At 59.9% G+C, this 94,287-nt stretch carries 72 protein-coding genes, 1 tRNA gene and 1 pseudogene; 42 read left to right on the forward strand and 32 right to left on the reverse strand.

Translation table 11 applies throughout. The features are described 5' to 3' along the window. The 3 genes from V5E99_RS23585 to V5E99_RS23595 form a co-directional block, all read right to left on the reverse strand. On the reverse strand, window positions 1-441 hold a 441-nt coding region (locus tag V5E99_RS23585; RefSeq protein ID WP_499804641.1), incomplete at its 3' end, for a DUF805 domain-containing protein. Between the two features lie 15 nt (window positions 442-456). Further along, on the reverse strand, window positions 457-807 hold the full coding sequence (locus tag V5E99_RS23590) for a DUF4190 domain-containing protein (protein ID WP_499804642.1): 351 nt from the start codon (window positions 805-807) through the stop codon (window positions 457-459). Between the two features lie 104 nt (window positions 808-911). Beyond that, window positions 912-1,829, reverse strand: a complete 918-nt coding sequence (locus V5E99_RS23595; protein WP_499804643.1) for a LysR family transcriptional regulator — start codon at window positions 1,827-1,829, stop codon at window positions 912-914. Window positions 1,830-2,099: 270 nt separating this feature from the next. Between V5E99_RS23595 and V5E99_RS23600 the strand changes: the two genes are divergently transcribed. The 4 genes from V5E99_RS23600 to pgm all read left to right on the forward strand — a co-directional run bounded on the left by V5E99_RS23600 (window position 2,100) and on the right by pgm (window position 8,420). Further along, entirely contained in the window at window positions 2,100-3,122 is a 1,023-nt protein-coding gene (locus V5E99_RS23600; RefSeq protein ID WP_499804644.1) for a zinc-dependent alcohol dehydrogenase family protein, read from the forward strand. Window positions 3,123-3,700: 578 nt separating this feature from the next. Then, entirely contained in the window at window positions 3,701-5,167 is a 1,467-nt protein-coding gene (locus V5E99_RS23605) for a hypothetical protein (RefSeq protein ID WP_499804645.1), read from the forward strand. A 94-nt stretch (window positions 5,168-5,261) separates the two neighbouring features. Then, window positions 5,262-6,662: an aminotransferase-like domain-containing protein gene (locus V5E99_RS23610; RefSeq protein WP_499804646.1), complete on the forward strand. Its 1,401-nt coding sequence runs from the start codon at window positions 5,262-5,264 to the stop codon at window positions 6,660-6,662. Window positions 6,663-6,773: 111 nt separating this feature from the next. Further along, window positions 6,774-8,420 carry a phosphoglucomutase (alpha-D-glucose-1,6-bisphosphate-dependent) gene (gene pgm / locus V5E99_RS23615; RefSeq protein WP_499804647.1) on the forward strand — a complete coding sequence of 549 codons (1,647 nt, stop codon included), beginning with the start codon at window positions 6,774-6,776 and terminating at the stop codon, window positions 8,418-8,420. 98 nt (window positions 8,421-8,518) lie between these two features. On the opposite strand, the gene V5E99_RS23620 is transcribed toward pgm, so the two are convergent. Further along, complete coding sequence (locus V5E99_RS23620) at window positions 8,519-9,214, reverse strand: pirin family protein (RefSeq protein ID WP_499804648.1); 696 nt, start codon at window positions 9,212-9,214, stop codon at window positions 8,519-8,521. Window positions 9,215-9,493: 279 nt separating this feature from the next. Here V5E99_RS23620 and V5E99_RS23625 point away from each other — a divergent pair, with 279 nt between their 5' ends. Continuing rightward, complete coding sequence (locus V5E99_RS23625; RefSeq protein WP_499804649.1) at window positions 9,494-11,968, forward strand: UvrD-helicase domain-containing protein; 2,475 nt, start codon at window positions 9,494-9,496, stop codon at window positions 11,966-11,968. A 141-nt stretch (window positions 11,969-12,109) separates the two neighbouring features. On the opposite strand, the gene V5E99_RS23630 is transcribed toward V5E99_RS23625, so the two are convergent. Then, complete coding sequence (locus V5E99_RS23630) at window positions 12,110-12,385, reverse strand: DUF1652 domain-containing protein (protein WP_201203500.1); 276 nt, start codon at window positions 12,383-12,385, stop codon at window positions 12,110-12,112. A gap of 263 nt (window positions 12,386-12,648) precedes the next feature. Here V5E99_RS23630 and V5E99_RS23635 point away from each other — a divergent pair, with 263 nt between their 5' ends. The 15 genes from V5E99_RS23635 to V5E99_RS23705 all read left to right on the forward strand — a co-directional run bounded on the left by V5E99_RS23635 (window position 12,649) and on the right by V5E99_RS23705 (window position 34,711). Further along, complete coding sequence (locus V5E99_RS23635) at window positions 12,649-13,464, forward strand: helix-turn-helix domain-containing protein (protein WP_499804650.1); 816 nt, start codon at window positions 12,649-12,651, stop codon at window positions 13,462-13,464. Window positions 13,465-13,515: 51 nt separating this feature from the next. Beyond that, window positions 13,516-14,922: an NAD(P)/FAD-dependent oxidoreductase gene (locus tag V5E99_RS23640; protein ID WP_499804651.1), complete on the forward strand. Its 1,407-nt coding sequence runs from the start codon at window positions 13,516-13,518 to the stop codon at window positions 14,920-14,922. 31 nt (window positions 14,923-14,953) lie between these two features. After that, window positions 14,954-15,295, forward strand: coding sequence for a cupin domain-containing protein (locus V5E99_RS23645; protein WP_499804652.1), 342 nt, complete (start codon window positions 14,954-14,956; stop codon window positions 15,293-15,295). A gap of 62 nt (window positions 15,296-15,357) precedes the next feature. Next, entirely contained in the window at window positions 15,358-16,443 is a 1,086-nt protein-coding gene (locus V5E99_RS23650; protein ID WP_499804653.1) for a polyamine ABC transporter substrate-binding protein, read from the forward strand. Window positions 16,444-16,653: 210 nt separating this feature from the next. After that, window positions 16,654-17,085 (forward strand): hypothetical protein, encoded by a 432-nt coding sequence (locus V5E99_RS23655; RefSeq protein WP_499804654.1) that lies wholly within the window; start codon window positions 16,654-16,656, stop codon window positions 17,083-17,085. 431 nt (window positions 17,086-17,516) lie between these two features. Beyond that, window positions 17,517-18,950 carry a serralysin family metalloprotease gene (locus V5E99_RS23660; protein ID WP_499804655.1) on the forward strand — a complete coding sequence of 478 codons (1,434 nt, stop codon included), beginning with the start codon at window positions 17,517-17,519 and terminating at the stop codon, window positions 18,948-18,950. Between the two features lie 175 nt (window positions 18,951-19,125). Next, complete coding sequence (locus V5E99_RS23665; protein ID WP_499804656.1) at window positions 19,126-19,470, forward strand: AprI/Inh family metalloprotease inhibitor; 345 nt, start codon at window positions 19,126-19,128, stop codon at window positions 19,468-19,470. A 198-nt stretch (window positions 19,471-19,668) separates the two neighbouring features. After that, window positions 19,669-21,441, forward strand: coding sequence for a type I secretion system permease/ATPase (locus tag V5E99_RS23670; protein WP_499804657.1), 1,773 nt, complete (start codon window positions 19,669-19,671; stop codon window positions 21,439-21,441). Continuing rightward, window positions 21,438-22,787 (forward strand): HlyD family type I secretion periplasmic adaptor subunit, encoded by a 1,350-nt coding sequence (locus V5E99_RS23675; RefSeq protein WP_499804658.1) that lies wholly within the window; start codon window positions 21,438-21,440, stop codon window positions 22,785-22,787. Before V5E99_RS23670 ends, V5E99_RS23675 begins: the two co-directional genes overlap by 4 nt. Window positions 22,788-22,801: 14 nt before the next feature. Beyond that, window positions 22,802-24,154 carry a TolC family outer membrane protein gene (locus V5E99_RS23680; RefSeq protein ID WP_499804659.1) on the forward strand — a complete coding sequence of 451 codons (1,353 nt, stop codon included), beginning with the start codon at window positions 22,802-22,804 and terminating at the stop codon, window positions 24,152-24,154. A 128-nt stretch (window positions 24,155-24,282) separates the two neighbouring features. After that, on the forward strand, window positions 24,283-27,243 hold the full coding sequence (gene eprS / locus V5E99_RS23685) for an autotransporter serine peptidase EprS (RefSeq protein WP_499804660.1): 2,961 nt from the start codon (window positions 24,283-24,285) through the stop codon (window positions 27,241-27,243). 207 nt (window positions 27,244-27,450) lie between these two features. Then, entirely contained in the window at window positions 27,451-30,510 is a 3,060-nt protein-coding gene (locus tag V5E99_RS23690) for an autotransporter domain-containing protein (RefSeq protein ID WP_499804661.1), read from the forward strand. Window positions 30,511-30,533: 23 nt separating this feature from the next. After that, the gene (locus tag V5E99_RS23695) at window positions 30,534-32,231 is read left to right on the forward strand and encodes a polyurethane esterase (protein WP_499804662.1); all 1,698 of its coding nucleotides are present in this window, start codon (window positions 30,534-30,536) and stop codon (window positions 32,229-32,231) included. Between the two features lie 112 nt (window positions 32,232-32,343). Continuing rightward, complete coding sequence (locus tag V5E99_RS23700; RefSeq protein WP_499804663.1) at window positions 32,344-34,197, forward strand: polyurethane esterase; 1,854 nt, start codon at window positions 32,344-32,346, stop codon at window positions 34,195-34,197. 148 nt (window positions 34,198-34,345) lie between these two features. Then, entirely contained in the window at window positions 34,346-34,711 is a 366-nt protein-coding gene (locus tag V5E99_RS23705) for a hypothetical protein (protein ID WP_499804664.1), read from the forward strand. Window positions 34,712-34,836: 125 nt separating this feature from the next. Here the strand turns inward: V5E99_RS23705 and V5E99_RS23710 are convergent, their stop codons facing one another. Further along, on the reverse strand, window positions 34,837-35,061 hold the full coding sequence (locus tag V5E99_RS23710) for a YgdI/YgdR family lipoprotein (protein WP_499804665.1): 225 nt from the start codon (window positions 35,059-35,061) through the stop codon (window positions 34,837-34,839). Window positions 35,062-35,263: 202 nt separating this feature from the next. On the opposite strand from V5E99_RS23710, the pseudogene V5E99_RS23715 reads away from it, so the two are divergent. The 3 genes and pseudogenes from V5E99_RS23715 (at window position 35,264) to V5E99_RS23725 (ending at window position 40,283) form a co-directional block, all read left to right on the forward strand. Then, window positions 35,264-36,927, forward strand: a pseudogene (locus V5E99_RS23715) (VRR-NUC domain-containing protein). After that, a complete protein-coding gene (locus tag V5E99_RS23720; protein ID WP_499804666.1) occupies window positions 36,924-39,200 on the forward strand; it encodes an ATP-dependent DNA helicase in 2,277 nt (758 codons plus the stop codon). Before V5E99_RS23715 ends, V5E99_RS23720 begins: the two are co-directional and overlap by 4 nt. A gap of 174 nt (window positions 39,201-39,374) precedes the next feature. Beyond that, window positions 39,375-40,283 (forward strand): zeta toxin family protein, encoded by a 909-nt coding sequence (locus V5E99_RS23725; RefSeq protein ID WP_499804667.1) that lies wholly within the window; start codon window positions 39,375-39,377, stop codon window positions 40,281-40,283. Here the strand turns inward: V5E99_RS23725 and V5E99_RS23730 are convergent. Continuing rightward, window positions 40,264-41,016 carry a DJ-1/PfpI family protein gene (locus V5E99_RS23730; RefSeq protein WP_499804668.1) on the reverse strand — a complete coding sequence of 251 codons (753 nt, stop codon included), beginning with the start codon at window positions 41,014-41,016 and terminating at the stop codon, window positions 40,264-40,266. The two genes, V5E99_RS23725 and V5E99_RS23730, sit on opposite strands and share 20 nt — an antisense overlap. Before the next feature lie 157 nt (window positions 41,017-41,173). Here V5E99_RS23730 and V5E99_RS23735 point away from each other — a divergent pair, with 157 nt between their 5' ends. Both V5E99_RS23735 and V5E99_RS23740 read left to right on the forward strand, forming a co-directional pair. Beyond that, on the forward strand, window positions 41,174-43,096 hold the full coding sequence (locus V5E99_RS23735; protein ID WP_499804669.1) for a hybrid sensor histidine kinase/response regulator: 1,923 nt from the start codon (window positions 41,174-41,176) through the stop codon (window positions 43,094-43,096). A gap of 85 nt (window positions 43,097-43,181) precedes the next feature. After that, window positions 43,182-43,718, forward strand: coding sequence for a hypothetical protein (locus V5E99_RS23740; protein WP_499804670.1), 537 nt, complete (start codon window positions 43,182-43,184; stop codon window positions 43,716-43,718). 102 nt (window positions 43,719-43,820) lie between these two features. On the opposite strand, the gene V5E99_RS23745 is transcribed toward V5E99_RS23740, so the two are convergent. From V5E99_RS23745 to V5E99_RS23755, 3 genes are all read right to left on the reverse strand, one after another. After that, on the reverse strand, window positions 43,821-44,111 hold the full coding sequence (locus tag V5E99_RS23745; RefSeq protein ID WP_499804671.1) for a hypothetical protein: 291 nt from the start codon (window positions 44,109-44,111) through the stop codon (window positions 43,821-43,823). 131 nt (window positions 44,112-44,242) lie between these two features. Further along, window positions 44,243-45,589 carry a cation:proton antiporter gene (locus V5E99_RS23750; RefSeq protein ID WP_499804672.1) on the reverse strand — a complete coding sequence of 449 codons (1,347 nt, stop codon included), beginning with the start codon at window positions 45,587-45,589 and terminating at the stop codon, window positions 44,243-44,245. A gap of 237 nt (window positions 45,590-45,826) precedes the next feature. After that, window positions 45,827-46,975 (reverse strand): MalY/PatB family protein, encoded by a 1,149-nt coding sequence (locus tag V5E99_RS23755; protein WP_499804673.1) that lies wholly within the window; start codon window positions 46,973-46,975, stop codon window positions 45,827-45,829. A gap of 353 nt (window positions 46,976-47,328) precedes the next feature. Here V5E99_RS23755 and fdnG point away from each other — a divergent pair, with 353 nt between their 5' ends. The 7 genes from fdnG (at window position 47,329) to V5E99_RS23790 (ending at window position 56,362) form a co-directional block, all read left to right on the forward strand. After that, window positions 47,329-50,394: a formate dehydrogenase-N subunit alpha gene (gene fdnG, locus V5E99_RS23760; RefSeq protein ID WP_499804674.1), complete on the forward strand. Its 3,066-nt coding sequence runs from the start codon at window positions 47,329-47,331 to the stop codon at window positions 50,392-50,394. After that, on the forward strand, window positions 50,395-51,330 hold the full coding sequence (gene fdxH / locus V5E99_RS23765) for a formate dehydrogenase subunit beta (protein ID WP_499804675.1): 936 nt from the start codon (window positions 50,395-50,397) through the stop codon (window positions 51,328-51,330). It abuts the gene before it with no gap. Next, complete coding sequence (locus V5E99_RS23770) at window positions 51,327-51,977, forward strand: formate dehydrogenase subunit gamma (protein ID WP_499804676.1); 651 nt, start codon at window positions 51,327-51,329, stop codon at window positions 51,975-51,977. Before fdxH ends, V5E99_RS23770 begins: the two co-directional genes overlap by 4 nt. 4 nt (window positions 51,978-51,981) lie before the next feature. Beyond that, window positions 51,982-52,908 carry a formate dehydrogenase accessory protein FdhE gene (gene fdhE, locus V5E99_RS23775; RefSeq protein WP_499804677.1) on the forward strand — a complete coding sequence of 309 codons (927 nt, stop codon included), beginning with the start codon at window positions 51,982-51,984 and terminating at the stop codon, window positions 52,906-52,908. 50 nt (window positions 52,909-52,958) lie between these two features. Beyond that, on the forward strand, window positions 52,959-54,365 hold the full coding sequence (selA, locus tag V5E99_RS23780) for an L-seryl-tRNA(Sec) selenium transferase (protein WP_499804678.1): 1,407 nt from the start codon (window positions 52,959-52,961) through the stop codon (window positions 54,363-54,365). Beyond that, a complete protein-coding gene (gene selB / locus V5E99_RS23785) occupies window positions 54,362-56,266 on the forward strand; it encodes a selenocysteine-specific translation elongation factor (protein ID WP_499804679.1) in 1,905 nt (634 codons plus the stop codon). The genes selA and selB overlap by 4 nt, the downstream gene beginning before the upstream one ends. Continuing rightward, window positions 56,267-56,362: transfer RNA gene (locus tag V5E99_RS23790), tRNA-Sec, on the forward strand. It begins immediately after the preceding gene. A 3-nt stretch (window positions 56,363-56,365) separates the two neighbouring features. Here V5E99_RS23790 and V5E99_RS23795 read toward each other — a convergent pair. Then, window positions 56,366-57,253, reverse strand: coding sequence for a LysR family transcriptional regulator (locus tag V5E99_RS23795; RefSeq protein ID WP_499804680.1), 888 nt, complete (start codon window positions 57,251-57,253; stop codon window positions 56,366-56,368). A gap of 164 nt (window positions 57,254-57,417) precedes the next feature. On the opposite strand from V5E99_RS23795, the gene V5E99_RS23800 reads away from it, so the two are divergent. Next, window positions 57,418-58,062: a hydrolase gene (locus tag V5E99_RS23800; RefSeq protein WP_499804681.1), complete on the forward strand. Its 645-nt coding sequence runs from the start codon at window positions 57,418-57,420 to the stop codon at window positions 58,060-58,062. 411 nt (window positions 58,063-58,473) lie between these two features. Beyond that, window positions 58,474-59,688: an MFS transporter gene (locus tag V5E99_RS23805; protein ID WP_499804682.1), complete on the forward strand. Its 1,215-nt coding sequence runs from the start codon at window positions 58,474-58,476 to the stop codon at window positions 59,686-59,688. On the opposite strand, the gene hutC is transcribed toward V5E99_RS23805, so the two are convergent. The 9 genes from hutC to hutH form a co-directional block, all read right to left on the reverse strand. Further along, a complete protein-coding gene (gene hutC / locus V5E99_RS23810) occupies window positions 59,673-60,410 on the reverse strand; it encodes a histidine utilization transcriptional repressor HutC (RefSeq protein ID WP_499804683.1) in 738 nt (245 codons plus the stop codon). The genes V5E99_RS23805 and hutC overlap by 16 nt on opposite strands. A gap of 3 nt (window positions 60,411-60,413) precedes the next feature. Next, entirely contained in the window at window positions 60,414-61,547 is a 1,134-nt protein-coding gene (hisC, locus tag V5E99_RS23815) for a histidinol-phosphate transaminase (protein WP_499804684.1), read from the reverse strand. Continuing rightward, on the reverse strand, window positions 61,544-62,344 hold the full coding sequence (locus V5E99_RS23820; RefSeq protein ID WP_201197712.1) for an amino acid ABC transporter ATP-binding protein: 801 nt from the start codon (window positions 62,342-62,344) through the stop codon (window positions 61,544-61,546). Before V5E99_RS23820 ends, hisC begins: the two co-directional genes overlap by 4 nt. 89 nt (window positions 62,345-62,433) lie before the next feature. Continuing rightward, window positions 62,434-63,105 carry an amino acid ABC transporter permease gene (locus V5E99_RS23825; protein WP_499804685.1) on the reverse strand — a complete coding sequence of 224 codons (672 nt, stop codon included), beginning with the start codon at window positions 63,103-63,105 and terminating at the stop codon, window positions 62,434-62,436. Beyond that, entirely contained in the window at window positions 63,102-63,761 is a 660-nt protein-coding gene (locus V5E99_RS23830; RefSeq protein ID WP_499804686.1) for an amino acid ABC transporter permease, read from the reverse strand. Before V5E99_RS23830 ends, V5E99_RS23825 begins: the two co-directional genes overlap by 4 nt. 73 nt (window positions 63,762-63,834) lie before the next feature. Next, on the reverse strand, window positions 63,835-64,671 hold the full coding sequence (locus V5E99_RS23835; protein WP_499804687.1) for a transporter substrate-binding domain-containing protein: 837 nt from the start codon (window positions 64,669-64,671) through the stop codon (window positions 63,835-63,837). Window positions 64,672-64,772: 101 nt separating this feature from the next. Further along, complete coding sequence (locus V5E99_RS23840; RefSeq protein ID WP_499804688.1) at window positions 64,773-66,149, reverse strand: FAD-binding oxidoreductase; 1,377 nt, start codon at window positions 66,147-66,149, stop codon at window positions 64,773-64,775. Further along, entirely contained in the window at window positions 66,149-67,351 is a 1,203-nt protein-coding gene (locus V5E99_RS23845; protein WP_499804689.1) for an alpha-hydroxy acid oxidase, read from the reverse strand. Before V5E99_RS23845 ends, V5E99_RS23840 begins: the two co-directional genes overlap by 1 nt. 58 nt (window positions 67,352-67,409) lie before the next feature. After that, complete coding sequence (gene hutH, locus V5E99_RS23850) at window positions 67,410-68,939, reverse strand: histidine ammonia-lyase (RefSeq protein ID WP_499804690.1); 1,530 nt, start codon at window positions 68,937-68,939, stop codon at window positions 67,410-67,412. A 413-nt stretch (window positions 68,940-69,352) separates the two neighbouring features. On the opposite strand from hutH, the gene V5E99_RS23855 reads away from it, so the two are divergent. After that, window positions 69,353-70,318 (forward strand): isopenicillin N synthase family dioxygenase, encoded by a 966-nt coding sequence (locus tag V5E99_RS23855; RefSeq protein ID WP_499804691.1) that lies wholly within the window; start codon window positions 69,353-69,355, stop codon window positions 70,316-70,318. 132 nt (window positions 70,319-70,450) lie between these two features. Here V5E99_RS23855 and V5E99_RS23860 read toward each other — a convergent pair whose 3' ends face one another. The 4 genes from V5E99_RS23860 to phbB all read right to left on the reverse strand — a co-directional run bounded on the left by V5E99_RS23860 (window position 70,451) and on the right by phbB (window position 75,157). Further along, window positions 70,451-71,770, reverse strand: coding sequence for an OprD family porin (locus V5E99_RS23860; protein WP_499804692.1), 1,320 nt, complete (start codon window positions 71,768-71,770; stop codon window positions 70,451-70,453). 54 nt (window positions 71,771-71,824) lie between these two features. After that, window positions 71,825-72,478, reverse strand: a complete 654-nt coding sequence (locus V5E99_RS23865; RefSeq protein ID WP_499804693.1) for a hydrolase — start codon at window positions 72,476-72,478, stop codon at window positions 71,825-71,827. Between the two features lie 153 nt (window positions 72,479-72,631). Then, the gene (phaC, locus tag V5E99_RS23870; protein WP_499804694.1) at window positions 72,632-74,335 is read right to left on the reverse strand and encodes a class I poly(R)-hydroxyalkanoic acid synthase; all 1,704 of its coding nucleotides are present in this window, start codon (window positions 74,333-74,335) and stop codon (window positions 72,632-72,634) included. Between the two features lie 75 nt (window positions 74,336-74,410). Next, the gene (gene phbB / locus V5E99_RS23875; protein ID WP_499804695.1) at window positions 74,411-75,157 is read right to left on the reverse strand and encodes an acetoacetyl-CoA reductase; all 747 of its coding nucleotides are present in this window, start codon (window positions 75,155-75,157) and stop codon (window positions 74,411-74,413) included. A gap of 239 nt (window positions 75,158-75,396) precedes the next feature. Here phbB and V5E99_RS23880 point away from each other — a divergent pair, with 239 nt between their 5' ends. Then, complete coding sequence (locus V5E99_RS23880) at window positions 75,397-76,434, forward strand: AraC family transcriptional regulator (protein WP_499804696.1); 1,038 nt, start codon at window positions 75,397-75,399, stop codon at window positions 76,432-76,434. Window positions 76,435-76,521: 87 nt separating this feature from the next. Here the strand turns inward: V5E99_RS23880 and V5E99_RS23885 are convergent, their stop codons facing one another. Then, window positions 76,522-78,903, reverse strand: coding sequence for a DUF3141 domain-containing protein (locus V5E99_RS23885; protein WP_499804697.1), 2,382 nt, complete (start codon window positions 78,901-78,903; stop codon window positions 76,522-76,524). A gap of 244 nt (window positions 78,904-79,147) precedes the next feature. Here V5E99_RS23885 and phaP point away from each other — a divergent pair, with 244 nt between their 5' ends. Next, on the forward strand, window positions 79,148-79,717 hold the full coding sequence (gene phaP / locus V5E99_RS23890) for a TIGR01841 family phasin (protein ID WP_499804698.1): 570 nt from the start codon (window positions 79,148-79,150) through the stop codon (window positions 79,715-79,717). Window positions 79,718-79,752: 35 nt separating this feature from the next. Here phaP and phaR read toward each other — a convergent pair whose 3' ends face one another. From phaR to V5E99_RS23920, 6 genes are all read right to left on the reverse strand, one after another. Next, window positions 79,753-80,274, reverse strand: a complete 522-nt coding sequence (gene phaR / locus V5E99_RS23895; RefSeq protein ID WP_499804699.1) for a polyhydroxyalkanoate synthesis repressor PhaR — start codon at window positions 80,272-80,274, stop codon at window positions 79,753-79,755. 247 nt (window positions 80,275-80,521) lie between these two features. Next, window positions 80,522-81,790 (reverse strand): OprD family porin, encoded by a 1,269-nt coding sequence (locus V5E99_RS23900; RefSeq protein ID WP_499804700.1) that lies wholly within the window; start codon window positions 81,788-81,790, stop codon window positions 80,522-80,524. 131 nt (window positions 81,791-81,921) lie between these two features. Next, on the reverse strand, window positions 81,922-83,694 hold the full coding sequence (locus tag V5E99_RS23905) for an acyl-CoA dehydrogenase C-terminal domain-containing protein (RefSeq protein ID WP_499804701.1): 1,773 nt from the start codon (window positions 83,692-83,694) through the stop codon (window positions 81,922-81,924). Between the two features lie 67 nt (window positions 83,695-83,761). Next, on the reverse strand, window positions 83,762-85,432 hold the full coding sequence (locus V5E99_RS23910) for a cation acetate symporter (RefSeq protein WP_499804702.1): 1,671 nt from the start codon (window positions 85,430-85,432) through the stop codon (window positions 83,762-83,764). After that, window positions 85,432-85,758 (reverse strand): DUF485 domain-containing protein, encoded by a 327-nt coding sequence (locus V5E99_RS23915; RefSeq protein WP_059407144.1) that lies wholly within the window; start codon window positions 85,756-85,758, stop codon window positions 85,432-85,434. Before V5E99_RS23915 ends, V5E99_RS23910 begins: the two co-directional genes overlap by 1 nt. Before the next feature lie 125 nt (window positions 85,759-85,883). Beyond that, window positions 85,884-87,506, reverse strand: a complete 1,623-nt coding sequence (locus V5E99_RS23920; RefSeq protein WP_499804703.1) for an acyl-CoA synthetase — start codon at window positions 87,504-87,506, stop codon at window positions 85,884-85,886. Between the two features lie 231 nt (window positions 87,507-87,737). On the opposite strand from V5E99_RS23920, the gene V5E99_RS23925 reads away from it, so the two are divergent. From V5E99_RS23925 to treS, 3 genes are all read left to right on the forward strand, one after another. After that, window positions 87,738-89,183, forward strand: coding sequence for a sensor histidine kinase (locus tag V5E99_RS23925; protein WP_499804704.1), 1,446 nt, complete (start codon window positions 87,738-87,740; stop codon window positions 89,181-89,183). Between the two features lie 10 nt (window positions 89,184-89,193). Next, window positions 89,194-89,829 carry a response regulator transcription factor gene (locus V5E99_RS23930; RefSeq protein ID WP_499804705.1) on the forward strand — a complete coding sequence of 212 codons (636 nt, stop codon included), beginning with the start codon at window positions 89,194-89,196 and terminating at the stop codon, window positions 89,827-89,829. A gap of 150 nt (window positions 89,830-89,979) precedes the next feature. Continuing rightward, window positions 89,980-92,046, forward strand: coding sequence for a maltose alpha-D-glucosyltransferase (gene treS, locus V5E99_RS23935; RefSeq protein ID WP_499804706.1), 2,067 nt, complete (start codon window positions 89,980-89,982; stop codon window positions 92,044-92,046). On the opposite strand, the gene V5E99_RS23940 is transcribed toward treS, so the two are convergent. Continuing rightward, on the reverse strand, window positions 92,043-92,714 hold the full coding sequence (locus V5E99_RS23940) for an MliC family protein (protein ID WP_499804707.1): 672 nt from the start codon (window positions 92,712-92,714) through the stop codon (window positions 92,043-92,045). The genes treS and V5E99_RS23940 overlap by 4 nt on opposite strands. A 147-nt stretch (window positions 92,715-92,861) precedes the next feature. Here V5E99_RS23940 and V5E99_RS23945 point away from each other — a divergent pair, with 147 nt between their 5' ends. Both V5E99_RS23945 and V5E99_RS23950 read left to right on the forward strand, forming a co-directional pair. After that, window positions 92,862-93,524, forward strand: a complete 663-nt coding sequence (locus V5E99_RS23945) for a dTMP kinase (RefSeq protein WP_499804708.1) — start codon at window positions 92,862-92,864, stop codon at window positions 93,522-93,524. Between the two features lie 255 nt (window positions 93,525-93,779). Then, window positions 93,780-94,287: hypothetical protein (locus V5E99_RS23950; RefSeq protein ID WP_499804709.1), on the forward strand; the 508-nt coding region annotated here is incomplete at its 3' end.

Raw genomic sequence — 94,287 nt, forward strand, 5'->3', positions numbered from 1 at the left:
AGGGTTCGGACCGAAACGGTTGTCACCCGGCTGACTGTCCTGGGCCAGGAAAACAATGTTTACGATGGGCAGCAAGATCCACCAGCCACTGCGGTTAGTGTCGTGCATCCGGCGAATGGCTGCCCCCAGGCTAGGAAGGAACACGGCAAGGCTATAAAGGTTGTACATGTACCCTTTACCACCCAACAAGGCTTCGATAACGATCAGAGCCAAAGAGATCCCAAGGTTGATCAGAGTAAACATCCAGTATTCGCGGCGGCTGGCGCGGCCGCTGAACACCGCATATTTTTTCAGCACTTCAACGTACGGATTGCCTTGCTCCGGTACGCCGGCAGACGTCACACGTGTTTGCTGCACCGCTTGAGGTGCGCCACATTGCGGGCAGGCCGTAGCAGTGCTGTGAATTTCCTTGGCACAACCACGACAGAAAACCATGCTCATATTTTTTCCCTAAAATTAGTCAAACAACAATCCAACGAAAACAAGTGTCGCAATAGCCGACAAGATAACGCCAGCGATCGCTAGATTATTTCCAGGTTTTTTCTGATTGATACTGATGATGCCGCAAATGAGGCCGGCGATTGAAAAGGTACTCAGTCCAGCGACGGTGTCTCTGTCCCATTCAGATTCATCAAACAGGCAGAGTGCGGAGATGACGCCCAATATCAACGAGAGGATGGCCAGCCACGGCGAACCGACAACATTCGTTGCAGTCACTGCAACTTGTTGAGTCGCACCACACTGGGGGCACGTCGGGGCTGTCTCATGAATTTCCTTGGCGCATGCACGACAAAAGACCATTGTCATCGTTATCCCTAACTTTTTAATACTGAATACCCGACCCATTATCGACTGGGTCTTGAATAACTGAATAGTTATTTTTAAATATTTTTAGTAGGGTTCAAGTGTTGTTACTGGAGACTGTCCGGGTCCCCAAAAAACATTTGAATACGCGATCTTAACCAGCGTTCACCCGGATCATTGTCCTGCGACCCACGCCACGCCATGTGCAATTCAAAACTGCGCACCGGCAACGGCGGATCTTCTGCCCGCACACCACCAGCAGCCGTCAATGCATCAGCCGTATAGTCCGGCACGGTGGCGACAATATCCGTGCCGCTGATGAGAGTGCTCAGGCCGTTGAACTGCGGCACCGCGAGCACCACATGACGTTTGCGCCCGAGCTTTTCGAGTTCTTCATCTATAAAACCGCTCAGGTCCCCGGCGAACGACACCAGCGCATGCGGTCGCGCGCAGAAATCATCCAGGCTCAGTGGCCCCGGCACAGTATCGGCCCGCAACAGCTTTGGCAGGCTGCGGCGCAGTACTTTGCGCTTGGCGTTGGCCGGCAGGTCGGCGGTGTAGCTGACGCCGATTGAAATTTCGCCCGAGGCCAGCAGGCTCGGCATCAGAATGTAGTTGGCCCGACGCACGACCAGTACGATCCCCGGCGATTCTGCACGCAAGCGTTTGAGCAGCATCGGCAGCAAGGCGAATTCGACATCGTCCGACAGGCCGATGCGGAATACTGCGGTACTGGTGGCCGGGTCGAACTCCGCCGCACGGCTGACCGCCGTGGAAATGGAATCCAGCGCCGGGGAGAGCAGGGCGAAGATCTCGACTGCCCGGGCAGACGGTTCCATGCTGCGACCGGTACGCACGAACAACGGATCGTCGAACAGCCCGCGCAGGCGCGAGAGCGCCGCACTGATGGCCGGCTGGCCGAGGAACAGCTTCTCCGCCGCGCGGGTCACGCTGCGTTCGTGCATCAATGTTTCGAATACGATCAACAGGTTCAGGTCGACACGACGCAGGTCATTACGATTCATCTGGAGTCCTGGCAGAGTCAGCAAACTTGACGTGGGCGGCCATATGGGAACAATGGCCGGCATGAATCTTACGGGCAAAGGCTGCTACTCTGCACCGTGTAATTCAATTTTTACTTAAATGGCTGCTTCGGTTTTTTACGGCATTTGGTGATGTCGCCGGCGCTGCGGAATCAATGACAGGCATGTCGACTATTAATAGCCACTGATGGTCTTGGGTAGAAAGCCCAGATAGAGTTCGGGGCATTAGAGGTTACTTTGACGAGGTTTGCGATGTCCCGCACGATCCGTTTTCACAAGTTTGGTCCAGCCGAGGTGCTCAAATGCGAAGAGCATGCGGCCGCGCTCCCTGCACCAGGTGAAGTGCAGGTGCGCGTCGAAGCAATCGGCATCAGTTGGTACGACATTCTCTGGCGCCAGAACCTGGCCTCATCCCACGCCCGTCTGCCTTCAGGCCTTGGCCATGAAATGGCCGGTGTCGTCACGGCGGTTGGCGATGGTGTCGATGACCTGGCAGTAGGTGACAAGGTCGCCAGCTTCCCGGCGGAAAGCCCTAACGATTATCCGGTCTACGGTGAGCAGATTGTGCTGCCGCGCTCGGCACTGACCCGTTACCCGGATGTGCTCAGCCCGATCGAAGCCAGCGTGCATTACACGCCGCTGCTGATTGCCTACTTTGCCTACGTCGATCTGGCGCGGGTCAAACCCGGGCAGTTCGCTCTGGTGACTGACGCCAGCCACTGCGCGGGACCATCCTTCGTGCAGTTGGGCAAAGCCCTCGGTATACGAGTGATCGCGGCGACCAAAAGCGCGGAAGAGCGTGAGTATCTGCTGTCCCTCGGCGCCGAGAAAGTCATCGTCACCGAAGAGCAGGATCTGCTTATGCAGATCAACAAGATCACAGACAACCGTGGCGTCGATGTAGTTTTCGATGGTCTGGGTGGTCCGCAGATGTCGATGCTCGGTGATGTGCTTGCACCGCGTGGCAGTCTGGTGCTCTACGGCTTGCAAGGTGGCAACCAGACACCATTCCCGGCGTGTGCAGCGTTCCAGAAGAACATTCAGTTCTTTGTTCACTGCATCGGTAACTTCACCGGCAAGCCAGAGTTAGGGATCATTCAGGATCAGGTGGCGCTGCAACGGGCGTTGCGCGATATCAACCAGTTGACCGCCGACCGTGTGCTGTTGCCGCTCAAGACTCGGGTCTTCCCGTTTTCCGAGTTTGTCGAAGCCCACCGCTACATGGACGAATGCCCATGCCGCGAACGGGTCGCCCTCCAGGTCGAACCCGCGTAACCCGCCTGCAAGAGCCCGCGTACCCCGCGGGTTCTTGAGCTTTTTTCGACGCCCCCAATGCCATCTACGTTTTTTTGCGTAGGTGGCATTGTCGTTTCTGACGACCCCGATTCAGCAACTGAACCGGTTTTTGCTTTTGATCTGTATCTTCTAATCATCATATAAGCCCTGATAATTGAATGATTACTTTCATCTCAAGGAATGAGTCATGAGTGGGCGTTCGACTGATATTAATCAGTGCATATTGATGGCTGGCGATGGGCAAGCCACGCATCGTCAAGTTTCAAACAGCGCATCAGTGTCTTCTTTCGCTATTTCTTGTACTCAAAGTCTGTGGGACGTTGTCGGAAGTTTCCTAGGACGTCGTGTTAAATCTCAATGCCCTTGTTCTGTAAGGCTTTGCGAGGAGGTGGCTGTCGTTCTGATATAGGCCCAGTGCAACCATTTCAAATAATGACTCAAAACTTAAGTGCTAGCATTTTGTGACAGGATCGAGCACTTCATCATCGATAATCGGTCGCGCAGTGTTTATCACCGCTCGCGTGGCATTGAACTTCCGAATACCAGGTAAAACACTGATGACCACAATCCATGATCAGGCAATGAACTATGTTTATCAGCAAGTACTGCAAAGGTTGCTGAGTTTCTTCTCGCGCGCAGAGCGCACTGCATTACAGCTGATGATTCAGCGCCTGGTGGTGGCGGCCGGCGGGATGGAGCAAATCGGCACTTTCAAGGTGATGGTTATTCAGTCCGGAACGCCGGACAACTGTTACACCCTGGCGCTGTTGCGTGCGGCTCAACTGAGTATCGCCAGCCGGGCGCCTGCGACCTTTCATCTGCGGGTGGCCACCTTACGACTCAGTTCAACCGGTTCGGCCGCGCTGGACAACATCCATCGAAGCAATAGCGCGTTGTTCCTCTATGACGATCCTCGGGTGGAACTGTTGATGGTGGATAACCGCGAAGTGCTGCCATTTGATCATCTGGCACCGATCTCCGAGGCCGGGCGCGAGTCGAACCGGCTCAACCTGTTGATGGTTGGCCATCACCGGGCCTGGAACGGCCCGCTCGATCTGTGGGATGACGGCTACCTCACAACAGGTGAGTTTTATGGGCAGATCGCCCGATGGGACAGCGGCGTCGATGCATTGATCAGCAGCGAAACGCCTCGCCAGCAGAAGCAATTTCTTGACGGGGTGAGGCGCGCCGCGCGCAAAGCCAACCTCAGCACCTTGAACTACGCCGCCAGCGGTTTCGAGATGCTGTTTGCCCTGCTCGATGACTTGGGCAGCGATTGCTATCGTGAGTTCTACGCGGGCCATGGTCAGGCATCCTGGCGCCCGGCCGATCGATTCGAGGCTTGCCGTCGCACCACCAGCATCGATATTCACGACATGATGGTTGGTCGACCGGAAGAACGCTGGCCGCTGCTGACTGAATTCCTCGGCGTTCAGTCCGATGAATTGGCGGCGCACCTGAGCGATAACGACTACGTCAGCCCTGCGATTGCAGCGCATGTGCGCGGTTTGCAGGCCTGTTTTGTCTCGGGTCAGCGCTATGAAAAAGGCGTGGCGGAGTACGTGCAGCGCGCTTTGGTGATGATGCGGCGCAAGTTAGTGCCTGAACGTATCTGCGAACAGGCACTGATGTCTTTTGGCAACCTGGCAACCCTGGCGGAGCAGCGCATGCTGGCGACAGCCGAGGTGCAGAAAACCCTCGGGCTGACTGAGGCGCAACTGATCTGCCTGCTGTTTGCACCTTTTGTCGATCGTGGCGCAGGGCTGGAGCGTTTCTTGCGCAGTTGCCACCCCGGCATGCTCGTGGCCATGCCGGATTTGCACAAGGCGATGCAGGTTCATCAGGCGCCAGAGCAAGTGCTGCAATGGATGGTCGATGTCAGCGGTTTACCGGTCAGTCTGATCGGCAAGCTTTACCGCATGGACACGGCGACGGACCTGCACGCGGATGAGAACGGCCTTGCGGTCGAAGGCCTGGAGGATGATACGGCTGCCGTGATTGGCGAAATGTCAGCGGGGCATTGACGGTGCAAGGGTTGTCGCCATTCGACTTCGAATGCTCTTGCCGATTGCTTTGCCGCGTCCAGACGCAAGCTTTTACCGTACCCGGCTTCTACCCATGAAAGGGCCTCGAGAAACCGATTTTGCTTATCAGGCGGTGTATCGCTACCTGACTCACCTCATCAATGAGCCTGGCAACGGCACGCAAGTTCGCCTGCCGTCGTTGAGGCAACTGGCATTTCGTCTCAACGTATCGATCTCGACCATCCAGTACGCTTACTCGTTGCTGGAGAAGGAAGGGCGGGTCTACTCGATTGCCAAGTCTGGTTATTACGCGTTGCCGGTGACCTCCTTCGGCCCGCTCGCCAGCGGCAATGACTTGCTTGAGACTGTCTATGTCAATGCAAGGCGCCCGGACATGCTGGTGTTGAGCGCTGACGAGCCGGCCTTGTTGCAACCGCTGGACAGTCCGCTGTTGATGCTGGAGCGGGAGTTGTTGCGCCAGTATCCGCGTCAACCGCAACCGGCGTCACAGCCTTGTGGCGAGCTGGAACTGCGCACGGCCCTGGCGGCGCGTTACACCACATCGCCCGCGCGTTGCTGGCATGCCGACGAGGTCTACATCGGTGCCGATCTGCGCGGGGTCCTGGAAATACTGATTGCCGTGCTTGACCTCAAGGACGCCACGGTCGTGGTTGAATCGCCGTGTGACTGGGCGATTCTGCGTTTGCTCAAGGCTGCGCAGGTGCGGGTTATCGAGTTGCCGGTCCAGGCCTGCGGTTCGCTGGATCTGGAGCAGATTAAAGAGCTGCTGGAGACTGAGCCAGTGCGACTGGTGATGCTGTCATCGGGGCTGAGCATGCCTCGGGGAAGCCAGGTGCCCCACGGCAATCGGCAATCAGTCGCCCAGCTATTGAGGCGACATGGCTGCTGGGTCCTGGAAAACGACTGTTACGGTGATCTGGTTTTTGAGTCCGATGGCACAAGGTTTCGGGATTTGCTGGACCCTGACCGACTGATCGTGTTTTCCACCTTCGAAAAAATCATCGGTCCGGAGGCGCCTTACGGCTATCTGCTATCACGATCACTGGCCGCTGACTTGCAGCGGCACTTTTTGTTGCGCTCGTTTCGCTTGTCGCCCATCCGTCAAAAAGCCATTGCCCGTTTGTATGGCAATGGGCGAATCGACCAGCATCTTCAAGTGTTGAGACGGTTGCTCAAGGACCGTCAGGTACAGATGATCCAGCTCTTGAACGAGCGCTTGGGGGAGGCCTTGCAACTGGTCGAGCCGCAGGGCGGGGCGACGATCTGGGCGCGCTCGTTACGCCCGGTGGATGTGCGTCGGGTGTTTCATCGCTTGCTCAAGCATCAGGTGGTGATTGCACCGGGTGAACTGTTCAGTCTGCAAGGTTTGTATGGGCAGCATTTGCGCCTCAGCCACACGTTTGGCGGTGATCATGATCTGGGGGTTGCGCTGGGTTTGCTGGGCGATGCCTTGCGTTTGGAGTCGGTCGATTGAGTGTGACGTTAAACATCGTCGTTTTCCTGGGGAGCGTTAACGTCGCGCTGCGGTCAAACTGCCAGTAAACTCCTGTCCAATTCCCGAACCACTCTATTCCAGAGGTTTTGCATGACACTCAGTCCTTTTGCGGGTAAACCGGCACCGGCAGAACTGTTGGTCGACATCCCGCGACTGGTAACAGCCTATTACACCGGCCAGCCCGACGCCGCCATCTCCACCCAGCGCGTTGCTTTCGGCACGTCCGGTCACCGAGGCAGCTCGTTCGACTTGAGTTTCAACGAATGGCACGTTCTGGCGATCAGTCAGGCCATCTGCCTGTACCGCGAGGCCCAAGGTATCGACGGTCCGCTGTTCGTCGGCATCGACACCCACGCACTGTCGACCCCGGCCGGTGCCAGCGCCCTCGAAGTGCTGGCGGCCAACGGCGTTACGGTAATGATCGCCGAAGGCGACGAGTACACGCCGACGCCGGCCATTTCCCATGCAATTCTTTGCTACAACCGTGGCCGCACGTCGGGCCTGGCGGACGGCATCGTCATTACGCCGTCCCATAACCCGCCACAAAGCGGCGGCTACAAATACAACCCTACCAACGGCGGCCCGGCCGATACCCACATCACCAAGTGGATCGAAGCCAAGGCCAACGAACTGCTCGGCAACAAGCTGGCCGGCGTCAAGCGCATCAGCTACGAGCAGGCACTGAAAGCCAGCACCACCCATCGTCATGACTACCTCAACACCTATGTCGCCGATCTGATCAACGTGATCGACTTCGACGCCATTCGTGATGCCAAGCTGCATTTGGGCGTTGATCCACTGGGCGGAGCCGGGGTGCGCTACTGGTCGGCGATTGCCGAACATTACCGCCTGGACCTGGAAGTGGTGAACACCCAAGTCGATCCGACCTTCCGCTTCATGACCGTCGACTGGGACGGGCAGATCCGCATGGACCCATCGTCCACCCATGCCATGCAAGGGTTGATCGGTCTGAAAGATCGTTTTGACGTAGCGTTTGGCTGCGACCCGGATCACGACCGTCACGGCATCGTTACCCCGTCCGGCGGCCTGCTGGCGCCGAACAACTACCTCGCCGTGTCCATCGACTACCTGTTCCAGAACCGCCCGCAATGGCGTGCCGATGCTGCCGTGGGTAAAACCGTGGTCAGCAGCGGTCTGATCGATCGCGTGGCCAAGCGCCTGGGTCGTCGCCTGTACGAAGTGCCGGTTGGCTTCAAATGGTTCGCGGAGGGCTTGTTCGACGGCTCGCTGGGTTTTGGCGGCGAAGAAAGCGCCGGTGCCTCGTTCCTGCGCAAGGACGGTGGCGTCTGGAGCACCGACAAGGACGGTCTGATCCCGGCCCTGCTGGCCGCAGAAATGACCGCCCGCACCGGTCGCGACCCAAGCCAGGCGTATCGCGCCCTGACCGATGAACTGGGTGAGCCGTTCTCGGTTCGCGTCGATGCCAAGGCCAACCCTGAGCAGAAAGCCCTGTTGAGCAAGCTGTCCCCGGATCAGGTCACCTCGACCCAACTGGCCGGCGAAGCAATCCAGAGCATCCTCAGTCACGCGCCGGGCAACGACCAGGCCATCGGCGGTCTGAAAGTCATGACCGAAAACGGCTGGTTCGCGGCGCGCCCGTCGGGCACCGAAGACATCTACAAGATCTACGCGGAAAGCTTTGTCAGCGATGAGCACCTCAAGCAGTTGGTGACTGAAGCGCAGACGTTGGTGGATGGCGCTATTTCAGCGAAGTGATTGAGGGACCTGTAGCGAGCTCCCTTACCACAATAGGCTGATACAAAAATGGGGCGGCCATCACGGTCGCCCCATTTTTTTGCCCGTCATTTAACCGATCAAGCCAGATCCACCAACACGACTTCACTGTCTTCAATCGCCGTCACCCGCAACACCTGCTCATCGACAATCGCGACACCGTCTCGAGCTTGTGCACGCAAGCCATTGACTTCAATCACACCTGTCGCTGGCACCAGGTAAGCGCGACGGCCGCCGTCCAAGTGATACTCCGCCGATTCCCCGGCCTTCAGATTCGCCGCCACCAACCGCGCATCGGCGCGAATCCGCAGGCTTTGATCGTCGCCGGCCTTGCCGCTGGCCAGGGTCACAAAACCTTCACGCTGGCCTTTCGGGAAGGGCTTGGCGCCCCACGAGGGTGCCGAGCCGGCCTCGTTGGGGATGATCCAGATCTGGAAGATCCGGGTCTCGGTAGATTCCAGGTTGTACTCACTGTGGGCGATCCCGGTGCCGGCGCTCATCACCTGAACGTCGCCTGCCTCGGTACGGCCCTTATTGCCCAGGTTGTCCTGGTGGGTGATCGCACCTTCACGGACATAAGTGATGATTTCCATGTCCCGGTGCGGGTGCTGTGGAAAGCCTGTGCCGGCGGCGATCACGTCATCGTTCCAGACCCGCAGGTTGCCCCAGTTCATGCGTTTGGGGTCGTGGTACTCGGCGAACGAAAAGTGGTGATGGGCATCCAACCAGCCATGGTGGGCGCCGCCCAAGGTGTTGAAAGGTCTGAGTTCAAGCATGATCGTCTCCTGAAAGGTTCGTCATGGGGCGGTGCGCCTGAGCCACGAAACATGAACCGGTGGTTGATGGCGGGCATCATCTATCAAGCGATAATCGATAAAAAGCGTAAAAAGTGCCTCAATCCAATCGAGTAAATAGATATTAAATAACCTCGAAATCGTCTTATCCAGCCTTCACTTCATCGTATAAGCCAATGACCTGTAAGCATTTCACTAGAACTCAATGGCAAATGCAGACACCATAGCCCTCAACAGCCTCACACCCTGGAGTCCGTCCGCGTGCCGCAACACATCCCTGATCTTCCCCCCGAACTTCGTCCCCTGGCCGAGATGCCGCTGCTCAAGCGCTTGGCGGCGCGTTTTTTCGGACATGGCCTGACCCGTCTTCGCGCACAACACAGGGCATCCTGGCTGCATGGCCAGGCGGATGGCTTTCGTAGCGGGCACAGCGCGGGGGTGGATTACGGGTTCAAGGAAGGCAAGCTTGAAGGGCTGGAGGAAGGTCGGCAGGTGTTGCTGATCCGCGATTCGCGCTCCACCGAACACCGACCGCCGAGTGTCGATGACAACTTGTTCGATGATTGGCGCCTGCCGTTGACTGCCGACATCAAGAAACGCATGAAGGCCGACGTGGCGCGACTGCTGCCCGCGCACGCTCAGCCCAGCGTTGCGCAATGGAAGATGATTTTCAGCGATACACCGTCAACCTCAGTGATTGCCGGGGCGGGCGCGGGCAAGTCGACCACGCTGGTGCTGCGCATTTTATTGCTGACGCACTACCTGGGCTTTGAACTCGGCTCAATGACGGTGGTGACTTTCACCCGGGAGTCGCGCAAGGACTTCATCAATAAGCTGATCGAACTGTTTGGTCTGTGGGGCCGTGTGCTTAGCCTTAAAGAAGCACGGGAGCTGGTGCGCACCTTCCATTCGCGAATTCTGCCGATGGTCCGCAGCTTGCCGGGTTTTGAGCGTCTTCAGGCCTTCGAAAACCTCAGCAATCGCCCGCAAAACGGCGACGAGGACGTCGACAGCAATCCGTTCGACCTGCGCATCAATGACGCCCAGCGCCAACAGTTGAATGCCTGCTACCACTCACTGTTTACCAGCGACGAACGATTCCGCGAGCTGATCCAGCCGCTGTCCCGTCACGCCTTGCAACTTAAAGAGCTGGAGCGTGATCACCCGGATGTGCAGAAGCGCATGGCCGTGACCGAATTGGCGGCCAAACGCGATGAAGAGCTCTGCGATACCGTTGAAGACCTGTGGTTTCGCGCGGGTGCATGGCCCATCAAGGGCATTGATCCGAACCGCCAGACGTTCGATATCAACGGTTCGACGTTCCATTGTCATGGCTATATTCCGACCCTGGACGCTTGGGTCGTATTGGGGTTCGATCCTCGGGAAAACCCGCAGGTCAGTCGCCCCAATGCCAAGCTGACGGTTCGGGCTGAATGGGCTGTAAAGCGCACCCTGTTTCAAGCTTTCTGTCGTAAGCCTTTGATATGGCTTGATAGTTACGAATCGTCCAAGCGTGTTTTGGCTTCGCTGGCGGGGGATGCCAGCGCCGGGCCGGGCTTCGATTACAAGGTCAAGGGTGAGCTGGCTTCGGCACCGTTACTGGACTGTTTTGTCGCCGCCGCCGGGTTTATCGAGAACCTGGGCCTGGATGTGCCAGCAGCGGTGGGTCAGATGAGCTTTGCGAAGGACGATCCGGACCGGTTTTTCTTCGAAGCCTTGAGTCGGTTCTGGCGCGCACTGGAAGATCATTTACTGGATCAAAAGCCGCCGGTCATGACTTACAACCGCATGTTTGCCCTGTTCAGTGAGCACTCACCGGAAAACCTCAAGCTGTTGAGCGATGAACTGCTCAGGCCGTTGTCGCATCTGATGATCGACGAGTTTCAGGACGTATCGCCGCAAATTGTTTCCTGGATTCGCGCCAGCCTGGCCGAAATCCGCAGTCGTGGCCCGGCCATGCATGTCGGGCGCGGCGCGCAGCGCTCGTCACTGTTGTGCGTCGGGGATGACTGGCAATCGATCTACGGCTGGCGCGGCAGTTCGCCGACGTATTTCATGGAATTCAACAAGGAATTCCCGTCGCCGAGCACGACACGGGTGATGCTCAGCGACAACTATCGCAGCCATCAGCACATCATCGATGCTGCCGAGCACATCGTACGTGCGGCGCCGGCGATTCCGGGCAAGAAGGCCAAGGCCAGCGGCGAGCCCAAACAGTTGCAACCGGTCAACGTGCTGGATCGTGACGATCAGGGCATGGCGCAACGGTTGATGGAACACTACCGACGGGGCGATTCAATTTTGATGCTCTATCGAAAAAGTAGCGATAAGTTATTGATAGAACAGCATATCCAGTCTGTAGTTAATGTTGATTCTAGCTTGCCGTACGAAGCTCGGCGTCTTAAGCAACTGACCTATCACAGTGCCAAAGGGCTTCAGGCGGATGCAGTGTTTCTGCTGGGTGATTGCCAGCACCTGACCAGTTCCCCTTACAAAAACCAGGTGTATCGCATGGCCGGGCTGGGCAAGGCTGGCGACGGTGAACCCTATGACAGTGCGCAGAAAGACGAAATCCTGCGCCTGGCCTATGTTGGTATTACCCGGGCGGTGAGTCATTGCTACTGGTATGTCGATGGCCAGGACGGTCAGGCAGTCAACATGCCCAAAGCGTCGGACAAGGTTAGCCAGGGTAAGGCGTTCTTCGCCGATCACCGCCAGGGCAAAAAATTGGCCTGACCTAAAAAGATCGCAACCTTCCGCAGCTCCTACAGGATTACGCAATTCTCTGTAGGAGCTGCCGAAGTCTGCGATCTTTTGACTTTTCATGCCCCACAAAAAAGCCCACGTCATGTGGGCTTTCTGCGGGTTGCGCAATCGTCAGGCATAACTCCTGAGCGCCATCGGCGGAATAAACGCTTCCAGTTCATCCTCCACGGCTTCGATTATTCGTTCTACATCCGCTGCATTCATCACGGTCGCACACGGAATACCGGCGATGGCGATCATGGTTTCGCCACTGGCACGGTCAAAAAGACGGGCAATCATGCTGCCCGGCGCGTCCATGCTCGCCTCGAAACCCATGGGATGAAAATGCCAGCGCATTAGCTGGCAGGCGTTTGGAAAGGTGACTTTGCTGAATGACCCTTTGTTCATGTGTTGCCCGCCTCAGTCATCGAGCGCTTCCTTTAGCTCATGTTAGGAGGGGATGAGCCTTCATTGGCTCAACCGGTGATTGCATTTAAAAGTAGCATCCAGATGTGAAAACCATGTGGATTTTTTCAGTCTGTTTGGCGATTGGTTCGATTTTTTTGATATGGGTCACGCCCCGGTCATTCATCGCCAAAAGGCCATCATTGATTGGCCATTGAAGGCAACGCCGAACTTGGGCAAGCTCGGTTTTTTTCGCCGAGCCTTTTATGCACGCCGATGATGATGGTCCGCTGCAAACCCAGGCCACGGGCGATACAGTCATGCGCTACCACTTGTGCTGGAAATACCGGGACCTGGACGGCGTCATGGCCCTCTATCACCCGGACATCCAGTACCACGACTTCTTCCAGAATCGCGTGATGGGGCTGGGAGAGCTGCGCGACTACGTGCGCGACAGCATGCCGCGTAATCCCGACGAAGCGCTGGAGCATTCGGACCGCATTCGGCTGGACGGCAATACCGCGTTCATTCAATACCAGATGACCCTGCGCGGCGGCGAAGGGCTGGTGTCGTTCCGGTCCAGCGAAGCCATCACCGTGCGCGACGGTTTGATCTGGCGCGTCAACGAATACGCCTCCCTGGTGCGCGAGCAATCCACCGGTAAAACCGCGAATAACCTGCGCCCGGCGGTCAGTCGGCTCGGGTTGTCGCCGCGTCAGCTGAGCTTTATGGCCGAAGACCTGCAGCAATATTTTGAGCGCCAGCAACCCTATCTTGATCCCGAGCTGGATTTGCAGCGGGTGGCGAAGGAGTGCGGTTACAGCCGCAACCAGATGTCCTACTTGCTGAATCAGGTGTTGGGGCAAAGCTTCTACCGCTACGTCAATCAGGCACGCTTGCAGCATTTGCTCGCCGCACTGGATAAGGCGAGTCCGCCGCTGCGGGTCGATGAACTGGCGTTTGCCGCCGGTTTCAACTCGCTGTCGGCGTTTTATAGCTGCTTCCGCCAACACACCGGCCAGTCGCCCAAGGCCTACGTCAAACAAATTTCTTTGCGTGCACGCGCGCAAGACAGCCTCTGAGGTCACGCTCTAGGATCGACCCCATCGAAGTTTGAGTGGTGGAGTCTTGTTATGCCGGCGTGGCGCACGATCAGTTTATGGATGGATCAACTCGACGAGCCGTTGCTGGCCCGTCCAGCCCTGGAACACGACCTGGAAGTCGACGTCGCCATCATCGGCGCCGGGTACACCGGGCTCTGGACTGCGTATTACCTCAAACGCCTCGCACCAGGCCTGGAAATAGCCATCGTCGAAGCACAAACCGCCGGGTTCGGCGCCTCGGGCCGCAATGGTGGCTGGCTGATGGGCAACTTGCTGGGCGAAGACCGTTTGCTCGCCGATCTGCCGGCCGAACAACGCCGCGCTTCCTTTGATCTGTTGCACGGCATTCCTGACGAGGTAGAGATCGTCCTCGAACGCGAAGGCATCGACTGTGATTACCGCAAGGGGGGCGTGTTGTATTGCGCGGCCCGTTATCCCGAGCAGGAAACCAGCCTGCGCAGTTATCTGGACAAACTCTATAGCCAGGGCCTGACCGAAAACGATTACCGCTGGCTCAGCCCCGAGCAATTGGCGCAACAGATCAGAGTGGCCAAGCCTTATGGCGGTATTTATGCACCGCACGTGGCGACTATTCACCCGGCAAAGTTGGTGCGCGGTCTGGCCAGGACGGTGGAGCGCATGGGCGTCAAGATCTATGAGAACAGCCCGGTCACTCAGTGGCAGTCCGGCAGCCTGCGCACGGCGAAAGCCGAAGTTCGCAGCCGCTGGGTCGTGCCGGCGGTAGAAGGCTATTCAGTCACGCTGCCACCTCTGGGCCGTTATCAGTTGCCGGTGCAGAGCCTGTTGGTGGCCACCGAGCCGCTGTCCGCCGCGACCTGGGACGAAATCGGCTTGAGTCAGGGCCAGGCCTTCAGCGAGAGCAGCCGCCAAGTGACTTACGGTCAACGCACCGCCGACAACCGTTTAGTGTTTGGCGCCCGGGGTGGGTATCAGTTTGCCGGCAAGTTGCGCCATGACTTCGACCTGACCAGCAGCGAAGTCGATCTGCGGCGTTACCTGTTCGGCGAACTGTTTCCGCAACTCAAAAACGTGCGCATCACCCATGCCTGGGGCGGCAACCTGGGCATGTCCCGGCGTTTCAGGCCACACATGCTCTGCGATCAGGCCAGTGGCATCGCGCTGTCCGGCGGTTATGGCGGGGAGGGTGTCGGCGCCAGCAATTTGGGCGGGCGGACCCTGGCCGATCTGATCCTGGAGCGCGATACCGATTTGGTACGCCAGCCCTGGGTCATCTCTCAAGGAGGCCTCGACGCGCTGAAAGCCTGGGAACCCGAGCCCTGCCGCTGGCTCGGCTACAACGCGATCATTCGCAGTTTCGTCCACGAAGACCAGACCCTGGCCAACCCGGCCACCGCACCCTGGCGGCGCAAACTCGCCAGCGGCGTGGCGGGGTTCATGGAAGGTTTCATGCAGTAAACGGCGTTTTCCTAAAGAGACAGGTACTCCCATGAGCATCACGCAATTCAAGAACACCGCAACCCTGAAGCTGGACGAATCCAACCCGGTTGCCGTGCCGTTGGGCACGCCCGTGGCAGTGGCCTCGACCACCAGCGTCGAGCGCGACGACGGCGTCGAAACCGGTGTCTGGGAATGTACCCCCGGCCGCTGGCGCCGGCAGATCGTTGCTCAGGAGTTCTGTCACTTCATCCAGGGCCGCTGCACCTTCACCCCCAACGGCGGTGAAACCCTGCACATAGAAGCCGGCGATGCACTGATGTTGCCGGCCAACAGTCTCGGTATCTGGGATATCCAGGAAACCGTGCGCAAGACCTACGTTTTGATTTTTTGATTTTTTGATTTTTTGATTTTGATTGCCTGCCAATAACAACAGCCACCCACAGGAATCGACTCATGATCCGAAAGACACTGACCCTGGCGCCCCTTGCACTCGTCGCGACCCTCGGCCACGCCGCCGATACCGTGAAAATCTACAACTGGTCGGACTACATCGCCCCCGACACCACCAAGAACTTCCAGAAAGAAACCGGCATCGGTTTCAGCTACGACGTCTACGACAGCAACGAAACCCTCGACGGCAAGTTGATGACCGGCAAATCCGGTTACGACGTGGTGTTTCCGTCCAACCACTTCATGGCCCGGCAGATTGAGGGCGGGGCGCTGAAGAAACTCGACAAGAGTCAGTTGCCAAACTGGAAGAACCTCAACCCGGTATTGATGAAGGCGTTGCAGAACAACGATCCGGGCAATGAGCACGGCTTTCCGTACCTGTGGGGCAGCACCGGCATTGGCTACAACATCGCCAAGGTCAAAGCGGTGTTGGGCGACAACGCGCCAGTCGACTCCTGGGACCTGATCTTCAAGCCCGAGAACATGGCCAAACTGCAAAAGTGCGGCGTGGCCATCCTCGACAACGGCCCGGAACTGCTGCCGGCAGCGCTCAACTACCTGGGCCTGCCGCACCACAGCAAAAACCCGGAAGACTATAAAAAAGCCGAAGCGCTGCTGATGAAAGTCCGGCCGTATGTCAGCTACTTCCATTCGTCCAAGTACACCAGCGACCTGGCCAACGGCGACATCTGTGTGGCCGTCGGTTTCTCCGGCGACATCCTGCAAGCGGAAAACCGTGCCAAGGAAGCCAAGAACGGCGTAGACATCGGCTACTCGATTCCCAAGGAAGGCGCCGCGATCTGGTTCGACATGGTCGCCATGCCCGCCGACGCCCCGGACGAAAAGGCCGGCTACGCCTTCATGAACTACCTGCTGCGCCCGGACGTCATGGCCAGCATCAGCAACTACGTGCACTACGCCAATGGCAATGAACAGGCTGACAGCCTGATCGACCCGGCGATCAAGAACGACACCAAGGTGTATCCGAGCCCGGAAATGATGGGCAAATTGTTCGCGCTTGAGGCGATGCCGCTGAACATTGATCGGGTTCGGACAAGGGTGTGGAACAAGATTCGGACGGGGAGTTGATCAGCTCGACGATGGCCTCTTCGAGTGCCGGCGAATGGCGTCGGCTACTTGAAATAGAGGGCACGTGAACTGAAAGGCATAACGCAAGCGCAGCGTTATGCTAATACGGTCATAAAACCTGTCAGTTATGACAGGTTTTTTTGTTCCCGTTTGTTGATTGAATCATCTGGCTGCCTGCAGGGCAGGATCAATCAATTGGGAGGTAAGGTCATGACTGACAATGTTGAGGGTACGATCAAGGGCACAATCACACACGCCACGACTGGAGCCGTGCGGGAATTCAACTCTGTAGAGGTGGGGCGGTCAGCTTTGGGTGGGGATCTTAACGCCTGGGGGTACTCGTCTACGCCTAATGAGGCCATCAGTTTCTCCCTTTTCGGCAGTGATCCGAACTCAGGCACCTACTACCTTGGCAGGTTGCCGGAGATGCGCAGCGCCACCTTTCATCCGGATTTTGCCCTGGCTCACAAGGGAATTATCGGCACGTTGTTTTTTAACAATGACAAGGACGCAACGCGTATCCACGGCAGCTTGCATTTTGAGACCCATGCAGATGAAGCCGGGAACCGCTACAAGATTGACGTCGACTTCGACATCACCGGGATTTCGACTGCTGCTGACAGTTCGCCATTGGCAAAATAAAAAACGGTCACGGCCACAATCGGTGATCCGCCCACACTTCTGGTTTGTGCGAGGGGCATGTCCCCTCGCCAACGCTAGTGGCTGCCCGGTTTTTCATTTAGTTGATGGCAATGCACTGGCACTCATATTAATAAGCCCGGAAAGTGAGACGCTATCGACAATTTCTAACTTAGCCCTATTTAATAATTAAATATTAAATTGTCAGACAATCAGTTCAAGCTCCATCACCGTAAACAATATTCCAATCCCTCATCCCTTGTTTTCGGGCACTTGCCCGAACAGCCAAGTTTTATCTCGAAAAAGTACTAGACGATTGATTTCCAATTGTGTCAGGTTTCTTACGCCTTCATTGGGCGAGTGATTGGACGATCTCGCCAGAGATTGTCCCGTCGGACAAAAACTGTTCCATTGATTAACAAGGAAGTGTGTTTATGTCGAAAGTAAAAGACACCGCTGTTGATTCACTGAACGCATTGGCGGCTACCAGCTCTGCGTGGAATCAGATCAACAGTTTCAGCCATCAGTATGACCGGGGCGGCAATCTCACGGTCAATGGCAAACCCTCCTTCTCGGTGGATCAAGCCGCGACGCAACTGCTGCGCGATGGTGCTTCCTGGCACGATCTCAACGGCAGTGGCAAGATCGAACTGACCTACACCTTTCTGACCTCCCAGACTTCGAATTTCAGCGGCCTGGGCGTCACCGGTTTCAGTCAGTTCACCGCCCTGCAAAAAGCTCAAGCCGTACTCGCCATGCAATCCTGGGCCGACGTGGCCAATGTCACGTTTGCTGAAGCGTCCAAGGGTGGCGACGGCCACATGACCTTTGGTAACTACAGCGGCGGCCAGGACGGCGCGGCGGCGTTTGCTTTCTTGCCGGGCACCGAGCCGGGTTATGACGGCCAGTCCTGGTACCTGACCGGCAGCGGTTACAACGTCAACAAGACCCCGGGCGTGAACAATTACGGGCGTCAGACGCTCACCCATGAAATCGGCCATACCCTGGGCCTGTCTCACCCTGGCGACTACAACGCCGGCGAAGGCAACCCGACTTACAACGACGCGTCCTACGGCCAGGACACCCGTGGCTACAGCCTCATGAGTTACTGGAGTGAAAGCAATACCAGCCAGAACTTCAGCAAGGGCGGGGTAGAAGCCTACTCGTCCGGACCGCTGATGGACGATATCGCGGCCATCCAGAAACTCTACGGCGCCAACCTGGAAACCCGTACCGGTGACACCACCTACGGGTTCAACTCCAACGCCGGCCGTGATTTCCTGAGCGCAAGTTCGTCGGCCGACAAACTGGTGTTCTCGGTGTGGGACGCGGGCGGCAAGGACACCCTGGATTTCTCCGGTTTTACCCAAAACCAGAAGATCAACCTCAATGACGCCTCGTTCTCCGACGTTGGCGGCCTGGTAGGTAACGTGTCCATTGCCAAGGGCGCCATCATCGAAAACGCCATTGGCGGTTCGGGCAACGACCTGCTGATCGGTAATAGCGTGGCCAACGAACTGAAGGGCGGTGCCGGCAACGACATCCTTTACGGCGCGGGCGGTGCGGACAAACTGTGGGGTGGTTCGGGTTCGGACACCTTCGTGTTTGCCGCCAGCAGCGACTCCAAGCCAGGGGCGGCCGATCAGATCCTCGATTTTGTCAGCGGCCTGGACAAGATTGACCTGACCGGCATCACCAACGGCGCTGGCCTGCACTTCGTGAACTCGTTCACCGGTGCGGCAGGCGACGCAGTGTTGACCTCTTCGGGCGGCAACAGCCTGTTGTCGGTGGACTTCTCCGGGCACGGCGTGGCTGATTTCCTCGTCAGCACCGTGGGCCAGGCAGTCACCACGGACATCGTGGCCTGATCCAAGGCAAAAAGGAGCGCGGCGCGAGGTGCACCGCGCTCTGTCCTTGCATCGATGGGCGCTGTGAGTGAGGCTACATGCCGGAGTAAAACGTCCTATGACCGATAACGCCTTTACCTACCGAACAACCGCGTGGCTTTTGGCGACGCTGATGATGTTTTTTGGAGATGTAGCCATGGCAAGCAGCCTGAAACTGGCGGACCCCTCGGAGCTGGCCGGCAAGTGGCAAGCGACCTTGAACACCGCGCAAGACACCCCGCAGTCCCAAGCGATGCAGGACAAGCCGTCGAACGTCTGCCTTATCGACCTTGAACAAAACCAGACCCTGGGCAAGGGTGCCGAGTGCCTCGGCGCGTGGCTGGACGAGCCGGCCATTGGCTGGTTCCCGGAACCCGACGGCATCGCGATTACCGGCAAGGAAGGCTCAAGAATTGTGTTTTTCAGTCGACAGCGAGAAGGCCTTTATCAAAGTACTTTGAAGTCGGGTCTGATCATTACGCTAGTGCGTGCGCCACATTAAGTAAAAGAACAAGAACAGAACTCGTCAATTGCCTTTATAAGCCGCCGATCAATAGTCATGCCTCTTGGTTAATCAAGAGAATTGTTATTCGTTTGTAAGCGCTAGTTGACGATGCATGCCTTGCCTGTGTGCGGACAGTTAATTGAACACCTCGTCAAAGAATGGCGAGGGCTATCATCTCAGGGAAAAACAATGAAGATGCCGAAGCCCCCAGGCACCGCACCATTATTCAAGGCACTGGGCGACTATAAAAGCATCCTGATCAGCGTCGGATGTTTTACCGCACTGATTAACGTGCTGATGCTGGTCCCGTCTATTTATATGCTCCAGGTCTATGACCGGGTGCTGTCTTCGCAAAACGAAACCACCCTGGCCATGTTGTCCTTGATGGTGGTGGGGTTCTTTGTCTTCATCGGGTTGCTGGAGATCGTGCGCAGTTTTATTGTCATCCGCATCGGTAGCCAATTGGAGCGCCGCTTCAACCTGCGGGTTTATCAAGCCGCGTTCGAACGCAACCTGTTCAAGGGCGAAGGCAATGCCGGGCAATCCCTGGGTGATTTGACCCATATTCGCCAGTTCGTTACGGGCCCGGCGCTGTTTGCGTTCTTCGACGCTCCGTGGTTCCCGGTGTACCTGTTCGTGATTTTCCTGTTCAACGTCTGGTTGGGCGTGTTGGCCACCGCCGGTGCGGTGCTGCTGATCGGGCTCGCGTGCCTGAACGAAGCCATGACCAAAAAGCCGTTGGGCGAGGCCGCCGGTTATTCCCAGAAGTCCAGCCAGTTGGCCACCAGCCACTTGCACAACGCCGAAACCATCCAGGCGATGGGCATGCTCGGGGCCTTGCGCAAGCGTTGGTTCCAGGCGCATTCGCGTTTTCTCGGCCTGCAAAACCAGGCCAGCGACACCGGCGCGGTGATCAGCTCCCTGAGCAAAACCCTGCGTCTGTGCCTGCAATCGCTGGTGTTGGGCTTGGGCGCACTGCTGGTGATCAAGGGTGACATGACCGCCGGGATGATGATTGCCGGTTCCATTTTGATGGGCCGGGTGCTGAGCCCCATCGATCAACTGATCGCGGTCTGGAAGCAATGGAGCGGCGCAAAACTCGCTTATCGTCGCCTCGATGCCTTGCTGCAAGCCTATCCACCGAGTGACGAAGCCATGGCGCTGCCCGCGCCCAAAGGGCAGATCAGCTTCGAGCAAGTCAGCGCCGGGCCTCCGGGCTCGCGTACCGCGACGTTGCACATGGTCAATTTCAGCCTCGGTGCCGGTGAAGTACTGGGTGTGCTGGGGGCGTCCGGTTCCGGCAAATCGACCCTGGCCCGAGTGCTGGTCGGTGTGTGGCCGACCCTCGGCGGCACGGTGCGGCTCGACGGCGCAGACATCCATCGCTGGAACCGCGACGACCTCGGCCCGTACATCGGCTATCTGCCCCAGGACATCGAATTGTTCAGCGGCAGCATCGCGGAAAACATCGCGCGTTTTCGTGAGACCGACCCGCAGCAAGTCGTGGAAGCGGCGCAACACGCCGGGGTCCACGAAATGATCCTGCGCATGCCCCAAGGCTACGACACCGTGCTCGGCGAAGACGGCAGCGGTTTGTCCGGGGGGCAGAAGCAGCGCGTGGCCCTGGCCCGCGCCCTGTACGGCAACCCGAGTCTGGTGGTGCTGGATGAACCGAATTCCAACCTCGACACCGTCGGTGAAGCGGCACTGGCCGGGGCCATCGCTCATATGAAAGCCCGGGGCACCAGTGTGATTTTGGTGACTCACCGCTCCTCGGCCCTGGCCCAGGCCGACAAATTGCTGGTGCTCAACGACGGTCGTTTGCAGGCGTTCGGTCCGAGCCAGGATGTGCTCAAGGCGCTGTCCGGCAATCAATCCGCCAACCAGGAACAAAAAACCGCGCAGACACCGGGCGGGCTCAGCATGAGCCGGCAGTATCAGCCCACGACAAGGAATTCGGGTGTATGAGCAGCGCACGCATGAACACTGAAAACGAAACGACCATGGAACACGATTACATCGCCGAGCGCCCTGAACGTGACGCCCGGTTCTTCGCCCGCATGGGCTGGATTCTGGCGATCGTCGGCGCTGGCAGTTTTTTCACCTGGGCCAGCCTTGCGCCGCTGGATCAAGGTATCCCGGTGCAAGGCACTGTCGTCGTTTCCGGCAAGCGCAAAGCCGTGCAGTCAATTGGCAACGGCGTGGTCAGCCGGATTCTGGTGCGCGAAGGCCAGGTGGTGAAGCAGGGCCAGCCGCTGTTCCAGCTCGATCAGACCCAGGCCGCCGCCGATGTCGATTCGTTGCAGGCGCAATACCGCATGGCCTGGGCCAGCGTGGCGCGTTGGGAGAGCGAACGGGACAACCTCAAGCAAGTGACGTTTCCCGAAGCGTTGAGCAAGGACGCCGATCCACGGCTGGCCCTGGTGCTTGAAGGCCAGCGGCAATTATTCAGCAGTCGCCGCGAAGCCTATGCCCGTGAACAGGGCGGGCTGCGCGCCAATATCGAAGGCGCCAGCGCGCAATTGGCCGGCATGCGCCGGGCGCGCACCGACCTGACGGCCCAAGCGAGTTCGCTGCAACAGCAATTGAGCAACCTTCAGCCCTTGGCCGACAACGGCTACATCCCGCGCAACCGGCTGATGGAATACCAGCGTCAGTTGTCGCAAGTGCAGCAACAACTGGCGGAAAACACCGGCGAAAGCGGCCGGGTAGAGCAGGGCATCCTCGAAGCGAAGCTCAAGCTGCAACAGCACATCGAGGAATACCAGAAAGAAGTCCGCACCCAACTGGCCGACGCGCAACTCAAAAGCGTGACCCTCAAGGAGCAACTGACCTCCGCCGGGTTCGATTTGCAGCACCGCGAGATCATCGCCACCGCTGACGGCATTGCGGTCAACCTTGGGGTTCACACCGAAGGCGCCGTGGTGCGTCAGGGCGAAACCCTGCTGGAAATCGTCCCCCAGGGCACCACCCTGGAAGTGGAAGGGCACTTGCCGATCAACCTGATCGACAAGGTCGGCACGCACCTGCCGGTGGACATTCTGTTTACCGCGTTCAACCAGAGCCGCACCCCGCGTGTGCCGGGCGAAGTCAGCCTGATTTCTGCCGACCAGATGATCGACGAGAAAACCGGTGCGCCGTATTACGTCTTGCGCAGTAGCGTCAGTGACCAGGCCATGGAAAAACTCCACGGTTTGGTGATCAAGCCCGGCATGCCGGCGGAAATGTTCGTGCGCACGGGTGAACGTTCACTCCTCAACTATCTGTTCAAACCGCTGCTCGACCGGGCAGGCTCCGCGTTGACCGAGGAATAAGGATGTTCGGCTGTATGAATAAGCTTTCCATGCTCGGGGCAGCCTTGGCGTTGCTGACGTGCAACAGTGCGATGGCCCTGGGGCCGTTTGAAATCTACGAACAGGCGTTGCGCAATGATCCGGTGTTCCTCGGTGCCATCAAGGAACGGGATGCCGGCCTTGAGAATCGCATCATCGGCCGTGCCGGGCTGTTGCCAAAAGTCGGTTACAACTACAACAAGGGGCGTAATACCTCCAAGGTCACCCAGATTAATGAAGGGCGGCCAGACTTCACCGAGAACCGCAACTACAGCAGCTACGGCTCGACCCTGACCCTGCAACAACCGTTGCTCGACTACGAGGCGTACGCGTCGTACCGCAAAGGCGTGGCGCAATCGCTGTTTGCCGACGAAGCCTTTCGTGGCAAGAGCCAGGAATTACTGGTGCGGGTGCTGGAGAACTACACCAAGGCGTTGTTTGCCCAGGATCAGATCGACATCGCGCAAGCGAAGAAGAAGGCTTTCGAACAACAGTTCCAGCAGAACGAACACATGTTTCGCCAGGGCGAGGGCACGCGCACCGACATTCTCGAAGCCGAGTCCCGTTATGAACTGGCCACGGCAGAGGAAATCGAAGCGCGGGATGAGCAGGACGCGTCATTGCGCGAACTGGGCGCGCTGATCGGCGTTCCGGCCGTCAACATTGGTGACCTGGCGCCGCTGGACCAGAACTTCCAGACCTTTACCTTACAACCGGCCAACTACGACACCTGGCACGAGATGGCCGTGGCCAATAACCCGAACCTGGCCTCCCAGCGCCAGGCCGTGGAAGTGGCGCGCTATGAGGTCGAACGCAACCGCGCCGGGCACCTGCCCAAAGTCAGCGCCTATGCCGCCGTGCGCCAGAACGAATCGGAAAGTGGCAACACCTACAACCAGCGCTACGACACCAACACCATTGGTATCGAAGTGAACGTGCCGTTGTATGCCGGCGGCGGGGTTTCGGCATCCACGCGTCAGGCCAGCCGCACCATGGAACAGGCCGAATACGAACTGGACGGCAAGACCCGGGAAACCCTGATCGAGCTGCGCCGCCAGTTCAGCGCCTGCCTGTCGGGGGTGAGCAAACTGCGCGCCTATCAAAAAGCCCTGATCTCCGCCGAAGCGCTGGTGGTGTCGACCAAGCAAAGCATTCTTGGCGGCGAACGGGTCAACCTCGATGCGTTGAACGCCGAACAACAGCTATTTACCACCCGCCGTGATTTGGCCCAGGCCCGCTATGACTACCTGATGGCGTGGACCAAGTTGCATTACTACGCCGGAACCTTGAACGAGCAGGATCTGGCCAAGGTGGACGAGGCCTTTGGCCTGGGCCCGAACACCCGATAACGACCTGAAGGAAAGATCGCGTAGGAGCTGCCGAAGGCTGCGATCTTTTGATGTCCCAACGATCTTGCAGACGCTAAAAGATCGCAGCCTGCGGCAGCTCCTACAAAAAACAAAAAAAGTGAGAAGACATGGACGTTCAAATCAAGCCGATTTCGGTCGGCACACTATTGCTCGCAGTTTGTGTGATGTCTGCGGCAGTCCAGGCTCAATACCTCGAAACCGGTACACCCGGCGACGCCGCCAGTTGGCGTTCGCCCGAGTTCCAGCGCGATTGGGGCCTGGCCCGGATGCAGGCTGATCAAGCCTACGCCGCCGGTATCACCGGTAAAGGCGTGAAGGTTGGTGAACTGGATTCCGGCTTCGATTCCAGCCATCCCGAGTTCGCTACTAGCCGTTATCACGCGGTGATGACCCGTGGCAGCTACGTCGATGGCGCGCCGTTCAACGTCGCCGGCACGCTCAACCCCAACAACGACTCCCATGGCACCCACGTCACCGGCACCATCGGCGCCTCCCGGGATGGCAGCGGCATGCACGGCGTGGCGTACAACGCGGAGGTCTATGTCGCCAACACCAACAAGAACGACAGCTTCCTGTTCGGCCCCAACCCCGATCCGCAATATTTCAAAGCGGCTTACAACGCTTTGGCGGATGCCGGTGTGCGGGCGATCAATAACAGTTGGGGCAGTCAGCCGCCGGACGTCAGCTACCGCACGCTGGATGATTTGCACGCGGCCTACGCCCAACACTTCAACAAAGGCACGTGGCTGGATGCCGCCGCCGATGTTTCTTCCCGTCGCGGCGTGGTTAACGTATTCAGCGCCGGCAACAGCGGTTACCCGAATGCCAGCGTGCGCTCGGCGCTGCCGTACTTCCAGCCCGACCTTGAAGGCCACTGGCTGGCCGTCTCCGGGCTGGATCAAGCCAATCAGCAGAAGTACAACCAGTGCGGCCTCGCCAAGTATTGGTGCATCACCACCCCCGGCGCGAAGATCGACAGCACCATTCTCGATGGCGGTTACGCGATCAAGTCCGGCACCTCAATGTCCGCACCCCACGCCACGGGCGCCCTGGCGCTGGTGATGGAACGCTACCCGTACATGAACAACCAGCAAGCGCTGCAAGTGCTGCTGAGCACCGCGACGCAACTCGACGGTTCGATCACCAATGCGCCGAACACCCAGGTCGGCTGGGGCGTGGCCAACCTTGATCGGGCGATGCACGGGCCGGGGCAATTGCTCGGCGGGTTCGACGCCCATCTTGGGGCAGGGCAGAGCGACGTGTGGAGCAACGGCATCAGCGACAAGGCGTTGATCCAGCGCCAGGCCGAAGACGCCGCCGAACACACGGCGTGGCAACAGACCTTGCAAGTCAAAGGCTGGCAAAACGGCCTGGCAGCGGGCGCCAGTCAACAGGATCAGACCGACTACGCCGTGGGCATGGCGCGGGATGCCGCAGCCGCCAGCCGCGTCTACGAAGGCAGCCTGATCAAGTCCGGCGCCGGGGGGCTGATGCTAACCGGCGACAGCACCTATCGCGGACCGACCACGGTCAATGGCGGCCTGCTGGCGGTCAACGGTTCCCTGGCCTCAAACGTGACCGTAAATGACAGTAGCACCCTCGGCGGCTCCGGGCGCATCGGCGGGTTGATCGCCAACTCGGGCGGCACCGTGGCGCCGGGAAATTCCATCGGCACCTTGCAAGTCAATGGTGATGTGACCTTTGCGCCTGGCTCAACCTACGCCGTGGAGCTGTCGCCGACCCGCAGCGATCGAATCGTCGCCAGCGGCACGGCCACCGTCAGCGGCGCCACCGTGAGTCTGTTCCTGGAAAACAGCCCGTCCTTGCTCAGCACCGCTCAAGTGCAAAGCCTGCTCGGTCATCAGTACGACATTCTGCAAGCGACTGGCGGCGTGCAGGGTCAATTCGGCGCGGTCCTGCCCAACTACCTGTTTATCGGCGGAACGCTCAATTACGCGGCGAACAGCATTCAACTGAACGTCGAGCGCAACACCACAAGCTTCGCCAGCGTCGGCCAAACGCCGAACCAGCGTGCCGTCGCCAGTGCCGTGGAAGGGCTGGGCACCGGCAATGCGGTCTACGAAAGCCTGCTGCTGTCACCGTCCGCGAGTTCGGCGCAACAGGCATTCCAGCAGTTGTCGGGGGAAATCTCCCCGGCCCTGAGTTCGGTGTTGATCAACGACAGTCGTTACCTGCGCGATGCGCTGGGCGAGCGCCTCAGCGACGTCAAAGGTGCGCAAAGCAATGGCTGGATCAAGGCTCTCGGCGCCTGGGGCAAAACCGATGACCGTCACGACACCGCTGGCTACACCAGCTCGATTGGCGGGTTGCTCGCGGGTGTCGATGGGGCGCTGGATGAGCAGACCCGGATCGGCCTCGTCACCGGTTACAGCGACCGTTCGGTCAACATGGGCGCGGGGACGCATTCCTCGGCCAAGGTCGACAGCTATCACTTGGGCGTTTACGCCGGCCACGAATTGGGCGCCTGGCGGCTCAGTGCGGGCGGCGCCTACAGCTGGCATCGCGCTGATGTGAAACGTGACCTGCAACACAGCGACGTCAGCGCCAAGCAGAAAGCCAAAGTCGATGCGGCGACCACCCAAGTCTTCGGCGAGGCGGCGTATCGCCTGAACCTGCAACCCGTGGCGCTGGAACCGTTCGCCAATCTGGCTTACGTGCACCTCGATACCGAAGGCTTCACAGAAAAAGGCGACGCTGCGGCGCTGAAAAGCCGTGGCGACACCCGTGATGCGGTGCTCAGCACCTTGGGCCTGCGGGCACTGAAAACCGTCAACCTGAGCAGTCAGCAGCAACTCGACTTGAGCGGCAGCCTCGGTTGGCAGCACAACCTCAGCAGCACCGACTCCGAACAACGCCTGGCGTTTGCCAGCGGCAGCACACCGTTCTCGGTGGAGAGCTCGCCGCTGGTGCGCGATGCCGCACTGCTCGGCGCCCATGCCAGCCTGGCCCTGAGCCGCGACATTCGCTTGAACCTCGATTACAACGGTCAATTGGCTAGCCGCGAGAAGAGCCATGGCGTGGGGCTTAGCCTCAATTGGCAGTTTTAAACACGTTAAGTGGTGAGCTGGTTCGCCTCCGGTTAAGCAAAACCCTGTGGGAGCGGGCTTGCTCGCGATGGCGGACTGTCAGCCAACACTTATGTTGACTGGTGCGACGCCTTCGCGAGCAAGCCCGCTCCCACGGGTTCTGCCGGGAACCAGAGCCTACGGCACTGCACACGGATATTTGGCAACACAACTAAGGATGGTCGTTGGATGAAGCTTGAAAACAACAACACATTTGCCCTGAAAACCCTCAACCTCGCCGTGCTCTGCGCACTGGCGACCCTGGGCACCGCCCATGCCGCGCCTTACGTGGAAAACGGCAAGCTCGGTGACCCGAACAGTTGGCGCAGTGCCGAGTTCAATGCCGATTGGGGCGTTGGCGCGATCAACGCCCAGGACGCCTACGCCGCCGGCTACACCGGCAAAGGCGTGAAACTGGGGATCTTCGACCAACCGGTCTATGCGGCGCACACGGAGTTTTCCGGCACCAACAAGGTGATCAACCTGGTCACCAGTGGCATTCGCGAATACACCGACCCGTACATTCCGGTCAAAGCCGGGGATGCGTTCCGCTATGACGGCGCGCCCTCGGTCGGCTCCGACGGCAAGCTCGGCGCCCACGGCACCCACGTCGGCGGGATCGCTGCCGGCAGCCGCGACGGTGGCCCGATGCACGGCGTGGCGTTTGGCGCGCAGATCCTCAGCGCCGACAACGGCGACCCGGGTCCCGAGGACGGGATCATTCGCGGCAACGACGGCGCCGTCTACAAGGCCGGTTGGGATGCCCTGATCGCCAGCGGCGCGCGGATCATCAACAACAGTTGGGGCATCGGTATCACCGATCGCTTCGACCTCGGCGGGCGCAACCCGGCGTATCCGCACTTCACCGTGCAAGACGCGCAGTTGCAGTTCAACGAAATCCAGCCTTTGCTCGGCACCAAACCGGGCGGAGCCTATGACGGCGCCATCGCGGCGGCCCGCAGCGGCATCGTGACGATCTTCGCCGCCGGTAACGACTACAACCTCAACAACCCAGACGCCATCGCAGGCCTGGCGTATTTCGTACCGGACATTGCGCCGAACTGGATCACCGTCGCCGCGCTGCAAAAGAACCCGGACCTGACCTACGGCATCAGCACCTTTTCCTCGCGCTGCGGCTATACCGCGAGTTACTGCGTGTCGGCACCGGGCAGCAAAATTTACAGCTCGATCATCAGCGGCACCGACCCCGACAATGTCGGTACCGGTTACGCCAACTACAACGGCACCTCGATGGCCGCGCCGCACGTGGCCGGTTCCATGGCGGTGTTGATGGAGCGCTTCCCGTACATGACCGGCGCCCAGGTCGCCAGCGTATTGCGCACCACCGCGACTGACCTTGGCGCGCCCGGTGTCGATGCGCTTTACGGCTGGGGCATGATCAACCTGGGCAAGGGCATCAATGGCCCGGCGATGTTCGTCACCGAGCAAGACGTCCCTGAAGAATTCCGCATTCAAGGTGCCTACGGTTCCAGCCAGTTTGTCGCGGACCTGCCCGGCATCGGCGCGATCATCGATGCCGGCAAACCCACCGAGCGCGTGTGCAACGACGTGCACTGCGGGCTCGACACCTGGCGCAACGATATTTCCGGTCACGGTGGCTTGACCAAACAAGGCATCGGCACGCTGGTGATGACCGGCGCCAACACTTACACCGGCCCGACCCTGGTCAATCAGGGGCGCCTGGCGATTAACGGTTCGCTGGCCTCCGCCGTCACCGTCAATGACAGCGGCATCCTCGGCGGTAACGGCCGTATCGGCGCATTGACCGCGAAAAGCGGCGGCACCGTGGCGCCGGGCAATTCCATCGGCACCTTGCAGGTAGCCGGCGACGTGGTCTTCGAGCGAGGTTCGACCTACGCCGTGGAACTGTCACCCACGAGTAGCGACCAGATCGTCGCGGGCGGCAAAGCCGTGATCGATGGCGCCACCGTCAGTCTGTCCCTGGAAAACAGCCCGACCTTGCTGACCACCGCCCAGACGCAAAGCTTGCTCGGCCATCAGTACAACATCCTGCAAGCGGCGGGGGGTATCCAGGGGCAGTTCGGCGCGGTATTGCCGAACTACCTGTTTATCGGCGGCGCCCTGGATTACTCGGCCACCGGGATTCAACTGGCGGTGGAGCGCAATGCGACGGCCTTCAGCGATGTCGGCCAGACCCCGAACCAGCGCGCCGTCGCCGCTGCCGCCGAGCAATTGGGCGCGGGCAATGCGTTGTACGAAACGCTGCTGCTGGCACCGAACGCGGCGGTGGCCCAGCAAGCGTTCCAGCAACTGTCCGGGGAGATTCACCCGGCCATTGGCACGATGCTGATCAACGACAGCCGTTATCTGCGTGATGCGGTCAGCGAGCGTCTGCGTGAACGTGACCTGTTCGACGCCGGCGCGCCGACCGACGACAAGAGCAACCTGTGGGTCAAGGTCCTGGGCGCTTGGGGCAAGAGCGACGGCGGTCACGACAACGCCAGTTCCAACAGTTCCATCGGCGGTTTGCTGGTGGGTGGCGATGGCTTGGTCGCTAAAGATACCCGTCTAGGTTTCGTCACCGGGTATAGCGACAGTTCGTTGAGCATGGGCGACGGCACGCATTCGTCGGCCTCGGTCGACAGCTACCACTTGGGTGCGTACCTGGGGCATGAAATCGAGGCCCTGCGCCTGAGCGTCGGTGGTGCCTATAGCTGGCATCGAATCGATGCGAAACGTGACCTGCAATTCGCCGATGTCAGCGGCAAGCAGAAGACCAAACACGACGCGAGCACCGCGCAGGTGTTCACCGAAGCGGCTTATCGTTTGGATCTGCAACCCCTGGCCCTGGAACCGTTCGCCAAACTGGCTTATGTGCACTTGAACAGCGAAAGCTTTACCGAGAAAGGGGATGCCGCCGCGCTCAAGGGCGGTGAAGACAATCGCGACGCCGTGCTGTCGACCCTCGGTCTGCGAGCGAGCAAAGCCATTGCGCTGTCCGACCGGAAAAGCCTCGAACTGTCCGGCAGCCTCGGCTGGCAGCACAACTTGAGCAGTGTCGATACCGATCAACACCTGGCGTTTGCCAACGGCAACACCGGGTTCAACGTGCAGAGCGTGTCGATGGACCGCAACGCCGCCGTCGTCGGCCTGCGCGCCGGGTTGGCCTTGAACAAAGCTACTCGCGTAAACCTGGATTACAACGCACTGCTGGGTTCCAACGAGAAGGATCACGGCGTAGGCCTGACCCTCGACTGGCAGTTCTGATTTGACGCTAAGGAAGCAAAGACATGGGACTGTTTGATTACAAAAATGCCGGCAGTGCGGCGGGCAAAGCGTTGTACAGCGACGCCATCGCACTGACGTTGTACGCCTACACACCAACCGGCCAGCCATTGCCGGCCACCGGTTGGGCGCCGATTCAGGCTTCGGCCCTGGGTTATCAGGGCAAAGTCGGCGCCCAAGGCACGTTTTATGGCGAGAAGGACGGCTTCACCAGCGCCGAAGCCGAGGTGCTCGGCAAGTACGACGCCGCCGGCAAGTTGATCGGCCTCGGCGTGGCGTTTCGCGGCACCGGTGGCCTGGGCTACAGCGACACCTTCGGCGACATGAAAAACAACCTGCTGGCCGCCGTCGGCCCAGTGGATTACGCGAAGAACTACGCCAAAAGTGCGTTCGACACCTTGCTCAAGGACGTCGCCGCGTTCGCCATCGCCCATGGCCTGAGCGCCAAGGACGTGTTGATCAGCGGCCATAGCCTCGGTGGACTCGGCGTCAACAGCGTCGCGGAACTCGCCGCCAGCAACTGGGGCGGGTTCTTCAAGGACGCCAGCTATGTGGCGTTCGCCTCGCCGACCCAGAGCGCCAGCGGCAACAACGTGCTGAATATCGGCTACGAGAACGACCCGGTGTTTCGTGTGCTCGACGGCACCACGTTCAGCAGCGGCTCCCTGGGCAAACACGATGGTCATCAGGACTCGGCGACCAACAACATCGTCAATTTCAATGACCAGTACGCCTCCACCGCGCAGAACCTGGTGCCCTTCAGCATCCTCAACCCGCTGAACTGGTCGGCCCATGGCTCGCTGGGCTACGCCGACGGCTTGAACCGGGTGATCGGTTCAAATTTCTACGACCTCACCAGCAAGGACTCGACGCTGATCGTTTCCAACCTGGCGCTCGATTCCCGGGGTAAAACCTGGGTCGAGGACCTGGGCCGCAGCGGTGAGCCGCACACCGGCAGCACCTTCATCATCGGCACCGACAGCAATGACTTGCTCAAGGGCGGCGCCGGCAATGACTTTATCGAGGGCCGCGACGGCAACGACCGGTTTCGCGATGACGGTGGCTACAACATCCTGCTGGGCGGCAAGGGCAGCAACACCTTCGAGCTGCAAAAGCCCTTGCAGAACTTCAGTTTTGCCAACGACGGCGATGGCACGCTCTATGTGCGCGACGCCTACGGCGGCATCAGCCTGACCCGCGATATCGGCGCGTTGGTGAGCAAGGAACCTGGCTCATGGTTCGGCACTAAGGACGTCACTTACAACGTCACGGCCAATGGCTTACTCAACGGCACTGAGTTGACCCACTACAACCATTCGCTTAATGGCGACGCCTACGGCAATACCCTGGCGGCCACCGTCGATGGCGACTGGCTGTTCGGCAACGCCGGCGACGACCTGCTGCGCAGCGACAAGAGCCACGTCACCTTCGTCGGTGGCGCGGGCAATGACGTGATGCATGCCAGTGGCGGCAACAACACCTTCCTGTTCAGCGGTGCCTTCGGTTTCGACGCGCTCAATGGCTACCAGGGCAGCGACAAACTGGTGTTCCTGGGCGTGCAAGGCGCGGGACAGGGCTATGACTACAAGCAACACGCGACCCAGTCCGGCCATGACACGGTGCTCAAGATTGGCGATTTTGCCGTCACCCTTGTAGGCGTTGGGCTGGATAACCTGTCGGCTTCCGGCATCACCTTCGCGTAACCCTTCGCGTAACAACAGCGGCATGCACTAAAGGCTCCGGGGCGCCTCGTCAGTGAGGCGTCCTGGTTGTGAGCTATCTCTGACAATTCCAACCACGAGAGAGGCAATATCAATGGGTGTGTACGACTACAAGAATTTCAGCTCGGCCGGGTCCAAGGCATTGTTCAGCGACGCCATGGCGATCACGCTGTACTCCTATCACAACCTCGATAACGGCTTTGCCGCCGGTTATCAGCACAACGGTTTCGGCCTCGGGCTGCCGGGGACGTTGGTCACCGCGCTGATTGGCGGCACCGATTCCCAGGGCGTCATTCCCGGCGTGCCGTGGAATCCCGATTCTGAAAAACTCGCACTGGACGCGGTGAAAAAGGCTGGTTGGACGCCGATCACCGCTTCGCAACTGGGCTATGACGGCAAGACCGACGCCCGCGGAACCTTCTACGGCGAGAAGGCCGGGTTCACCAGCGCGCAGGTCGAGATCCTCGGCAAATACGACGCCCAGGGCCATCTCACGGAAATCGGCGTGGCTTTTCGTGGCACCAGCGGTCCACGGGAAATCCTCATCGGGGACTCCATCGGCGACGCAATCAATGACCTGCTGGCAGCGCTAGGGCCCAAGGACTACGCCAAGAACTACGTCGGCGAAGCCTTTGGCAAACTGCTTGGCAATGTGGCGGCGTTTGCCAGTGCCAATGGCCTGTCGGGCAAAGACGTGTTGTTCAGCGGCCACAGCCTCGGCGGTTTGGCGGTCAACAGCGCGGCGGACCTGAGCACTGACAAGTGGGGCGGCTTCTACAAGGACTCGAACTACATCGCCTACGCTTCGCCGACCCAAAGCAGCAACGACAAAGTGCTGAACGTCGGCTACGAAAACGATCCGGTGTTCCGCGCCCTCGACGGTTCGACCTTCAACCTGGCGTCGGTCGGCGTGCACGACGGCGCCAAGGCCTCGGCGACCGACAACATCGTCAGCTTCAACGATCACTACGCCTCGACGGCGTGGAACGTGTTGCCGTTCTCCATCCTCAACGTTCCGACCTGGATTTCGCACTTGCCGACGGCGTATGGCGACGGGATGAACCGGGTGATCGAGTCGAAGTTCTACGACCTTACCAGCAAAGACTCGACCATCATCGTCGCCAACCTCTCAGACCCGGCGCGGGCCAACACCTGGGTCCAGGATTTGAACCGCAACGCCGAAACCCACAAGGGCAGCACCTTCATCATCGGCAGCGACGGCAATGATCTGATCCAGGGCGGGCAGGGCAACGACTACCTCGAAGGCCGGGATGGCAACGACACATTCCGCGACGGTGGCGGCTACAACATCCTGCTTGGCGGCAAAGGCAACAACGTGCTGGACTTGCAGCAGTCGGTGAAGAACTTCGCGTTCGCCAATGACGGCGTCGGCAACCTGTACGTGAAGGACGCCAATGGCGGCATCAGCATCACCCGCGACATCGGCAGCATCATCACCAAGGAACCGGCGTTCCTGTGGGGCCTGTTCAAGGATGACGTGACCCACAGTGTCACGGCGGATGGCTTGAAAGTCGGCGGCAATCTTACCCAATACGCCTCGACGGTGAAGGGCGGGGCGGGTGCCGATACGCTCACCGCACATGCCAGCGGCGACTGGTTGTTTGGCCTGGACGGCAACGACCATTTGATCGGCGGCAAGGGCAACGACGTGTTTGTCGGCGGTGCGGGCAATGACCTGATCGAGTCCGGCGGCGGGATCAATACCTTCCTGTTCAGCGGTGCATTTGGCCAGGACAAGGTGATCGGCTATCAGGCCACCGACAAACTGGTGTTCATGGGTGTTGCGGGCGTGGCGCCGAACGATGACTTCCGGGCGCATGCCACGACGGTCGGGCATGACACCGTGCTGACGTTTGGCGGTGATTCGGTGACGTTGGTGGGGGTTGGGCTGGCGAGTTTGTCCGGTAGCGGGATCGTTATTGCCTGACAGGGCCCTTTCGCGAGCAAGCCTGCTCCCACAGGAGAATGCATTTCAACTGTGGGAGCACCGTGACTTCAAGGTCACAACCGGACTCCAATACCTGCACCAACAGGAACCGGCATCAAACGCCATTGAGTACAGGAGATTCAGTAACGTGAGTAACAGCAAGAGGTTTGTTTTGGGATTGGCTTTGGCCGTGTTATCGGCGAACGCCGCTGCAGAACTGCCTCATCGCTCGATTTTGAGCCGTTATGGCATGACGCCAGAAGAATTGCCGAAACCGGCTTCGACTGAAACCAAAGACCCCGTCGAAGAGAAAAGCCTGTTTCATGTCCAGCCGGAGCAACCGTGGGCCACTGTGCGTATTGGCGACGGAAAAAAACCGGAAGTGACCGGCAACATCAGCATCGACAATTCAGTGCAGCAGGAATATGACCGCTGCCAGAAGCTTCGTGATCAACTCATCAAGCGCGGCGAGCGCTACATCGTCTGCGACACCAGCATTCCCGGAATGCCTTAATAGATCCCTGTAGGAGCTGCCGAAGGCTGCGATCTTTTGATCTTGATCTTCGGCGGCTTCAAAAATCAGAATCAAAAAATCGCAGCCTTCGGCAGCGCCTACACGGTTGTGTGCGGTCTACGGTCTCAATCTTCCTTGCGCACCGTCGCCACATCATTGGCGTTGACCTTCACCTTCGCCCCGGAAATGTCCTCGAACTCATAGAAGCCGTCCTTGGTCTTGGTTTTCGGCATGTCCTTGGTCAAATACTGAGTGCCGTTCTGCAGGGTCACCACCGTCGGTGTCGCGCAACCGGCCAGAGCCAGGAAGGCCGCAACAGCCAGGGGCAGGCCCAGAGTCTTGATATTCATACACACCTCACATGATGCTCAAAAAAAATCAGCGTGACGGCTGGCGTCATCACTGTCGCTCTAAGGCGGTTGGTGCCATGGATCGGCAGAAAGTTCGATGGTCAGCGTAAAAATCGCGGATTAGCCACGCCGCCCATCTTTTTCCGTTTGCACCAAACAGGGCGTAGCTGGTATCTGTACGCATAACCAGTACTCGCTCGCCATGGCCTTTTTTCTTGTGACTGCAAACCCGCTCGATGACCCGTTCTATTACCTCAATAACTTCATGCAAGTGCTTGATTGGCTTGAGCATCGCTATGCCGATGTATTGAGTGTCGAGGAACAGCGCTTTATCGAGGACTTCAACCGCTTGCCCCGCGAGTCTCGGGCGTTGCTGGTGCGGATGGTCATGCGCAAAGGCCTGCATTTCAGGGCCGCCAAACTGCATTACGTCGAGATCGGTGATATCGCCAGCGCGGCCGAGCCGTTACTGGCCTTGGGCTGGATTGATGAGCAGTCACCGTTATTGATAGAGGAACTGTTCGACGTACTGCTCAAGGCCGAAATCCTCCAGTGCCTGGGCCACGCCATCGACCAGCCCAAGGGCAAAAAGACCGATTGGTTGCCGCTGTTGAGCGAACAATTTCCCGAATCCCGGAGCTTTCGCCAGTGGTGCCCGCCCCTGGAGGATCGCTTGTTCAGCCTGACGATCATGGGTTTGTGTGACCGCTTGCGCCTGATGTTTTTCGGCAATCTGTATCAGGACTGGTCGGAGTTCGTGCTGGCGGACCTCGGTATCTTCACTTACGAAAAAGTCGAGTTCTGCGCTGATTCCCGTGGTCTGCGTTGCCGCGAGGACGTGGACGCCTGCGTCTTCCTGCATGACTGCCAGCAGCGTTTCGAGGCCGGCGAAGCGGTGGCGGAGGTTGTCGAGCAGATTAACGGGCTGACCTTCGACAACCCGTGGCTGCAACGCCGACGAGGCAAGCTGCTGTTCCAGATCGGCCAGCATTGCGAACGCGTCGCGGATTTCCCCAATGCCCTGACCATCTACCGCGAATGCGCCTATCCCGGCGCGCGCCTGCGGTTGATCCGGGTATTGGAGCGCTGTACTGAGTATTCGCTGGCCCTGGACCTTGCAACATTTGCCGAGCAAGTACCAGAAAGCGCTGCGGAACAACAGCAGTTGCTGCGCGTCTTGCCACGGTTGCGGCGCAAGTTGGGCCACCGATGAAACGCGCCGCCGCTCGGGCCATGGAGCGCCTGGACCTGCAACTGCCGCGCACCGATCTGACGCTGTCGGTGGAGTATTACGTGCAGGCGCACCTGGCCGAAGACACGGCGCCGGTGCATTACGTCGAGAACAGCCTGATCAATTCACTGTTTGGCTTGCTCTGCTGGCCAGCGATCTTCGCGCCATTGCCGGGGGCGTTTTTCCACCCGTTCCAGCGTGGGCCGGTGGATTTGCTTCATGAAGATTTCCATGACCGTCGGGCCGAGCTGTTTCAAGACTGCCTGGCGGAGCTCGACGACGGGTGTTATCGCCAGACCATTCGCGAGCGTTACGTGAGTAAGTGGGGTGTGCAGTCGCCGTTTGTGTTCTGGGGAGCGCTGACCGAGGAACTGCTCGATCAGGCGCTGGACTGTCTGCCGGCCGAACACCTCAAGCACTGGTTCAATCGCCTGTTGCTGGACATCAAGGCCAATCGCGCCGGTATGCCGGACCTGATCCAGTTCTGGCCGCAGGACAAGACCTACCGCATGATCGAAGTCAAAGGCCCCGGCGATCGCTTGCAAGATAACCAACTGCGCTGGATCGAGTTCTGCCATGAACACCAGATGCCGATTGCCGTGTGCTACGTGCAATGGGCGGAGCAGAGCGCTTGAGCTACAGCATTGCGGTGCGGGCGCTGTGTGAGTTCACCGCCAAGGTGGGTGACCTGGACCTGCGCTTCACCCCATCACCGACCGCGCTGGAAGGCATCGTCGGCCATCGCACGGTCGCGTCCCGGCGCAACGACGCTTACCAGAGCGAAGTGGCGCTGGAGGGCACCTATCTAACGTTGAGGGTCAAGGGCAGGGCGGACGGCTACGACCCGACGCAAAACTGCCTGGAAGAAGTCAAAACCTATCGCGGCGACCTGGGCAAACAACCGGCCAACCATCGCCAGTTGCACTGGGCCCAGGCCAAGGTCTATGGCTGGCTGATGTGCCAGAAGCTGCAACTGGCGCAGATCAACCTGGCACTGGTGTATTTCGACATCGTCAGCGAAAAGGAAACCTGCCTGCTTGAACCGTTCAGCGCTGCCGAACTGGAAGCGTTCTTCGAGCAGCATTGCCGGTTGTTCCTGCAGTGGGCCGAGCAGGAAATGGCCCATCGCGAAGCTCGCAACCAAGCGGCCCAAGGATTGGCGTTTCCCCATGCCGGGTTTCGGCCGGGGCAACGGCACCTGGCCGAGTCGGTGTTCAAAGCCGTCAGCACCGGTCGTTGCCTGATGGCCCAGGCACCCACCGGGATCGGCAAGACCATCGGCACGCTGTTCCCGATGCTCAAGGCATTGGCGCCGCAGCAACTGGACAAGGTGTTCTTCCTCACCGCGAAAACCCCGGGGCGCAAACTGGCGCTGGACGCGGCGCAGGTCATCCTCGACAGCGCCAACGCGCCGCCGCTGCGCATTCTGGAGATGATCGCCCGGGACAAGGCCTGCGAACACCCGGACAAAGCCTGCCACGGCGAATCCTGCCCGTTGGCCCTGGGTTTCTACGACCGTCTGCCCGCTGCACGTCAGGCGGCCAGCCAGTTGAGCCTGTTGAACCAGAACGCCTTGCGCGACGTTGCGCTACAACACAACGTTTGCCCGTATTACCTCAGCCAGGAAATGGCTCGCTGGGCGGACGTGGTGGTCGCCGACTACAACTACTACTTCGATTTCAGTGCTTTGTTGTTTGGCCTGGCCCAGGCCAACCACTGGAGGGTCGCCGTGCTGGTAGACGAGGCCCATAACCTGGTGGAACGTGGCCGGCAGATGTACAGCGCCAGCCTTGATCAAGCGACGCTCAACAGCGTGCGCAAATCCGCCCCGGAACCGTTGAAGAAATCCTTGCAACGGGTCAACCGCGAATGGAACGCCCTGCATGACCTGCAGTTGGGCGCTTATCAGGCCTACAGCAAGGCCCCGGAAAAACTGCTTCAGGCCTTGTCATCGTGCAGCGCGAGCATCGGCGATTACTTGAACGATCACCCGCAAGGGCTGGACAGCGCTTTACAGAGTTTCTACTTCGACATGTTGCAGTTTGGCCGGGTGGCGGAGCTGTTTGATGAGCAATACCTGTTCGACATCAGCAAGCGCGACCTGGAACGCAAACGCAACCTCTCACAACTGTGCCTGCGCAACGTGGTGCCCGCCGGGTTTATCCGCCCGCGTTTGACGGCGGCGCGCAGCACCGTACTGTTTTCCGCGACCCTGAGCCCCCAACACTATTACGCCGATCTGTTGGGCACGCCGCCGAATACCGTCTGGATCGACGTCGAGTCGCCGTTTCACGCCGATCAGTTGCAAGTCAGTATCGTCAGCCAGATCTCGACCCGTTTCGTTCATCGACAAGCGTCCCTTGAGCCGATTGTCGAGCTGATCGCCCGGCAGTTCACCGTGCGCCCCGGCAACTACCTGGCGTTTTTCAGCAGCTTCGATTATTTGCAGCAAGTGGCGCAGCTGTTGGCCGAGCGGCATCCACACATCACCTTGTGGTCACAGTCCCGAGGCATGGCTGAGCAGCAGCGTCAGGATTTTCTCGACCAGTTCACCGCCCACAGCCAGGGCGTCGGTTTTGCAGTATTGGGCGGGGCGTTTGGTGAAGGCATCGACTTGCCCGGTGCGCGGCTGATTGGCGCCTTCATCGCCACGTTGGGGCTGGCGCAACTCAACCCGGTCAACGAACAAATGAAACACCGGATGGCAGCGATCTTCGGCGCCGGTTATGACTACACCTACCTGTATCCTGGCGTGCAGAAGGTGGTGCAAGCGGCCGGGCGAGTGATCCGTACCCAGCAGGATCAGGGCGTGGTGATGCTGATCGATGACCGGTTTGGCGACAGTAAGGTCAGGCAGTTGCTGCCGCGCTGGTGGTCGGTGGGCCTAGGCCAAAGCGAATCGCTGTAGAGAATAGCGATCGCAGCAATGACGGATTTTCATCGGCTTTCGTAGGAATAATTTCCTTTAAAAAACATCGACATATCTTGATGAAAAGCACTTTTTGATCAATCGGCGAAAGCGCGCTTTATTCAAAGGGCAGGCAATCACGTTCATTCGATTCTTTGATAAGGAAATCAAGGTATGTCCGACGCACCGCGCTACACGTATACCGCCGAACACGTCACTGCGGCGTTCACTGAAATTAAAGCCACGCTGTTTAACGGCATCACCGCCGAGGCAACGCCCAAAATACTCGTGGTCGCCGGGCTGCAAGGCTCAGGCAAAACCTATTTGCTGGAAAACAGCCTCCTGCCCTCAAGCCGCTATTCCAACTATGTGCGGCTTTACCTGCCCGAATACCGAAAAAAACACCCCCAATACGAGGAAATGATCAAGCTCGGCGTTCTGCACGCCTATGAGCAAACGGAGACCTTTGTCCGGGAACTCAGCACGAAGATTTTCACCGAGGCGTTCACTCACAAATACAACATCATCATGGAGTGTGCGTTCGACAGCATCGACTTTGCAGTCTTCCCGCCAATGGCGACCGCCGCCGGCTATCAGTTCGAGATCCACATCGTGGGCTGCAACCAGGAGTTCGCCCATCTGTCGAGCATCAAACGAGCGCTCAAAAGCCTGAAAAATCAGGAACTGGAGCGGTTCGTCAACCTTAGGGACCTGCAAACCAGCATGAGCAATGCCCAGGCGATCATCCTGGCTCTGGATACGGCTGCGAAAGCGGTCACCGGCTCACAAATCAATCTGTATGAGCGTGGTTTTGGTGCATTGAAAGAGCGCACCTTGCGTGCGCATAACACCTACACCAAAGCCGCGGATGGCACCCTAAGCACGGCTTCGGTGACCGCACCTTATACGTTCGGCGTCTATGGCACGATCATCAACAACCACGTGTTTTCCATGAGCGAGCGCGACGAGATGGTCAAGGAGTGCCATTTGGCACTGTCCAAGACGAAAACCTATGCCACGCAAGTTCCGGACTTCATCTACAACGATCTGTACGCCTACATCATCAAGTACGTGTACCGATAAGCTTCAGCCATTCGGCGGCAAAGCGATGACAATCGCCCGGCCAGCGCGCCGTTAGCAGTTGGCCGTCGCGGACCACAAAGCCGTGATGCGGCTTGTCCGCCGAATCACGCTTGGCCAGCCACGGCCCCCGCAGGAAGTCCGCTGGTTTACGCAAGGCCGCCGACACTTCGGCTTCGACGGTCTGGCGATAAGTGCGGTAGTAGCGCCCCAGCCAAAGTCCGGTGATGAGCCAGGCCGGCAGTTCCATGGTGCCGGCCACCAACGCGGTGACTTTGTGCCCGTCCAATACCGGGCGGCCAGTGTCGGGGTCCAGCGTACGGGCGAGCAACAGCACGCCATGACAGATCGCTGCCACAGGCTTCTGGGTTTTGAAGAAGTGCCGGGCAATGCGTCGAGCCTGACCGGATTCCAGCAGACTGCGCATGCCCTTGGCATGACCACCGGGAATCATCAGCCCGGAAAACTGCGCCGGGTCGACATCGGCGTAGGCCAACGGGTGATTGAAGGCCTCGTCGTCGATCATGGTCGCGTAGCCGGCAAGGTCGGTTTTGCGGGTCATCAGCATCGGGTTCAACAGGCCGAAACCGGTGTCCACCAAACGCGGGTCGGCGTAGGCGGGCAGGCCTTCGGGCGTGGCAAAGCGCACCTCGATGCCGGCGCGGCGCATGGCCTGCCAGGGCACGCTGCTTTCAGTCGGGTCGTAATCGCCATCGGGCAACAGCATCAGAATCATCGAGGGTCTCTTCCCTGGGCAGAAGGTGTGGTTGGCCTGGAGAATAGGTGTTCCGTCACCGCTGCTCCACTACAACATGCCGGGGCGTGGCTATTGCGGCTGTCCTATCCTGTGGTTTGTCGCATACTCCACACAACAATAATGCCGGGAGTGATTAATGAGCGGTGCTCGGACCAAAACCAGCTCCATCGAAGACAGCCGCGCGCGTCTGCTGATCGATGCAGTGGTCGACTATGCGATCTACATGATTGACCCCGACGGCATCATCACCAGTTGGAATGCCGGCGCCCGGCGTTTCAAGGGATATGAGGAAGCGGAAATCCTCGGTCAGCATTTTTCGCGTTTCTACACCGAAGAGGATCGTCTGGCCGGTATGCCCCAGAGAGCGCTGGACACGGCGATCACTGAAGGTCGTTTTGAGGGGGAGGGCTGGCGGGTGCGCAAGGACGGCACGCACTTCTGGTCCCACGTGGTCATTGACCCGATTATCGACCCGTCGGGCACGCTGCTGGGATTCGCCAAGATCACCCGCGACCTGACCGACCGCAAAATGGCCGAGGAAACCCTCAAGCAGAGCGAGCAGCAGTTTCGCTTGCTGGTCCAGAGTGTCACCGACTACGCCATCTACATGCTTGACCCAAGCGGGCGGCTGACTAACTGGAACGTCGGCGCCCAGCGCATCAAGGGCTACCGGCCGGAAGAAGTCATTGGCCAGCATTTCTCGATGTTCTACACCCCCGAGGACCGAGAAGCCGGTGAACCGCAACGGGCGCTGGCGACGGCGGCGCGCGAAGGCAAATTCGAAAACAAGGCCTGGCGCCTGCGCAAGGATGGCACGCGGTTCCTGGCCCATGTCGTGGTGGACCCGATCTGGGGCGAGACCGGGACTTTGCTCGGTTTTGCCAAGATCACCCGGGATATCACCGAAGTCACCCAAGCACAGCAGGCCCTGGAGCAAACCCGTGAGGCGCTGTTCCAGGCGCAAAAGATGCAGGCCATCGGCCAACTCAGCGGCGGCATCGCCCACGACTTCAACAACCTGTTGACGGTGATCCTCGGCAACCTGGAGATCGTCCGCAAACGCGTGTCCGACGACCCGAAAGTCATTCGCCTGCTCGACAACGCCACCCAGGGCGCCATGCGCGGCGTCTCCCTGACCCAGCGCATGCTGGCGTTCGCCCGGCGTCAGGAACTCAAGACTGAATCGGTCGAGATTCCCGCACTGGTCGAAGGGATCACCGGGCTGTTGCGCAGCTCACTGGGGCCCTCGGTCAAACTCGAAACCTGCTTTGCGCCGGACCTGGAACCCGTCGTGGCTGATGTTAATCAGCTCGAACTGGCAGTGCTGAATCTGGCGACCAACGCCCGTGATGCGATGCCCAATGGCGGAAGCATTGTTATCAGCGCCCGCAACGCGGAGGTCAATGACCCGACGCGGTCATCGCTCCCGGCCGGTCGTTATGTGCGCCTTCACATCACCGACACCGGTGAAGGCATGGATTCGGTCACGCTGGCGCAGGCGACGGACCCGTTCTTTACCACCAAGGGCGTAGGCAAGGGTACGGGCCTGGGGTTGTCGATGGTGCATGGCTTTATCGCGCAACTGGGTGGGCGGTTCATCCTCAAGAGCCAGAAGGACCAAGGCACCACCGCTGAACTCTGGCTGCCCGTCGCTACGGAGGGGGCGGTGGCCCGGCAGGCTATCGAAACGCCGTTCCTGTCTCTGGTGCCTGGGCTGAGCGTATTGGTGGTGGATGACGACAGCCTGGTGTTGACCAGTACCAGCCTGTTGCTGGAGGACCTTGGCCACTGGGTGATTAGCGCGGCGTCCGGCGCGCAGGCGTTGGAAGCCTTCGAAAGCGGCCAAACCATTGATCTGGTGATTACCGACATGGCCATGCCACATATGAACGGCGCGCAACTGGCCCATGCGATCCGGCTGCTGAAGCCGACTATGCCGATCATCCTCGCCACCGGTTACGCCGAACGCCTGGAAGGATTCGCCACCGAGCTGCCGCGCTTGTCCAAGCCGTTTACCCAACTCAACCTGGTGGAAATCATCGGCCAAGCCATGAAATGACGGCAGTACTGCGGCTCCGGCAATCGGGCTGAACTTTGCCAGCCCCGGGTTCTTCTAAACGTTTTCCACGCTGTGCGAGAACGCTGTGCCCAGAATATTGACTGAAGCCGTGGCCGAAGAAGCCCTTACCGAACACAACGCCAAGATGTTCGGTTCGCCCAAGGAACGGCTGGATTTCTATCGCCGGGAGATCCAGTACGAAACCAGCATTCTGGCCAACCGCACCGATGCTTATCTGGCGGCGCAATCGTTCCTGGTGATTGCGTTCGCGTCCTGCATGTCCAACCTCAACCCCGAGTGGGGCAAGCTGTTCACGCTGGTGGTGCCGCCGTTTCTGGCGCTGTTGGGGCTGCTCAGTTCACTCAACGCCTGGCCGGGCATTCGTGCGGCCTACGACATCATCGACCATTGGCATTTCAAGCAAAGTCAGTTGCTGAGCAGCGAGCCGCTGATGGGGTTGGCCTATGACGAGTCGCCGTTGTTCAGCGAAATGGAATCGAGCCACAAGGGCTATCGCAAGTCGTTGTTGTTCTCGGTACGCACGCCGTGGATTTTTGCGACGTTCTGGATGCTGCTGGGCAGTTATGCGTTTTACATTCAGGTGACAAATCCGGGGGCTTGAGGCGGCGCAGAAAAAAATCAAAAGATCGCAGCCTTCGGCAGCTCCTACGCGCCTGTGGGCGCTGCCGAAGGCTGCGATCGAAGGCTGCGATCTTTTAGCGGTTCAACCCAGTGAATCGTAATTGCCGTCCAGCTGTTGCGGGCGCGGCCGCGACATCACTGAAAACTCCTCCTCAATCAACCGCAAATGGTCGATGGCCTCCTCAAACTTCGCATCGGTCTTGCACCGCAATGCCTGGTAACGGGCAAACGACTCGGCATCCAACTCGCCTCCCTCCAGCAACTCAAAAGCCGCTTGGTTCAACAACTGCGCTTCCTCGAACAACTGACGATTGCATTCCAGTGCAAAGTCGCGGCACGCCTGGGGATGGGCCGGGGCCGAGTAGTATTTCATCGCGTTCACCTTCTAGCAGGAGGGGTAGCCCCGAAGGGCTGGATAACGTTGTGACTTTCCGGCATAGGAGGAATTTCAAAATTTTCAGACGAGAAACTGGATAGATACTTAGGAAGCTATCGTAAAAGACATCAGGCTTTTGGATTATTTCGCCGTTCATACCACGTCAGCATCGGCTGGGTGCTGATGCCATGAATCAGAATGCTCAACGCCACCACCGACAGCGTCAGGTCGGTACACAGGGTTGCCACGTTGGCAGGGAGGTCGTGATTCAGGGCATAAAACAGGTAGTAAAAACTGCCGATGCCACGGATTCCGAACCAGCCGATCAGAGAACGTTGTCGCCCATCCAGCAGTCGTCCCCAGGGAATCAGCCACACACTCAAGGGGCGAATCGCGCAGAACAGCACCGCTGCAATCACCAGCGCCCGCCAATCCCAGTGCGCCACCAGCACCACCCCGAGCAAGGTCACCAGAAACACTTCCATGGCCCGTTCCACCAGGCTGCCGAAGGACAACATATCGCCCATCATGATGCCGGCCGCGACCTGGGTGTCTTCCAGGTGCTCCACGTCGCCATGCACCGCCGCTTCGGGCTCGACGTTCTGATGACCGACCACCGGTTGCACCAGATGCTCGGCCGGGGTCTGGGTGTCGCCGGAGGATTTGACTTCGGCCTGACGCAAGCCCAGGCCTGCGGCAAACACTGACAGAAAGCCGTAGCCATGAATCGATTCGGCCGCCACGTAAGCCAGCGCGATCAGGGCCAGGGTCAGGTAATCATTGGGGGAAAGGGTGCTGTCGGCATTGCGGATACGCATCGACAAGGTCACATGGCCGATGCCGAGCCCCATCCAGTAACCGGTCAGCAACCCTGCGGGTACGGCCCATAACAGGCTTTTCAACGCCCAGTCGTTGAGCCAGGCGCTGGAGTCGCCAGACTGTTGCAGCACCAGTAAACCGAGGATGACGAAAGGGAATGCGACGCCATCGTTCAGGCCGGCTTCACCCGAGAGCCCGAAGCGCACCGAATCGTAATCCTTGGCATCGTTGACCTGCACCAGCGAGGCCAGCACCGGGTCGGTCGGCGCCAGAATCGCGCCGATCAGCAGCGAAGGCCCCCACGCCAAGGCAAAGCCGTAATGCAGTAACAGGCACACACCGGCGATGCTCAGCAGCATCACCGGGCCGGCCAACCCGAAGGCAACCCGCCATTTGCGATCCCGCAGTGGCAGTCGCAATTTCAGTCCGCAGACAAACAACGAAAACAGCACCGCGACTTCCGTCAGGTGCTCCATCCAGTTCGCCGCGTCCTTGATGTCGAGCTTAAGCAAACCCAGGGCCGCCGGGCCGATGGCGACCCCCAGCGCCAGGCACACCGCCGAAGTAGTCACCGGCATCCAGCGTAAAAACGACGAAGTCAGCGCCAGCGTCAGCAGCACCGCACCCAATACCGCCAACCACACAATGAAGCTCATGCCGGACTCTCGTTGGGGGGGCATGAACGATTGAGTGCTGGAAGGGACGGCGGGTTCCATTTACAGGATCGGTTTGCCGCCCATGACCCCATAGCGCTGACCGGTGATGTCGCTGGGCTCATCCGAGCCTGGAGTGTGGCCCCGGCCTTTTGCGATGAGTTCGGTTGGTTTTCAGATGATGCAGGATCAAAAGATCGCAGCCTTCGGCAGCTCCTACACGGCTGCGATCTTTTGCTTTTAGCGGTTGAGCAAACTGCGCTCCATCCGCGCAATCCCTTCTTCCAGCAACGCCCGTGGGCAGCCGAAGTTCAGGCGCACGAACTGTTGGCTTTGATCACCAAAATCCAGGCCCGCACTCAAACCCACTTTGGCCTGTTCGAGGAAGAACTGCTGTGGATTCTCCAACCCCAGCGCCGTGCAATCGAGCCAGGCCAGGTAAGTGCTTTGCGGGACGTTCATGGTCACGCCGGGCAATCGCGTGCGCACGGCATCCACCAGGTAATCGCGGTTGGATTGCACGTAAGCCAGCATCTCGGCCAGCCAGGGTCCGGCTTCGCTGAAGGCCACGCGGGTGGCTTCCAGGCCCAGCGGGTTGACGCTGTCGACCATGCCGCAGCGGGCATGGTTGACCCGCGCCAGCAGCACCGGGTCCTGAATGATCATGAATGAGGTTTTCAAACCGGCGATGTTATAGGCCTTGCTCGCCGACATCAGGGTGATGGTGCGTTGGGCGATCTGCGGGCTCAGCGAGGCGGTGGGAATGTGCACCCGGCCGTCGAAGCACAGTTCAGCGTGGATCTCGTCGGAGATGATCCAGGCGTCCTGTGCCACACAGATATCGGCCACGGCTTGCAGTTCTTCCCGTGGAAACGTCTTGCCCAGCGGGTTGTGCGGGTTGCTCAGCAGCAGCGCGCCACCACCGGTCAGGGCGTCACGCAACGCATCAAGCGGCGTGGCATAGGTGCCGTCCGCCTGGGCGTCGAATTCTAGTTCAACCTTGTTCAGCCCCCAGTTGCCCGGCGCATGACGCAGCGGCGGGTAGTTTGGCGTTTGCACCACGACGTTCTGCTGCGGCTGGACCAGCGCCTTGAGCGCCATGTTGAAGCCCGACTCAACGCCCGGCAGGAACACCAGTTCCGAAGGCTTTACCCGCCAGGCGAATTTGCTCCAGAGGTCGGCGACGATGGCGTCACGCAGGTTGTCCGGGGCCACGCTGTAGCCGAGCAACGGGTGTTCCAGGCGTTTTTGCAGGGCCTGGATGATCACCGGCGGTGCGGCGAAATCCATGTCTGCGACCCACATCGGCAAGACGTCGGCCGGATAGCGGCTCCATTTGGTACTGCCGGTGGCGTGGCGGTCGAACACCTGATCGAAATCGAAGGTCATGCTCAGTCTCATAGAAGGCAGGGTTAATCACGGCGGCCATGATAAGCCCCAATGTTCACCTCTGGTGACACCTGGCAAAAATAATCAGAGTTCCACGAGCAAACAAATCCCTTGTGGGAGCGGGCTTGCTCGCGAAAGCGTTCTTGCATTCAACCTCATCGCTGACTGACCCACCGCTTTCGCGAGCAAGCCCGCTCCCACAGTTGATAGGCGTGTTGGCCGACGGTCGGGTTTCATGCCAAAGGCTGTCACATTGACTAGAGTTTGAAGTACCGGCAGCCAAGCTGCCGCGACCGTGTTTGTCCAGAAAAACCCGGCAAAGCACCGGGTCTTCATCTGATCAGGAGTGCACGATGGACCTCAACCGTCGTCAGTTCTTCAAGGTCGCCGGTATCGGCCTTGCGGGCTCGAGCCTTGGTGCGCTGGGCATGCTGCCCACGCCTGCCTTTGCCGAGCAAGTGCGTCATTTCAAACTCGCCCACACCCATGAAACCCGCAACACCTGCCCGTACTGCTCGGTGGGTTGCGGCTTGATCATGTACAGCCAGGGCGACCAGGCGAAAAACGTCGCCCAAAGCATCATCCACATCGAAGGCGACGCCGACCACCCTGTCAATCGCGGCACCTTGTGCCCCAAAGGCGCGGGCCTGCTGGACTTCATTCACAGCCCCAATCGTCTGCAATACCCGCAAGTGCGCAAGCCCGGCAGCACTGAGTGGACGCGCATGTCCTGGGATGAAGCCCTGGATCGCGTGGCCGACCTGATGAAGGCCGACCGCGATGCCAACTTCATCGAGAAAAACGCCCAGGGCCAAACGGTAAACCGCTGGCTGACCACCGGGTTCCTCGCGGCGTCGGCGGCTTCCAACGAAGCGGGCTACCTGACCCACAAGGTCATTCGCAGCCTCGGCATGCTGGGGTTCGATAACCAGGCGCGTGTCTGACACGGTCCGACGGTGGCAAGTCTTGCCCCGACGTACGGCCGTGGTGCCATGACCAATACCTGGACCGATATCGCCAACGCGAACCTGATCCTGGTGATGGGCGGCAACGCAGCAGAAGCGCACCCTTGCGGCTTTAAATGGGTGACCGAAGCCAAGGCGCACAACAAGGCGCGGCTGATCGTGGTCGATCCGCGATTCACACGCACCGCGTCCGTGGCCGACTATTACGCGCCGATCCGCACCGGCACCGACATCGCCTTTATGGGCGGGCTGATCAATTACCTGCTGACCGAGGACAAGATTCAGCACGAATACGTGCGCAACTACACCGACGTGTCGTTCATCGTTAAAGCCGGGTTCAGCTTCGAGGACGGGATTTTCAGCGGCTACGACGTGGCCAAGCGTCTGTACACCGACAAGTCCGGCTGGGGCTATGAAATCGGCGAGGACGGCTTTGCCAAAGTCGACCCGACGTTGCAGGACCCACGCTGCGTCTATCAACTGATGAAAACCCACTACAGCCGCTACAACATCGACCTGGCCAGCCAGATCTGCGGCATGCCGGTGGACGCGATCAAGAAGATCTGGGAAGAAATCGCCACCTGCTCGATACCGGGCAAGACCATGACGATTCTCTATGCCCTGGGCTGGACGCAACATTCCATCGGCTCGCAAATCATCCGCAGCGCGGCGATGGTGCAACTGCTACTGGGCAACGTCGGCATGCCGGGCGGCGGCGTCAACGCCTTGCGCGGCCACTCCAACATTCAAGGCCTGACGGATCTCGGTTTGCTTTCCAATTCGCTGCCCGGTTACCTGACCCTGGCCAGCGACGGCGAGCAGGACTACGACGGCTACATCAGCAAACGCACGCAAAAACCGTTGCGGCCGGGACAACTGTCCTATTGGCAGAACTACAGCAAGTTCCACGTCAGCCTGATGAAGTCCTGGTACGGCAACAACGCCACCGCCGAGAACCATTGGGCCTATGACTACCTGCCGAAACTCGACATCCCCAACTACGACATCCTGAAAATGTTCGACCTGATGGGCCAGGGCAAGGTCAACGGCTACATGTGCCAGGGCTTCAACCCGATTGCCGCGTTGCCGGATAAAAACCGGGTAATGGCGGCATTGGCCAAACTCAAGTGGCTGGTGGTGATGGACCCGCTGTCCACCGAGACGTCGGAGTTCTGGAAAAACGTCGGGCCGTACAACGACGTGACCAGCGCCGACATCCACACCGAAGTCATTCGCCTGCCGACCACCTGTTTTGCCGAAGAGGACGGTTCGCTGGTCAACAGCAGCCGCTGGTTGCAATGGCACTGGAAAGGCGCCGACGGGCCGGGCGAAGCGCAGACAGACGTGCGGATCATGAGCGAGTTGTTCTTGCGCCTGCGCAAGCGTTATCAGGCCAATGGCGGCGCGTTCCCCGATCCGATCCTGAAACTGTCGTGGCCCTACAAAATCACCGACGAGCCCTCGCCGGAAGAACTGGCCAAGGAAATCAACGGCGCCGCCACCACTGACTTCACCGATGCCACCGGCGCGGCGATCAAGGGCAACGCGCAACTGACCGGTTTCGCCCAACTCAAGGACGACGGCAGCACGGCCTCCGGATGCTGGATTTTCTGCGGCAGCTGGACCGAAATGGGCAACCAGATGGCCCGCCGCGACAACAGCGATCCGTATGGCATGAAGCAACATTTGGGCTGGGCCTGGGCCTGGCCGATGAACCGGCGGATTCTCTACAACCGCGCTTCAGCCGACCCGCAAGGCAAACCGTGGGACGAGAAGAAACGCCTGGTGTGGTGGAATGGCAAGGCCTGGGGCGGCACCGATGTACCGGACTTCAAAGTCGATTCGCCACCGGAAGCCGGGATGAACCCGTTCATCATGAACCCCGAAGGCGTGGCGCGGTTCTTCGCCGTGGACAAGATGAACGAAGGGCCATTCCCTGAGCACTACGAGCCGTTTGAAACCCCGATCGGCATCAACCCGTTGCACCCGAACAACAAAAACGCCACCAGCAACCCGGCGGCGCGAATCTTTGATTCGGTGTGGGAAACCCTCGGCGTGGCCAAGGATTACCCCTACGCCGCGACGAGTTACCGGTTGACCGAGCATTTCCACTTCTGGAGCAAGCACTGCAAGCTCAACGCGATTGCCCAGCCGGAGCAATTCGTTGAAATAGGCGAAGTGCTGGCGAAAGAGAAGGGCATCGTCGCCGGCGACAAGGTCCGGGTCAGCAGCAAGCGTGGCTTTATCGAAGCGGTGGCGGTGGTGACCAAGCGCATTCGGCCGTTGCAGGTCAACGGCCAGGTGGTGCACCACATCGGTATCCCGCTGCACTGGGGTTTTACCGGGTTGACGCGCCACGGCTATCTCACCAACACCCTGGTGCCGTTCCTCGGCGATGGTAATTCCCAGACCCCGGAATCCAAGTCATTCCTGGTCAACGTGGAGAAAGTCTAAATGGCCAGCCAAGACATCATTGCCCGCTCGGCCACCACGACGGTGCCGCCGTCGGCGCGCAATCAGGAAGAAGTGGCGAAGCTGATCGACACCACCAAGTGCATCGGTTGCAAGGCGTGTCAGGTGGCGTGTTCGGAATGGAACGAGTTGCGCGACGACGTCGGCCACAACCTCGGCACCTACGACAATCCCCAGGACCTGACCTCGGAAACCTGGACGCTGATGCGCTTCACCGAGCATGAAACCGACGCTGGCAACCTCGAATGGCTGATCCGCAAGGACGGCTGCATGCATTGTGCCGAGCCCGGTTGCCTGGCGGCGTGTCCGAGTCCCGGCGCGATCATCAAGCACGCCAACGGCATTGTCGATTTCGATCAGGACCATTGCATCGGCTGCGGTTATTGCATCACCGGGTGCCCGTTCAACATCCCGCGCATCTCGCAAAAGGATCACAAGGCCTACAAGTGCACGCTGTGTTCGGACCGGGTCGCCGTGGGCCTGGAGCCGGCCTGCGTGAAAACCTGCCCGACCGGCGCCATCGTCTTCGGCACCAAGGAAGACATGAAGGAACACGCCGCCGAACGGATCGTCGATCTCAAGAGCCGTGGCTTTGAAAATGCCGGTTTGTACGACCCGGCCGGGGTCGGCGGCACTCACGTGATGTACGTGCTGCACCATGCCGACACGCCGCAACTGTACGCCGGGTTGGCAAAAGACCCGGCGATCAGCCCGTTGGTGGGCTTGTGGAAAGGCGTCAGTAAACCCTTGGGTTTATTGGCCATGGGCCTGGCGGTGCTGGCCGGGTTCTTCCATTACGTGCGCATTGGGCCGCAAATTGTCGAAGAAGACGAGTTGCCAACGGTTAAAGACCCGGCAGTCCACGAGGTCGATCCATCGGTGCACACCTTTGATCCGCGCGGGGAGAACAGACCATGATTCGCAAGCAGATCCTGCGCTACACCGCCAACCAGCGGACCAATCACTGGTTGGTGGCGATCCTGTTTTTCATGGCCGCGCTGTCGGGGCTGGCATTGTTTCACCCGGCGCTGTTCTGGCTGAGCAACCTGTTTGGCGGCGGGCCATGGACGCGGATTCTCCATCCGTTCATGGGCGTGCTGATGTTTGTGCTGTTCCTCGGGCTGGTGATTCGCTTCTGGCGGGCCAACTTCTTTATTCGCAACGACGGTTTGTGGCTCAAGCGCATCGACCGGGTGATCCAGAACGAAGAGGAGGGCGTGCCGCCGATTGGCAAGTACAACCCCGGGCAGAAGCTACTCTTCTGGACATTGCTGGCCTGCATGTTGGGACTGTTGTTCACCGGGCTGGTGATCTGGCGGGCGTATTTCAGCGTGTATTTCGGCATCACCACGATTCGCTGGGCCATGCTGTTGCATGCACTGGCGGGGTTTGTGCTGGTGTTGAGCATCATCATTCACATCTACGCCGGGATCTGGATCAAGGGTTCGATCAGCGCCATGGTCCACGGTTGGGTCAGCCGCGCCTGGGCCAGGAAGCACCATGAACTCTGGTACCGGGAAGTGACCCGCGACGAAGACCCCGACCGACCGATCAGAAAAGGATAAGCACTTGGCGACGATTCTTGAGCCTGGCGAAATCGAAGCGGCGGCGAGTTCTCCGCCGTTTCTGTACCTGCCACCGCGCAACCTGTTCACCCTGCGGGCGCTGGGGCTGGAGCGGTTGGCCGAGGGCCATCCGCTGGCCGAATACCTGCGGCTGGTGGCCGGGTTGTGTCATCTGCAACAGGACTTGATGGATGATCTGCCGGTTGATGTGATGCCCGATCCCGAACGCTTGAAAGTCTGCCAGCAGCACGGTTTGCCACCGTTCGCCGCTGACAGCCTGGTGCGCGAGGGCGATTGGTTGCCGTTTCTGTACGCCGTGTTGCTGCGCTATAAGCCACCGCCGCGGGCAGCGGTCAAACGTGCAATCAACACGCTGCTATCGGCCAACCCCGGACAGCTCAAGGCCTGGGGCGTTGCGTTGGTCAGTGGCCAATATTCGTTGTTGCCCGCCGAAGTGGTGCCGTTTCTCGGCGCGGCGCTGCAAGTGACCTGGAGCCATTGGTTGCTCGACACGCCCAATCTCGACCTCAAGCCCGGCGACAGCCTGAGCCAATGCCCAGCCTGTGGTTCGCCGGCCATGGCCGGGGTGATCCGTCATCGCGGCAAGTTCAACGGTTTGCGTTATCTGGTGTGCTCGTTGTGTGCCTGTGAATGGCATGTGGTGCGGGTCAAGTGCGTGTATTGCGAGCAGAGCAAAGGCCTGGAATACGTCAGCCTCGATGATGACCGGTACGCGGCGAATCAGGCGCCGTTGCGGGCGGAAGTCTGCCCTGGCTGCAAGAGCTACCTGAAATTGCTGTACCTGGAAAACGATGCCGAAGCCGAGGCGCTTTCGACGGATTTGACCAGTCTGCTGCTGGACATGAGGCTGGAGCAGGAAGGCTACCAGCGCCTGGCGCCGAATCTGCTGTTGGCCCCCGGAGGCGATTGAGCGCAGCGTCTACACTCAGGCGCGACGGTCCATCGCTTTCGGAGTTGCCGATGTCCAACCTGCGTTTGCCCTCCATCGACAGTTTGTTGCGTCATCCGGCGTGCCAGCCCTTGGCCGAGCGTTATGGGCGGGAGGCGTTGCTGGCCAGTCTGCGGCAGTTGCTCGATGACCTGCGCGAGCCCGTGTTGTCGGGGCAAATGGCGGCGATTGAAATCGCACCTGAGGTGCTGGCGGGCAGGGTGGGTGAGCGACTGATGGCACAACACCGCAGCCACGTACGCCGCGTGTTCAACCTCACCGGCACCGTGCTGCACACCAATCTGGGACGGGCGCTGTTGCCGGACGAAGCCATTGAAGCGGTGCAGATGGCGGCGCGTTACCCGATCAATCTGGAGTTCGACCTGCACAGTGGCAAGCGTGGGGATCGCGATGACTTGATCGAAGGTTTGATCCGCGAGTTGACCGGCGCTGAAGCGGTCACAGTGGTCAATAACAACGCCGCTGCCGTACTGCTGACCCTCAACAGCCTCGGGGCGCGCAAGGAAGGGATCATTTCCCGGGGCGAGCTGATTGAAATCGGCGGTGCTTTCCGCATTCCCGACATCATGGCCCGGGCCGGGGTGAAACTGGTTGAGGTCGGCACCACCAATCGCACCCACGCCAAGGACTATGAGGCGGCCATCGGCCCACGCAGTGGCTTGGTCATGCGCGTGCATGCGAGCAACTACGCCATCTCCGGATTCACCACAAGCGTGCCGACGGCGGAACTGGCCGATCTGGCGCACAGGCATGCTTTGCCGTTGCTGGAGGACTTGGGCAGCGGCAGTCTGCTGGACCTGACGCGCTGGGGCTTGCCGGCCGAGCCGACAGTGCGTCAGGCGCTGCTCGATGGCGCGGACATCGTGACCTTTAGCGCTGACAAATTGCTCGGTGGCCCGCAGGCCGGGTTGATTGTCGGGCGCAAGGACCTGATCGCGAAGATCAAAAAGAACCCACTCAAGCGTGCGTTGCGGGTCGACAAACTAACGTTGGCGGCGCTCGAAGCCGTGCTGGGCCTGTACCGCGATCCGGATCGGCTGGCCGAACGCTTGCCGAGTCTGCGTCTGCTGACCCGGCCACAAGTGGACATCCTCGCCCAGGCCGAACGCTTGCAACCGTCATTGGCCGAGCGCTTGGGCGAGGGCTGGAACGTCAGCCCGGTGCCGGCGCTGGGCATGATCGGCAGCGGCAGCCAACCGGTGGCGCGGTTGCCGAGTGCCGCGCTGTGCCTGCGGCCATTGGTGTCCAAACGACTGCGCGGGCGTTCACTGCGGGTGTTGGAAGCGGCGTTGCGCAGCTTGCCGATTCCAGTGCTCGGGCGCATCGATGACGACGCCTTGTGGCTGGACCTGCGGCAACTGGACGACGAAGCCGCGTGGCTGGCGCAACTCGATCAGTTGAACGGAGGGCAGGGGTGATCGTCGGCACCGCAGGGCATATCGACCATGGCAAGACTTTGTTGCTGGAAGCATTGACCGGCCAGCAAGGTGATCGACGCCGCGAGGAGCGCGAGCGCGGCATGACCATCGACCTCGGCTACCTCTACGCTGCGCTGGAGCCGCGCGCCGGGCTGACCGGATTTATCGACGTGCCCGGGCATGAGCGTTTCACCCACAACATGCTCGCCGGGGCGCAGGGCATCGACCTGGTGTTGTTGGTGGTCGCGGCGGACGACGGCGTGATGCCCCAGACCCGCGAGCACCTGGCGATTGTCGAGTTGCTGGGCATTCCTCGGGCGCTGGTGGCGATCACCAAGTGTGATCGGGTTGAGCCGGCGCGCATCCTGGACGTTCGCGCGCAGATTGAAGCGTTGCTGGCGCCCGGACCGTTTGCCGACGCTCCGTTGATTGCGTTGTCGAGTGTGACCGGCGAGGGTGTCGAGACCTTGCGGGCAGCCTTACTCGACGCGCAAAAGGATGTTCTTCAACGCAGCACCAGTGGCGGTTTTCGTTTGGCGATTGACCGGGCTTTCAGCGTGGCCGGCGCCGGCATTGTGGTCACCGGCACGGCGTTGTCCGGTCAGGTGGCCGTGGGCGATACATTGCTGCTCGGCCCCCAAGGCAAACCCGTGCGAGTGCGGGGCCTGCACGCGCAGAATCAACCCGCCGACAACGCGTTCGCCGGGCAACGGGTGGCGCTGAACCTGAGCGCTGAACGCCTGAGCCTGGATCAGATCCACCGGGGCCAATGGCTTTTGTCCGAGTGGCTGCACGCACCGACCCAACGCCTGGACATCGAGTTCCAACTGCTGCCCGGCGAAACCAGCCCATTTCCGCATTTCCACCCGGTACACGTTCACCTCGGTACCCAGGACGTGACCGGGCGCGTGGCGTTGCTGGAAGGCCCAAGCCTGGCGCCGGGCCAGCGGATGTTCGCGCAACTGCTGCTGAACGCGTCGGTGCATGCGGTGAAGGGCGATCCGCTGATCCTGCGCGACCAAAGCGCCCAACGCACCCTCGGTGGCGGGCGGGTACTCGATCCGTTCGCGCCGAGCCGCCAGCGTCGCAGCCCCGAGCGATTGGCGCAGTTGCACGCCCTCGCCACCACCAACTGCCTTGAAGAGGTCATGCCCGCGCTGCTGGGCAACAGCGACATTGGCCTCGATCCCCTGCGACTGGAGCGCCAGTTCAACCGTCCGCGCGATAGCTGGGTTCTGCCCGATGACGTACGCCTGATCAACACCCGCCAAGGTCCGCTGCTGTTCAGCTCCCAACGTTGGGAAGCGCTGAAGGCACCGCTACTGGAACACCTGGCACGTTTCCATCAACTGGAGCCGGATCAAATGGGCCCGGACCGGGATCGCTTGCGCCGGTTCGCCGGCACCGCACTGGACCGGCCGACCTTCATCAGCCTGCTCGACGAATTGCTCGCCAGCGGCACCATCGTCACCAGCGGACCCTGGCTGCACCTGCCCGATCATCACGTGCGCTTGAGTGCCGACGACGAAGCCTTGTGGCAACAATTGCAGCCCATCTTCGACGCGGCCGGTTTCAATCCTCCGTGGGTGCGCGACCTGGGGCAGGACGAAACGGCCGTGCGCCTGCTGCTGCGCAAAATGGCGCGGCTGGGGCTGCTGCACCAAGTGGTGCGCGACCTGTTCTACACCGATGCGATGCTGCGCCGATTGGCGGCTATGCTGTTGCAACTGGCCGCTGGAAACCCGGTGATCGAGGTGGCTGCGTTTCGTGATGCCGTGGGGCTGGGGCGCAAGCGTAGCGTGCAGATTCTTGAATACTTTGACCGGATCGGCCTGACCCGACGCCTCGGCGATCGGCGCCAGATCCGTCTCGACAGTGCCCTGGCTCAGGCCAACGAATAAGGAAGGCAATCGCGCCCGGTGGCGCGGCCGGGCTTCAAACCCGGTTGGGGACGGCATCCGTTCCCGGGCAGGTTCGACTCCGGCTGCCTTCCGCCAATTTCAACGTGGCGCCAGTTCCTTGATCAGAAAATCAATGAACGTACGGGTCTTCTGCGGCACCCGCCGCGCCGACGGGTAGACCGCGTTGATGGTGATCGGCGGCGCCTGCCATTCGCACAGCACCGGCACCAACCGACCCGTCGCCAATGCCTCTTCGACAATGAAATCCGGGAGCAGGGCGATGCCCATGCCGGCTTCGGCAGCCTGGGCGAGCAAATCACCGTTGTTGGCGTGCAATGGCCCGGTGACGTTAACCCGTTGGGTGTCCTTGCCATTGCTCAGTTGCAGGCTGACGCCGCTTTGCAGATAGCCGTAGTTCAAGCATTGGTGGGCCGTCAGGTCCTTGGGCACTTGTGGCGTGCCGGCACGTTTCAGATAGACGGGCGAAGCGACCATGATTCGCGGGGCCGGGGCCAACAGCCGGGCGACCATGGATGAGTCGGGCATGCTCGCGATCCGCAGCGTCACATCGAAACCGCCGCGCACCGGGTCCACTTGCTGATCACTCAGCACCAGCTGCAACTCGATATTCGGGTGCAGTTCATGGAACACCGGGATCAGCGGCCCCAAACGGCGCAAACCGAAGGACATCGGCGCGTTGATCCGCAATACCCCACGCAACTCGCCAACGCCGTCGCGGGCCCGTTGCTCGGCTTCGTCCAGCGAGGCGATCAATTCCCGGGCGGCGTCGTAATACTCGGCGCCGGCCTCGGTCAGGTGCAGGCTGCGGGTGGTGCGTTGCAGCAACTGCACGCCGATCGCTTCTTCCAGCGCTTGAATCTGTTTGCTGACTTTTGATCTCGGCACGTCCATCGCCCGGGCAGCGGCCGCGAAGCCGTTTTCACCGACGGTGACAATAAACGCGCGCATGCATTCGATACGGTCCAAGGATTGTCCCTAATTTGGAATCAATGATTCCCGATTCTAGGGAATTGTTCCTTTTATCGCCAAGGCCTAAATTAGCTACCAAGCCGCCAGCAAACAGCCTTCCAACGAAGCACGCAGCGGCTAACCCATTAAACAGAACTCGCCGACATCAAAAGGAACTCGCCATGTCCATTCGTGAATTGCTCAACCCAACCAACTCCGCCCTGATCCTGATCGACCACCAGCCGCAGATGTCCTTCGGCGTGCAATCGATCGATCGCCAGACCCTGAAAAACAACACCGTTGGCCTGGCCAAAGCGGCGAAGATTTTCAACGTGCCGACCATCCTGACCACGGTGGAAACCGAAAGCTTCAGCGGTTACATCTGGCCGGAGTTGCTCGCAGTGTTCCCGGATCAGCAGCCCATTGAGCGCACCTCGATGAACTCCTGGGAAGACAAGGCATTGGTGGAAGCGGTGAAAGCCACCGGGCGCAAAAAACTGATCATGGCCGCACTGTGGACTGAGGTTTGCCTGAACTTCCCTGCACTCGAAGCACTGGCTGAAGGCTACGAGGTGTACATCGTCACCGACGCGTCCGGCGGCACGACCAAGGAAGCCCACGACATGTCGGTGCAACGAATGATTCAGGCCGGCGCGGTACCGGTGACCTGGCAACAAGTGCTGCTCGAATACCAGCGCGACTGGGCCCACAAGGAAACCTACGACGCGGTGATGGAACTGGTGCGCGAACACAGCGGCGCCTACGGCATGGGCGTGGACTACGCCTACACCATGGTGCACAAGGCACCGCAGCGTCAGGTCAAGTAAGGCGGGTTGGTTGCACTGATACCTGGCAGTTTGTTACCAAATCTCACGCAAAGGTGTGAAAAAAGAGCTCACCGGTTCGCTGAATCGGTGAGCTTTTTTGTGGCTGTTTTTTAGGAGATTCAGTGTTTTAAAGGTGTTCAGACCGTTCGGGGCATGGCGTTATGAAAATGGCCACAAGATTGCATAGGCCTGTACATACAACTATAGGCATCGTTCACAAACCCGTGGTTCAACACCGAACCTATGTGGGAGCGGGCTTGCTCGCGAATGCGTCCTGACAGGCAACTTTGATGCTGGATCTGCCGGCCTCTTCGCGAGCAAGCCCGCTCCCACCGTTTGTTCGGTGCATACCTCCCCGAATCCCGAGAGCAGACGGTGATGAAAAGCAGAATTTTTCCAGGATGGTACGTCGTGTTCGCAGCGCATCTGCTGCTGGCACTCATTTTTGGCGGCGCTTACTCCTTTGGTGCATTTTTTTCGCAGATACAGTCCAACTTCGCGGTCGGAAGCTTCTCGGTCGCGTCGGTGTTTTCGCTGACAGCTTTTATTTATTACGTGGTCGGGGTGTTCTCCGGTTCTCTGGCGGATCGCATTTCTACCCGCCGGGTGGTTTGCGCCGGGATCATTTCGCTGGCACTGGGGTTCTTCCTCGCCAGCCTTGCATCCGGCTCGTTGCAATGGTTTTTGCTGTGTTTCTGTTCCCTGGTCGGCTTGGGCGTCGGGCTGGTGTATGTGCCAACGGTCGCGGCGGTGCAGCGCTGGTTCATCAAACACCGCAGCAAGGCCTCGGGCATTGCGCTGGCCGGCACCGGGGTCGGGACGTTTGTCGGACCGACTGCTGCCGGGCTGCTGATGCAGCATTTTTCCTGGGAAACGACGATGCAGATCTTCGCCGCGACCATTCTGGTCACGGGGCTGCTGGTCGCATGGCTGGTCAGGGGCAATCCGCAGGCGCTGGGCCTTTTACCGGATGGCCTCGACGCGGCCTCGGCGTGCGCCGAACATCACGCGACGCCTGCGGGCATGCGCCTGGCCGACGCGGCTGCCACGGGGCGATTCTGGTGGTACTTCGGGGCGATTTTCTTTGGTTCGGTCGGGCTGTTTCTGGCGCTGGTGCACATCAATCCCTACGCCCGCCAGTTTGGACTGTCCGCCACCGAGGCCAATCTATTGATCGGACTGATTGGCGTGGGCAACGTTGGCGGTCGGCTATTCCTGGGCAGCATCGGTGACCGGATCGGCGCCCGGCGTCTGCTGATTGTCCTGACCTTCGCACTGATGCTGCTCAATTTGCTGTGGCTGGGTGCTCATACCTTCGCCACGCTGGCGCTGTTCGCCGTGTGTTTTGGCGTGGCCAATGGCGGCTGCATTTCCCTGTACCCGTCGGTGACGGCCAGTTGGTTTGGCACGGCGAACCTGGGGGCGATCCTCGGTGCACTGTACATTTCGGTCGGGATTGCGGCGCTGATCGGCGGGAGTGTGGCGGGGTTGCTGTTCGACCTTTACCAGAATTACACCGCATCAATCCTGCTCGGTGCGTTGTGTGCGCTGCTGTCCGTGGGGTTCATCCTGATTGCCGGTCGTCAGCCGGTTCAGTCAATGGCGCGGACTCAACTGTCGCGGTGAGCACCATTCACCGGCAGGCGACTGCCCAGGCGATAGCGCGAGGAAGGGTGGGTCAGGCGTACGTAGGTGACGATTTTGCTTTGGCTCCAGGTGCGGCGCAGGAGGATCAGGCACGGTTCATTGGCGTCGATCTGCATGTGCTTGCTTTCGTCGCTGCTCGGGTGCCCGGCCTCGACAATGTGTTCCATCTCGTCGGGACGGATGACCTGTAACAGATAACGCGCCGGTTGCAGTTGCTCACCAAATTCTTGCAGCAGGAAGTCCGGCACCAGTTCTGGATTGACGTAGCGATCCTCGAACTGCACCGGCACGCCTTCCTCACTGTGCACGCAGATCAAATGAAACACCGACGAACCGGTGGGCAGCGCCAACGCGGCCGCCACTGGCATCGACGCGGCTTCACGTCCCAACTGCAGGACGCGGCAGGAGTAGCGGTGCCCCCGCGCAATGATTTCGTCGGCGATGTTGGTGATACGCAGCAGGTTCGATTGCGGTTTGCTCTCGGCCACAAACGTCCCGACGCCGGAGATCCGCACCAGATGACCTTCTTCCGTCAGCTCGCGCAAGGCGCGGTTGACGGTCATGCGTGAAATGCCCAGCTCTTGCACCAGGCGATTTTCCGACGGAATCAGGTCTCCGGGCTTCCATTCACCGCTGCGCAGCTTGTCTTGCACAAAGTCCTTCGCGCGCCGATAGAGGGCTTGCGGTGCATTTTTGATCATGGGTCAGTCCGCGTCTTTTTGAGCGGCAAGAACACTTGCCAGGGCTTTGAGAAAAAGGTCGTTATCCTCACAGCTACCGATGGACACACGCAAGTACTGTGTGTAGCCGTCTTCGCGCCACGGCTTGAGGATCACGCCCTTGCGCAGCAAGGCCTGATTGAGGGTTTCAGCCGGATACGGCGTGCTGAAATACAGGAAGTTGGCCATCGACGGCGCCGGACTCAATCCCATGTTTTGCAGCGCGACCACCATGTGCCGCCGTTCGTGGGCGACGTGGGCGAGGGTGGCCTGTAAATGCTCTTCGTCCGCCAGCGCAGCAATGGCCGCAGCCTGGGCCACGCGATTGATGTTGAACGGGGTGCGCAGGCGATCAATCAGGTCGGCCAGCAGCGGATCGCTGACGATCCCGTAGCCGATGCGCAACCCGGCCAGGGAATAGGCCTTGGAGAAGGTGCGCAGCAAGATAAACGGTTTGCCGCTGGCCTGGATCAATCCCAGGCAATCGGGGTAGTCCGCCTCGAAATCGGCGTACTCGTAATAGGCCTCGTCAAACACCAGCAAACACTGCGCTGGCAGTGCCGCCAACAGCCGTTGCAACTCATCGGCGTCCAGCGTGCAACCGACCGGGTTAGAAGGACAGGAGAACATCAACAGCCGGGTTTTCGGCGTCAGCGCCGCAATCATCGCCGGTACGTCGAAGCGACCTTCAGCCGTCATCGGCACCCCGGATACCGTGGCACCCGCCGCGATGGGATAAATAAAGTGCAGGCCAAACGACGGCACCACCGTGACCACTTCATCGCCATGGTCAAGAAACACCCGGCTGATGATGCTCAGCAAATCTTCGGAGCCGTTGCCGAACACCAACTGATTGCCCGGCACGCCGAGTTTTGCTGACAGCGCCGCGCGCAACTCCAGGCAACTGGCATCCGGGTAAAGGGCGATGCTTGAACAGGCCTTGGCCATCGCGGCGGCCACGGCGGGCGCAGGCCCCAGCGGGTTTTCGTTGCTGCCCAGCTTGGCCACCCGGGTCAGCCCGAAGCGCTGGCGCACGGCTTCGGTGCTGAGGCCGGCGTTGTAGCTGGCCAGGTCACGCACTTGTGGGCGCGCGAGGAGTTGCAGTTCAGCAGCGTTCATACCAGAGAGGCCTCTTTGTTGTCCTGCCAGAAGGCATTGCGATCCAGATAGTTCTGCAGAAATTGCTGCAGGCGTGGGTGTTCGCTGTTGTGGAAGATTTGCTGCGGCGTGCCTTGGGCCACCACTTGGCCCTGATCGAGGAACACCACCGAGTCGGCAACCTGCGCGGCGAAGCCCATTTCATGGGTGACCACCACCATGGTCATGCCTTCTTTGGCCAGGGTCTTCATCACTTGCAGGACCTCACCCACCAGTTCCGGGTCGAGCGCCGAGGTCGGTTCATCGAACAACATGATGTGTGGCTCCATCGCCAACGCCCGGGCAATCGCCACACGCTGCTGTTGGCCGCCCGAGAGCTGGATCGGATAAACGTCGGCCTTGTGCGCCAGGCCGACTTTGTCGAGCATCGCCAACGCACGCTTGCGGGCCTCGGCAGAAGACAGCTTGCGCACCCGCAGCAAGGCTTCGCTGACATTGCCCAGCGCCGTCATGTGCGGCCACAGGTTGAACTGCTGGAAGACCATGCCGACGTTGCGCCGAACCTGATTGATCTGCGATTGCGCGGCGCGTTTGCGGCCCTTGCCGTTGTCCGGCACGAAGCCGAGCAACTGGCCTTCGATATGGATTTCGCCTTCGTCGTACTCTTCGAGGAACGCCATGCTGCGCAGCAGGGTGCTTTTACCCGAGCCGGACGGCCCGATCAGGCACACCACTTCGGAATGCCGGACCTGCAAATCGATACCTTTGAGCACACGCAGGGTGCCGAAGCTCTTGCCGACATTGTGCAGGCGCAACATGGGTTGCGAATCGCCGGGGAGTTGTTCGGGAGTCTTCATGGGGTCACCTTGTTTCGGGGCGATGGGTTTCAAATGGCGTTGTAGGTCGTTCATTGCGCTTGCCTGCTCATAAAGCGGCCGACCCGCGTTTCCAGGTACATCCCCAGGCGCGAACACAACTCGACCAGCAGCAGGTAGCCGATACACAGCACCAACAGGGTTTCGACGAAGGCGAAGGTTTGCGAGCCGATACCGGTCATGACCATGGTCAGTTCCGGGATGGTGATGATCGACAGGACCGCAGTTTCCTTGCACAAAATGGTCACCAGATTGACCAGCGCCGGCAGGATCATCACCAGCATCTGCGGCACCTGGATGCGCAGGATGCATTGCCAGCGTGTGATGCCCAGGCAATCGGCCGCTTCCAGTTGACCGCGGGCGACCGACTCGAAACCGGTGCGGAAGATCTCCGCAAAATAGACGCTGCCGTAAATGCCCAACCCGAGGACGCCGGCCGGAATCGGCTCCAGGCTGAGGCCGAATGACGGGCCGCCGTAGTAGACCAGGAACAGCTGAACCAGAAACGGCGTGCTGCGGATCACTTCGATGAACGCCCGCAACGGCGCGCGGATCAAGTTGTTGCCAAACAGTTGCGCTACGGCAATCAGCAAGCCGAGGAACAACCCGAGCACGACCCCGGCGGACCAGGTGCCGAGGGTAACGGCGAAACCTTGGGCGATGTCATCGAGGTGCTCGGTGATGATCCGGTAGTCGAAGATCATGAGCGTTGCTCCTTCATGCGTCGTTCCAGCAGGCCGCCACAGAACGCCAGTGGAATGTTGATCAGGCAATAGAAGCCGGCGAGCATCAGGTAGTCCTGAACGAACAGGTAATCGCTGGCTGCCAGGTTCTGCGCGGTGCGGGTCAGGTCTGCGAGGCCGACCACCGACACCAGCGAAGACGCCTTGATCAGCAGGATCATTTCGTTGACCAGCGCCGGCAGCGTCAGGCGAACGGCTTGCGGTACGCGAATGCGGATCAGCATTTGCCCGGTGCTCAGGCCAAGCAACCCGGCGGCCTCTAACTGACCACCGGGAATGGCCAGGAAACCACCACGCAGGATCTCGGCGATGTAGGCCCCGGCGCACAACGACAAGCTGATGATCGCGGCGGTCAGCGGCGACACGTTGGGCAGGCCAACACGTGGCAGGAAGTAATAAACGAAGAGCAATTGCACCAGCAGCGGAATGCCCCGGAACACAAAAATGTAGCCGCCACCCAAACGCCGGAACAACGGCACCGGCGACAGGCGCAGGCTGGCGATCAGAATGCCGATGAAAAACCCGATCACCAGGGCGGCGGTGGAGACTTCAAGCGTCACCAGCAGGCTGGTCAGCAGCAACGGCAGGTTCTGTAAAAACAAAGGCCAATCGAACATCGCGGCGACTCCAACTCAGTTGATCGCCAGCCAGGGCTGGCCGGCGATCAGGAGCTCCAATGAACAGGCGGGTTTACCAGGTTGGGGTGAAGTCGGCTTTCGGTACGTCCATCTCGGCCCCCAGCCATTTTTTCTGCAGGGCGGCGAGGCGACCGTCGTCGTGCATTTTCAGCAGTGCGGCATCGAGGGCGGCGATCAAGCTGTTGGCGTCGTCATCCTTGCGGCCCAGGTAGGCGAAGTAGGATTTTTTGCCGAACGGCGGCAGGATCACTTTGAACGCCTTGCTACGCTCGGCGGCGACGTAGGAGATGTTCGGCAGCGAGTTGGCAACGGCAACGATGCGCTTGGCCGCGAGGTCGGCGTAGGCCTGGTTGTTGTCGACGTACTCACGGATCGTGACTTTCTCCGGCAGCGTGGCGGCGAAGGTTTTGAGCTCTTCGAGTTGCGCCGAACCTTTACCCGCACCCACGGCTTTGCCGGCAATGTCTTGCGGTTTGGTGATGGTGGTGTCGCTGGCGCCGACCATCAAGGCAACGGTGGCTTCGGCGATGGGCAGCATGAAGTGATAACGCTCTTTGCGGGCCTGGGTCACGATGATCGGACCGGCGACCATGTCGAATTTCTTCGCTTCAAGCCCCGGCAATACGCTCGGCCACGGCAGGTCGATGAACTTCACCTTGACCCCCAACTCCTTGCCCAACTGCTCGAACAACTCGGCGTTCAGGCCTTTCTGCTTGCCGTTGTCGGTGAAATCGAAAGGCGCAAATTGCAGCTCGGTACCCACCACCAGTTCTCCGGCTTTTTTTACATCCGCCAGTTGATCGGCGTGTGCAGCCAGGGACGCGACAGTCAGGGTCAGAGCGAGGCACAAACCGTTGAATCGTTTACTGAATAGAGAATCGAGTTGCATGGTGTCACTCCTTCAGGGGATACAGCGAGGTTGGGTGTGAGTCCTGCGGTGATTCAGGAGGGCAACAGCAGTTAACGTGCCACTCCGGTATATACAGGCCCTCAGCCGAGGATTTTCCCCGGGTTGAGAATGCCGTTGGGGTCAAAGCAGTCCTTGAGTTGGCGCATCACCGCGAGGGCTTCGGGGCCGACCGAGTGATGAAGAAACTCACGCTTGAGCAGGCCGATGCCATGCTCGGCAGACACCGAACCACCCAGTTCGCCGACCGCGCTGTACACCAGTTCTTCGATCTCAAGGATCGGTGCCGGCTGCGGCAAGGACTGGCAGTCCACGGTCAGGTGCAGGTTGCTGTCACCGATGTGTCCGAAATACACGCTGCGGTTGCCCGGCCAGCGTTCTTCCAGGCGTGCGCGGCAACGCTCGACGAAGTCGCCGATCAGGCCGATGGGCAGGCTGACGTCGAAATTCAGCGGGGTCATGCGGGTCGGGAATTCGCCGGTGGCTTCGCGGATTTTCCAGAGCCCGCGCGCCTGGGTCTGGGAACTGGCGAGCACTGCGTCGATGACTTCGCCGGCGCCGAACGCCTCTTCCAGCGACGCCTGGAGTTGCTCCTGCGGGCCGGCCGACTCCAGCAGCACATACAAACGATGGTCCAGCGACATCGGCGCGGTGGCGTTGTCCAGCCAGCTCACCCCGAGGCGGAAGAAGTCTTGCCACATCAGCTCATAGGCTTGCGGCGTGCCGACGCTGCGTTGAATCCGCCGCAGCAGGCTGACGGCACTGGCGTAGTCGGGCAGGGCGCAGAGCAGGGTACTGGTCTGGCCGGGTTGCGGCGCAAGCTTCAATACTGCCCGGGTGATCACGCCCAAGGTGCCTTCACTGCCGATAAAGCACTGTTTCAGGTCATAACCGCAGTTGTTCTTGATCATTTTGTTGCGCAAGTCGAGGACCCGGCCATCGGCCAGAACCACTTCCAGCCCGAGCACCAGGTCACGGGTCATGCCGTAGCGAATCACCGCGTTGCCCCCGGCATTGGTGGCGATGTTGCCGCCGATCTGGCATGAGCCTCGTGCGCCAAGATCCAGAGGAAAGACAAACCCGGCGTTGAGCGCGGCTTGCTGGATCTCCTCCAGGGTGGTGCCGGCCCAGGCGCTGACAGTGGCGGCCGCCGGGTCGATTTCTTCGATGCCGCGCAAACGTTCCAGAGACAAGGCAATGTCCGTGGCCCGAGGCACCGCGCCGCCGGCCAGCCCGGTCATGCCGCCCTGGGGAACCACGGTTTGTTGGGCTGCGTTGCAAATCCGCAGGGCGCTGGCGACATGTGCAGTGGTGCGTGGCAACAACAGCGCGGCGGGGCAGGCCGGGGCATGGCCGGTCCAGTCGCTGTAGTGGCGTTGACTGATATCGGTGCCAGTGATTACCGCGTCGTCACCCAGTGCCTGACGCAATTGTTCGAGGGTGTGTTGTAGATCGGTCATCAGTTCAACTCACGGTCAGGGGAAGTGGCGGTTGTCGTGGTCAACGCACGACGATCAAGTTGCTCAAGGTCCGGGGTGCCCAGCAAAGACAAGGCCAGGCGCAGCTCTTGCGCCAGCAGGTCGAGGGCACGGCCGGCGCCGGCCTGTCCACCGACGGCGACTCCATAAAGCGTAGATCGCCCCAGCAACACCGCATCGGCGCCAAGTGCGCAGGCTTTGAGAATGTCAGTGCCGCGACGGATACCACTGTCGAGCAGCAGGGCGAGTTTGCCTTTGGCCACGGCGGCAATCGCCGGCAGGCAATCGAGGCTGGCAGGAACTCCGTCCAGTTGCCGGCCGCCATGGTTGCTCACCACCAACCCGTCGAGCCCCAGGGTCACGGCTTTCTCGGCGTCGGCCGGGTGCAGCACGCCTTTGAGCAGCAACTGGTGCGGCCAGCGATCACGCAAGCGGGCGAGGGCGTCCCAGTTCAGTCCGGTGTCCATTTGGCTACCGATAAACTGCGCGGCACCTTCGACGGTGCGTTGTTCGGCTGGCAGATAGCGTTCGATGTTGCCCAGGGTCGGCAGACCGTGTGGCCACACTGCTTGCGCCATCCACCGTGGGTGACACAGCACGTCGAACTTGTGGCGCAGGCTCAATTGCCGGGGGCGGACGAAGCTGCGCCGGTCCCATTCCCGATTGCCCAGCAACACCGCGTCGCTGGTCAGCAGCAAGGTTTTGCAACCGACCGCATCGGCACGTTGCAGCAGGTCTTCAGCCACGGCCGGATCACGCAGGCAATACAGTTGAAACCAGAGGTTCACCTCAGGCACCGCCGCCACGACCTGTTCCAGAGAACTGGTGGAAACGGTGCTAAGGGTGAACGGCAGCCCACGCTCGGTGGCGGCGCGGGCCAAGTGAATATCGGCGTCGCGAAAAAGCATGGCGTTGTAGCCAGTGGGACCGATAGCGATCGGCAACGGCAGAGCTCGCCCGAACAGCAAGCGCTGAGTGTGCGTCGCCGAACAAGGCACCAACGTGCGAGGCAGTAGCGTGATGTCCGCGAAGGCCTGGCGGTTGCGCTGCAACGTCCGTTCTTCCTCGGCCCCGCCTTCCAGGTATTCCCAGGCGAAATGCGGCAAGCGTCGCCGCGCCATCGCCGCCAGTTCGGCAATGCTCTGTGCCCGGTGAATATCCGACCCTGAATAGTAGCGACGCATGGCGATCCCTTTGGCGTGATGAAAGCGGCGCAGTCAGGCTGCGCCGACTCGTTTGCGATCAGGCATACAGGCGTTCGGCGGGCAACCAACGCTCGAACGCGGCCAACTCCACCCAGGCGCGAGCGGCGGCGATGTCCGGGGCGAAGTAACGGTCTTCGTCGTAGTGCGCGACTTCGCGGCGGATCATCGCCAGGACTTCGCCCAGTTTTTCCGAGGTCTTGAGCGGCGCATGCAGGTCCACGCCCTGGGCCGCACCGAGCAGTTCGATGGCCACCACGGCGCTGCTGTTACCAGCCATATCCAGCAGACGCCGGGCCGCGAAGGTTGCCATCGACACGTGGTCTTCCTGGTTGGCCGAGGTCGGCAGGCTGTCGACCGACGCGGGGTGAGCCAGGGTTTTGTTTTCCGACGCCAGTGCGGCAGCGGTCACCTGAGCGATCATGAAGCCTGAGTTCAAGCCACCTTCGCGCACCAGAAAGGCCGGCAGACCGGAGAGCGCCGGGTCAACCAGTTGGGCGATCCGGCGTTCCGAGAGCGCACCGATTTCGGAAATCGCCAAGGCCAGGACGTCCGAGGCCATCGCCACCGGCTCGGCGTGAAAGTTGCCGCCCGACAGCACATCGCCGTCAGCGCTGAACACCAGCGGGTTATCTGAAACGGCATTGGATTCGCGCAGGAACACACCCGCAGCAAAGCGCAAATGATCGAGGCAAGCCCCCATGACTTGTGGCTGGCAGCGCAGGGAATACGGGTCTTGGACCCGAGCGCAGTCGATGTGCGATTGACGAATCTCGCTGTCGGCCAGCAGTTCGCGGTAGTACAGCGCTACATCGATTTGACCCGGTTGACCGCGCACGGCCTGGATGCGTGGGTCGAACGGCACATCCGAGCCCTTCAAGGCTTCCACGCTCAGGCTGCCGGCCACTACGGCGGCGGTGAACAGTTTTTCGGCGGCGAACAGCCCGCGCAGCGCCAGGGCCGTGGACACCTGAGTGCCATTGATCAGCGCCAAACCTTCCTTCGGCCCCAGCACCAGCGGTTCCAGACCGGCAATCGCCAACCCTTCGACGGCGTCCATTTCACGCCCGTTATGACGAACGCGACCGACACCCATCAGCACCGCCGACATATGCGCCAGCGGGGCCAGGTCACCCGAAGCACCGACCGAACCCTGGGACGGAATGCACGGATAAACCTTGGCGACATACAACTGAACCAGTGCTTGAATCACTTCCCAGCGAATGCCGGAAAAACCTCGGGCCAGGGAACCGACTTTCAACGCCATGATCAGGCCGACACTGGCGTCATCGAGCAATGGACCGGTGCCGGTGCAGTGCGAGAGCAGCAGGTTGCGCTGCAACTTGGTCAGCGACTCGGTCGGAATCTTTGTTCTGGCGAGCAGGCCGAAACCGGTATTGATGCCATACACCGTGCGTTCGTTGGCAATGATCTGGTTCACAGTGTGGGTGCTGGCCTCTACGACTTCGCGGGCCTGCGGGTCCAGTTCAATAGCGCATTGCTTCTGATAGATGACGCGCAATTGATCGAGCGTGAGTTGACCGGGTTTGAGCAGCAGAGGTGTGTGCATTGCAATGTCCTGGGGCAGTGATGGTTGGAATAGGCAGCTATATCATCCTGTATATACAGGTAGAGCAATATGCGGGCCAAAAATCACAGCCATCCTCAAAGAGCGGCGTTTCAGACGCGCGCCATGCCCGATTTAAAAGAAACGTTCGGCCTGCTGAGGTTTGAATGTGTAACCGAAAGCTGCACCAAATGCGCGCTCGGCGCACACAGTTGGGGCGTTTGGAAACCAATGAATACTGGGCAGCAGGCCGATTTTGGATTGTTGAAAAGCGAGCGGGGGGCCTTAGCACGCAGGGAGTGACGGAGCAGGAGAGCGGAGCGGCACAGTAAATGCTTTTAGCTGTATATACAGGGCGCTCCATATTGCGTCATGTCCCTGAACGACCACCAGCACCACGCCCCCCAGGAGTGAGCATGTCTTCCACTATTCATCTGCCTCTGATCGATATGTCCGGTGTCCGCGAAGGTGACAAGGCGAGTATTCGCCGCGCCGCCGATGCCATTCGAACCGCCTGCTGTGACATCGGCTTCTTCTACATCATCAATCACGGTGTGCCACAGGGCGTCATCGACCGGGCGATGGCGGCGGCCGGAGAGTTCTTTGCTTACCCGGCCGAGGTCAAACGCCAGGTGGCCGTCAACAAGCGCCATCGTGGCTGGCACGCGCTGGGCGGGGCGACCATGTACGAGGCCACCAAACCCGATCACAAGGAGTTTTTCAGTATCGGGCTCGAACTGGCCGAAGATGATCCGAGCGTGCTCGCCGGTGAGGCGTTGCGTGGGCCGAACCAGTGGCCGGATTTCATGCCGTCGTTGCGTGAGGCTTTGGCGGACTACTACCGGGAAGTTGCCTTGGCCGGGGCCGACCTGTTGCGGGTGGTGGCGGTGGGGTTGGGTATTGACGAAGATTTTTTCACCGACAAATACACCAAGCCGTTGCAGCGCACGCAGATGGTCTATTACCCACCGCAACCGCCCCAGGCTGAAGCTGATCAGTTCGGCGTGGCGCCACACACCGACTACGGTTGCATCACATTGCTGTATCAGGACAACAGTGGCGGTCTGCAGGTCCGTGAGCTGGGCGCCAACCGCTGGATTGATGCCACGCCGATCCCCGGCAGCCTGGTGGTAAACGTCGGCGACCTGTTGGCGCACTGGTCCAACGATCGCTTTCGTTCAACGCTGCATCGGGTTATCAACACCTCGGGCCATGAGCGTTACTCCATCGCAACCTTCTACGACCCGACTTACAGCGCCAACGTCGATCCCTGTGACTTGGGCATCGACCCGGCGCAGAGCCTGTATCCGCCGGTGGCGGCAGGAGACTACATCCTCAAGCGGATCGACGACTCGATGGCGTATCGCAAAAAGCAGGCATAAACCCTGGGATTGGAAAATGCCCCCCCTGTTGGAGCGGGCTTGCTCGCGAAGAGGGCGTGTCAGTCGACATTAATGTTCACTGAACCACCGTTTTCGCGAGCGAGCCCGCTCCCACAGAAGGCATAAAGTCGATCAGAGGTGGCCGAAGCTCAGCGGGTACTGAACCACCACATACACCCTGTCGATGTCATCGCCCGCCTGGGCGGTGTTGGCCCGGTGCGAAACATGGGACAGTTGCAGCGACAAGTCCTTGGCCGGGCCGGCTTGCACGACGTAGCGCAAATCGATGTCGCGCTCCCAGTGCCGTCCGCCATCGCCTTGTTGCGGCTGGTACTCGCCGGTCGCCGGGTCGAACGGGTTGTAGGCGCCGCCCTTGGGCGCGTGAGTGCCGTCAATATCGCGGCCGGTCACGTAACGGGTCATGAACTTCAGCCCGGGAATGCCGAAAGCTCCCAGGTCGAGGTCATAACGCGCCTGCCACGAGCGTTCATGGGCACCGTTGAAATCGGCGTACTTGATCGAGTTGGCAAGGTAGATGGAATCGCCGCCGACGAAATCGAACGGGGTGTCACCGTTGATTTGCTGATAGGCGAGGGTGAAGGCGTGGGCGCCGAGGCTGTACTTGCCCGACAAGCTGTAGGCCGTGTTGTCGATTGGCCCCGCGACTGCCCGGCCAGTGTCTTGCGTGTGATAGAGATTGGCGTCGAGGAAAACGTCCGACTGCTTCAGGTGCAGATTGCCGTAGTACTGGTGCCAGGTGTCGCTCAACTCGGAGGCGTACAACGCACCGCCCAACGGGTTGTTGGTGAACAGGTCGGCGCCGAGGAAGCTAATCCCACCGGCCTCAGTGTTGGCGCCATAACCATAGAAGTCGCCTTTGCTCGATGAACTGTCCTGATTCTTGAACGCCGTAAAATGCCCGGCCACCTGGTTCATGCCGTCGATTTCCTTGCTGCTTATCAGCAAACCGGTGGCGTACTCCGGTTGCAGGCGTTTGTCCGAGGTGTCGAACACCGGGGTTTCCACGGTCATTTCGCCGAAGGCCAGGGTGGTGCGGGAGGCTTTGAACTTGATTGCGCCACCACCACTGGAATAGTTGCTGTCACTGCGGCCGTCAGCATCGACCGGCAATAACCCGGTACCGGAGTGGCCCTTGCCGCCGTCGAGTTTGAGCCCGAGAAAACCGTGTGCATCCAGGCCAACGCCAAGCGTACCGTCGGTGAAACCGGATTCAAACGTGCTGATAAACCCTTGAGCCCATTCGGCTTTGTAACTTTTACCGGAGGGCGAGGGCGTGCGGTAATCGCTGTTGAGGTAGAAGTTGCGACTTAGTACCCCCAGCGTTGCACCGTCGAGAAACCCGGAAGCGCTAGGCGCCGGTTCACCAGCCAGGGCGGTGCCGGCGAACAGTATCGATAACCAAAGCGTGCGGTGTTGTGCGGAAAACGTCATGGGCTGATCACCACCAGGCAGCGACTGCGCAGGGCACGCAGTCGCTGGTGTTGCTTAATGGCCTTCGGATGCGCCGAACATGGTCTTGGCGTAGATCAAGCCCAGGCCATAAGAACCACCGTTGGCGATGGAGGTTTTCACGGTTTCGTCGTACGTCTCGCCGCGTGCCCAGTCACGTTGCAGTTCCAGCAGGTATTGCAACGACGTCATTGGGCGGGCGCCGAGCTGGATCATGCGTTGAATGGCCATTTCGTGGGCTTCGACGGACACGTCGCCGCACGCATCGGCGATGAAATACACCTCAAAACCCTGGTCGATGGCCGACAGGGCCGGGCCAACGATGCACACCGAGGTCCACAGGCCGGCGAGGACGATTTTCTGCTTGCCGAACTTGTTCACTTCAACGGCGATGCGCTCGTCTTCCCAGGTGTTCATGCTGGTGCGGTCGATGATGGTGTGCTCCGGGAACACCGACTTGATTTCGTCGAAGATCGGCCCCGAAAAGCTCTTCTCGGCCACGGTGGTCAGGATGGTCGAGACCTTGAAGCCGCGAGCAGCCTTGGCCACCAGCGCCGCGTTGTTGCGCAGGGTCACGGCGTCGATGGACTTGGTCGCAAAGGACATCTGCGACTGGTGGTCGATCATGATCAAGGTGTGATCGGTCGGGGTCAGCAGGGTTTTACCGGGGGCTGCTTTTGCAATGGCCATGACGGAGGTCCTTACGGGGATGAGTGAAGGGCCATGGTTGCGCAGATTCGGGCGGGGATATTGAGTTGGTGTGCTGAGTTTGCGGTTTTGCGAGGGACGGTGCGGCGAGGGTCAGCCCGGCGCGATGATGCGGCATCGCGCCGGGCTTTTGCGTCACTGCATGACATACCGGCCGGGTGCCGACTCCAGCGCCGGGTAGTGGGTATTGCCGGTGTGCAACGCCGAGGGTTGGCGTTCTCCGGCGTGAGCAGCCAGCCAGACAAACCAGTCGTTCCACCAACTGCCCGGGTGCTGTTCAGCGTTCTTGAACCAGGTGTCGGGTTTCTGGGTAACGCGATTGTTGGTCCAGTAATGGCGTTTTTGGCTGGCCGGCGGGTTGATCACCCCGGCGATATGCCCCGAGGCACCGAGCACAAAACGCTTGGTCCCGCCGAGCAACGCGGTGCTGGCATAGGCGCTTCGCCACGGAACGATGTGGTCGTCATGGGTGGCCAGGATGTACGCCGGCGCCTCGATGGCTTTCAGGTCGAGCTTGACCCCGCAGCACGTCAGCTCGCCGGATTTCAGATCGTTTTGCAGGTAGGTGTGGCGCAAATACCAGCAGTACATCGGGCCGGGCAGGTTGGTGCTGTCGTTGTTCCAGAACAACAGGTCCAGGGCAATCGGCTTCTGGCCCTTGAGGTATTTGTCGACGTTGTAGTTCCACCACAAATCATTGGGGCGCAGCAGCGAGAAGGTGTTGCCCATGTCCTCGCCCTTGAACAGGCCGATAGGGCCGTCCAGCCCGCCGATGGTGCGTTCGCGGTAGGCCACCAGTTGTTCGTCGACGAAGATGTCGATCGGGCCGGTGTCAAGGTAATCGAGGAAAGTAGTCAGCAGGCTGACGCTGGCGATTTCCTTATCGCCCCGCGCGGCCAGGACCGCCAGCGCCGTGCTCAACAGCGTGCCGCCTATACAGAAACCGACGCAATTGGGCCGTTGTTCGCCGCTGATGTCACGGGTCACTTGCAGGCCTTTAATGATGCCGGTTTCGATCAGGTCATCCCAGGTGGTGTTGGCGTGGGCCTGGTCGAAGTTGCGCCAGGACATCAGAAACACCGGGTGCCCTTGTTGCAGCAGGTGGCGGATCATTGAGTTGTCGGGGCGCAGGTCGAGGATGTAGTACTTGTTGATCGACGGCGGCACGACGAACACCGGGCGGTGGTACTGGGTCTCTGTTTGCGGGTAGTACTGGATCAACTGGAACAATTCGTTCTCGAACACCACTTCGCCGGGGGTGCTGGCCAGGTCCACGCCGACCTTGAACGCATCGCTGTCACACTGGCGCATCTTGCCTTCTTGCAGGTCGCTGGCCAGGTGCAGCAGCCCCGTGAACAGGCTGGCGCCCTGGGTGTCGACCACCCGTTGCAAGGCATCCGGGTTACTTGCCAGAAAGTTGCTCGGCGCACCGGCGGCGATGGCTTGCTCCACCAGGTACAGCAGGCGTTGGCGCGGTTTCTTTTCTTTGATTGGCAGTTGTTCCAACAGCTTGAGCAGGAACCCGGCGTTGAGCAGGTAAAACGCAGCGAGGGAACCGAACAGCGGTTGGCTCCAGGCGCCGCTGGCGAAGCGTCGATCCTCGAAGGTGAAGGGCTGGCCGGTCATCAAGCGCTGGCCGAGGTCGCCCCATTGCAGTTGATAGTCGGACTGCAGGCTGTCAAGGGTGCTGCGGGGCAGGTCGAACCAGTCGTTGTACTCGTGCCCTGAAAACCATGGATTGGTGCTGACCCACAGGCGCAATTGTTGCACTGCAAAGGAAGCAATGAACGGAACCTGGCCAGACCAGTAAGTGTTGAAGGTGTGCGCGTTGTTATCCATGGAACTCCTCGCCCACAAAGGCAAACCGGGCAGAAAAAAGGCGCGCAGCACCGCCGTTCGGCGCCGCGTCGGCCACTACTGCATGTTCATCCCGCCGTTGACCGAGAAGTCGGCCCCGGTGCTGTAGGCCGATTCATCGGAGGCAAGCCAGGCGACGATGGAGGCGATTTCTTCCGGCTGGCCCAAGCGTCCGACCGGTGTAGCGGCAATCATGCTGTCGAGGATGTCCGGGCGAATGGCCGCCGTCATGCTGGTCTGGATGTAGCCCGGCGAAACGGTATTGACGGTCACGCCCTTGCCCGACACTTCCCGCGCCAGGGCCATGGTGAAACCGTGGATGCCAGCCTTGGCCGCGCTGTAGTTGGTCTGACCGAACTGGCCGCGCTGACCGTTGATCGAGGAAATGTTGATGACCCGCCCCCAGCCTTTGCTCAACATGCCTTCAATAACTTGCTTGGTGGTGTTGAACAACCCGCTGAGGTTGGTGCCAATCACCGCGTTCCAGTCTTCGGGGGTGAGTTTTCGAAACGAGGCATCCCGGGTAATGCCGGCGTTGTTGACCAGCACATCCACCGGGCCGAATGCTTCCCGGACACTCTCGAAAGCCCGGCGGGTCGACTCCCAGTCGGTGATGTCGCCGTAGACAAATTCAAATTGATAGCCCGCTGCCAACTGGCTCGCGGCCCACTCATTCTTGCGGCTGGAGTCAGCGCTGCAGCCCACCACCACCTTGAAGCCCTCACTGTAAAGACGCTGGCTGATCGCTGTACCAATCCCACCCATACCACCGGTTACCAATGCAATACGACCAAGCGACTTCATACGCGCCTTTCCTTTTTTATTTTGCGCTGCAAGATGGGGGATTGTTCGGTATTGGCGGGGGCTGCGGAAGTGTTGTGAGGTGACTCTCTGGTGTCCAACGGCGCCATGCCTGGCTAAAAACGAGGAGTACCTATACTGGGATCAACTTTCGCAACCGAGCGGTCCGTTATTTTTGATTCAACGCAGATCCGTTATGGCTCCGGATAGGACGTCCGGCTCCACAGGTCATTGAGGACGCCATGTACAGAATGAGTTCAGGCTATGCCAACGTGCTGGTCAATACGCTCTCGGCGCAAGGGCTGGATGTCGCCAGTCTGTGCCGTGAAGCTGGACTTGATATCCATCTTGCGAACCTGCCAGGGGCGTTTTGCGAGCGAAGGGCGATCTATCGATTGTGGCAACTGGCGGCCGAGGCCAGTGGTGATCCGGACATTGGCCTGAAAGCCTATGGCAACTTCCATCCCGGCAGTTTTCAGATTGTCGGCTACACCATGATGTCCAGCCTGAACCTGAAAAAAGCCCTTGAACGGCTCGTGCGTTTCAGCCCGTTGATTGGGACTGGATTCAGTCTGTTTTTTGTTCCCGAGCAACAAAACTATCGATTGGCCGCGCTTGATCATCAGCAGGCTGGCTCGTTGAAGCCTCGGCAATATGTCGACGCCGGCCTGGCCTCGTTGATGGGGTTTTGCCGTTGGCTGGCGGGCGGCAACTCCCCGCAACCGTTGAATGTGGAGTTCAGTTATCCGGAACCGGCCGACATCACCGAGCATCGGCGTTTGTTTGGCTGCAACCTGCAATTTGATGCCGCCTACGACAGCATTCTGTTCGCCGGTCAGGAAGTCCTGCGCCCGTTGAGCATGGCCAACGAGACGCTGGCGGTGCTGCACGACAGTTTTGCCGAGGCGCAACTGGACCTGCTGTTTGGCTTTTCGATTGTGTGCCGGATTCGCGCGTTAATTACCGAGCGACTGAGCCAAGGCAAGGGGCAGTACGATATGGAATCGATCGCCGCCGCGCTGAACATCAGCAAGCGCACGCTGCAACGCTCACTGGAAAAGGAAGGAACGCAATTCAAGGACGTGCAGAACGCCGTACGCCGGCAGTTGGCCGATTATTACCTGCGCCATTCTCATTTCAACATGAAGCATGTGGCGTATCTCCTTGGTTTTCATGACCACAGCAGTTTCAACAAGGCGTGCAGTCGCTGGTTTGGCATGACGCCGGGGCAGTATCGGGCCGATGAGTCTGTTGAAGCAGAGGAGGCTGCACCGGTTTGAGTCTGGTTTTTCAGGATCAAAAGATCGCAGCCTTCGGCAGCTCCTACAGAGGGATCGTTTTTGTCTGTAGAAGCACCGTTGCGGGGTTTATTTGGTGGTGGGTTTTTGGGGTTTTGTACGGGGCTTGGTTGGGTGGCGCGTCGGGATTTCATTTTTGGCGACAGGCGCAGGTACTTCCGGCACTACTGCTTCCACCACATCGGCTTCGCCCGGCGGTTGGGTCAGGTTGAACCCTGGCATCGGCACTTCAAGCAACGTGTGCAACTCGCCCCAGAATCCGTGCCCGGTTGCCGTTTCGCTGAGCAACACGGGCAACAGATTGGCGACGGCGGCCAGAACTTGCTGGCGTTCCTCGGGTTGCGGCAGCAACAGCGGCAGGCTGCGCAGGCTCTCTTGCGGGTAAGTGAGCACCAGCATTTTCTGGGTTTGCAGGGTTTGGCGAAGGTCCAGCGGTTCGGCGCTGTGGTCCTGCAGCAACAGCGGCAATTGCTCGAGCAGTTTCTCCAGATTGGCCTTGCCCGGTTCGTCGCTCTGGCGTTCCAGCAGGAACAGGATGCGGATCAGGGCTTCCATCAAACCGCCGACGGGCAGTGCGGTGTGCAGACGTTCAAGCAGTTCCTTGTCGTAATCCTTGGCATGGGCTTGAAGATCGCGTCCCGGCACGTTGCCACCGAGGCTGTTGAGCGCGCCATACACCCCGTAGAAAGCCAGCTCCTGGGTGGCATCACGCAGATCGCGGTAGCCGTTCAACGCATCCTGAATCTGGTTGGAGAACAACGCCTGCCAGGCCAGCAATGGATTGCCGGTGGCGGCGGGGCGTCGATCATTGCGCACTTGCGCGGCGCTGCCGGCCAGCCACCACAGGGCCGGGTTCAGGCTACTCCAGAGCACTTGCTGTTGATGGAACGGATGGGCCTGGCGTATCAGTTCGGCGGTCGGTTCATTGATCAACGGCCGCAACCACGGGCGAACGAAGCCGTCGTACAGGCTGTTATTGACGCTCGACGCGCGCGCCACCAAGGCAAATTCGCGATCATCATCGCGCGGTGGCTGGGCTTGGCCATGGATGTCAGCGATACGCCGGGGTTCGAAACGCACGGCGTATTGAGTGTCTGGCAGATCGTCGATCAGCATTTCATAGAGACCGGCGGGCAGGGCGTTGATGGTTTCGACTGCGCCCAGCAGCTCACGGTGCTCACGCCGGGCCACGTCACCGGAGACGAAAATCCCCAAGTGGCCGATGCTGGCGTGGCGCAAGTAAACAATGGTGCGCCCGGCGTTTTGCAAGGCCAGATCACTCGGGTACACATCGGCGATCCAGTCCAGCGCCTGTTGCGGCGAGGTGATGTTGTCACCGTAGGAACAAAACACCACCACCGGCACTTCGATGCGCTTGAGGTCGAGCCCGCTGGTTTTGCGTCCCAGGCCACCGGACAGCTGATTACCGATGAACAGGTCGTCGACAATCATCTCGATTTCTTCGCCGTTGAGCAGCGTCGGGCTGCCCCACCAGCGTTCGAAATCGAGAAACCGCGCGGCTTCCGTGTCGACTTCGCTGAACAGGTGATAGTACTTGCCCCAATAGGTATTGGCTGGGTCGAGGTTCTCGAAATTGCTCACCAGCCAGGTGCCGTCGAACCGGTCGTTGCCCACGTCACTGCCCAACCGAGCCATCCAGCCGCCCCCCAGCAAACCACCGGTGTAGCGCATCGGGTTGCGGCCATTGACCCCGGCCCAATAGGACAACGGCGCGCCGTTGACGATGATCAACCCCGGCAGTTCTGGCCGGGTGGCTGCCAGCCCCATCAGCGCCCAACCGGCCTGGCAGTTGCCGATCACTACGGGCTTGGCGCTGACGGGGTGGCGGGCACTGACCGCTTCAATGAACTGCGCCTGAGCCTCGACGATGTCCGCCAGGGTTTGCCCCGGCGCAGGCGCGTGACTGAAGGCAATGAAGTAGGTGGGGTGGCCGGCGCGCAGGCTTTCGCCGATCAGCGAATCCTGTTTGAAGCCGCCGATACCTGAACCGTGACCGCCGCGGGGGTCAATGATGATCACCGGGGGCTGGCCGTCGATCGATTGCTCGGGGCTGCTGAGGATGCGCAACAACGAATAGTTGACCGGGCGCGCCAGGTCCGCGCCGTTGACCAGGGTTTCATGCTCGAACTTGAGCAGCAGCGGAAAACCGGCGCGTTCGTGGGCCAGGGTGTTGTCGCCGCGCTGGCGCAAGGTGTCCCAGAACAACAGGCTGCGTTGACCAAGGTCAATGAAGTATTCCTGCCAGTGCGCGGCGGTCGGCGGTTTGAGCTGGCCCTGGTTTAACGGCGCGAAGGTTTTGGCCTGGCGCTGTTGCACGGCGTCGAGCACGTTGCGAGTGTTGAGACGTTGCAGGTGATTGAGGTGCTCGAATAGCCCAGTCACTGGGGAAAGCGTTTCTTCTTGCGATGCAATAATTTGTTCCTGGCCCATTGTGATCTCCTGACACTGTGCGAGGGAGTCGTCAGCCAGACTAGCAATGGCTAGGCCGATCATCGGATTTTCACGAGTCTATAGCGAATAACCTCATGGGGCGTACCGTTTATTTTGCACTGCACAAAATATCCGTTGCCAAACGGTTTTGTGCACTGCAATATCAAGGCTATCGCGATGACTGCCCGGATCGCTGTCGCGTCCTCAGGCCTGAATGGGCCTTCCAGTACCAGGAGATTTCAGCATGTCTTTGTTCAACTCGGAAAAACTGCAAGCCACTCAGAAAGCCAACCTCGACCTGTTGCAGCAAATCAGCGGCAAAGTCTTCGCCAGCGTTGAACAACTGAGTCAGTTGCAGTTCAAGGCACTGCGCGACTCCACCGAAGAGCACTTCGAAGGTGTTCGCAAACTGTTGGCAGTGCGTGATCCACAAGGCTTTGCGGATTTGCAGGCGTCGTTCACCCAGCCGAGCGCGCAAACCGAACGCCTGGCCGAGTTCAACCGTCAGGTGCAAGCGCTGATCGTCGGCACCCAGTCGGACATCGCCAAACTGACCGAGCGTCAGGTCGAGGCGGGCACCCAGCAAGTGAATGAGTTCGTTGAGTCGATCAGCAAGAACGCCCCGGCTGGCTCCGAGCCGGTGGTCGCAGCGTTCAAGTCGGGCCTGGCGAATGCCAGCACAGTATTTGAGAGCGCACAGAAAGCGGTAAAACAGGCGGCTGATGTGGCTCAGAGTGGTTTCGACGCAGCGACCGCTGCTGCTGGCAAAACCGCTCCAGAAGCGAGCGCCAAGGCCACCGGCGCTAACAAGTAAGTCCAATCAGGCTTGCAGCACCAATGGCGATGGGATTATTCCCCATCGCCATTTTTTTTCGGCTCGCTATCGGCGGCGGGTTTGGCGCCGAACAGGCCGAACATGTTCTGAGTATTGAGGTACAGCGCTTTGGACTGATCGACGTATTGGCGCATCAGGTCCTGCATCACCGGCGCCTGCTGGTGCATGAAGGTGCTCCAGGCCTCGGTCGACTGGGCGCCGGTCTGGGACTGGATGTCGATCACGGTCTGAATGCTTTTATCCAGGTAGCTGCCGAGCACGCCTTGATACGGGCCGTAGAACTGGATGATGCCCATCAGCATTTCACTGCTGAAGATCGGTTCACCGCCGCTTTCGGCTTCCAGAATCACCTGCAACAGAATGCTGCGAGTCAGATCCTCGCCACTTTTGGCATCGACCACCTGGAACGGGACTTTATCGACCACCAACTGACGAATGTCGGCCAGGGTCAAGTGGCTGCTGGTGTGGGTGTCGTACAGGCGGCGATTGGGGTATTTCTTGATCAGGCGGGGGGTGTTCCGACTGGTGTCTGTCATGCGGGGCGTCTCGTGGCGAGCCTGATTTGCAGGCATCTTAACCTACTATCGCCAGTTCGATGGTTTCCACGCTCGGCGTGGGCAGACCGCCATCGAAGTCCCTGTAGGAGCGAGGCTTGCCCGCGAAGGCATTGTGTCAGTCAACATCAATGTTGAATGTGCCGACGCTTTGGCGGGCAAGCCTCGCTCCTACAGGGTGATGTGTTTCCCAGGCACCCGCATGGGAACGGTCAGTGAGAGGAGGTGCTTACCAGATCGGCAAGCTATAGCTGACGATCAGGCGATTTTCATCCAGGTCGCTGCCAAAGTTCGTCGAGCGCACTGTCGCATTGCGCCATTTCACCCCAACGTTCTTCAGCGGGCCACTCTGCACGACATAGCCGATATCGGTATCGCGTTCCCACTCCTTGCCCTCGGGGCGATTGCCGCCCAGATCAATGTTGTCGCCACTGAGGTAGCGGGTCATGAAGGTCAGGCCTGGCACGCCGATGGCCGCAAAGTTGTAGTCGTAGCGCGCCTGCCAGGATTTTTCGTCCTTGCTGGCGAAGTCGCCGATCTGCACGAAGTTCACCAAAAACGCATCGGTGCCGTTGATGTAGGCAAACCCGGTGTTGCCGCTCATGCCCTGATAACCCAGGCCCAATGCGTGCCCGCCGAGGGTGTAGGTGAACATGGCGCCCAGCGCTTTGTTATCGACGTTGCTGCCGCCATCGTTGGTGGAGCGGGCGAAGCGTAAATCGCTCTTGAATGACTGGCCCGCCGTCACCGGCAACACGTAGGTCAGGTTGACCAGGTGCTGGCTATAGAGGTTGTCGAGATGACCATAGCTGTAGCCGGTGGCGAGGTTGCTGGTCCATTTGTAGTTGAGGCTGGCAAAGTCGAAGCTGTCGCTGGTCGGATGCGGCGTGAGGATGCCTTTGGCGCCGGTCTTGGTGAGGGTCATGTCTTCGTAGTCGGTGGAATCGCGCTGATTGACCTGCTTCAGGCGTCCGCCGTCCACGGTCAGGCCTTCGATTTCCAGCGAGGTCAATTGACCGCCCTCGAAGGTCTGCGGCAACAGCCGCGAATCGTTGGCCAGCACCGGCGGCAACTTCGGCAGCAGCGTGCCGAGTTTCACCACGGTTTTGGAGGCGCGGACTTTGGCGGTCAGGCCCAGTTCACCGTATTCATCCTGCGCACCTTTGCTGGTAGTGCGATGGCGCTCCAGCAAGCCGGAGCCGGCGCGATCCGGGCTGGAATCGAGTTTGACCCCGACCAGGCCAATTGCATCGACACCGAAGCCGACCAAGCCGTCCGTAAAACCCGATTCATAGCGCAGCAGGAAACCCTGGGCCCATTCCTCTTGCTTGGATTGCGGTGCGTTGGTCTGGCGAAAGTCGCGGTTGAAGTAGAAGTTGCGCAGCTCCAGGCTGGCCTTGCTGTCCTGAATGAAATCCGCCGAGGCGGGGGCCGAGAGGCCGATGACGCCGCCGGCCAGTAACAGTTGGGTAGCGAGATTGCGGGTGTGACGGTCCATGGTGAAGCCCCTTTGTTTTTATTTTTTTTGAAATAGCGGATCACACACCCTCGCCAGCAGGGCGAGGGCTTGTTCAGTAAAAAAACGCGAACGCCCAAAAGAGGAGCGGAGCGCCGCGTGCGGTTCAATCGTTAGAACTGTTCGGCGCTCAGGCCATACAACGAGCCACTGCCGGCCCGAATGGATTGCTCCAGCCCCAGGATTCGTGGCAACAAGCGGTCGAAGTAGAAATTGGCGGTGGCGATCTTCGCCCCATAGAAAGTCGGGTCCTCACTCAGTTTTTTCTCGGCGACTTGCACCATCCGCGCCCAAAGCCAGGCGTAGGCGACGTAGCCGAACAGGTGCAGGTATTCCACCGACGCCGCGCCGATTTCATTGCGATTGGTCGCGGCCTGGTCTTGCAGCCAATCGCTGAGGTTTTCCAGACGCTGCACGGCGTCGAACAATTGGAGGGAGTAGGGCGCTTGAGGCTGATGGGCGAAATGGCGGATCTCGCCAGTGAACTGGCGCAACCCAACGCCGCTGTCGGCCAGCACTTTGCGTCCGAGCAGGTCCAGGGCCTGAATGCCGTTGGTGCCTTCGTAGATCTGCGCGATGCGCACGTCGCGGACCAATTGTTCCTGGCCCCATTCGCGGATGTAGCCATGGCCGCCGAACACTTGCTGACCGTGGATGCAGCTTTCCAGCCCGGTGTCGGTGAAAAACGCCTTGGCCACCGGCGTCAGCAGCGCCACCAGGGTTTGCGCGGTGTCGCGTTCCCGGGCGTCGTCGGAAAACTTCGCCAGGTCCAGTTGTTGACCGACATAACTGGCGAACGCACGGCCACCTTCGGTCATGGCTTTCATGCTGAGCAGCATGCGGCGTACGTCGGGGTGAACGATGATCGGGTCGGCGATTTTGTCCGGAGCGGTGGTGCCGGTCGGGGAACGACTCTGCACCCGTTCACGGGCGTAGCTGACGGCGCTCTGATACGACGCCTCCGCGCAGCCGATGCCTTGAATGCCGATGGACAGGCGTTCGTAATTCATCATGGTGAACATCGCCGCCAAGCCTTTGTTGGCTTCGCCCACCAGCCAACCGCTGGCACCGTCGAAATTCATCACGCAGGTGGCCGAGGCCTTGATGCCCATCTTGTGTTCGATCGAGCCGCAGCTCACGGCGTTGGCGTGGCCGAGGGAACCGTCGGCGTTGACCAACACTTTGGGCACCACAAACAGCGAGATGCCCCGTGGACCGGCCGGGGCGTCCGGCAGTTTGGCCAGCACCAGGTGGATGATGTTTTCCGTCAGGTCCTGATCGCCACCGGTGATGAAGATCTTGCTGCCGCTGATGAGGTAACTGCCGTCAGCCTGGGGCTCGGCGCGGGTGCGGATGATCCCCAGGTCGGTGCCGGCGTGGGCTTCGGTCAGGCACATCGAGCCGGCCCAGCGGCCTTCGTACATTGGCGGCAGGTAGATGTTTTTCAGTTCTTCGCTGGCGTGAGCATCCAGTGCCAGGCACGCGCCGGAGCTCAACGCCGAGTACAGCGCAAAGCTTGAGTTGGCGCCGTAGAGCATTTCTTCGAACTGCACCGCGAGCATCTTCGGCATGCCCATGCCGCCGAAATCGGCGTTACCGGACAAGCCGACCCAGCCGCCCTCAATGTAGGTGGTATAGGCCTGTTTGAAACCCACGGGGGTGGTGACCTGACCGTGGACCCAATGCGCGCCTTCCTCGTCGCCGCTGCGGTTGAGCGGCGCGATCAGGTGCGAGGTGACCTTCGCCGCTTCCTCAAGAATGGCGTCGGCGGTGTCGGCATCGACGTTGTCGGCCAGGGCCGGCAAGCGCGCCCACAGGGCCGGGGCGTCGAACACTTCATGCAGCACGAAGCGCATGTCGCGCAGTGGGGCGTTGAATTCGGGCATAACGTGAACCTCTTGGGACGGTTGTGCGAGGGGCACGGCGTCGCTTGCGCGGGCCGTGCCTTTTCAATCAATGACTGGAAGCAGCGGCAGCACCGAGGCCGGTCTGGGCGCGAACGAATTGGTCGGCGTAGGCATCACGCTCCTTGTCGGCCTGCACGCTACGGTCGAGCCTGGACACGACGACAATCACCAGGAACGCCAGCGGCATCGAGAACAGCGCCGGGTGGTCGTAAGGGAAGATCGCGTGGGCATGGCCCATGACCGTGACCCACACGGCAGGTGACAGAATCACCAGCACCAACGCGCAGATCAGCCCGGCGAAACCGCCGAGGATCGCGCCTTTGGTGGTCAGGCCTTTCCAGTACATGGCCATGATCAGCACCGGGAAGTTGGTCGATGCGGCGATGCCGAAGGTCAGGCCCACGAGGAACGCGACGTTCATCTTCTCGAACAGAATGCCCAGCAGAATCGCGACGATGCCCAGGCCCACAGTGGCCATGCGGGTGACGCGCATTTCCTGTTTCTCGCTGGCTTTGCCTTTCTTGAACACCGTGGCGTAGAGGTCGTGGGAAATCGCCGAGGCACCGGCCAGGGCCAGGCCGGAAACCACTGCAAGAATGGTGGCGAACGCAACGGCGGCGAGGAAACCGAAGAACAGGTTGCCGCCCACCGCTTTGGCCAAGTGCATGGCGACCATGTTGCCGCCACCGATCAAGGCCCCGCCGACTTCACCGTTGACGTAGTACTGCGGGTCGGTGCCGATGATCACCATCGCCGCGAAGCCCAGGGTGCAGACCACCAGAAAGAAGAAACCGATGAAACCGGTGGCGTAGAACACCGACTTACGCGCTTCCTTGGCGTTCGGCACGGTGAAGAAACGCATCAGGATATGCGGCAGGCCGGCAATCCCGAACACTAGACCGAGGGACATGGACGCGGTGTTGATCGGGTCGGCGAGCATCGCGCCAGGGCCCATGATGTTCCAGCCGCTGGCGTGGGCCTGAACGGCTTTGGTGGCGAGGGTTTCGTAGCTGAAACCGAACTGCGACATGGCCATCACCGCCAGGGTCGTGCCGCCGGCGAGCAGCAACACAGCCTTGATGATCTGCACCCAGGTGGTGGCGATCATGCCGCCGAAGATCACGTACACCAGCATCAGCGCACCAACGATCACCACAGCCACCGGGTAATCGAGGCCGAACAGCAATTTGATCAACTGACCGGCGCCGACCATCTGCACGATCAGGTAGCAGCAGACCACCGTCAACGAACCGAACGCGGCGAAAATCCGCACTTTGTTCTGGTCCAGTCGATAGGACACGATGTCGGCGAAGGTGTAGCGCCCCAGATTGCGCAAGCGCTCGGCCATCAGGAAGGTAATGATCGGCCAGCCGACGAAGAAGCCGATGGTGTAGATAAAACCGTCGTAACCCTTGGCAAACACCAGGCTCGACAGCCCCAGCAACGTGGCGGCGGACATGTAGTCACCGGCAATCGCCAAGCCGTTTTGAAACCCGGTGATGCCGCCGCCGGCGGTATAGAAGTCCGAGGTGGATTTGGTTTGCCGCGCGGCCCACCAGGTGATGCAGAGGGTGCCGAGCACGAACACAAAGAACATGCTGATCGCGTTCAGGTTGAGCGGTTGTTTTTCGACGGCACCCGTGAGCGGCGCGGCGAGTACCGTGCCGGATGAGATCAAACCGGCGCTGGCGAGGAAGAGCTTTTTGAGCAGCGTCATTATTTGCTCTCCTCAAGAATGGCGGCGCCCAGTGCGTCGAAACGGGTGTTGGCGCGGTAGACGTACCAACCGGTCAGCAGCCAGGAAAAAATGATGATCGCAGCGCCCACCGGCATGCCCAGGGTCAACATCCGATGCTCGCCGAGCGGTGCATGCAGCCACTGCGGGGCAAACGCCACCACCAGCATGAACAGGTAGTAAGTGCCCAGCACTGCGGCACTCAACGACCAGGCCAGGCGCGAGCGGCTGCTGACCAATTGAAGGAATTTCGGATTGCTGCGAATCCGTTCGCAACGCTGGGTGTCGGTTGAATGGATGTCGATCATCGTTAGCTCCACATTGTTTTTGTTTTCGGTGTGTGGGGGCAGGGCGGGGCCGCCAAATTCGGCGTGCACGGGCCCGAAACGGCAGGTCGGGACCTGCCGCTTGAAGGGTGAAACGTCGGTGAGGGTTAGAGGGCCTGGGCTCTATCGCGCAGCACGTACTTCTGGATCTTGCCGGTGGACGTCTTCGGCAGCAGGGTGAAGATCACCGTGCGCGGCACTTTGAAACCGGCCAGGTGTTCGCGGCAGAAACTGATGATGTCGGCCTCGCGCACGTCCGGGTAATCCGCCTTCAAGGTAATGAACGCGCAGGGGGTTTCACCCCATTTCTCGTCGGGCCGGGCGACCACGGCGGCTTCCATCACAGCGGGATGGCGGTAGAGCACGCCTTCGAGTTCGATGGTGGAAATGTTCTCGCCACCGGAAATGATGATGTCCTTGAGCCGATCCTTGATCTCGATGTAACCGTCGGGATGACACACCGCCAGGTCACCGGTATGGAACCAGCCGCCCTCAAACGCTTCGGCGGTGGCCGTCGGGTTTTTCAGGTAGCCCTTCATCACGGTGTTGCCGCGCATGAAGACTTCACCGATGGTCTTGCCGTCACGCGGGGTCGGTTTCAGGGTGGCCGAATCAGCGACCATTACGCCTTCCAGCGTCGTGTAGCGCACGCCCTGGCGGGACTTGATTTGCGCGCGCTCGTCCGACGGCAGCTCATCCCACTCGGCATGCCAGGCGCAGAGCGTCACCGGGCCGTAGGTTTCGGTCAGGCCATAAACGTGGGTGACCTTGATGCCCATTTCTTCCACGGCATAGATCACCTTGGCCGGCGGTGCGGCGCCGGCGACCATGGCGTTGACCGGGTGATCGATGGCGGCTTTCGCCGAGTCCGGCATGTTTACCAGTGCATTGAGCACGATTGGCGCGCCACACAGGTGAGTGACCTGGTGTTCGCGGATCAGGGTGAGGATTTTCTGTGGATCGACCCGGCGCAGGAACACATGCACGCCGGCCATTGCGGTGATGGTCCACGGGTAGCACCAGCCGTTGCAATGGAACATCGGCAGGGTCCAGAGGTACACCGGGTGGTTGCCCATGGCCCAGGTCATCTGGTTGCCCAAGGCATTCAAGTAGGCGCCGCGATGGTGGTAGACCACGCCTTTCGGGTTGCCGGTGGTGCCGGAGGTGTAGTTCAGCGAGATCGCTTGCCACTCGTCATCCGGCCATTGCCAGGCGAACGCCGGATCGCCTTCGGCCAGCAGGGCTTCATAGTCCAAGTCGCTGACGGCTTTGCCTTCGCCGTATTCCGGGTCGTTGACGTCGATCACCAGTGGCGGGTGATCGAGCATGCCAATGGCCGCGTGAATCACGTCGTGGAACTCGCGGTCGGTGATCAACACCTTGGCCTCGCCATGCTGCAGCATGAACGCGATGGCTTCGGCATCCAGGCGTACGTTCAGCGGGTTGAGCACGGCGCCAATCATCGGCACGCCAAAATGCACTTCCAGCATTTCCGGGATGTTCGGCAGCATCACCGCAACGGTGTCGTCCTTGCCGATCCCGCGACCGGCCAGGGCCGAGGCCAGGCGTCGGCAGCGCGCATAGGTTTGCGCCCAGGTGCGGCGGATCGAGCCATGGATGACGGCGGGGTAGTCAGGGTAAACGTGGGCGGTGCGCTCGATGAAGCTGAGCGGAGACAAGGCAATATGATTGACAGCCGCAGGGGCTAGCCCTTGTTCGAAGATCGACATGTACGGGTACTCGGTGGCTGATTGTTAGCTCTATAGCTGACCTTTCAGCGTAGCCGCTGAGGTCAAACTTTATGTCCGGCGTGCTTTATATAACAATCATCCATGGATATGGAAGTACAACCTACGTTGTATAGTATATCTACTATATTGAATTCTTCAGCCGCTGAATGAATGCGGCCATTCCTCCAAGGCCGGTATATTCTTGGGCATCCTCCACGTAGCGAACCCTCCATGACTCCCGACTCACCCTTATTGAGCTACGACCCTCAGCCGAGCGTGCTACTCGATACCCAGGGTCAGCCGCTGGAGTTGAATGCCGCGCTGCGGGCACTGCTGGCGCAGCATCCCCACAGCCATGTGTTGGGCTTTCTGCCAAAAAATCACCGGGACCTGATACGCGCTTGCCTGGATCAGCAGCGCGCTATTGAAGGGGTCGAAGCTGAGTTTCAGGCGCAGATTCTGATCTGGACCTTTATCCCAGACCCGCAAAACAACCGCGTTTTCGCTCGCTGTAACGTGGCAACTGCGCAGGTGCTGGCCGAACGCGAGGCCGCCAAGGCGCGGCGCCTGTATCGGCTGATCATCGAGAACACCACGGACCTGATTTCCCGGCATACCCCGGACGGGCGCTTTCTCGATGCGTCGCCGGCATCCTGGACTTTGCTCGGCTATTGGCCCGAAGAGTTGCGCGGGCAAATGGCCCAAGGCTTGTTCCACGATCAAGACCTGGCCAACCTGGAGCAAACCGCGCGCGATGCCCTGGAGCAGGACGGTTATCACACCATGGCGTACCGGATTCGCCATCGCGACGGGCATTACCTGTGGTTCGAAACCGCCAGCCGGGCGATTCGGGAAACCTACACCGGGGCGGTGGTCGAAGTGGTTTGTGTGTCCCGGGACATTACCGCGCGGGTGCGGGCCGAAGAAAACCGCCGGCGCCTGGAAGACGAACTGGCGCACACCGCGCGGCTGGTGACGCTGGGGGAACTGGCCTCGGGCATCGCCCACGAAATCAATCAGCCCTTGGCGGCGGTGGTCAATTATGCCAACGCCAGCCAACGCTATATGCAGGCGCTGGGGACCAACCCGCAGGCCGCCGAACGGGTGGCCCAGGGCCTGGAACGCATTACCTTGCACGCCACCCACGCCTCGGAAGTCATCCGCCGTTTGCGCGGTTTTCTGCGCAAGGGTCAGCGACGCATGCAAGCTTTGAACGTGGCCGAAGTCGCCCGTGAAGCCCTGCGGTTTTGTGCCTGGGAAGCGAGCAATTGCCAAGTGACAATCGAGGATCGACTGCCGGATAATCTGCCGCCCGTTTATGCCGACCGGGTGCTGCTCGAACAAGTGCTGCTCAATCTGCTGCGTAACGCCATCGATGCCAACCGCGAACAACATTCGGGCCAGCCGTCGCTGATCGTAATGACGGCGGGGCAGGGCAACGGCGCAACCGTAGACATCAGCGTGCACGACCAGGGGCCGGGCGTCAGTGAGCCGCAACTCGAACAAATTTTTACCCCGTTCTATACCAGTAAGCCGGATGGCCTCGGCCTCGGGCTGTCCATGAGTCGCAGCATCATCGAAGGTTTCGGCGGCGAATTGCAGGCTCGCCGGCAACCGGTCGGGCTGCTGGTGTATTGCCGCTTGCCGCTGGCCGGCCCAACAAAAAAACAACAATAGGAATAACGCAATGGCGGGTGTGACGGAACACGTGGTGTATGTGGTCGATGATGATCAAGGGATGCTCGATTCGACTGTCTGGTTGCTGGAATCGGTGGGCCTCAAAGCCTTGCCGTTCACCAGCGGCGTCGAGTTTCTGGAAGCGTGCGATGCGACGTTCAACGCCTGCGTGCTGCTGGACGTGCGCATGCCGGGCATGGGCGGTTTGAACGTGCAGGAAGCCATGCGCGAACGTGCGCTGGACTTGCCGATCATCTTCGTCAGCGGCCACGCCGACGTGCCCATCGTGGTCCGGGCGTTCAAGGCCGGCGCCCACGACTTCATTGAAAAACCCTACAACGAGCAACTGCTGCTCGACAGCGTGCAACAGGCGCTGAGCAACTGCGCGGCCAGTCGTTCCGGCAATCTGGGCCAGGAACAATTGCAAGCGCGCATGCTGACGCTGACCCCACGGGAACGTGATGTGTTGTTGCCGCTGGTTCAGGGTTACACAACGCGGGAAATCGCCGAGCAACTGGGCGTAAGCGCAAAAACCGTCGACTTGTATCGATCGCGGGTGATGAAGCGGATGCAGGCCAATACCTTGTCGGACCTGGTGGGGATGGCCATCGCGGCGGGGATGGTTGATCCGTTGAGGTTGCGCTGAACCAAAAGCAATCATCCATAACGTGCGCTGCCATCACTCGATGCAACGAATGCCCCCTCAAGGCCTCATATAAAAACGAGCGGTGCTTTGGTTGTGGTTTCAGACGCAATCGCCAGCATCGACTGTTTCATGACAAGGGGTGATGGGTTTATGACGGTGACGGATAAAAAGCATGTGGAATGGCTGGTCGAACAATCGATGCTTCATGCTGCACGGCAGCGGGCCAAGCTCTATTCGGGGCAAGGTCGATTGTGGCAACAGCCTTACGCGCATACCCGGCCCCGTGATGCTTCAGCCCTGGCGTCGGTGTGGTTTACCGCGTATCCGGCGTCCATCGTCACTCGCGAAAACGGCACGGTGCTTGAGGCCCTGGGGGATGAAACCTTATGGCACGCGTTATCGAGAATCGGTATTCAGGGCATTCACAATGGCCCGCTGAAAAGGTCGGGCGGCCTCTTGGGTACCGAACATACGCCAACCATTGACGGCAATTTTGACCGCATCAGCTTCGAGATCGACCCGCAACTGGGCACCGAGGCCCAGCTTCAGGCGCTGACCCGCATGGCCGCCGCGCACAATGCGGTGATCATCGATGACGTCATCCCGTCACACACCGGCAAAGGCGCGGATTTTCGCCTGGCCGAAATGGCCTACGAAGACTATCCGGGCCTCTACCACATGGTGGAAATCCGCGAGGAGGACTGGCCGCTGCTGCCCGATGTCAGGGATGGGCGTGATGCGCAGAACCTCAGCCCAGCGCAGGTAGACGCCCTGCGCGACAAGCATTACATCGTCGGCCAGTTGCAACGGGTGATCTTCTTCGAACCGGGGGTCAAGGAAACCGATTGGAGCACGACACCGATCGTGATGGGGGTGGACGGCAAGCCGCGACGCTGGGTTTACCTGCATTACTTCAAAGAAGGGCAGCCGTCGCTGAACTGGCTGGACCCGACCTTCGCCGCGCAGCAAATGATCATCGGCGACGCGTTGCACGCCATCGACGTCATGGGCGCAAAGATTCTGCGCCTGGACGCCAACGGATTTCTCGGCGTGGAACGCAAGCTCGACGGCACGGCGTGGTCTGAAAGTCATCCGCTGTCGATCACCGGCAACCAGTTGCTGGCCGGCGCGATTCGCAAGGCCGGCGGTTTCAGTTTTCAGGAACTGAACCTGACCGTTGACGACATCGCCGCCATGTCCCACGGCGGGGCCGATCTCTCCTATGACTTCATCACCCGTCCCGCGTACCAGCATGCGTTGCTGATGGGCGACACCGAGTTCCTGCGCTTGATGCTGCGTCAGATGCACGCGCAGGGCATTGATCCGGGCTCGCTGATCCATGCCTTGCAGAACCATGACGAACTGACCCTGGAACTGGTGCATTTCTGGACCCTGCACGCCCATGACACCTTCCTTTATCAAGGGCAGACCTTCCCCGGCAACATCTTGCGCGAGCACATTCGCGAACAGATGTACGAACGCCTGGCGGGAGAACACGCGCCCTACAACCTGAAATTCGTCACCAACGGCGTGTCCTGCACCACGGCGAGCATCATCACCGCCGCGCTGGGGATTCGCGACCTCGATGCGATCACCCCGGCGGATATTCAACAGATACGCCAGATTCATTTGCTGCTGGTGATGTACAACGCCATGCAGCCTGGTGTGTTTGCGTTGTCCGGCTGGGACCTGGTCGGCGCGTTGCCCTTGCCGGCGGAACAGGTTGCGCATTTGATGGGCGACGGTGATACGCGCTGGATTCATCGCGGCGCCTACGACCTGGTGGACCTCAACCCCGACGCCGAGTTGTCGGAGGGGCAGATGCCACGGCCGAAGACGCTGTACGGCAGCCTGCCGAGCCAATTGAAAGACCCCGATTCGTTTGCCTCGCAACTGAAGAAGATCCTCGCGGTTCGCCGTTCCTACGATATTGCGGCCAGTCGCCAGATCCTGATCCCGGACGTTGAGCACCCGGGGCTGCTGATCATGGTCCACGATTTGCCGGCCGGCAAAGGCACGCAAATCACCGCCCTGAACTTTGGCGCCACGCCGATCACCGAAACCCTGCACTTGCCCAATATTGCGCCGGGGCCGGTGGTCGACATCATCAATGAGCGGGTCGAAGGTGATCTCACGCCTGAAGGGGAGTTCACCATTACGCTGGACGCGTATGAGGGACTGGCGCTGCGGGTGGTCAGTAGCTCGCCGTTGATCTAAGCGGCGCCGGGCGGTTTAGGCTCGACCGTGCAACTCATTTGTCCTGAGCCGGGTTTCTGGAAAAGGGCCATGTTGCCGGTTTGCCAGAAGCTGTAATTGCCCTGGTTATCCTTGCCGGTGTATCGGGTGCCCGAATCACTTTGCACCTGGCTCAGGGTGATCGAGGTGCTCGCCCATTTCAGGTACACGACACCCGGCTGCGTGGTGAAGAAGGTGGCGGCAATCAGCCCGGAAAACCCGGCACAACGAAACGCCAGGGGGCCTTCGGTGAGTCTGTCCGGGTCATTGGTTCTCACGATGGCCGAGCCTTGCCTTAGCTGGTGCGCGCGTTCGGCATAACGGCGGATGGTGCACGTCTTGGGATCTGGTTCGGCGCCACACTGATTGCGGGCGTCGATCCAGAATTGCTGGTCGACGCTGACTTTTTCCGGAGGCGGGACTGAATGTTCATCGCTGAGCGCCAGGCGATAGAGACGCGTCAGTTCGATATCCATCTGCGCCAGTTGCGGATCGCGGCAGATGAGTTTTTCGACCGATAGCCGTGCGCTGGCGCAGTCGAAACTGGTCTTGAACGTTGGCGCCGGCAACGCGGCATGTGCGCAGGTGCTCGCCGCCGCATACACGCTGGCAGCAAGCAGGCAGGTGAAAAGGGCCGTAACCGGTTTCATGTTGGCTTCACCAGATCATTGATCTGAGGTGGACTATATCCCTAAGCGGAGGTTCCAACAGCGGCTGTCGCCCTGGATTTTGAGGCCGGTTAGCCGGCAATCAGGTTAGAGTGTTCATCAATGTCTATTTCAATCGTTATGTGAAGAATGAATCGTCCGCTGTTTGTTTCTCTAGATGGGCCCAAGGGAACCGGCAAAACCACACTGTTGGAGGCCGTTACGAAAGTACTGAGGGCAGACAATAAAAAGGTGATCCGACTTTGCGAGAAAAAAAGCGATCCCTACAGGGGTGAAACAATGGCCCTCGTTAACAAACTCGTCAGAAACCCCAGCCGGGATCTGGAGTCGGAGGTTTGTGAGCGCTTTGCTGATAGCCGCGCCTGGATTTCCCAGCACGTGCTGGCTAAACAGCCACCGGACAGCATCATCCTGATCGATCGCTGGTACCCGTCTGATGCCGCGTTTCGCCGGCTAGTCCCGTTTGCAGAGATTCTGCAGCTAAACATTGATCGAAACGTGCGAGTGCCAGACCTGCATGTCGGGATTGTCACCAACCCTGATATTTCATGGGCAAGGGCAGCGGCACGACGGCGCGGGCTGAGCAGTACGGTGATCCATAAGCTGGAAGAACATGTCGCCTGTACCACAGCGTTCGAGCAAGCGATTGCAGATCACGGTTGGGTTTTATGCCGTAATGAAGGAACGATCGAAGACGCAACGATGCAGGTGATTTCCGAGATCTACAGAGTCCTTCGATGCGCGGGCCTTGATCTTGATGCGGTCGAGGTCGCCGTAGAGATGGATTGTTAGCAGATGTCGATTGCTGGAGATCTATGTAGCCGCCACCACTAACCTATAGCTCATCCCTAATCCATTGATGCAGCAAGAGCACGAGCGCAGTTTTCAATAACTGGTAGCTTTCGTGCCACGAAAGCTCTCGCTTCATGAAATGGTAGCTTTATTTTATTCTTCATAATCAACAGTATAGATCAGCCTTCAAAGAATGTTTGAAATTTGAAACATTGCTGCTAAACCTTGATGCAAGGTCTGGTATTGGAGCACAACATGTTCTACGCAGGGGCAGTGGGAATACAGCGCAGCGATGGGGGCATGTGCCTTATCGGCAGTCTGACATGCCAGGATGGCAGGGTACGGTTAGTACGCCTGGCGACCGGCGCTGTGAGGACGGCCAAGGCTGAAGACATCTTGCTCCTGCAGCCTCGGCAATTCCTCGTCCAGTTCAACAATCACATGCTGGAGATGGTATCGACATCACATAGTTTGGAATCGAAGACCGCCGAAGCAGAAAAGCCCATTCCAGCGTCGACCATTGAACTCATCAAGCACTATTTTGAAATCGTTAGGAGCGACCCATCACGCAAGCATGAATGTTGGTTTCTACAAGAGTTTATTATATCAAGTGTTTGGCATTATGAGTTAGGCATGCCTATGACGAGCAGGATAATTATGGTCAGTAAGATTCAAAATGTTTTTGGATATATTGATATGAGTTGCCCAAGCAAATCACTTCTATATTGTCGCTTTGTAAAGCTTAAGCGCTCAATAGTTCTAA

It is taken from the genome of Janthinobacterium sp. LPB2021202312-11-4 (genome assembly GCF_037049705.1).
Classification (GTDB): domain Bacteria; phylum Pseudomonadota; class Gammaproteobacteria; order Pseudomonadales; family Pseudomonadaceae; genus Aquipseudomonas.

Coding starts and splice junctions, on each gene's coding strand:
- V5E99_RS23590 (WP_499804642.1), bottom strand. CDS start 807: ATGACAATGGTCTTTTGTCGTGCATGCGCCAAGGAAATTCATGAGACA.
- V5E99_RS23595 (WP_499804643.1), bottom strand. CDS start 1,829: ATGAATCGTAATGACCTGCGTCGTGTCGACCTGAACCTGTTGATCGTA.
- V5E99_RS23600 (WP_499804644.1), top strand. CDS start 2,100: ATGTCCCGCACGATCCGTTTTCACAAGTTTGGTCCAGCCGAGGTGCTC.
- V5E99_RS23605 (WP_499804645.1), top strand. CDS start 3,701: ATGACCACAATCCATGATCAGGCAATGAACTATGTTTATCAGCAAGTA.
- V5E99_RS23610 (WP_499804646.1), top strand. CDS start 5,262: ATGAAAGGGCCTCGAGAAACCGATTTTGCTTATCAGGCGGTGTATCGC.
- pgm (WP_499804647.1), top strand. CDS start 6,774: ATGACACTCAGTCCTTTTGCGGGTAAACCGGCACCGGCAGAACTGTTG.
- V5E99_RS23620 (WP_499804648.1), bottom strand. CDS start 9,214: ATGCTTGAACTCAGACCTTTCAACACCTTGGGCGGCGCCCACCATGGC.
- V5E99_RS23630 (WP_201203500.1), bottom strand. CDS start 12,385: ATGAACAAAGGGTCATTCAGCAAAGTCACCTTTCCAAACGCCTGCCAG.
- V5E99_RS23635 (WP_499804650.1), top strand. CDS start 12,649: ATGCACGCCGATGATGATGGTCCGCTGCAAACCCAGGCCACGGGCGAT.
- V5E99_RS23640 (WP_499804651.1), top strand. CDS start 13,516: ATGCCGGCGTGGCGCACGATCAGTTTATGGATGGATCAACTCGACGAG.
- V5E99_RS23645 (WP_499804652.1), top strand. CDS start 14,954: ATGAGCATCACGCAATTCAAGAACACCGCAACCCTGAAGCTGGACGAA.
- V5E99_RS23650 (WP_499804653.1), top strand. CDS start 15,358: ATGATCCGAAAGACACTGACCCTGGCGCCCCTTGCACTCGTCGCGACC.
- V5E99_RS23655 (WP_499804654.1), top strand. CDS start 16,654: ATGACTGACAATGTTGAGGGTACGATCAAGGGCACAATCACACACGCC.
- V5E99_RS23660 (WP_499804655.1), top strand. CDS start 17,517: ATGTCGAAAGTAAAAGACACCGCTGTTGATTCACTGAACGCATTGGCG.
- V5E99_RS23665 (WP_499804656.1), top strand. CDS start 19,126: ATGGCAAGCAGCCTGAAACTGGCGGACCCCTCGGAGCTGGCCGGCAAG.
- V5E99_RS23670 (WP_499804657.1), top strand. CDS start 19,669: ATGCCGAAGCCCCCAGGCACCGCACCATTATTCAAGGCACTGGGCGAC.
- V5E99_RS23675 (WP_499804658.1), top strand. CDS start 21,438: ATGAGCAGCGCACGCATGAACACTGAAAACGAAACGACCATGGAACAC.
- V5E99_RS23680 (WP_499804659.1), top strand. CDS start 22,802: ATGAATAAGCTTTCCATGCTCGGGGCAGCCTTGGCGTTGCTGACGTGC.
- eprS (WP_499804660.1), top strand. CDS start 24,283: ATGGACGTTCAAATCAAGCCGATTTCGGTCGGCACACTATTGCTCGCA.
- V5E99_RS23690 (WP_499804661.1), top strand. CDS start 27,451: ATGAAGCTTGAAAACAACAACACATTTGCCCTGAAAACCCTCAACCTC.
- V5E99_RS23695 (WP_499804662.1), top strand. CDS start 30,534: ATGGGACTGTTTGATTACAAAAATGCCGGCAGTGCGGCGGGCAAAGCG.
- V5E99_RS23700 (WP_499804663.1), top strand. CDS start 32,344: ATGGGTGTGTACGACTACAAGAATTTCAGCTCGGCCGGGTCCAAGGCA.
- V5E99_RS23710 (WP_499804665.1), bottom strand. CDS start 35,061: ATGAATATCAAGACTCTGGGCCTGCCCCTGGCTGTTGCGGCCTTCCTG.
- V5E99_RS23725 (WP_499804667.1), top strand. CDS start 39,375: ATGTCCGACGCACCGCGCTACACGTATACCGCCGAACACGTCACTGCG.
- V5E99_RS23730 (WP_499804668.1), bottom strand. CDS start 41,016: ATGATTCTGATGCTGTTGCCCGATGGCGATTACGACCCGACTGAAAGC.
- V5E99_RS23735 (WP_499804669.1), top strand. CDS start 41,174: ATGAGCGGTGCTCGGACCAAAACCAGCTCCATCGAAGACAGCCGCGCG.
- V5E99_RS23745 (WP_499804671.1), bottom strand. CDS start 44,111: ATGAAATACTACTCGGCCCCGGCCCATCCCCAGGCGTGCCGCGACTTT.
- V5E99_RS23750 (WP_499804672.1), bottom strand. CDS start 45,589: ATGAGCTTCATTGTGTGGTTGGCGGTATTGGGTGCGGTGCTGCTGACG.
- V5E99_RS23755 (WP_499804673.1), bottom strand. CDS start 46,975: ATGACCTTCGATTTCGATCAGGTGTTCGACCGCCACGCCACCGGCAGT.
- fdxH (WP_499804675.1), top strand. CDS start 50,395: ATGGCCAGCCAAGACATCATTGCCCGCTCGGCCACCACGACGGTGCCG.
- V5E99_RS23770 (WP_499804676.1), top strand. CDS start 51,327: ATGATTCGCAAGCAGATCCTGCGCTACACCGCCAACCAGCGGACCAAT.
- selA (WP_499804678.1), top strand. CDS start 52,959: ATGTCCAACCTGCGTTTGCCCTCCATCGACAGTTTGTTGCGTCATCCG.
- V5E99_RS23800 (WP_499804681.1), top strand. CDS start 57,418: ATGTCCATTCGTGAATTGCTCAACCCAACCAACTCCGCCCTGATCCTG.
- hutC (WP_499804683.1), bottom strand. CDS start 60,410: ATGATCAAAAATGCACCGCAAGCCCTCTATCGGCGCGCGAAGGACTTT.
- hisC (WP_499804684.1), bottom strand. CDS start 61,547: ATGAACGCTGCTGAACTGCAACTCCTCGCGCGCCCACAAGTGCGTGAC.
- V5E99_RS23820 (WP_201197712.1), bottom strand. CDS start 62,344: ATGTTGCGCCTGCACAATGTCGGCAAGAGCTTCGGCACCCTGCGTGTG.
- V5E99_RS23825 (WP_499804685.1), bottom strand. CDS start 63,105: ATGATCTTCGACTACCGGATCATCACCGAGCACCTCGATGACATCGCC.
- V5E99_RS23830 (WP_499804686.1), bottom strand. CDS start 63,761: ATGTTCGATTGGCCTTTGTTTTTACAGAACCTGCCGTTGCTGCTGACC.
- V5E99_RS23835 (WP_499804687.1), bottom strand. CDS start 64,671: ATGCAACTCGATTCTCTATTCAGTAAACGATTCAACGGTTTGTGCCTC.
- V5E99_RS23840 (WP_499804688.1), bottom strand. CDS start 66,149: ATGACCGATCTACAACACACCCTCGAACAATTGCGTCAGGCACTGGGT.
- V5E99_RS23845 (WP_499804689.1), bottom strand. CDS start 67,351: ATGCGTCGCTACTATTCAGGGTCGGATATTCACCGGGCACAGAGCATT.
- hutH (WP_499804690.1), bottom strand. CDS start 68,939: ATGCACACACCTCTGCTGCTCAAACCCGGTCAACTCACGCTCGATCAA.
- V5E99_RS23855 (WP_499804691.1), top strand. CDS start 69,353: ATGTCTTCCACTATTCATCTGCCTCTGATCGATATGTCCGGTGTCCGC.
- V5E99_RS23860 (WP_499804692.1), bottom strand. CDS start 71,770: ATGACGTTTTCCGCACAACACCGCACGCTTTGGTTATCGATACTGTTC.
- V5E99_RS23865 (WP_499804693.1), bottom strand. CDS start 72,478: ATGGCCATTGCAAAAGCAGCCCCCGGTAAAACCCTGCTGACCCCGACC.
- phaC (WP_499804694.1), bottom strand. CDS start 74,335: ATGGATAACAACGCGCACACCTTCAACACTTACTGGTCTGGCCAGGTT.
- phbB (WP_499804695.1), bottom strand. CDS start 75,157: ATGAAGTCGCTTGGTCGTATTGCATTGGTAACCGGTGGTATGGGTGGG.
- V5E99_RS23880 (WP_499804696.1), top strand. CDS start 75,397: ATGTACAGAATGAGTTCAGGCTATGCCAACGTGCTGGTCAATACGCTC.
- V5E99_RS23885 (WP_499804697.1), bottom strand. CDS start 78,903: ATGGGCCAGGAACAAATTATTGCATCGCAAGAAGAAACGCTTTCCCCA.
- phaP (WP_499804698.1), top strand. CDS start 79,148: ATGTCTTTGTTCAACTCGGAAAAACTGCAAGCCACTCAGAAAGCCAAC.
- phaR (WP_499804699.1), bottom strand. CDS start 80,274: ATGACAGACACCAGTCGGAACACCCCCCGCCTGATCAAGAAATACCCC.
- V5E99_RS23900 (WP_499804700.1), bottom strand. CDS start 81,790: ATGGACCGTCACACCCGCAATCTCGCTACCCAACTGTTACTGGCCGGC.
- V5E99_RS23905 (WP_499804701.1), bottom strand. CDS start 83,694: ATGCCCGAATTCAACGCCCCACTGCGCGACATGCGCTTCGTGCTGCAT.
- V5E99_RS23910 (WP_499804702.1), bottom strand. CDS start 85,432: ATGACGCTGCTCAAAAAGCTCTTCCTCGCCAGCGCCGGTTTGATCTCA.
- V5E99_RS23915 (WP_059407144.1), bottom strand. CDS start 85,758: ATGATCGACATCCATTCAACCGACACCCAGCGTTGCGAACGGATTCGC.
- V5E99_RS23920 (WP_499804703.1), bottom strand. CDS start 87,506: ATGTCGATCTTCGAACAAGGGCTAGCCCCTGCGGCTGTCAATCATATT.
- V5E99_RS23925 (WP_499804704.1), top strand. CDS start 87,738: ATGACTCCCGACTCACCCTTATTGAGCTACGACCCTCAGCCGAGCGTG.
- V5E99_RS23930 (WP_499804705.1), top strand. CDS start 89,194: ATGGCGGGTGTGACGGAACACGTGGTGTATGTGGTCGATGATGATCAA.
- treS (WP_499804706.1), top strand. CDS start 89,980: ATGACGGTGACGGATAAAAAGCATGTGGAATGGCTGGTCGAACAATCG.
- V5E99_RS23940 (WP_499804707.1), bottom strand. CDS start 92,714: ATGAAACCGGTTACGGCCCTTTTCACCTGCCTGCTTGCTGCCAGCGTG.
- V5E99_RS23945 (WP_499804708.1), top strand. CDS start 92,862: ATGAATCGTCCGCTGTTTGTTTCTCTAGATGGGCCCAAGGGAACCGGC.